Raw genomic sequence first — 114,756 nt, 5'->3', positions numbered from 1 at the left:
ACCCACCGATCCGCCGGTGACGAGGCGGCGGCCCGGCAGGCGTGGCGGGCCGGGCTGGACGTCCTCGACGAGATCGACCGCCCTGGCGACGACCCGGTGCGGACCAGGCTTCTCACCCGCCTCGGCCTTCCCGGTGACCGCTGACGGCGAAGAAGCGGCGAACCGGGCCGGGGAGTCAGAGGGCGGCGATCATGGCGTCTCACCTTGGGGCCGCGCTCGCCTGGGGCTGGAGCCGGAGGCTGATCTGCGCGCCGTACTCGCGGAAGCCGAGCGCGCGGGCGACGCGCCGCGACGGCTCGGGGCGCGCCCGCCACTGCGGCAGCAGCCCGGTCGCCAGCGCGTCGGCGACCGCCGCCGAGGCCGCCAGGCGGGCCAGCCCCCGGCCGCGGTATCGCGGCGCGGTCAGCACGGACACGTGCGCCGCCGTGTCCAGCCAGGGCCGGAAGCCGGCCGCTGCGATCGCGTCCCCGCCCTCGCGGACGGCGTAGGCGGCCGAGCCGATCTCCTCCAGACCGGACTCCGCCGCCTCCTCCTCCGGCACCGAGGACAGCAGGGCCCGGATCGCCGGGTGATCGACCGGCAGACGTTCGACCCCGGCGGTGACCGGGGCGGCGGCGAGGTGGCCCGGTGTCGTCGGGCCGGGGATGTCCGGGGCCGGGAGGTGGTGCCGGGTGAAGTCCGCGGTGTCGAGGTAGGCCAGTGTGGCCGGGCCGAGGACGTCCAGGGCCGGCAGGTGCGCAGGGAGCCGGGCGAGGTCGGCGGCGCCGAGGCCCAGCAGCGCGCTCCGTACCGGCTCGACCAGGCCGGCGGCGGGCACGGTGGCCAGGATCGCCCCGTCCAGCGCGACGACGCCCGTCCACCCCGGCGGGCACAACGACGACCCGGGCGAGACCACCACGGTCACGTCCCCGCTCGCGGGGAACGCGACGGGGACGCGGGCCAGGCCCGCCCACAGGTCACGTGCCCGGCCCAGCGCACTCTGCGGCATCCACCGATGATCGCGACCCGGGAGCGCCGGGGACAACCGGTTTACTTGCGGGTCGCGGGGCTTGCGGCGCCGCCGAAGAGGGACGCGTGGCCGGCGACGAAGGTCTTGACGCTCGTCGCCGGTCGTCCGGTGATCGTCTCGACGTCGTGGGTGAGGCGGGCGTAGCGGCCCCGCGCGTGCAGCCGGGCCATGGTGGTGATGTGGTCGGCCAGGTGGTCCGGCAGCTTCGCCTTGCGGAGGTCCTTTTCGAGCCACTGTTCCAGCGGCACGTCCGCGTACGTGATGTGCCGTCCCAGGGCCTCGGAATACTCCGCCGCCACGGCGTTCATGTCCTCCGAGCGCGGCCCGGTGAGCTCGTACACCTTCCCGACGTGCGGCGACGGGGCGGCCAGGATGGTCGCGACGACGGCCGCCACGTCGCCCGCCGCGACCGGCGAGGTCCGCGCGCCCCCGAAGGGCAGGCGGATCTCGTCCCGCTCGGCGATGGAGGCGGCGGCGAAGAGGGTGAAGAAGGGATGTTCGAGGAACACCGTGGGCCGGACGACGACCAGCGGCAGCCCCGACCACGTGAGCGCCTGCTCGGCGAGCCAGTGCAGCCGCTGCTGGCGCGACTCCTCCGTGCTCGTGGTGGTCATCCCGGAGACGGTCATCTGCGAGAGGTTGACGAACGCCCCGATGCCCGCGGTCTGGCGGGCCACGGTCGCCATGGTGACGGCGGCCTCCAGGTACGACGGCGAGACGCTCATGTTGAAGAACACCCGGCCCACCCCGTGCACGGCGGGCACGACGTCGGCGGCGCGCGACAGGTCGGCGACGACGACCTCGGCGCCCGTGGCCCGCAGCGCCTCGGCGCGCTCGTCCTCGCGACGGACCAGCGCGCGGACCGGGAGCCCCTGACGCCGCAGCGTCTCCACGACGGTCCTGCCGACCGCTCCGACGCTGCCGGCCGCGCCCGTGACGAGAATCGGTCTGTCCTGGGCCATCGGTCACCTCCCGGACCCCACCCCAGCAGACTCGTGACGGTTCCTCCACCGGGACGCCCGGCGGATGGCGATGTCGTTAATCCGGGACCATCAAGATTTCGCCGGCGGCCGCCGCTGATCTCGGGGCTCAGGCGGGATCGACGTCGGCGATCGCGACGGAGAAGACGACCCGTTCCTCCTCGCCTTCGGTGAGCCCCCACAGCTCGCCGGTGGCGTACCACTGCGACAGGTCCTCCGGCCGGTACGCCCAGCTCGTGTGGGCGCTGATCGTCCGGGGCGAGGCGCCGAGGTTCACGGTGGCGAAGCGTCTCCTGGGGTCGGGGCCGGGGTGCGCGCCGGCCGCCATGTTGAGGTAGAGGAGGTCGCCGTCGGCCTGGACGCCCTGCACGTCGCTGATGGCGTCGGCGGGGTCGGCCGGGACGGTGGACACCCAGGCCTGCGCGGGCGCGTTGACGAGCCGGTAGTCGCCGTCCGGGGGTGGCTGGAAGCGGTAGCGGACCAGTTTGGTGCCGGCCGGAGAACCCGACGAGCCGCTGGAGGCCTTGTAGGTGCCGGCGATCAGGGTGGCGCCCCCGGCGCTGTGGCGGTCCAGGGAGACGTAGTCCAGGCGGATCGGGGTGATGTAGTGGCGCACCTCGGGGATGACGTAGCGGTAGTCGCCGCCGCTGCCGTCCCGCTTGCGGTAGATCTTGCGCGTGTCGAACACCCGGATGGTGTTGTACGCGGAGTCGGGGCCGGCGTAGCCGTTCCAGTTGGTGCTGGAGGTCATGAACAGGTAGGGCCCGTACCAGGCCAGGCCGCCGCCGTGCCCGTAGATCCGGCGCAGCTTCCCCTGCCCGTCGACCCACACGGGCAGGACGTTGCGGTAGCGGCGGTCGTCGAGGTCGACCACCGACAGGTTCACGGAGTTGGTGCGGTAGTCGGGGTTGTCCGGGTCGGGGGAGTTCAGCCAGACCCAGCTGGTGATGAGGGCCCGGTGGTCACCGCCGATCGGGGTGCCGTCGAGCTGGGCCTCACCCGAGGTGGCCATCCCCTGCGGCACCCAGGGAGAGTGCGGGAGGTCCTGTTTGTCGCCCTGGGCGGTGGCGTTCCAGCAGAACCAGGAGCGGACCGGCACCCGCGGCAGGTAGGCCGCCCGGGCGGCGCAGCCGGGGTCCTCGTTGCCGGGCAGCGCGACGCGGTCGGTCCCGCTGAGCGCCCCGCCGATGCCCACCTGCTCGTACTCCGCCGTCAGCGGCACGGTGTACGGGTCCGATCCGGCGCGCAGGTCGAGGCCCGTCAGGCTCAAGGGTTGGAGCGGCGCCGGGGTCGTGGCCAGGGCCGAAGCCGCGGCGGGCGACAGCGCGGGCGCGGCCAGGACGCACGCGGCACCGATCCGTAAGAGCCAGGTCAAGGGGGTGGTCATCCAGGCATTGGCCACTGAGGTTCTCCTCGTTCGACGCCCGTGCTTCGAACGTAGTGTGATCACTTCCGGGGCCGCAGACAAGATCACATTTTCACGTGAACAGCTGGCCGCCGTTGACGTCGATGGTGGCGCCGGTGACGGCCTTGGCGTGATCGGAGGCGAGGTAGACGACGGCGCGGGCCACGTCCTCCTCCGTGGCGATGCGGCGCAGTGCCATCGCCGAGACGTCGCGGGCGAGGATCTCCTCGAACCTCACGCCTTCCGCCGCGGCCCGCGCGCGCATCCAGTCGTCGAGCACGTCACTGGCGATCCAGCCGGGGGCGACGCAGTTCACCCGCACCCCGTACGGGCCGAGTTCGCCGGCGAGGCAGTGGGACAGCAGGTGCGCGGCGGCCTTGCCCGCGGCGTAGTCGCTGCGTCCCGCGTAGCCCTCGCGGGAGGACATGGAGGTGATGTTGACGATGGAGCCGGAGCGCCGCGCCACCATGTGCGGCGCGATGAACCGGCAGGCCAGCAGGGTGCCGTAGCCGCCGGTCTCGACGGCCGCGCGCCAGGCTTCGAGGTCGCCGGCGGACATGTCGAGCACGTTCCTGCGGTGCGACCCGGGGAAGGCGGCGTTGACCAGCACGTCCACCCGGCCGAACCGGTCGATCACGGTGTCGGCGAGCCGCCGTACGTCCTCCACCCTGGTCACGTCGGCGGGCACGGCCAGGGCGCCCGGCACCTCGGCGGCGGTCCGCTCGACCGTGGCCGCGGTGCGGGCGGCAACGGCGACCCTGGCGCCCTCCTCGCTCAGGAGACGCGCCAGGGTGCGCCCCAGCCCGGGGCCCGCCCCGGTGATGACCGCGACCTTGCCTGCGAGCAGCACGCATCGACTGTACCAAGCGTTTGCTTTGGAATGTGACGCGTCGGGGAGCTGCGGTTCGTCCCCGGCCGGCTAGGAAGCGGGCACGAGCCGGATCGTCGCGGCGCGCGCCTCGGGGTTGACGACGCCGCCGACGATGTTCGCGCCGTAACGGCGGTACTTGGCGCGGTAGGCCGCGTCGATCTCCTCGTCGAGCGCGCGGCCGGCGTCGGCGAAGGTGACGTCCTTGTCGACGCCGCCCGCCGTGATGCGGCCTTCGCCGCAGGTCAGGGTGCCGCGGTACCAGGCGCCGGCCCGGCCGTGCATGGAGCGGACGTACAGGCCGTCGCCGTGGCGGACGACCCACATCGTCACCGGGGCGCGCAGCGTGCCGTCCTTCCGCCGGGACGCCAGGTCCAGCTCCTCCGCGTTCCCGATCGAGGTGAGCTCCTCGCTCGTCCACTCGGTCATGGGTGTATCTCCTTCAGGGTGGTGATCGCCGTCATGGAGTTGGGCCAGCCGGCGTAGAACGCCAGGTGGGTGATCGCCTCGACGAGCTCGTCCGTGGTCAGGCCGTTGTCCAGGCCCCGGCGCAGATGGGATTCGAGCTGGCCGGTGCGGTACAGCGCCACCAGCGCGGATATCGTGATCAGGCTGCGGTCGCGGGGCGACAGACCGGGACGTTCCCAGACGTCGCCGAACAACACCTCGTCGGTCAGCTCCACCAGCTTCGGCGCGAAGTCGCCGATCAGCCTCTGTGCGGGCGTGGGCTCAGCGGGCATCATGTCCTCCTCGGGGTCAGGGTTGGATGAGTGGCGTTCGGGGGTGTGACAGGGCCACCCGCGCGCCCGCCGTTCAGCCGGCGGAGAGCTTCGCGGCGTGCTCGGACCCGAGCAGGTCCAGCAGGACGACCGCGTCGTGCCCGGGGGTGCCGGGCTCGGCGTGGTAGGTCATCAGCCGGTGGCCGGGGGTGCCCTCCAGCAGCATGGACTGGTAGCCGAGGGTGACGTCGCCGACCTCGGGGTGGTGGAAGGTCGTGCTCCCCTGTACGTGGCCGCGCACGTCGTAGCGCTCCCACAGCCGGGCGAACTCCGGGCTCTTGAGCAGGAGCTCCCCGGCGAGGTCGGTGAGGTCGGGAGCGTCCGGGTCGGTGCCGGCCAGGGCGCGCAGGAAACGCCCCAGCTCGCTGCCGCCACCGCCGTCCTGCCGCTCACGTGCCATACCTTCCAGTCTGCCGGGCAGTGACCTGCGTGGGAGCTGTGGTGGGGGGGCCCTGTCACACCCCCGAACAGCCCGCCCTGCCAGTACGCGCCCTCCGCGCGCAGGATGGACGGTCTTGGAGAAGACCCGCGAGGAAAAGAGACAGCGAATGGAGTACACCCGTCTGGGGTCGTCGGGCCTGAAGGTCAGCCGGATCGCGCTGGGCTGCATGAGCTTCGGGGTGTCCGCGGAGTGGACGCCGTGGGCGCTCGACGACGAGGGGGCAGAGCCGATCTTCCGGCAGGCGGTCGAGCTCGGCGTCACCTTCTGGGACACGGCCAACGTCTACGGGGTGGGCACGTCGGAGGAGATCGTCGGCCGCGCGCTGAAGAAGTACACGCGCCGCGACGACATCGTCCTGGCGACCAAGGTGTTCTTCCCGATCCACCAGGGCCCCGGCGGCGCCGGGCTGTCCCGCAAGGCGATCATGGAGCAGATCGACGCCTCCCTGCGCCGCCTCGGCACCGACTACGTCGATCTCTACCAGATCCACCGGTTCGACCCTGAGACGCCGGTGGAGGAGACGATGGAGGCCCTGCACGACGTCGTCAAGGCCGGCAAGGCCCGTTACCTCGGCGCGTCGTCGATGTGGGCCTGGCAGTTCGCCAAGATGCAGCACGTGGCGCGGGCGAACGGGTGGAGCCGGTTCGTCTCCATGCAGGACCAGTACAGCCTGGTCCAGCGTGAGGAGGAGCGGGAGATGTTCGGCCTGCTCGCGGACCAGGGCGTGGGCAGCGTGCCGTGGAGCCCGCTCGCCGCGGGCCTGCTGGCCCGCCCGTGGGGGGAGAAGGGCACCAGCCGCGCCGAGACCAACCCGACGACCGACCGGCAGGGCCGCCCGCTGTTCCTGGACGGCGACAAGGCCGTCGTGGGCGCGGTCCAGCGGATCGCCGAGGCGCGTGGCGTCTCGATGGCGCAGGTGGCCATGGCCTGGGTGCTGAAGAACCCGGTCGTCAGCGCCCCCATCGTGGGCGCCACGAAGCCGCGCCACCTGGCCGACGCGGTCGCCGCGCTGGACGTCAAGCTCACCGAGGACGAGATCACGTCGCTGGAAGAGCACTACACCCCCCGCCAGCCCACGTACTTCTGAGCGTGGGCCCGGGGCGAGCCCGTGCGGGCTCGCCCCGCGTCAGCCCCGGGTGGCGGCGACGCTGAGCTCGCCGACCGCGGCGGCGACCCGGTCCACTTCCTCCTCGGTGTTGTAGTAGTGCGGTGACAGGCGAAGGGCCCACTCGACGCCCTTGTCGCCGAAGTCGTACTGGGCGAACTCGCGGAAGCTGAGGGCGGAGTTGATCCCCTTCGCGTCCATGGCCTCCTTGAAGGGCTGCGGCCGCCAGCCTTCGATCTCGAAGGTGACCAGGGCCGCCGGCCGCGTGCCGCGATCGAGGAGCCGGACGCCGGGGATGCCGGCCAGCAGGTCACGCAGCCGGGACGCGAGCGCGGGAGTGCGCTCGGCGATGCGGCGCACGCCGACCTGGAGGGCGTACCTGGTGGCCACCGCGCTGCCGATCACGGCCGCGTAGGGGAACTCCCAGTCCTCGAAGCGGGCGGCGGTCTCGACCGGGCGGTAGCGCCGCGGCCCGACCCAGCGGGCGCCGTACATGTCGATGAACAGCGGCTCGTAGCCGGCGCGCAGGACCCGGTCGGAGACGTACAGGAAGCCCGAGCCGCGCGGCCCGCGCAGGAATTTGCGGCACGTGGCGGTGAGCAGGTCGCAGCCGATCTCGTCGACGTCGATCTCGTACTGGCCGACCGTCTGGCAGGCGTCCACGAGATACAGCAGCTCCAGCTCGCGGCAGTGGCGGCCGATCTCGGCCACCGGCTGGACCAGGCCGGAGTTGGTGGGGACGTGCGTCACGGCGACGAGCCGGGGGCGCCGCGAGCGCATGAGCTCCGCCATCGCCTCGACGTCGACCCCGCTCCCGTCCGCATGGTCCGGAGCGTGCACGATCTCGACCCCGAACCTCTTGCGCAGGGACAGGAAGGCGATCTGGTTGGAGATGAAGTCGTTGCGCGTGGTGAGGATGACGTCCCCGCGCTCGAACGGGATGGCCGACAGCGCCCTGGTGTAGGCGTCGGTCGCGCTCCCGGCGAAGGCGATGTTCTCGGGGGAGCAGTTGACGAGCCCGGCCGTCGCGGCGTAGAAGTCGCGGATCTCCGCCTGCCGCGCCGCCGCCGCTTCGTATCCGCCGATGGCCGCTTCGAGGCGCAGGTGGTCGAGCATCGCGTCGAGCACCGGCCTGGCCAGCAGGCCGCAGCCGGCGTTGTTGAAGTGGATCACCGACGCGCAGCCGGGGGTGTCGCCGCGCAGGGTCTGAAGCGTTTCCTCGGTGAAGGCGAAAGCGTTACTCTTGACTCTCATGTCCGAGAGTAACATTACTCAGGCTCTCGTCACGAGCCTGCGGGCGGAGATCGCCGGGCTGGCCGTCGGCGACCGGCTGCCCAGCGCCCGCGACCTGGTGCGCCGCCACGGGGTGAGCCCCGTGACAGTGACGCGGGCCTTCGCCCTGCTGGCCGCCGAGGGAGCGGTGGTGACCCGCCCGGGCAGCGGCACCTTCGTCGCGGCTCGCCGGAGCTCGCGAGACGGGTCCGCCGACGGCGTGGCGGACACCTCCTGGCAGACGGTGGTGCTCGCGGACCGCACCATGCCCGCGCCGTCGGAGGGAGAGCTGCTCGGCCCGCCGGCCTCCGGCGCCATCACGATGGCCGGCGGCTACCTGCACCGTTCCCTGCAGCCCACGAAGGCGCTGGCCGCCGCTCTGGCACGCGCGGCGCGCCGCCCGGACGCGTGGGACCGCGCGCCGACGGCGGGGCTGGCGCCGTTGCGCGCGATCTTCGCCAGGCAGGCCGGCGGTGACGTCGGCGCCGGCGACGTGCTGATCACCAGCGGCGGGCAGAGCGCTCTTTCCATGGCGTTCCGGGCCATCGCCGCGCCCGGGAGCCCGATCCTGGTCGAATCGCCCACCTATCCGGGCGCGCTGGTCGCCGCCCGCGCGGCGGGGCTGCGCCCCGTGCCCGTCCCCCTGGACGCCGACGGCATCCGGCCCGACCTGCTGGCCGACGCCTTCGCCACGACCGGGGCCCGGCTGCTGTACTGCCAGCCGACCTTCCACAACCCGACCGGCGCCGTGCTGTCGCCCGAGCGTCGCCGGCAGGTCGTCGACGTGGCCCGCGCGGCCGGAGCCTTCCTGGTCGAGGACGACTTCGCGCGCCATCTCGGCCACGGCGCGCCGGTGCCGCGCGCGCTGGTCGCCGACGACCGCGACGGCACCGTGGTCCACGTGACCTCTCTGACCAAGCCCGCCTCGCCCAGCCTGCGCATCGGCGCGGTCGTCGCCCGGGGCCCGGTGATGGAACGGCTGCGCGCGATGCGGCGGGTCGACGACTTCTTCATCGCGCGCCCCCTCCAGGAGGCGGCCGTCGAGCTGCTCAGCGCCCCGGCCTGGGAGCGGCACCTGCGCGCGCTCGCCAACGCGTTGCGCGAGCGCTGCGCCGCGCTGGTCACCGCGCTGGCCCGCGAGGTCCCCGGCTGGCTGCCCGGACAGCTCCCCGCCGGAGGGCTGCACCTGTGGGTGCGGATGAGCGCGGGCCACGACCACGCCGCCGTCGAGGCGGCGCGGGCGCGGGGCGTGGTCATCAGCGCGGGCCGTGAATACTTCGCCGCGGAGGCTCCTGGCGACTACCTCCGGCTGGGTTTCGCGGCCACCGCCGACCTGGGCGAGCTGGCCGAGGGCGCGCGGCGGCTCGGTGCGTAGTCCCGCGTCCCGAGCCGCCGCGGCTGTTCAGAGCGTCAGGGTCCATCCGTTGATGTAGCCCTTGTCGCCGGATGCGACGTCCTCGACGCGGAGTTTCCAGCTGCCGCTGGCCGGTGAGGTGCTGGCGTTGACGTGATAGGTCTCGTTCAGGACGTCGGCGTCGTCCTTCGGTGCCGGGGCCCGTAACGGATAGACCTTGCCGTCCGGGGCGACCAGGTCGAGCTTCAGGTCACCGCGCCAGGTGTGGTTGATCTCGACGTAGACGGTCACGTTGGAGGGGGCCTTGCCGGAGATCCAGCCGACCACGATCTGGGAGTCCGTGCTGCCGGGGTCGGGGATGGGGATGTCGTCCCAGGCGCCGAAGCAGGGCAGCCTGATGGTCCAGCTGTCGATGTAGCCGGTGTCGAGCCATTCGACGTCCTGGGCGCGCAGCTTCCACGTGCCCTTCACCGGGGAGGCGCTGGCGTTGACGGTGTAGGTCTCGTGGATGATGTCGGCGCTGTCGTTGGGGTCCGGCGACCGCAGCGGGTAGACCTTGCCGTCGGGGGCGATCAGGTCGGCCTTCACCTCGCCGCGCCAGGTGTGGTGGATGTCGATGTAGACCTCGATGGAGGCGGGCGCGCTGCCGATGAGGTCGTTCACCACGATCTTCGATTCCACGTAGCCGTGGTCGGGGATGGCGTAGTCGGTCCCGTTGGTGTAGTTGGGCAGCGGCCAGGGGTCGGCGTCGGGGTCCGGGCCGGGATTGGTGCCGCCGAGGACGGCGGTGTCGAGCTGGATGCGGGGGGTGGCGGCGCCGGTGTAGGTGATGGTCTTGCCGGTGGTCTTCAGGGTGGTCACGAGCGTGGAGACGGCGGTGTCGGGCTGGGCCTGGCGCAGCACGGCCAGGGCGCCCGTGACGTGCGGGGCGGCCATCGAGGTGCCGTTCATGGAGGCGTACTTGCCGCCGGGCACGGAGGAGACGATGTCGGTGCCCGGGGCGAACACGTCCAGCAGCGGGCCGCGGTTGCTGAAGGTGGAGGGGGTGTCCTGGTCGGTGGTGCTGCCGACGGCGATGGCCGAGGAGACGCAGGCGGGCGCGCTGATGGCGTCGCCGTAGCCGTTGTTGCCGGCGGCGATGACGGTGGCCACGCCGGCCGCCAGGAGGGCGTCGATGGCGGGTTTGCGGGGGTCGTCGTCGCAGGCGGCGCTGTAGCGGCCGCTGCCGAGGCTGAGGTTGGCGGCCACGATGGGGGTGCCGGCCTCCTGCATCTCCAGGACCTTCTCCAGGCCGGCGATCTGGGCGCTGGTGAAGCTGAGCACGCAGGGGGCCGCGCCGGCGCCGCAGAAGTCCTCGGAGGTGAACTTGCTGAAGACCTGGATGGCGACGAGTTCCGCGGCCGGGGCGACACCGGCGGGCGGGGCTCCGGTGACGCCTTGGCCGTTGCCGGCGGCGATGCCGGCCACGTGGGTGCCGTGGTCGCAGTCGAGGGCGGCGTCGGCGCAGGGTCCGGTGTCGGTGTCGGCGGCGCCGGGTCCCTCCTGCTCGGCGTTGCCGTCGGGGCACAGGCTGGTGGCCGAGTAGTCGGCGTCGATGGGGGAGAAGCAGGCCTCGTCGACGACGCGGCTGCCCAGGAAGGGGTGGTTGACGGCGACGCCGGTGTCCAGGACGGCGACGACGCTGCCGGCCCCGGTCATGCCCGCCGCGCGGGTGCGGTCCCCGCCGATCAGCGGGATGCTCTGGGCCAGCACCGGGGGCACGGGTTTGTCCTCGGTGACGCTGACCACGTTGGGGAGCTTGGACAGCCGGTCCACCGCCGCCGCGTCCACGCGCAGGGTGACCATGGGGAAGCGGGAGGAGGTCTGCAGGACCTGGCCGTTGCTGGCGGCGTCGGGCAGGTCGGTCCGGGACTTGGTGATCACGTTCACCCTGAGCTTGCCGCCGGCGGCAAGCTTGGTGCGCAGCTCGGGCTCCACCGTCGGCGCGGCCGCGGTGGTCTGCTTGTCCGCGTTCGCGGTGGTCGCGGTGGTCTGCTTGTCCAAATTCGCCGTGGCCGCGTGGGCCGGCACGCTCACGAGCGTCGTAGCCGCCAATGCTGCGATGACGCAGGATAAAATCGGTATTTTCATGACATATCGCGCCCTTACGTGAAGAGTTCTATGGTGACGACGCCGACATGAGGGGGCGGCCGGACGGCCATCGATCCCGCCGTCCGGCCCATGGGTCACAGCGTTCGGTTACGTGGCGTTCGCGCCGTTCTTGGGGTTGCCCTTGACGCGGACGGCGGCGTAGTAGACGAGGGCGATCCGCTTGCAGGTCCCGCGTACCAGGATGAAGTAGCCGCCGCACACCTTGTCGCGCAGCGTGATGTAGAACCTGTTGTCCACGTCGGCCTTGCGGCTGCGGTCGAGGTAGTACTTGTACTTCTTGTACGTGTTGCCGATCAGCCCGTACCCGTAGTCGTGCGAGTCACAGGCCGGCCGGTAGTCGAAGCCGCTGGGGCGGTCCGGAGCCTGCGTGCAGTGGTCGTGGTTGATGCCCATGACCTTGAAGCCGCTGGCGGTTCGCTTCCAGCTCGGGCTGTGCCAGCCGTAGTGCGCCGCGTACGAGATGCAGCCGATCTTGGTCCACCACATCCAGTCCTTGGCCGTGGGGCAGTACTTCGGATAGGCCTGCGTGCCGTCGATGCCGCCAGGGAGGAAGTCACCCGGCGGCGGCTCCGGGGTCACGGGGCTGGGGATCCCGCCCGACCCCTCGATCGGCGTGTCGGCGGTCGGCCGGTCGGAGGCGGTGGAGGTCACCTGGGGGACCGCGCTGCCCGCCGGGAAGCTCAGCTGCCACGCGCCGTTGCTGCTCGAGTCGATCGACGTCAGGCGGCCGATCTCGTCGTAGGCGTAGGTCGCCTGGGTGGTGCCGTCGCTGGGGTCGGTCACCGTGCGCAGCAGGCCGGACAGGTCGTACGCGTAACGGGCCGCCGTCTGCGGCGCCTCGGTGCCGAGGGTGACCGTGATCTCCTTGAGGCGGCCCGTGAAGTCGCCGAGGGAGGAGGTGCCAGCCGTGGTCGAGGTGGCGTAGGTGAACGCGAGGGTGGTCTCGGGGACCTCGGCGCCCGCTGCTTCCTTGATGGTGCTGATGCGGCCCTGGGTGTCGTAGCCGACCGTCGACTTGCCGTACGCGGTGGTGCCGACGCTGGTCACCCGCCAGGTGTCGGTGCTCTGCAGGCCCGCCGGCTGCGCCCAGGTGTAGGTGAACTTGAGGTCGGCCGCGCTGACGGGATTGCCGCTCGCGTCGGTGAAGGTGTCGTCGCCCGTGTCCTGGGTGCCCGGCTCCACCGCGATCGCCTCGGACATCGTGGTACGCATCGCCCCGGCGGTGGCGTCCCACTTGGTGGTTTCGGTGATCTTGGCCCCGGTGGCGTCCTCGTAGGTGTTGATACCGCCGCCGCCGGGCAGCGAGACGCTGCTCTTCAAGTCGTAGCGGGTCGAACCCCCCTCCTCCAGGTCGGTGATGACGATGGCGCCGCTCTGGACTTCCAGCTTCCGGTTGATCGACCCGCCGAGGAACTCCCCTTGCCAGCCGGGCCCGAAGACGGCCAGCTCGGGACGGGTGGCGGGGGCCGACTGCGGCCGGGCCAGATCGCCGCCGGCGCCGGCCACGCCGTGCCGGCGGCCGATCGCGGCGAAGGACACGTCCGTTTCGGCGATCTTGAAGGTGGAGGAGTCGGAGGAGTACTGACCGGGGCCGACCTCCTGAACGTCGGCCAGGGGCGGTTCCTCGACGGCGGAGGCCGAGGCCTCGGGAGAGAGCAGGGGGATGAGCACCGCCGCAAGGGCGACGGCGGTCGTTAATCGGCGCAAGGGGGCCTCCCGAGTACGGGGGTGAGTGATTAGATCACATGGACATTAGATGATCGAAATTCGCTCGACAAGGGGCTGGACAGGCGTTCAGATCGGTGTTCAAATCGCGTTCGGAGTCACGCCTTCCGCGTCCTTCAGCAGGCGACCACGGGTTCGACGTCCCGCCTTTTCGTGAGCCGCGTTTGTTCACATCGTTCCAGGTCAGACGGGCTGATCTGGCGAATTTATGGCGCACTTATCTGCTATCTGACAGAAAGATCAGGAGTAGCCTCCGCATTTATATGGTCGAAATGTAGTGGCTTTATGGCGGTCGCGTCGATCATCGTTGTCGACGTTGTGGCCCGGGATTCGGGGCGCGTTTCAACGCGGGGCCGGTGGGTGTTCCGGCCGGCGAATGGACGGCGTCCGCGAGCGTCGCGGGGGCGGGCCCGCCACGCCTTCTCCGGGAGGGCGACTCGGCGATGGCGCCTTGCTTCTTCCCGGTCCACCCGCGCAGCGCGGACGCGTCGTGGCCGGGAGCCCTGGATGCGCTGGACGTCCTTCTGTGGAACCGGCCGCTGTGGTGGTCCTGTAGCGGATATGTAGCTCCTGATCCGAATGTCGTTCGGAGAGCAGTCGCTGTAAGGAGGCGAGAAAAGTGGCCAAGAGTGCCCTCTGCATCGCCGTGGTGATGTTGGCCGGCGCCGTCACCCTGCGGGAGAGCATCGAGCTGTACCTGTCCCGACGGCGTCGTTCGCCCCGGGCCGCACCGGTGCACATGTCGCCCTGCTGTGGTCCGTCCCGGCTCGGCCGGTTCGGCGGTGGGCCGATCGACCCCCACGGCAGGACGGCGCGTCTCCGGCGAGGCCGGCCCGCCCGGTGCGCGTGCGAACGTGCGCGCCGGAGCGGCTGACGCCGTCCAGAATCGTAACAGCACTTATATAAGTGCTGTTACGATTTGCTCATGCCTGATCCCCATGAGCTCGACCCCACCCAGCAGAGCCTCTGGCGCCCTCTGCGGCTCCTTCAGGCGTCGATGGACGCCGACATCGCCCGCGTCTACACCGACGCCCGGATCGACGGGCTCAAGCCGAGCTACGTGCTGGAGCTGCTCCGGCTGCACGCCCGCGGCCCGATGACCATCACCGAACTGGCCGAGTCGGTCAACCGGACGCATTCGGCGCTCAGCCAGAAGGTGGCCGCGATGCGCGAGGCCGGCTGGGTCGAGACCGTCGAGGGCAGAGACGCGCGCAGCAAGAAGGTGACGCTCACCGACAACGCCCGCGCCGTCATCGGCCGCCTGGCGGCGGAGTGGCGGGCCACCGAGGCCGCCGCCGCCGAACTCGAAGCCGAGATCCCCTATCCGCTCTCCCGGGTCGTCACCGACATCGAGCGGGCCCTCGAACGCAAGAGCTTCCACGACCGGATCGCGGAGAAACTGGCGCGGGACCCCGAATGGGGCTGAGGCACACGCTGCTCGATGTGACCCCGCTCCGGTCGTCGCCGCAGTTCCGGCGGTTATGGATCGGTCAGGCGCTGTCCGGTTTCGGCAGCCAGATGACGCTCGTCGCGGTGATGTTCCAGATCTGGCAGATGACCGGCAGCACCGCGTGGACCGGCGCCGTCGGCCTGGCGCAGGCGATCCCGCTGGTCGTGCTCGGGCTGCTCGCCGGCTCGGTCGTCGACCGCGTGGACCGCCGGAGGCTCTGCCTGATCACGGCCGCCGGGCAGGCCGGGTGCTCGCTCCTCCTCGCCGTTCAGGGCTTCGCCGGGCATCTCCCGCCCGCCGGGATCCTGGGGCTGGTGGTCGCGCACTCCTGCTTCGGCGCCGTCGGGGGCCCGGCCTCGCGTACCTTCATCGCGCACCTGCTGCCCAAGCACCAGGTGGCCGCCGGGCTGGCGCTGAACCGCATCTCCTTCGGGGGCGCCATGCTGATGGGACCCGCGCTGGGCGGGCTGATCGTGGGCGGGCTCGGCGTCGGCGGCTGCTACCTGATCGACGCGCTCACCTTCGCCGCCGCGCTCTACGCGGTGTTCGGACTGCCCCCGATGAGCCCCGAGGGCGAGCCCGCCCGCCCCGGCCTGCGCGGCGTGCTGGACGGCCTGGCCTTCCTGGCCCGCGCTCCCGCCGTCCGCGGAGCCCTGGTCACCGACCTGGCCGCCACCGTGCTGTCGATGCCGGTCAGCCTGTTCCCCCTGGTCAACGCGGAGCGGTTCGGCGGCGACCCGCGCACTCTCGGGCTGTTCCTGACGGCCATGGCCGTCGGTGGCGTCGTGGCCTCCGTCTTCTCCGGGACCTTCACCCGGCTTCCCCGGCCCGGCCTGGTCATGCTCGCCGGATCCGCCACCTGGGGCGCGGCGCTCGCGCTGTTCGGCCTGTCGGCCGACCCCTGGGCCGGGCTGGCCTTCCTCGCCCTGGCCGGCGCCGCCGACACCGTGGCCGTGGTGTCCCGGAGCACGATCGTCCAGCTGCACACCCCGAACGAACTGCTCGGCCGGGTCGGCGCCGCCGAACAGATCGTCGGGCAGGCCGGCCCCGACCTCGGCAACCTGCGCGGCGGCCTCGTCGCGGACGCCACCTCGGGCGCGGCGGCCCTGATCAGCGGCGGCCTGCTCTGCCTCGGCGCCGTCGCCGTGGTGGCCGCGACCACCCCGGACCTGCGCCGCTCCGCCACGGAGCCCGCCGGCACCTAGGACGGGCGCTGTCTCCCGCCCATAGCTGAGGTGTGAAACGCCCGGGTTTACGCGACTGGCTCACTAGATCTGACTTTTCCCGCTATGGTGCCGAAGATCCCCTAAAGTCGTCACGGGAGTCCCATGCCGCGCGCCGAGCCTCTACGGGAGGGCGATCCCACCGCCGTGGGGCCCTACCGGCTGTTCGGGCGGCTGGGCGCGGGCGGCCAGGGAGTCGTCTATCTCAGCCAGGGGCCGGACGGCCGGCCGGTCGCGGTCAAGGTGCTGCGCGAGGGGCTCGCCGACGAGCGGTTCGCCAAGGAGATCGACGCGGCGCGCCGGGTGGAGCCGTTCTGCATCGCTCAGGTGCTCGACGCCTCGCTGGGCGGGCGGCCGTACATCGTCACCGAGTACGTCGAGGGGCCCTCGCTCCAGCAGGCCGGGCGGCACTACGGCGCCGACCTGCAGCGGCTCGCGGTGGCGAGCGCGACCGCGCTGGCGGCCATCCATCAGGCGGGCGTCGTCCACCGCGACTTCAAGCCCGCCAACGTGCTGCTCGGGCAGGGCGGGCCCCGGGTGATCGACTTCGGCATCGCCCGGTCCGTCGAGGCGGGGGCCACGGCTACCGGCAGCATCGTGGGGACGCCCGCGTACATGGCACCGGAACAGCTCGCCGGCGAGCGGGTCGGGCCGGCGGCGGACGTGTTCGCGTGGGCGTCGGTGATCGTGTTCGCCGCCATCGGGGTGCCCCCGTTCGGCGAGGACTCGCTGCCCGCGGTGATCAACCGCATCCTGCACAACGAGCCGCAGGTCGGCGACCTGCCACAACCGTTGCGCACGATCGTCCTGGCGTGCCTGGCCAAGGACCCGGCCCGCCGGCCGACCATGCGGGACGTGCTGCTGCGGCTCCTGGGCGGACCGGCCCCCGTGCGTCCGGACGCGGTCGGCGGCGATGGACTGTCCGGCGGTCTGTCCGGCGGCCTGTCCACGGTTCCGGGACGGCGGCGGCGCGGGAGCAGGACGGCGGTCGTCGCGGTCTTCTCCAGCGTGGGGGCGCTGGCGGTCGCGGGCGCCGTCGCCTGGGCGGCCACGAACGTGCGGGCCCAGGGTACGCAGCCGAGCACGTTGCCGCTGGCGTTCACCTCCGCCGGGACGTCGGCCCCGGCCTCGACCCCGAGTTCGACCTCGACTCCGGCTGCGACGAAAACGCGTCAGCGTCCGAAAGGGAGCAAGAGTCCCTCTCCGGCGGTGTCGGTGGCCACGACCAGGCCGACCGTGAAGAAGACCGTGCAACCGACGCAGCCCGCGCCCAGACGGACCACCGCGTCGGCGAAGCCCTCGTCGGGCGGGGGCTCATTCCGGGTGGTGTGGATCCGGGCCATGGGCGCCAGGAAGGCCAACACCCAGGACTGCCAGATCGGCCAGACCAACACCTTCGGCCTGGTCGAGGGAACCAAGCTGAGCACCAGGTTCAACTACGAGTGGATCCTGGACGGACGGGTGGTGGAGCGCTCTGAGTCCGTCATCGCCGAGTCCCACACCATGCAGGTCGTCGGCCCGCTCGTGAAGTCGAACGGCGCGCACCGGATCACCCTGCGCGTCACCTCGCCCGCGACCGCGTCGAAAGCGCTCTCGTTCACCATCTGTCCGGTCGGGACCGAGTGATGAACCCGCTCCTGCCGGAGGATCCCCCGGCCGTGGGGCCGTACCGGCTGTTCGGGCGGCTGGGCGTGGGCGGTCAGGGCGTGGTCTACCTGGGCCAGGCTCCAGACGGGCGGCGGGTCGCGGTGAAGGTGCTGGTGGACGGCCTGGCCGATGACCATCGCTTCGCCAAGGAGATCGACGCGGCGCGCCGGGTGGAGCCGTTCTGCATCGCTCAGGTGCTCGACGCCTCGCTGGGCGGGCGGCCGTACATCGTCACCGAGTACGTCGAGGGGCCCTCGCTCCAGCAGGCCGGGCGGCACTACGGCGCCGACCTGCAGCGGCTCGCGGTGGCGACCGCGACCGCGCTGGCGGCCATCCACCGGGCCGGGGTGGTGCACCGCGACTTCAAACCCGCCAACGTGCTGCTGGGCAGGGACGGGCCGCGCGTCATCGACTTCGGCATCGCCCGCGCGGCCGGCCATTCGCTGACCGTGACGAGCAGCATCGTCGGGACGCCCGCGTACATGGCGCCCGAGCAGCTCGCGGGCGCGCCGCTGGGTCCCGCGGTGGACGTGTTCGCGTGGGCGTCGGTGATCGTGTTCGCCGCGACGGGACACCCGCCGTTCGGCAACGACTCGCTGCCCGCGGTGATCCGCCGCATCCTGCACGACGAGCCGTACCTGGGGGACCTGCCGGGTCCGCTGCGCTCGATCGTGTTGGCCTGCCTGGCCAAGGACCCCGCCGCCCGGCCCGCCATGCAGGACGTCCTGCTCCGGCTCATCGGCGCCCCGCCCACCGGCCTGCCCACCGGTCCGGCGGGCGACGTCGCGAGCCGGCGGGACCGTACCGTGGCGAGCCGCCCGCGCGGGAAGGCGCTGCTGGCGGGCGCGGGGGCGCTGGCGGTGGCCGGGGCCCTGGTGGCCGGGGCGATCGTCTGGATGCCCGCACCGGCGACGACGGCCGCGCCGAACCAGGCGGCGACACCCGAGCCCACCGCCTCGGGCGCGGGACAGGGCGCCACCGGCTCACCCAGCGCACCGGCCGGCAAACCGGCCAAGACGCCCAGTAGGTCGCCCAATAAGCCGCCCAGCAAGACGCCTTCGAGGACACCCACCAAGAGACCCAGCGCGCGCCCCACCGGGACCGTCGGCTCGACCCCCACCGTCTCCCGCGCGCGGCCGACGGCCAAGGCCACGAAGACGGCCGCGCCGGCGGGAGCCGTACGCCTGGTGTCGCTGACGCTGGAGGGGCTGAAGACGGAGAAGGGCTGCTGGTCGCCCAGCCTCTTCCCCGTCGCCTCGATCAGCGGCCCGTCCGGCAGGCAGGTGGAGTACGGCTACCGCTGGGTGGTGGACGGCCAGGACGAGGGCTGGAAGACGGACTGGGTGACCGGCACGACCAAGAACCGGCGCAACCCCTTCGGCGCCTTCGAACCGGGCCGGCACACGATCGTCTTCCACCTGCTGACACCCTCGAAGGCCACCAGAAGCACGTCCTTCACGGTGTGCGAGCGCTACTCATAGCCGCGTCGTCGAAGTCCTGGTCGAGGGCGTCGGTCCAGGAAGGCTTCGTCTCCTCGTACCCCTTGGCGTGCAGCCGGTAGAGCGTGGCGTACAGGCCGTCCAGGGCCATGAGCTCCGCGTGGCCGCCCAGCTCGCGGATCGTGCCGCCGTCCAGGACCACGATGAGGTCGGCGGTGCGCACGGTCGCGAACCTGTGCGAGACGAAGACCGTGATCGTGCCGTTCTCCGTCTGGCTCGCGGCGATCTGGAAGCGGCGGAAGATCTCGTACTCGCTCGCCGGGTCGAGGCTGGCGGCCGGCTCGTCGAGGACGCGGAGGATCGGCGCGTCCCGCATGATCGACCGGGTCAGCGCGACCTTCTGCCACTGCCCGCCCGACAGGTCGGTGCCGCCGGGGAACGTGGGGCCGAGCTGCGTCCGCAGGCCCTGGGGGAGCAGGCCGGGGAGGGCGGAGGCGCCCGCGCGGTCGAGGGCGTCTCTTACGGCGGGCTCGTCGTCGATGCGGGGCAGGTCGCCGATGCCGGCCGACTCCTGCAGCAGGAACTCCAGGCGGCAGAAGTCCTGGAAGCAGGCCGTCACCCGGTCGCGCCAGGCCTGGACGTCGTAGCCGGCGAGGTCGGTCCCGCCGTACGCGATCCGGCCCGCGGTGGGGTCGTACAGCCGGCACAGCAGCTTGACCAGCGTCGTCTTCCCGGCGCCGTTCTCGCCCACGATGGCCACGGTACGGCCGGCGGGCAGCCGCAGCGACACGTCCCGCAACACCGGCCGGGCGGCGTCCGGATAGCTGAAGGAGACGTTCTCCAGGACGAGGTCGGCTCCGGCGGCAGGCGAGGGGGCGCCCGCCGCACGCGGCCGGATGCGGGCCCTGGCGTGGTCGTCCAGCCACAGGTAGTACCCCATGGCGCGCAGCGTCTTCTGCATCCAGGTGAGCATCTGGATCAGCCCGGAGACGCTGCCGGTCAGCTGGCCGCCCAGCGCGATGGTGAGGACGACGTCACCGGGGCTCGCCTGACCCCGCAGCGCCGCGGTGACGACGAGGTAGAGCGCGCCGGCGAAGCCCGCGCCGAAGATCAGCCATCCGACGGAGGTCCACCCGGCCGTGCGGACCTCCGCCTGCCGCCGGGGCCCGTCGACCTGCGCCCACAGGGTGCGGTGGCGGCCGGCGATCTCCTCCTGCAGGCCGAAGACCCGCAGTTCCTTGGCCGCGCCCGGAGAGCAGGCGGTCGTGAACAGCCCCTGCCGCAGCCGCTCCGGCGCCACGGTCGCCTCTTCGGCCCGTGCGGCGGCCTGCTCGCCGCGCCGCACGGCGAGCACCGTGGGGAGGGCCAGGAGCAGCAGGAGGAGGAACTCCGGGCGGACGCTCATCAGCAGCGCGACGGTGGAACCGAAGGCGACCATCGCCCGCAGGTTCTCCACCAGGGCCCCGAAGGCCGAGCCGAGCGAGGAGCGATGACTGCGGAGCAGTTCCAGCTGGTCCTGGTAGGGCGGGTACTCGTGGTGGTCCAGGTGCGGCAGGCCGCTGGTCATCGCCATGATGCGCTGGTCGAGCAGGAGCCCTACCCGCTGCTGGAGCCGGATGCGCAGGTCCGCGGCGAACGTCCCGGCGAGGTTGCCGACGACGATCGCGCCGACCAGCAAGATGGCCGCGCTCACCATCCCGGACGGATCGGCCTCGGCCGCGGAGTTCACCATGCGCTGCAGGCCGACCGCCGTCACGGCGGCGATCGCGCCGGTCACGGGCGCGAGTCCGAGCACGAGCGCCGCCCGGGGAGCGTCCGCCTTGAAGGCGGCGCCGACCAGCAGGGCGACGGCCCGGACCGCGACGCGCGGGGAGGTACGGTCAGACATGGCGGGCCTCCCTGAACGGCGCACTCTGCAGGGTGAACAGGTGGGCGTACTTCCCGCCGAGCGCCATCAGCTCCTCGTGCGAGCCGTACTCGATGACGTGGCCGTCCTCGATCACGCAGATCCGGTCCGCCAGCCGCACGGTGGCGAACCGGTGGGACACCAGGATCGTGGTGAGCCCACGGGTGATCTCAAGGAAGTGCTGGTAGATCTCGGCCTCGGCACGCACGTCGAGGTTGGCGGTCGGCTCGTCGAGGACGAGCACGCGGGCGCCGTGCTCGACCGCGAACAGCGCGCGGGCCAGCGCGACCCGCTGCCACTGGCCGCCCGACAGGTCGGTGCCGCCCTCGAACCTGCGGCTGAGCGGGGTGTCCCAGCCGGCCGTGAGCCGGGGCAGGAAGTCGTTGAGGCCGGCCAGCTTGGCGGCCCGGTCGAACGCGCCGTTGGAGCGGTCGGCGTCGACCCGGCCGAAGCCGACGTTGTCCCGCAAGGGCAGCTCGTAGCGGACGAAGTCCTGGAAGACGATCGCGAGCCGGCGGCGCCAGGCGTGGGGGTCGAGGGTGCGCAGGTCCACGCCGTCGATCGTGATCCGGCCGGCGACGGGGTCGTAGAGCCGGGCCAGCAGCTTGATCAAGGTGCTCTTGCCCGCGCCGTTCATCCCGACGATCGCCAGCGACGAGCCGGCCGGGATGCTCAGGTCCAGGCCCTTCAGGACCGGACGGTCGGGGTAGCCGAACCGTACGTCCTCGAACCGGATCTCCTGAGCGGGCAACCGCTCGTCCGGGGCGGTGGCGTCCGACCGGCTGTGCTCGGCCTCCACCCCGAGCCGGCCGACCGCCAGGGCGTGCGGCACGGTGGCGCCGGCCTGGGCCAGCATCCACTGGATGTCCCCGATCCAGCCCAGCGCGCCCATGCCGGCGATGGCCTGCAGGGCGACGGTGACCGACTCCACGTCGAAACGCCCGCCCGCCGTGGCGAAGACCAGGTAGCCGAGCACGGCGGCATGGGAGAGCGCGAGCAGGACAGGACCCGCCGCCCTGGTGAGCAGGTGGCCCGGCCCGGCCAGCGCGTCCATGCCGACGAGCCAGGCCCGGGTGAACCGTTCGTGCAGCCAGTCCTGGAAGCCGAAGACCCTGACCTCCTTGGCCGCGGCGTCGCCGATCGCGAGATCGCGGGCGTAGGCGGCCCGGCGCAGCGCGGGCATCGCGCCTTCCTCGGCATCCACTGCCTTCCTGACCTCGCTCAGCCGCCATCGCGACAGCGCGATCCAGGCGGCGGCCAGCGGCAGGGGCAGCCACCATTCGACGGTGGCGAGCAGGATCGCCGCGGCGATTCCGCTCAACCGGCTGGTCGCGAGCCTGGTGAGCGAAGTCACGGCGTCGCCGGGTGGATAGCCCGTCGCCAGCCCCTGCGCGAGCTGGATGCGGTCGGCGACGCCGGGATCGCTGAGATGACCGATGCCGACCGGCCGGAGTGCTCCTTCGAGGGTCGTCTGGCCGAGCGTCGCGTTGAGCCGGCGCGCCAGCTCGCCGGAGATCATCCCCGAGAGGGGCGTGATGGCCAGCCGCGCCACGAAGACGGCGACGAAGACGGCCAGGTGCAGCAGCGCGAGGTCCGTGCCACCGGCGCCGCCGGCCGCATGGCGTGCCACGTCTCCCACGACGGTGGCGCTGGCCAGCATGAATCCGCTGGTCAGCAGGGCCTGCAACAGCACGACGGCGGTCAGGGCGGCGGTCAGCACGAGTGAGACGCGCGGCAGGAGGCGGATCACCTCCAGCACGCCGCTCGCGCCGCGACCGCGGGTCATCTCAGCCCCAATGCGGCGAGCCATCGCCGGTCACCTCCGTTCCTCGTCAGCAGCGCGGACAGCACCCCGGGTGCCCCCTCCTGCAGTGACCAGCCGGTCTCCGCGAGCGCATGGGGGTCGCCGAGCCGGCTCATCAGATGGTCCGTGAGGTGATCTGCGAGCTTCGACGCCTCCGGCAGCCCGGCGAACCGGGCGAAGGCGTCGAACAGCAGCATCAGTCCGGCGGCCCCGTGGCACAGGCCCAGACCGTCCAGGTAGAGGTCGTCGTCGTACGCGGCCAGGAACGATCGCGCCGACTCGACGGCGAAGGCGCCCAGGTCTTTGTCGCCGAGCACGCGTGCGGTTTCCCACAGTGTCCAGGCGTTGCCGGGGCATCCGTAGCACCAGGCCTGCCGCCGGCCGGTTCCCCGGGGCGCGCGATGGCCGTCCGGCCGGGTCGTTCCGAACGGCCAGGTGATCACTCCTCTGCCGTCGACGTAGGATTCGGCCACCAGCCGGGCCCCGAGCCGTCGCAGCAGGTCGGTCAATTCTTCACTCAGCCCGTCGGCCTCGGCGGCGGCGCGCAGAGCGGTCACGATGCCGGGCAGCCCGTGGGCCAGCCCCAGATTGACGCGGCCGAAGTTCCAGCCGCGCAGCTTCTCGCCCTGGTACTGGCCCACCCGCAGCCCGGACAGTTCCTCGTCCGCGCAGAGCAGCGCCAGCCGGGCTGTCAGCGGTGCCCGGTCCGCGGCGTCGACACCGGGATCGGCGGCGAACGCCACCAGCACGCCTGCCGGGCCCACGATGAGGTCGTAGTCCTCCCACCCGACCTCTGCGGTCCGCCAGCGCGGGGCCGCCACGTACTCGATGAGCCTGGCCCGCTGTTTCGCCAGGGGCTCGTTCAGCCGCGTCCACGTCGTGGCGGCGATCCGCAGGCCGAACATCCTGGCCGCCGCGCCGCCGCCGAAAAGGCCAGGATGGTAGTGAGGGCTGCGGAAGTCGCGCAGCCACGTGGCCATGGCGCGGGCGGCGGCCGACTCGCCCGGCGGACGGTCCTGGCCGGCGACCAGCGTGGCCAGGATGGCCGGTCCGGAGTCACCTCCGTTGTGTGCCGGCTCGGCTGTCCTGGCGTATTCCTGAAGCAGTGTCTCCGCGACCGCCCGCACGGCGGCTCGCTCGAGCACGTGGGTCGATGTCACAACGATGCCCTTTCAGCGGATGCCGGCTCGGTGCGGCTCACCAAGGGCGCCCGCTTACCGGGGCGCCCTTGGTGATCGCGGTTTCAGCAGGTCCCGGTGCAGTGCCCGCTGCACCCGACGGTGCCCTCCACGGGGGCGTCCAGACCGTGGACCTCCAGCTCGTCGACCAGGGCCTCGACCTCGTCCTGAGGCTCGGTGCCGTCCTGGGGCTCGGGTGCGGTGTTCTCGGACATTGACGCGCCACCTCTTCCTTTTGTTGATCGGTATTCCGACATCCGGCCGGTCATGTCGTTCCGGCCGAAACCTGAGCGGCGGCCGCCAGCGCTGTGGGCGGCACCGCGTGGGGCAATCGAATGAGGATCTCCGCGGCCACCCGCTCGGTGCCGTGGTCGGACACGGTCAGCTCGTCGGCCGCGGGCAGCATCTCCGTGACGGTGAGCTCGGGCGGCTCGTCGCCGGCGGCGGACGCGAGCGCCTTCAAGGCCTGCTCGAACACCCGCGGCGCGCGCAAGCTGTCCAGGTCACAGGCCAGCGGCCGGTATCCGGACGGGCCGGCGACGAACACCCATCGGGGCAACCCGAGCCGGTCCCGCAGTGTGGTGAGCGCCCGGAGCCCGGCCAGGTCGCCGCCTCCCGCGAGGGCGAAGCCCAGCCGATCGGCGGGGACCCGCCACTGCGCGGCGGAGATCACCAGCGACCCGGCCACGCTGATCCGGGGGAGAAAGGACCGTTCGGGAAACGCGGTGAGCGAGCAGCGCAACCGGCGGCAGCGGGCCGCATGCTGCTGGGAGTCGGCACACAGGATCCCGCTCAGCACGTTCCACGGCGTCGTGGGGGTGCGCGTCGCGTGGGTGCAGATCCGCACGGGCCTGCCCGCATGGGAGATCACGACTCGATCCGCTTCACGGTGCGCGGTGAGCTCGCCCAACGGCAGGTGACGCGCCGCCGCTGCCTGCCACGTCGTGCCGTAATGGCCGGGGTCGGGGTCGCCGGTCCAGACGGAGGTGTACCGCGGCCTGCGGATGGCGTTGGCGGCCTGCTCCACCAGCGGCGGGATCAACAGCTCCACCGAGGGGACGCCGCTGATCCGGTCGAGCTCGGAGAGGAACGCCCGGTAGGCGTCGGCGGAGGGCACCGGCCCGTGCAGCCAGCGCAGCGTCTCGACGAAGCGTGCGTCGAGCACGGCGGCCGGGCTGGCGTTGTCCAGCACCCATCCGCCGCCGGAGAGCGGGCGGACCGCGCAATCGGTGGGCCAGGTGATCGGGGCGTCCGGTGCCCCGACGGCGTCGAGCATCGCCGGGCTGATGTCGATGACGGGTGCCGGCCGTGAGGCGGCGTCCAGCGCCGCGGCCATCAGGCCCAGGAGCCGTGCGTAGCCGGAGCCGGTGCGGTGTGCCGGGGGCCAGGCGTTCTGCGGGAGGACCCGCTGGTTCAGCTCTCCCTCCGCGGTCCGGGCCGCCATCTCCTCGGCGAACACGTCCATGACGGGACGTGGTCGCGGGCCGATCCGTTCCCGCAGCCTGCTGTGCGGCCTGGGCGCGTCCTCGGCGATCAGCGTGCCGATCCTGCGGTACTGCTCGAAGGCGTGCTGCAGGGTCGTCAGGTCGGCGGTGACGGCACCGTCGGCACGCCGGTACACGTCGACGAACCCGGCATCGGCGTCGGAGGCGGCCCGCGCGGTGGTCTTCTCCCATCGGCCGCGCCGCTGCCTCAGCGGGGCCGCGACTTCGAGCACGCCGAGCTGGACGAGCTTGCGGACGAGACCCGGAGGCGAGCCGGCCTCCAGCTCCGGCACCGGCCGGACGCCGGATCGCAGAGCCTCGACGATGCGGTCGAGCGCGGGGCTCCGCCGCAGCCGGTAGGTGAGGAGCTTGGGCGTGGAGGCGGCCGGATCGACCGTCCAGACCGCGAGGCGGTCGCCCTCCACCCGGTGCAGGGGGGTCATCGACAGCCGGTGGTCCGGCCGAAGCCGATCCGCGGCCGAACGTGCGAGGTCGCGCCGCCTGGTGTGCACGTTCTCCGTCCAGTCGACGGCGACCTGGCCGTTCACGGAGAGCTCGGATGAGTGCTCTGTCACGGGGACGAGCGAGACCTGCCCCAGCCAGGTCCGCGGCGTGGTCTTGACCGCGCCCCTGGCGATCATCCGCCAGAGGTAGTCGCTGCGCCTGCGCATCTTCTTGGAGGTCCACGGCTCGTCGCGGGCCAGCCGCCGCTCGATGTCGGCGAGCACGTCGGAGCTCACGCACGACCGGCCGCCGGGCACCGAGTCGAGCAGGTGCCACGGGGCCGCCAGCAGGCGGTCGTGCTCCTTCTCGACCAGGGCCCCGGCCTGCTCCTCCAGCCGCAGGAGCGCGGCGGAGAGGGACGCAACGCGGTCCAGGTGCGCGGTCAGGCCCGGGGCGATCTCGCGCAGGCGGTGTGCCTGGTCGGCGGTGAGGGGCCGGCCCTGGTGCAGGCGGCGCCGTACGGCGAGGACCGCGCGCCGCGCCGCGGCCGGCAGCTCCGGCCTGGGCACCACCTCGTCCCCGAGCCGTTCGGCCAGGGCGGACGCGTCCCCGCGGTAGTCGTCGGCGCAGCGGTCGAGCGCGCGCACGCACGCGAACAGCTCGGGGGAGGAGGCCGCCAGCCAGAGCCGGATGGGCAGCCCCGCGACGCGGAGCATGGCCGACTCGCTCATGGTGGTCACCGGGCGTCACCCTCCTCGCGGGCCAGCAGCGCCCCGGTGATCAGGGCCTGCCGCGGGGCCGGCAGGTTCGCCCGGTTCCAGTGGAAGATGACCAGGTACGACGCCACCGCGCGGGGCCCCATCTCGGCCGATCCGCTCTCGAAGTAGTCGCGGAACCAGCGTTCGCCCTCCTTGAGCACGACCTGCCGGTAGTCCTCGGCGAGTTCGGCCGCTTCGGGGGACAGCTTCGCGGCCAGCGCGGCAGGCGACGGCCAGACCGCGCGCAGCGCCGCGGTCAGCCGCGTGAGACGCGGATCCGCCAGGGCGGCCGAGGGGAGCCGCCGGTAGCGCCGCACCCGCTCCCAGACGCCGAGGCCCTCCCAGCCGTCGATCCGCAGGGTGGCGAACAGCGACCGGAGCAGCAGCAGCGACATCGCCCACGCGGGGCCGGGGGCGTGCCCGGCCAGGCGGAGCCGGTGGTAGTCCAGCCAGGCCAGCGAGTCGGCGGTGAAGACGCGGTGGACGCTGCGCATCGACGCCGGCCCGCCGAACAGGTACGTCTCCGGCTCGTACACGCCGGGACGCCAGCCGCTGATCACGCCGTCGCCCAGCCAGGCGTCCAGCCGCTCGCGCAGCAGCAGGTCGAGATCGGGCGCGGCCGAAGCCGGCCGGAACCGGACGCGCATGCCGGGGGGCTTGTGCATGAAGAAGAAGTCGCGGACCAGCTCGTCGCGGACGCACCGGCGGGCCAGGGCGGCCAGCCCCGCGTAGAGGTCGCCGGACCGCTCCGGGATCGGCGTGAGACCGAACTGCAGCCAGCGTTCCGCCGGGACCTCCAGCGCCGCCCCGGGCAGGACCTCGGATTCCGCCGATCCGGCTGACCGCTTCATTCGCCCACCTCCTCGGTGCCGTCTCCACGATCGTCAGGGAGGGCCTTCAGAGTCGGTTCATAGTCGGCTCATACGAGCGCGTCGATCGTTCGCAGGGCTCTGACGTCGCGTTTCACCTCGGCGTCCGCCCGCGCGAGCCCGGCGACGCGCTCGGCGAGAGCGCGGTCCCGGCAGCGGGCCGCCAGCCGCAGCGACACGAGCAGGGGCGTGATCCTGGCGCCCGCGCCGTGCACCCCGTCGAGCCGGGCGCCGGCGCGGACCACGTGCTCGATCGCCGCGTCCGGACGCTCCTCGCGGAGCGCGGCGGCGGCCGCGGCCTGCTCGGTCAGGACCTCGATGTCCCAGCTGTCCGCGCCCCGCGCGCCGGGCGGGCCGTCCGCCGCTAACGTCGCGTGCCAGAGCCGGGCCGACCGCGCGCCCGCGCTGAACCCGATCGCGTCGAACCGCTGGATGGCGCGTTCCAGGGCCCGCCCGGCGCCGTCGTGGTCGCCGTGCCGTTCCGCGAGGGTGGCGCGGAACATGTCCAGCCCGGCCAGGCCGGGCTGGTGCCCGATTCCGGCCAGGATGGACCGGCCCTCGTCGAGCAGGTCCGTGGCGGTGGCCGAGTCGCACGTCATGTCCGCGAGCAGGGCCGCCGGGCAGCCGACGGCCGCGCGTACCGTGTGGGCGTCCTTGAGCTCGGCGTGCAGCTGCGCGCAGATCGCCGTGGCCGCCGGGGCGGGGGTGTTCCCGTACGCGAGGCAGAGCGCGAGGTTGCCGTAGATCTCGGTGGCGCCGAAGCACCAGCGTGCCCGCCGCGCGTGGCCGAACGCCTCGTGCAGCACGGCTTCGGCCGTCACGTAGTCGCCGTCCTCCATGTGCCCGATGCCCTCCAGGAGGAGGACCCTGGCGTGCGCCGCCGGATCGTCGGCGCGGCGGGCCAGCTCGCGGGCCTGGCCGATCAGGGACCGGTGCCATCGCCCGGTCATCGCGGAGCGGGCCACCGCCTCGTTGAGGGTGAGCTGCACCGCGGCCGCGAGGTTGCCGCCGGTGTCCCAGCGCTTCCTGGCCTCCGCGATCCGGGCCAGGGTCTCGTCGGCCCTTCCGGCGGCGGCCGTGGCGTACGTCTCGATGGCCGCGATCTCCAGTTCGAGACCGGGCAGGCCGGAGTCGAGCCCGCCGACCTGGCCTGCGGTCTGCAGGGCCATCGCGAGGTCGCCCCGCGAGAGCGCGAACTGGGCGGCGGCGCACAGAGCACGTGCCGCGCGGGCGGCGGCGTGCCGCTCTTCCTGCCCTCCCGGGCGCAGTTCGAGCCAGGCGGCGTGCGCGCGGCCGGCGTGCAGGGCGCACAGCTCGATCTCCGAGGGATGGCGGTCGACGCGGGCCTCGGCCAGGTCGGCGACCTGCGCGTGCGCGCGGGCGCGGTCGGCCAGCGGCAGCCTGCCGTACGCGACCTCGGCGACGACCGGCGACTCGACCTCCAGCTCGCCGGCCGATCTCGCCCGGGTGACCAGCAGCCCGTCGCCGAGCAGCTGGGCGAGCGTCTCGTCGAAGGTCCGGTCCAGCGGCGGGTCCAGGGCCGCGGCGACCTTCTCCAGGTCACCGGCGACGCAGCTGCCGCCGAGCGCGTTGGCGATGGCGAGCAGCCGCTGGGCGTCCACGCCCAGATGATCGAGGCGGGCGCCCACCGCCGCCTCCGCGCTCGGCGCGATGAGATCGGTACGGCCCTCGGCGTCCACCTGGAGGTGGGCGAGCTGTTCGAGGTAGAGGGGGTTGCCGGCGCTGCGCCGGGCGAGGTCGTCCAGCATGCCTTCGAGCACGGGCGGGCCGAGACGGGCGGCCACGGTCGCCGCCAGCTCCCGGGCGTCTGCCGGGCCGAGCGGCGGGATGCGCAGCGCGGTCACCGCCCCCCGCGCCAGGGGCGGCCCGTCCACCCGGCCACTGAGCAGCAGCACGGCCCGGACGTCCAGGTCCGGATCGTCGAGGCCCTCCGCGAACTCGCGCACCGCAGGGGACATCCACTGGCAGTCGTCGAGGACGAGGACGATCGGACGCCGCGCCGCCGCCTCCCGCAGCAGCTCGCGCAGGGTCCAGAAGATCTCCTCCTTGCCCTGGGGCCCCTGTCCCCTCGGCACGCGGACCGGCTGGTCTCCCCCCAGAGCCTCGGCCAGCTGGTAGAGGGGCCAGTAGCCGAGCCGCTGCCCGTCGCGCCGGCAGCGCAGGGTCAGGACCCGCGCGACCGGCGCCATCCGCCGCGACGCCTCGGCCACCAGCCGGGACTTCCCGACGCCCGGCTCGCCGGCCAGCGCCACGACCGGGACGCCCGGCCGGCTCAGTCCGGTCCGCAGCGCGGCCATGAGGTCGTCCAGCTGGGATCGGCGGTCCACCAGGGGCGTGCGCGCCTCGTCGGCGTCCCCTCCCTCAGCGACGGCGGCGGAGACCTGCCACGCCCGCAGCGGGCGGCTGAAGCCCTTGGCCGCGATCGGCTCGATGGGACGGGTGGATACGGCTCCCCGGACGAGCAGCCAGGTCCGCACGTCCATGACGACGCCGTCGGCCGGCGCGGCGGCCTGGAGCCGGGCGGCGCGGTTCATGACCTCGCCGATCGCGAACGAGGAGTCCCGCTCGGAGAGGGCGACCTGCCCCGAGGCGATCCCGAAGCGGACCGAGAAGTCCACCCCTCGCGTCCGGCGCAGGTCGGCGGCCTGGTGCGCGATCCGCTCCAGGGAGACCCGGGCGCATTCGACCGCGCGGAGCGCGTCGTCCTCGTGGGTGGCCTCCACGCCGAAGACCGCGACCACGGCGTCCCCGATGAACTTCTCCACCCGGCCGCCCTGCTCGGTCGCCGCCCGGCTGACGTCGGCGAAGTACGTGGCCAGCGTGCTCTGCCAGACCTCGGGGCTGAGGCCGCGCGCGAGTTCCGTCGAGCCGGCCACGTCGCCGAAGAGCACGGTCACGAACCGCAGGGTGGTGCGGGGTCTGGACACGGAGGTCAGGGCGCTGCCGCAGGACATGCAGAAGCGCGCGGCGGAGGGGTTCTCAGCGCCGCATCGATCGCAGGGTCGCATCACGGGTCACCAGCACCAGCCACCGCTCGCGTAGGCATGCCCTTCGACGTCCACGGCGTCCTCCATGCGTTCCTTGATGGAGATGAGCACCTGGAGCTCTTCGTCGCTGAGCGACTGCAGCACCGCGATCTGCTCCCCTGACGCGGTCGTCAGGTCGAAGCCGGCGGCTTCCAATTGGTCGATGGTCGCCATGGTCTCTCCTTTCCTGCGGCGTTCGCGCGCAGCTGGACGGCGTCGACGAGCTGTGCCAGGCCGTATGCCGTGTTGAGTGCGCTCAGCCCGATCAGCGTCTCCGCCTCGGGGGTGAGCGGGAGGCCGTCCATCGCGCGCCACAGCTCCTCGCGGTGCGTGCCGTCCACGACGGCGTGGGTCACCAGGGTGCGGAACGCGTCCAGCGGCAGGCCGGTGCGCCGGGAGAGCAGCGGCGCCAGATCGGGAGGGGGAGGATAACCCTCCAGGACGGCGACGTGCCCGAGCAGCGCCACCGGGTGGGCGTGCTTGATCCAGTAGTACTGGGAGCCGACCACCGCGGCGACGCAGGGCAGCGGCGGGTCCGTGAACAGGGTGCCGGCGTCGCCTCCCGCGCGGGCGTAGTCCCGCACCACGTCTTGGTCGTGGCCGTACTCCTCGTGCACGTGGTGGGCGAGATACCCGGCGAGGCCCCGCGCGATCTCGTCGTCGCGCGCCAGGCACGCCGTGGTGGCGTCGAGGATGAGCGGCACGGTGGCGCGCAGCATGCCGTGCAGGGCCCGCAGCCATTCCAGATAGACCTCGCGCGGCGCGGGGTGCCGCCACATCTGCTCCGTCCTGGCCAGCAGCGCCGGCATGACGAGGTCGATCTTGGCCATGAGCCGCAGGCTGGTGGTCGGTGCCGTGATCATGTCCCGCCTCCCTGGCCCATGAGGGCGGTGAGCAGCCGGGATCCGTCGCCCTCGGCGTTTTCGTGCAGGCGCCAGCACAGGCCGCAGATGTCCGGGTAGCGAGATCGGGCGAGCGCGGCGAACGGCGGCAGCCGCACCAGGTCGTCCGGCCGGACCGAACCGACGGCGCGCAGCAGCGGGTCGTCGCGGAACCCGGCCAGCGCGGCGCGCACCTCCGCCGCGCCGGTCGCCCGCCGGCGCAGTCCCCGGGGCCCGTCGCCCGTGATGACGCTCTCGTTGCAGCAGCCCGTGACCACGCCGTCGTAGCGCACGGTCGGCGACGCGGTCAGCGGGCACGTGCCCAGCTCGGCGACGCCGTGGCGGCGTCCGATCGCGAAGACGCCGCTCCCGCGGCCGGCCCGCAGCGGGGTGATCAGCGTGATCTCCGCGCGCCCGGACCAGTCGTCCCCCAGCGTGTCGCGGAGGACTCCCTCGGCGAACGGCACCGCGCCGGGCTCGTCCAGGAGCTGGACGATGATGTGGCAGCGCGCCCGCGCCGCGTGCGCCACGGCGCGGCCGAACCGCCGCCGGTCGACGGTGGCCCGGTGGAAGCCGTCCGTGCTGAGGATCACGGTCGAGGACCGTTCCAGCACCCGCGTGATCCACCGGGGGCAGCGCGGCCCCGACGCCCAGTGTCCGCTGGAGAAGAGCACGACGTCCTTGCCCGCGTCCGTGAACGCGTCCACGGCCAGGATCAGCCCGCGACGCTCGGCGAACGGCTCGCCGCCCGAGATCGCCACGGCCTCGATGCCGGGCTCGGCGGCGATGCCCGCCAGGATCTCCGTGAAGAGGCGGTAGTCGGTGATGCGCGGCCCGGCCGGGAGCGCGGCGACGGAACAGTGCGCGCACCCGACCGGACACCGGTCGGTGAGGTAGAGCAGCACGGTGCGGCCACGCGTCCGTCGCAGCCGCTCGATGTCCGCTAGCCTCAACCGGCGCATCACCGCTCCCGACCCTCCCAGCCGAGCGTCACCAGCTCGCTGTAGCGGGCGATGCCGTGGCGGCGGGCGAAACCGTACGGGCCGTGGCGCTCCAGGAGAGCGCGTACGGCGCCCTCCATCGCCGGACCGGCAGGGGAGCCCAGGTAACCGGCGGCTCGCTCGCCCAGGCCGCGGTCGCGGTGCAGGGTGACGCAGACGTCGCAGTAGCCGGAGGCGACGGCTCCCGCTCCGAACCGTGCCTTGGCGTAGCGCGGCCCGAACATCCGGACGGCCCGCGCCAGCGGGCGGTCCAGGTGGCGGCGGCGCAGCACCGGCCAGGGATCGTGATCGGCGTGCCCGAGGACCAGGTGCGGCGGGCGCGCGGCGGCGGCGAGAGTCTCGTTGCAGCAGGTGAGCACCGTCCCGTCGTAGGTGACCAGCGGCCAGGCCGCCAGCTCGCACGGCGCGGGCGCGGCGGGACCCTCCGGCGGGACGGCGACCGGGCCGGCGGCTGGGCCGTTCAGGGCTCTCGCGCGCCCGACGGACCGGAGCGGCACCACGAGCATGGGCACCCGGTCGGCGAACTCCTCCCGCACCTCGCGCACCAGGTCCGCGACGTACGGGTCCGCCTCGCCGTCCCCGGTGATCTGCACGCTCACCTGCGGCCCCCAGGACCGGATCTCGCGCAGCACGCGGAAGGCCGCCCGCCTGCCCACCTCCCGCTCGTGGAAGCGGTCGAGGCTGACCGCGAAGTGATCGACCGCCGAGATGGCCGCCCGCAGGGCGGGCGGCACCGCGTGCCCGTCCCGGGCGAAGAACAGCCCCGACAGCAGGTACGACCTCGTCCCCGACAGCCGGGCCGAGTCGGCGAGGTCGCGCACCAGCCGCGGCCGCAGCAGCGCCTCGCCGCCGGACATGGCGATGAACTCCGGATGTTCCTGCCGCGTGAAGGACGCGACCAGCCGCCGGAAAGGGCGGTCCGCGTGCTCCGCGGCGTCCATGGCGGACTCCGTCGAGCAGTGCGCGCACGACAGCGGGCAGCGGCGGGTGAGGGCGAGGAAGACGCCCGCGGCGGGCACGGCGCGCAGCACCGCCATCTCGGCCAGATGCATCAGGTCACTCCGTGGCCGGTGGTGGCGGTGACGAACTTGCTCAGCGCGTTGAGCAGCTCGTCCACCGCGGCGTCGGAGGCCTCCGTACGGCTGAGCGCGATCTCCAGGCGGGACCAGGGGGTGAGGCCCTCCCTGGCGCTGCGGGTCAGCGAGCGGGCGGCGGCCATGAGCGTGAGCGTGATCGCCGACTGGGCGGCCAGCTCGGTGAACAGGTCGATGGCCGCCATCTCCCCGAACCTCTGCAGGGCGGGGTCGAGCACCTCCATCACGCCGATGGTGCGATCCTCGAGCTCCAGCGGGGCCGCCATGAGGATCTTCGGCACGTATCCGGTGCTCTGCGCGAACTCGCGGTCGAAGCGCGGGTCCGCCTGGACGTCGCTGAGCAGCACGGTCTCGCCGGTCTGGAACACCCACCCGGCCACGCCGCGCCCGGTCGGGATGGCGACCCCGAGCAGGCGGTCCTCGCCCTCCCCCGACGACGCCTCGAACACCAGCCGGTCGCGCTCCTCGTCGTACAGGAACACCGACGCGGCCGACGCCGAGAACGTCAGCCGGGCGAGCCGTACGGCCGACCTCAGCAACTCGTCGTGCTCGGTGGGGCGCAGCAGCCGCCCCAGCGAGGAGGTCAAGGAATCAGGGATGCCCACGCCCATGGTGGCCTCCTCATGTCCTGTTGTTCGCGACGGCGGCCAGCACATGCTTGAGCTGGCCGGTGGGAAGGCCCGGGTGCCGCTGCAGTACGCGCGCGCACAGCCCGGTGATGTGCGGGGTGGCGAAGCTGTTGCCGGTGAGGCGCGAGGTGCCGCCGCCGGGCAGCGGCACCTCGACGCCGATCCCGCGCGCGAAGAACTCGGCCGGGGGCTCCGGGTTGCATTCGATGTGCTCGGCGAGCGCCAGCGTGTGCGAACCCACCGAGATCACGCTCGGGAAGTGCCAGGGATAGCTGCGCACCGGCCGGTTGTGGGCGGAGGCCACGATGGTGACCCCGGCGAAGAACGCCCTGTCGACGAGGTCGTGCAGGGCCTCCTTGTGCTCGGCGCGCCGGGTCGAAAGGCTCAGGTTGACCAGGGAGAAGCGCTGCTCGATGGCCCACTCCAGGGCGGCCAGCAGCACCTCGCCACGGCCCTGCAACCCGCTGCCGAGCACGCGTACGCTGGTCAGCTCGCAGTCCGGGGCCATGGACCGGATGACGCCGGCGCAGGCCGTCCCGTGGCCCGCCTGGTCGCCGACCTCGTCGGGCACGACGTCCAGGCCGTCGCCCGTCACGGTGAGCGGGGTGATCGGCCTGGTGAAGACGGGGTGCCGCTCGTCGACGCCGCTGTCGATCAGGCAGATCCGCACGCCGGATCCGGTGGCCGACCCCCAGGCCCAGTCACGCGTGATCGCGCAGGGGAGGGCCAGCCGGGCCGAGTCCAGGACCGCGCCACGTGAGGCGTGCGCCAGCCGAAAGGTCCGGAGAGGCGGTGCCTCCGCGACAGCCTGAAAATCAGCCATTGCCCACCCTCAGCGTCATTGTTCCCGGCTCCGAGGAAATAGTGGGAGAGGCCGTTCATAGTTACTTCAGAGTCCGATCAAAGCGTCGCCTGAGACCGATTTCGAGGGCTTGAGAAACCCCATCGACTGACAGACCATGAGAGCGAAATCCGAACCGGAGTGTGACTCATGTTGGAGTTTCGCTTGCTCGGCGCGGTCGAGGCCTACTCGAACGGGCAGCGCATCGGACTGGGCCCGCGCAAACAGCGGCTGACATTCGCGGTCCTGGCCCTGGAAGCCAACCATCCCGTCACGGTGGACCGGCTGGTCGAGCTGAACTGGCCGGGGTCCCGTCCGCGTACGGCCCAGCACGCGATCCGGGTCTCCGTCTCCCAGCTGCGCTCGATCCTGGGCCGCGCCGACCCCCACCGAGCCGAAGTCACGCTGACGGCGCAGGGCGCGGGGTACGTCCTGCGGATCGATCCGGAGCGGATCGACGCCCACCGCTTCCGCGGCCTGGTGCGGCGGGCCCGGGCGGAGCCCGACGACGAGCGCCGGGTCGCGCTGCTCGACCAGGGCCTCAGCCTGTGGCGCGGCCCCGTGCTGGCCGGTACGGCGCCTCCCGAGACGCAGGAGCGCCTGGGCAGCGGCCTGGAGGAGTCGCGGCTGGTGGCGCTGGAGGACAAGATCGACGCCGGGCTGCGGCTGGGCCGCCACCGCCAGTTACTGGACGAGCTGACCGAGCTGACCCGATGTCATCCGTTCCGCGAACGACTGACCTGCCAGTTGATGATCGCCCTGTACCGCAGCGGGCAGACGCACACGGCCCTGGAGGAGGCCAGGAGGGCGCGCCGCCACCTGGCCGACGAGCTCGGCATCGACCCCAGCCTCGAACTCCAGCGGCTCGAAGTGGCCATCCTGCGCAACGACCCGGTCCTGCTGCCGCAGCCCGACCGCGTCCTGGCGGCCGGCCCGGCCCCGCCGGCGGTGCCCGCGCAGCTGCCGCGCTCCGTCTCCGACTTCACCGGCCGGGCCGGGCAGCTCAGATGGCTGGACGAGCACGTCCAGGACCACACCAGCACCCCGGTCACGATCGCGATCACCGGCACCGCCGGGGTCGGCAAGACCGCGCTGGCCCTGTACTGGGCGCACCGGATCCGTGACCGCTTCCCCGACGGCCAGCTGTACGTCAACCTGCGCGGCTTCGCCACCGGGCCGCCGATGCGGCCGGACCAGGCGCTGGCCCGGCTGCTGCGCTCCCTCGGGGTCGCCCCCGAGCACGTGCCCGCGGACGCGGACGAGGCGGCCGCCCTGTACCGGACGCTCCTGGCCGGCAAGCGCGTCCTCGTCCTGCTCGACAACGCGGCGACGCCGGAACAGGTCCGCCCGCTGCTCCCCGGCGCCACCGACTGCCTGGCCCTGGTGACCAGCAGGGACCGGCTGAGCGGGCTCGTCGCCCTCGACGGCGCCCGGCAGCTCCCGCTGGCCGTGCTGGATCCCGTCGAGGCGCGGACGCTCCTGGCCAGGATCCTCGGCGCCGACCGCGTACGGCAGGAGTCGGACGCCGCCGCCAGGCTGGCGCTGCTGTGCGACTACCTGCCGCTCGCCCTGCGGATCGCGGCGATCAACCTGTCCCGGCAGCCGACGCGCACCATCATCGACGGCGTCACGGAGCTCGCCGGGAGCGACCGCCTGAACGCCCTGCAGGTCGACGGGGACGGCCGGGCCGCCGTGCGCGCCGCGTTCGACCTGTCGTACGCCGCCCTGGACGAGCCGGACCAGCGCCTGTTCCGGCTGCTGGGCGTGAGCCCGTGCCCCGACCTCACCCCGCAGGCCGCCGCGGCGCTGGCCGCCGCCCCCGCCGACCAGGTGCGGCGGGCCCTGGACCGCCTCGAACGCACCCACCTGATCCTGCAGACCGCGCCCGGCCGGTACGGCTTCCACGACCTGATCAGGCTCTACGCCCGCGACAGCGCGAACCTGGCGGAGCGGACGACCGCGCTCGCGCGGCTGTTCGACTTCTACCTCAGGGTCGCCGACGAGGCCAAACGCCTGCTCTACCCGCAGGCCCTGCAGCTCGCGGGACCGCCCCGGGAGCTGTCACCGCTGACGTTCGAGGAGTCCGCGGCGGCGCTGGCGTGGCTCGACGCGGAGCGCTCCGGCCTCATCGCGACCATCACGTACGCGGCCGCCCACGGCCCCCGGGACGTGGCCTGGCGGCTGGCCGACACGCTGCGCGGCTACCTGTCGCTGCGGCGCGACCCGAACGACTGGCAGACCGTCGCCGAGGCCGCGCGCTCGGCCGCCAGCCTCGACGGCGACCTCACCGCCCAGGCCGCGACCGAGCTCAGCATGGCGCAGGTCTACCAGAGCCGGGGCATGCACCCGCAGTCGCTGAGCCACTATGCGCAGGCCCTGAAGCTCGCCCAGCGCGCCGGATGGCGCGAATGCGAATGCGCGGTGCTCAACAACCTCGGCAACGTGCACTGGAAGCTGGGCTCGCTGCAGGAGGCCGCCGACCACTACAGCCAGGCCATCGCCATCGCGAGGCAGACGGGTCAGCGCACGATCCACGCCACCAGCCTGGCCAACCTCAGCATGGTGTACCGAAGTCAGGGGCAGCTGGCGCGGGCGGCCGAGCTCCAGCACGAGGCCCTGGCGCGTTACCAGCAGGCCGCCTACCGCAACGGCGAGGCGATCGCGCTGGAGAACATGGGCGAGATCTACCACGATCTCGGCGAACTCGACCGCGCGCTGGACTATCTCGACCGCGCCCTGCCCATCTTCCGCCAGTCGGGCAACCGCTACGGCGAGGTCCTCGTCCTGAACGCGCTGGCCGCCGTCCACCGCGACGCCGGCCGATATGAGGACGCTCTCGAACTGGCCGACCACGCGGTGGAGTTGTCCGTCGCGATCGGCGACCGCCGGGCCGAGGCCGACACCCTGAACACCCGCGCCACCGTACGCACCGAACTCGGGCGCGCGGAGCAGGCCGCCGAGGAGCACGGCCGGGCGCTGGCCATCGCCCGGGAGGTCGGCAACCCGCAGCCCCGGCTGGAGTCCCTCATCGGGCTCGCCGGCGCCCACGGTCATCTGGGGAATCTGGCACAGGCGTCCGCCCACGGCCACGAGGCGCTCAACGACGCGCGCCGCTGGGGGTTCCGCCAGATCGAGGAGCAGGCGCTCACCGCCTTGGCGGACATCCACCTCCGCGCCGCGGAACGGCAAATCCGCGCGGCATTGTCCGTCGATTCAGAATGAATAATTCGCCCATATTTCATTGGGCCTGCTTATTGCCTGACGGGTCGTCAGCATTTACTGTTGAAATATGAGGAAAACAGCGATTACCACGCTCGGCGTGCATGACGACACCAACAATTACAACGACTCCGCCGAAGTCCCTCGACGCTGAATTCCGACCACGGGTAAATTCGTCATTAAATTTTCGTCGGCATTTCGTCCGTGCGGACCCGCCGCCGTGGCGCGTGGCCCGGGCCGGTCCTGCGCCCGCCCGCCGTGCCGCTGATCAGCGCCGCGACGGCTCACGAGCCGGGGAGTGCGGGTGTGCGTCGCGCGTACGGGTCAAGCGGCGGCCGGAACGTAAACGCGGCCGCGTCGCCCATTCTGTATACCGTGTCCCGGCGGATGGGCCCCGGTTCACGCGGCGGCGGCAGCCCGGGAGATCGCCCATAGTTCGCCGTCGAAGTATGGGGAGAAGCCCGTGTACGGGTTGGGGCGGTGCGGGAGTGGAAAGCACACGATCGTAGGCACCGTGACGGAAAGCAGGCGGCCGATGCTCGCACCAGGACCGGCCCCGCGGGCAGGGCGGCCATGAGGCTCGCCGACGCCCACGTTCTCGTCACCGGAGCCTCCTCGGGCATCGGGGCGGCCACCGCGCGGGCGCTGGCGGGCACCGGCGCGCGGCTGACGCTGGCCGGGCGCGACCGCGAACGGCTGGCGGCCGTCGCCGCGGCCACCGGCGGGCGCGCGCTGGCGTGCGACGTCGCCACCCAGGCCGAGGAGCTGGTCTCGCGGGCCGGGCACGTCGACGTGCTGGTGAACAACGCGGGCGTGGGGTGGGCGGGGCCGTTCGTGCGGATGCCGGCCGGCAGCGTCGAGCAGCTGCTGGCGGTCAACTTGGCCGCGCCGATCGCGCTGACGCGGCTGCTGCTGCCGGGGATGGTGGCGGCGGGCCGCGGGCGCCTCGTGTTCGTGGCCTCGATCGCCGGGGCGGTGGGCGTGGGGCAGGAGGCCGTGTACTCGGCCACGAAGGCGGGGCTGATGACGTTCGCGGAGGGCCTGCGCCACGAGCTGCATCGGGTGCCCGGCGTCGGCGTGTCCGTCCTGCTGCCCGGGGTGGTGGACACCCCCTTCTTCGTACGGCGCGGCGCCCCGTACACGCGCGGCTGGCCGGCGCCGATCGCGCCCGAGCGGGTGGCGCGGGCGATCGTGGCGGCGATCGCCTCCCCCTCGGCCAGCATCGTCCCGGCCCGTGCGGCCTGCACGGCCACCACTTCGCGCAACCGCGCCGACGCGGTCGCCGCCGAGAGATCGCCGATCGGGCAGCCCGCCCGGCGCAGATCCTCCCCAGGCAGGTAGACGCGCCCGCGCCGGAGGTCCTCGCCCACGTCCTGGCAGTGCTCGATGACCTGCAAGGCCGAGCACACCTTGTCGGACAGGGCCAGCCGGGGCCGCTGACCTCGGGCGAATGATTTACCCGCGGATTAACGATTCGGCCGGGCCGAACAATTAACCGGGAATTTCGCCGCGTTCGGCCGGGACGCGCGGTCCTGAGAGGGCGCCCCCGTCAGAAGGCGACGCCGCAACGCAGGATGACGTTGGCGTACGGCCGCGCCTCCCCGGTGCGCACCACGAGCCTGCTGGCGGCGGAGAGCTGCTTGAGCCGCTCGTGCGACACGTACGCCAGCCCCGGCAGCCGCTCGGTGAGCAGCGCGTGGCAGTCGGGGTTGGCCGCCTGGACCTCCTTGGCCGCCGTGGCGCCCTCGACGACGAGCTCGGCGAGGATCCCGTCGAGCACGTCGGCGAACGACGGGACGCCCGCCACGAACGCCAGATCCACCACCTGCGCCCCCGCCGGCAGCGGCATGCCGCTGTCGCAGATGAGCAGCTCGTCGGTGTGCCCGAGCCGCGCCAGGGCGCCCGCCAGAGCCGCGTTGATGACGCCGCCGCGCTTCACAAGCCCTCCACCTCCGCCATCGTCGGGTACGAATCCTGCGCCCCCGGTCTGCGTACGGCCGCGGCGCCCACCCTGGCGGCGAACGCCGCGGCCCGCGTGAGCGGCTCGCCCGCGGCCAGCCGCCAGGCCAGCGCTCCGGTGAACGCGTCGCCGGCCCCGGTGGTGTCCACGGCCGCCACGCGGGGACTGGGCACGGGGTGGACCGCGCCGCCCTCGGCACCCGGGGTGCTGCCGCCCTCGGCCACCACGGCCCCGTCGGCGCCCAGGGTGATGACGACCGAGCGGGGGCCGAGCGCCAGCAGCTCCTTGGCCTGCCGGTCCGGCTCGCCGGGCGCGCCGAGCAGCAGGGCCGCCTCGTGCTCGTTGACGACCAGCGGATCGCACAGCGCCAGCAGCTCGTCCGGCACCGGGACGGCCGGCGACAGGTTGAGCACCGCGCGGCGGGCCAGCCGGGCCGCGGCGAGCACCGCCGGCAGCGGGATCTCCAGCTGCAGCGACACGACCGGAGCCGACCGCAGCAGCGGCGCCGCCTCCAGCACGTCGTCCTCGGTGAGCCGGGCGTTGGCGCCGGGGGCGACGATGATGCTGTTGTCGCCCCGCGGCCCGACGGCGATCATGGCGATGCCGCTGGCGGCCGGAGTGTCGCGCAGGTGACCGAGGTCCACGCCGTCGCGTTCGAGCGACTCGCGCAGCAGCCGCCCGTGCCCGTCGGCGCCGACCCGGCCGAGCAGCGCCACCCGCGCGCCGAGCCGGGCGGCGGCCACCGCCTGGTTGGCGCCCTTGCCTCCGGGATGGACGGCCAGCTCCGAGCCGAGCACGGTCTCGCCCGGCGCGGGATGCCGTTCGACCTGGACGACCAGGTCGGCGTTGGCCGACCCCACCACCACGACGTCGAGCGGGTGGCGGGGCGGGCCGTCGTCGTGTTCCGTCACGGAGCTCATGCCCCGGTGAACTCGGACAGGTTGTCCTTGGTGGCGACCTTCACCGGCACGTTGGCGGTGGCCTGCAGCTGCTCGCTCTTGATCGCCTTGACCGCGTTCTGCACGGACTGCTGGCCGAGCAGGGCCGGCTGCTGGGCGATGCTGGCCGCCAGCGTGCCGGCCTCGATCGCCTTCAGCCCGTCGGGAGTGCCGTCGAAGCCGACCACCTTGACCTGCTTGCCGGCCTTGGCGCCGAGCGCCTTGATCGCGCCGAGCGCCATCTCGTCGTTCTCGGCGAACACGCCGGTGACGCCGGGGTGCGACTGCAGCAGGTTCGTCATGACGTCCAGGCCCTTGGTGCGGTCGAAGTCGGCCGGCTGCTGGGCGACGACCTTGATGCCGGGGAACGCCTTGATGCCCTCGGTGAAGCCCTGGCCGCGGTCGCGCGAGGCCGAGGTGCCGGGCACGCCCTGCAGGACGACGACCTCGCCCTTCTCGCCGATCTCCTTGGCGAGCTGCTCCGCCGCCAGCTTGCCGCCGGCCACGTTGTCGGAGGCGACGGTCTGGGCGACCTTGCCCCCGTTGACGCCGCGGTCCACGGCGATCACGGGGATGTTGGAACGTTCCGCGATCTTGACCGCGGGCGCGGCGGCGTCGGAGTCGACCGGGTTGATGACGATCGCCTTCATGCTCTGGCTGGTGAAGTTCTGCACCTGGTTCACCTGCTGGGAGGCGTCGTTCTGGGCGTCGGTGACGGTCAGCGTGACGCCCAGCTTCTTGGCCTCGGCCTCGGCGCCGGCGCGCAGTTGCACGAAGTAGGGGTTGTTCAGGGTGGAGATCGACATGCCGATCTTGATGTCGCCGCCGGAGGCGGCTCCCCCCGAGCCGGAGGAGGACGTGCCGGAGGAGCCGGCAGAGCCGCAGGCGGTCAGGCCGAGCGTCAGTACGGCGCCCGCCGCGATGAGGGCGTGGATGCGCATGGGAGGTACCTCATTCCTTCTTACTGATATTTACGGTGATGTCAGCGGCCGCTTCGGCGGCGCAGTGTGTCGAGCAGGACGGCCAGGGCGATCACCACACCGATGACCACCTGCTGCCAGAAGGCCGAAACCGACAGCAGGTTCAGCCCGTTGCGCAGCACGGCCAGGATGAGCGCGCCGACCAGCGTGCCGAGTGCCCGGCCCTTGCCGCCCGACAGGCTCGCCCCGCCGATGACCACGGCGGCGATCGCGTCCAGCTCGTAGCCGGAGGCGGCCTGCGGCTGGGCCGAGGCGAGCCGGCTGGCCAGGACGATGCCGGCCACGGCGGCGAACGCGCCGGACAGCGCGTAGGTGACGAGCTTCTGCCGGCTGACGGCGATGCCGGACAGCCGGGCGGCCTCCTCGTTGCCGCCGAGGGCGTACATGGCCCGGCCGGCGTACGTGCGGTTGAGCACGACGGCGGTGATCACGCCCATGAGCGCCATCACCAGCACGGGCACCGGCAGGAAGCCGCCGACGGTGTCGCCCAGGTGGGAGACCGCCTCCGGCATCTCGATGGGGCTGCCCTGGGAGACCACCAGGGCCAGCCCGCGCGCCACGCCCAGCATGGCGAGCGTGGCGATGAACGGCGGCAGCTTGCCGTACGCGATGAGCGCGGCGTTGACCAGCCCGCATCCGATGCCGACGGCCAGCGCGACGAGCGTGGCCAGCGGCCAGGGCAGCCCGCTGTCGGCGGCCGTCCAGGCCAGCACGATCGCCGACAGGGCGGCCACGGCGCCGACGGACAGGTCGATCCCGCCCGTGATGATGACGAACGTCGAGCCGAACGCGAGGATCGCGGTGACCGCCGCCTGGACGCCCACGTTCAGCAGGTTCGTCACGGAGAGAAAGTCGCCGGACAGCAGCGACAGCGCCACGACGAGCACGACGAGCGCCGCGAGCGAGCCGTTCTCGGCCAGCAGGCTCCGGGCCGTCGGCCGTGCGGCCAGCACGTTAGTGGACACGAGCATCCTCCACCTCGGTGACGGCCAGCGCCATCACGGAGTCCTGGTTCGCCTCGGCGGCCTTCAGCTCGCCGACGAGCCTGCCTCTGGCCATGACGAGGATGCGGTCGCTCATCCCGAGGATCTCGGGCAGATCACTGGAGATCATGAGGACCGCGTGGCCGGAGGCGGTGAGCGAATTGATCAACTGGTAGATCTCGACCTTGGCGCCGACGTCGATGCCGCGCGTCGGCTCGTCGAGAATGAGCACGTTGGCGTCGGCGAGCAGCCACTTGCCGATCACGATCTTCTGCTGGTTCCCGCCCGACAGGGTGCGCACCTCCTGGCCGAGGTGGCTCATCCGCACGCCGAGCTGGTCGGCCACCCGCGCGGCGGCCTTGTGCTGCCCGGCCCGGTCGACGAATCCGCCGTGGCTGGCGCCGCGCAGGGTGACCAGGCCCAGGTTCTCGGCGATGTCGGCGCCCAGGACGAGTCCCTGGCCCTTGCGGTCCTCGGGGACCAGGCCGAGCCCGGCATCCATGGCGGCGCGCACGTCGCCGCGGGGCAGCCGCCGGCCGCGTACCAGCACCTCGCCCGAGTCGGGGGCGTCGGCGCCGAACACGGCCCGGGCCACCTCGGTGCGGCCCGCGCCGACCAGCCCGGCCAGGCCGACGACCTCGCCGGCCCGCACCTCGAACGACACGCCGGAGAACGCGCCGGCCCGGCTCAGGTCGCGCACCTGCAGCAGCGGCTCGCCGGCCGTGGCGGGCCGGCGCGGGTACTGCTGGTCGATGGGCCGGCCCACCATGAGCCGGATCAGCTCCTCCTCGGGCGTGCCGGCCGGCACCTGGGCCACGGAGCGGCCGTCGCGCAGCACGGTCACCCGGTCGCCGATCTGGGCGATCTCCTCCAGGTGGTGGGTGATGAACACGACCGCGACGCCCCGCTCGCGCAGCTGCCCGACCAGGTCGAACAGGCGCCGTACCTCGCTGGTGGTGAGCACGGCGGTGGGCTCGTCCATGATCAGGACACGGGCGTCGAGCGCGAGCGCCTTGGCGATCTCGACCATCTGCATCTGCGCGATGCCCAGGTCGGCGACGCGCGTGCGCGGGTCGACGCCGACGCCCACCTGGTCGAGCATGCCGCGGGCCTGCTCGTGCATGCGCCGCGTGTCGACGAACCCGAAGCGGCGCGGCGGCCGGCCCAGGGCGAGGTTCTCGCCCACGGTCAGCTGCGGGACCAGGTTGAACTCCTGGTAGATCGTGGCGATGCCGAGCCGCTGGGCGTCGGCGGCGGTCCTGATCGCGACCGCCTCGCCGTCGACGAGGATGCGGCCGCTGTCGGGCTGGTAGGCGCCGGACAGCATCTTGATGAGCGTGCTCTTGCCGGCGCCGTTCTCGCCGAGCAGGACGTGCACCTCGCCCGCGCGCAGGTCGAAGTCGACGCCGTCGAGCGCCACCACGCCGGGGAACCTCTTGCCGAGGCCCTCCACGCGCAGGATCTCCCGTGCCTGGCTCACGAGCGGCCCTCCTTCCTCGTGCCCGTCTCCCCGCACGATTCGCGCGCCACGAGCGTCGCGGGCAGCACCACCGACTCGGCGGCCCGGCCGTTCAGCACGTCGAGGATCACCCGGACCGCGCGCCGGCCCAGCTCGGCGGTGGGCTGGCTGATCGCGGTGATGCGGGGGTGTACGTGCCTGAACCACGGCACGTCGTCGAACGAGGCCAACGCGACGTCGCCGGGAATGTCCAGGCCGCGCTCGTGGACCTCGTCGAGCGCGCCGAGCGCCATGAGGTTGTCGCCCAGGAAGATCGCCTGAGGGGGTTCGGGCAGGTCGAGCAGCTCGGAGGTGATCCGCTGGCCGCTGCCGGCGCGGAAGTCGCCGACGCGCACGTACTCCGGGGGGATCTCAAGGCCGTGCTCGGCCGTCGCGCGCAGGAACGCCTCCGTCCGCTCGCGCCCGGTGGACAGGGTGCTCGGCCCGGACACGAACGCGATCCGCCGGTGCCCGAGGGCGCGCAGGTGGGCGACCAGCTCGGCGATGGCGGCGCTGCCGTCGGCCCGGACCGACGGCACCTCCACGCCGCTGAGCGTCCGGTCGAGGAAGACCAGCGGCCGCTCTCCCCGGCTGACCTCCTCCACCAGGGGCGTCACCTCGGCGGTGGGGCAGATCAGCAGCCCGTCGACCCGCCGCTCCAGCAGGGTGCGCACGTAGTGGTCCTGTTGGTCGGGCCGCTCGTCGGCGTTGCCGATGATCACGGTGTAGCCGGCCTCGCGTGCCTCGTCCTCCACCGCCCGCGCCAGCTCGGCGAAGAACGGGTTGAGGATGTCGCCGATGATCAGCCCGAGCGTCCTGGTGGCCTCGGTACGCAGGGACCTGGCCACGGCGTTGGGCCGGTAGTTCAGCGCGGCCATCGCGTCGTGAACCCGGTTGCGCGTCTCCTCGGTGACGGACGGGTTGTCGTTGAGCACCCGGGAGACCGTCGCGACGGAGACGCCCGCCTGCGCGGCGACATCTTTGATTCGAGCCACCTGACCTCCATGTAATCGGTTACATGAGGGTATGTAATCGGTTACATGATTGGGAAATGTTAGGCGGTGTGATTAAGGTCACATTTCCGAGGCATTGCCGGCGCTGATCAGCGGACCGCCCACCGGCAGCCTGCCTGTGATGCCCGGGCTCCCCGCCCGGACATCACAGGCCGATCAGCGGCTCAGAACTTGATCCACCATCCGTCCAGGTAACCCGTGTCGCCCGCGGTGACGTCCTCGACGCGTAACGTCCACGTCCCGTTCGCCGGTGAGGCGCTGCCGTCCACCGGATAGGTCTCCCAGATCACGTCGCCGTTGTCCTGGGGGGCCGGCAGGCGGAGTTTGTACACCATGCCGTTCGGGCTGATCAGGTCGATCTTCAGATCGCCCACCCAGGTGTGGTGGATCTCCGCGTAGACCGTCGCCTTCGCGGGCGCGTTGCCCGGGAGCCAGCCCGTCACCGTGATGGGCGACGTGACGACGCCCTTGTCCGGGATGTTGCGATCGTCCCAGTTCTCGAAGAAGGGGAAGTCCATCGACCAGCCGTCGATGAAGCCGGAATCGGGTGCATAGTCGTCCGTGGCGCGGAGCTTCCAGGTCCCGTTCGGCGTCGTCACGGACGTGGCGTCCACGTCGTAGGTCTCGTCGATGAAATCGCTGCCGTCCGGGGACGGCTCCCTCAGCGGGAACACCTTCCCGTCCGGGCTGATCAGCTGGAGCTTCAGATCACCCACCCAGGGGTGCCGGATGGAGACCCAGACGTGCAGCTGCGCCGGCCCCTTGTCGAGGATGTCGCTCACGTCGATCGGCGAGTCCACCCTGCCCCGGTCGGGGATGGCGTAATCGTCCATGTTGACGAAGTACGGCGGCCAGACGGCCCCCGGGTCCGCCGGCGGGGTGGGGGTCGGGGTCGGGGTCGGCTGGGGGAGCGCGGCGCCGTCCAGCCGGAGTCGTGGCGTGGTGGCGCCGGTGTAGGCGATCGGCTTGCCCGTGGTCTTCATGGCCGACTCCAGCTCCGCGATGCCCGCCTGGGGGAAGGCCTGGCGAAGCACGGCCAGCGCGCCGGTCACGTGAGGAGCCGCCATCGAGGTGCCGCTCAGCGGCGCCCACCCGTCACCGGGCACCGAGGAGACGATCGACGTCCCGGGAGCGAAGAGGTCCAGCAGGGGGCCGCGATTGCTGAAGGCGGACACCGTGTCGTCGTCGGTGGTGCTGCCCACCGTGATGGCCGAGGGCACGCAGGCCGGCGCGCTCACCGCGTCGCCGTACCCGTTGTTCCCGGCCGCCACCACCGTCGCCACCCCGGCCGCCAGCAGGCCGTCGATGGCCTGCTTGCGCGGATCGGTGTCGCACGACACGGTGTACCGGCCGCTGCCCAGGCTCAGGTTGGCGGCCACCAGCGGCGTACCGGCCTCCTTCAGCTGCAGGACCTTCTCCAGGCCCGCCACCTGGGCGCTGGTGAAGCTCAGCACGCACGGCGCGGCGCCCGCGCCGCAGAAGTCCTCCGACGTGAACTTGCTGAACACCTGGATGGCGACCAGGCTCGCGCCGGGCGCGACACCGGCAGGCGGGGCTCCGCTCACGCTCTGGCCGTTGCCGACGGCGATCCCGGCCACGTGCGTGCCGTGATCACAGTCGAGGGCCGGGTCCGCGCATGCCCCCTGCTCGGAGTCGGCCGATCCGGCCCCCTCCTGCTGGGCGGTGCCGTTGGGGCACAGGCTGGTGGCGGAGTAGTCGGCGTCGACGGGGGAGAAGCAGGCCTCGCCGATCACCCGCCCGCCCAGGAAGGGGTGGCCGGTCGCGACGCCGGTGTCCAGTACGGCCACCGCGCTGCCCGCGCCGGTCAGCCCCGCGGCCCGGGTGCGGTCCCCGCCGATCAACGGGACGCTCTCGGCCAGCACGGGCGGCACCGGCCGGTCCTCCGACACGCTCACGACGCCCGGCCGCGTGGCCAGCCGGTCCAGCGCCGCCGCGTCGACACGTAAGGTCACCATGGGGAACCGGGACAACGTCTGCAGCACCTGACCGGTGCTCGCCGCGTCGGGCAGATCGGCCCGGGTCTTGGTGACGACGTTCACCCTGATCTTGCCGGCGGCGGCCCGCGTGCGTAACCCCGGCTCCACCGACGGGGGCGCGGACGTGGCCTGCCCGTCCAGATCCGCCGGCGCGGCGTGGGCCGGCGCGCTCGCGATGGCCGTGGCCGCCAGGGCCACGATGACGCCCGAGACAAGCCACTTCTTCATGTCGCGTCTGCTCCGATGGCGGCCTGCGGCGGGAGCGGCAGGGGGAGGGGCACCGCGGACGTTAATCGGCGCAACCGGGCCTCCTGAAATGAGCCAGTGATTTGATCACCTGGACAGTAAATGATCGCAAAGCGCCCGACAAGGGTCTGGACAGGCGTTCATGACGGTGCTCAAATCGCATACGGAGCCGCACCTTGGCGCCCGGCACAAGCGCCCGCTCGGCGCGGTCGGCAGCCGTGGCGGACGGCAATTGGCGACGGGTCGCGCGCCGCGCCCCACCGAGCCGAAAATCTCACGTCTGCCCAGCTCGCGAGCGTTGCAGAAGGCAGGCAGTTAAAATTCTGAAGAGTCCCTCCGGTCGGCCGTGCGGAGGTTTTTATAAGAGCCTTATAGTGGCGATATTGTGCTTTTATGGCAGGCTCGCGGATAATTTCCGGGGCGTAATTATCGCCAATTCTGCGGGCTGGTGTTTCGGGTGCGTCCCCACCCGGCTTCCGGCGGGCGCCAGGGGTGGTGTGGCTCGCGGTACTTTTGTGGGGTTCCCACAACGCAGCACCTCCGCCATGAGCGATGCGGGCCATGGTGCACCGGATGGCGATCGAGCAGGGTGTAGAAAGGTGCAGGCGGCGTTCCGGGATCCCGGGCGTCGCCTTTGTGCGTGAGTATGGGGAGGCTCAACCGGTGTTCAGTCGTGTCGCCATCGTCAATCGTGGAGAGGCCGCGATGCGGCTCATCCACGCCGTCCGGGACCTCTGCGCGGAGACCGGGGAGCGGATCGAGACGGTGGCCCTCTACACCGACGCCGACCGCACCGCGACCTTCGTCCGCGAGGCGGACCTCGCCTACCCCCTGGGGCCCGCCGCCGCCCGCCCGTACCTCGACCACGCCGTCCTGGAGCGGGCGCTGGTGGAGACCGGGGCCGACGCCGCTTGGGTCGGGTGGGGGTTCGTCGCCGAGGACCCGGCGTTCGCCGAGCTGTGCGAGAAGATCGGCGTCACCTTCGTCGGGCCGAGCGCGGAGGCGATGCGCAAGCTCGGCGACAAGATCGGCGCCAAGCTCATCGCCGAGAAGGTCGGCGTCCCCGTCGCGCCGTGGAGCCGCGGCGAGGTCGCCACCCTGGAGGACGCGCTGCGCGCCGGCGAAGAGATCGGCTACCCGCTGATGCTCAAGGCGACCGCGGGCGGCGGCGGGCGCGGCATCCGCATGGTCGCCTCCAAGGAGGACCTGGCCGACGCGTACGAGCGCACCAGCCAGGAGGCGCTGCGCGCGTTCGGCTCCGGCGTGGTCTTCCTGGAGCGCCTGGTCACCGGCGCCCGCCACGTCGAGGTCCAGGTCATCGCCGACGGGCAGGGCACCGCGTGGGCGCTGGGCGTGCGCGACTGCTCGGTGCAGCGGCGCAACCAGAAGATCATCGAGGAGTCCGCCTCCCCCGTGCTGGGGATCGAGCAGACGGCCGAGCTCAAGGCGTCGGCCGAGCGGCTCGCCGTGGAGGTCGGCTACCGCGGCGCCTGCACCGTCGAGTTCCTCTACCACCCCGGCGAGAAGCTGTTCGCCTTCCTCGAGGTCAACACCCGCCTTCAGGTCGAGCACCCGATCACCGAGATCACCACCGGCACCGACCTGGTACGGCTGCAGCTGCACGTCGCGAACGGCGGGAGGCTGGCGGGCCCCCAGCCGGCCGAGGCCGGCCACGCCGTCGAGGCCCGGCTCAACGCCGAGGACCCGGACCGCGACTTCGCGCCCGCCCCCGGCCGCATCGCGCGCCTGGTGCTGCCCGCCGGGCCCGGCATCCGCGTGGACACCGGCGTCAGCGAGGGCGACAGCATCCCGGCCGACTTCGACTCGATGATCGCGAAGATCATCGCCTACGGCAGCGACCGCGAGCAGGCGCTGGGCCGGCTGCGCCGCGCGATGGCCGAGACCACGGTGATCATCGAGGGCGGCGCCACCAACAAGAGCTTCGTGCTCGACCTGCTCGACCAGCCCGAGGTGATCGACGCGAGCGCCGACACCGGCTGGATCGACCGCGTGCGCGCCAAGGGCCGCCTGGTCAGCCACCGGCACTCCGCGATCGCCCTGGCCGCCGCCGCGATCGAGGCCTACCAGGACGAGGAGGAGGTCGGCCGCCGGCGGCTGCTGTCCACCGCGCACGGCGGTCGCCCGCAGGTGCAGCACGACTCGGGCCGCCCGCTGGACCTCAAGCTCCGCGGCGTCGGCTACCGGGTGAGCGTGGCCCGGGTCGGGCACGGGCGCTTCCGCGTCGGGATCTCCGGCGGCGGCGAGGCGCACCCCGCGGACGTCGAGGTGGAGCGGTTCGACGCGCACAGCGGCCAGATCGTGGTCAACGGCCGCCGGTTCCGGGTGGTCTCGGCCACGCACGGGCCGATCCACCTGGTCGAGGTCGACGGCGTGACACACCGGATCAGCCGCGACGAGGGCGGCGTCGTCCGCTCGCCCGCGCCCGCGCTGGTGGTCGCGACGCCGCTGTCGGCCGGCGACGAGGTCGAGCCGGGCGCGCCGATCCTGGTGCTGGAGAGCATGAAGATGGAGACGGTGCTGCGCGCGCCGTTCCGCGCCCGCGTCCGCGAGTGTCCGGTGTCGGTGGGCAGCCAGGTCGAGACCGGCGCGCCGCTGATGCGCCTGGAGCCCCTCGCCGACGAGGGCCCCGAAGAGGAGTCCGCGGGCGTCGTCGAGATCGACCTGCCCCCCGAGCCCGGCATGTCCGCGGCCGACCGGGTCGAGCGCGGCCTGCAGGATCTGCGCGGCCTGCTGCTCGGCTTCGACGGCGCCCCGGACGAGCGCAACCGGGCGCTGTCGGCGTACCTGGCCGCGCGCGCCGAGCTGGGCGAGCAGCCCATCGAGGGCGAGCTCGACCTGCTCACCGTGTTCGCCGACCTGGCCGAGCTGAGCCGCAACAAGCCGGGCGGCGCGCTCGACGTCGAGCCGGGCAGCCCCGTGCACAGCCCGCGCGAGTTCTTCCACAGCTACCTGCAGAGCCTGGACGTCGAGCGCGCCGGCGTCACCCAGAGCTTCCAGGCCAAGCTCGCCAGGGTCTTCGCCCACTACGGCGTCGACGACCTCGACCGCACGCCGGAGCTGGAGGCCGCGGTCTTCCGGATCTTCCTGGCCCAGCAGCAGATGAGTAAGGCCGTCGCGATCGTCTCGGAGCTGCTGCGCCAGTGGCTGGCCGGCCCGCCGCCGGTCGAGCCGCTCGGCGAGCGCGCCGGGCTCGCCCTGGAGCACCTGGTCGAGGCCACGCAGGTGCGCTTCCCCACGGTGTCCGACCTGGCCCGTGGCGTGGTGTTCCGCTGGTACGCCCAGCCGCTGCTGCGCCGCAACCGCGCCAAGGTCTACGCCGCGGTACGCGACGACCTGCGCTACCTGGACGCCAACCCGGACGCGCCGGACCGCGCCGAGCGGATCCAGGCCATGGTGGCCGGCTCCGAGCCGCTGGTCCGGCTCATCGGCCAGCGCATCGGCCGCCACGGGCGGGATCACGCGCCGCTGCTGGAGGTGCTGACCCGCCGCTATTACGGCAACCGGGGGCTGTCCGAGGTCACCGCGAGCGAGGCCGCGGGCTGCCGGTTCGTCACCGCCGAGCACACCGGGGCGGCCGGGGTGACCCGCGTGGTCGCCACCGCGGTCGACATCGCCGCCCTGCCCGACGCCATCGGCGCCCTCGACACGTTCGCCGCCGAGGGGGTCGTCGAGGGCGCCACCGAGAGCGTCGTCGAGGGCTCCGCCGACGGGGCGGAGCGGGGTCTGGTCGGTGACCTCTACGTCACGTGGGAGGACCAGCCGGACGCCGACGCGATGGCGGCGCGGATCGGCGAGCTCCTCGCCGAGCACTCGCGGCCCGCGGGCGTCGGCCGGATCACCACCACCGTCGTCGGCACCAGCGGCGCCGTGATGCACCACCACTTCACCTTCCGCCCCGACGGCGCGGGCTTCGCCGAAGACCGGCTGATCCGCGGCCTGCACCCGCAGATCGCCGAGCGCCTGCAGCTGCAGCGGCTGCGCGAGTTCGACCTCACCCGGCTGCCGTCCGCCGACGAGGAGATCTACCTGTTCAAGGCCGTGGCGCGCAGCAACCCGGCTGACGAGCGGCTCATCGCGATGGGCCAGGTCCGCGACCTGACGCCGCTGCGCGAGGCCGACGGCAGGCTGGTCGCGCTGCCCGCCGTGGAGGACGCGCTCACCGCGGGCCTCGACGCGATCCGCAACATCCAGGCGCAGCGCCCCCAGAACAAGCGCTTCGACACCAACCGGATCATGATGTACGTCTGGCCGTCGACCGAGCTGTCCACCGACGAGCTCAACATGCTGCTCCAGCGCATCCTGCCGACCGCGGCGGGCGCGGGGCTGGAGGAGGTCCAGTTCGTGGCCCGCCAGCGCACCGCCTCCGGCGAGCTGGCCGAGGTCGCCGTGCGGATCACCCTCGACCCCGGCCACGCCGCGACCCTGGACGTCGGCAAGCCGTCGACGGAGCCGGTCCAGCCGCTGGACGACTACCGCCAGAAGGTGCTGCGCGCGGCCCGGCGCGGCAACGTCTACCCGTACGAGCTGACCGGCCTGCTCACCGGGCCGGAGGGCGGCTTCGTTGAGCACGACCTCGACGCCCACGGCGCGCTCGTGCCGGTGGAGCGGCCCAAGGGGAAGAACTCCGCGGCGATCGTGGCGGGCGTCGTCACGACCCCGACCGAGCGGCACCCCGAAGGTGTCACCCGCGTGGTCCTGATCGGCGACCCGACGAAGGCGCTGGGCGCCCTCTCGGAGCCCGAGTGCTCGCGGGTGATCGCCGCCCTCGACCTCGCCGAGCGGATGCGGGTCCCGCTGGAGTGGTACGCGCTGTCGGCCGGCGCCCGGATCTCGATGACCTCGGGCACCGAGAACATGGACTGGGTCGCCGCGGCGCTCAAGCGGATCGTCACCTTCACCCAGGGCGGCGGCGAGATCAACATCGTGGTCGCCGGGATCACCGTCGGCGCCCAGCCGTACTGGAACGCCGAGGCGACGATGCTCATGCACACCAAGGGCATCCTGGTGATGACGCCGGACTCGGCGATGGTGCTCACCGGCAAGCAGTCACTCGACTTCTCCGGCGGCGTGTCGGCCGAGGACAACTTCGGCATCGGCGGCTACGACCGCGTCATGGGGCCGAACGGCCAGGCGCAGTACTGGGCGCCCAACCTGCCGGCCGCTCGCGACGTGCTCATGGCGCACTACGACCACACCTACGTCGTGCCCGGCGAGGCGGGGCCGCGGCGGGCCCGCACCGGCGACCCGTTCGACCGTGACATCTCCGGGTTCCCGCACGAGCTCGCCGACAGCGACTTCGCCACCGTCGGCCAGATCTTCTCCGCGGAGCTCAACCCCGACCGCAAGAAGCCGTTCGACATCCGCACGGTGATGCGTGCCGTGTCCGACCAGGACCACCCGGTGCTGGAGCGCTGGGCGGGCATGGCCGACGCGGAGACGTCCGCGGTGCAGGACGCGCACATCGGCGGCCGGCCGGTCTGCCTGATCGGCATCGAGTCGCGGTCGGTGCCGCGGCGCGGCTTCCCGCCCACGGACGGGCCCGACACCTACACCGCGGGCACGCTGTTCCCGCGCTCGTCGAAGAAGACCGCGCGGGCGATCAACTCCGCGTCCGGCAACCGGCCGCTGGTGGTGCTGGCCAACCTGTCCGGGTTCGACGGCTCGCCGGAGTCGATGCGCAAGCTCCAGCTGGAGTACGGCGCGGAGATCGGCCGGGCGATCGTCAACTTCGAGGGCCCGATCGTGTTCTGCGTGATCTCCCGCTACCACGGCGGCGCGTTCGTGGTGTTCTCCAAGGCGCTCAACCCGAACATGACCGTGCTGGCGCTGGAGGGCTCGTTCGCCTCGGTGCTCGGCGGCGCCCCGGCGGCGGCCGTGGTGTTCTCCGGCGAGGTGAACAACCGCACCGCGACCGACCCGCGGGTGACCGAGCTGCAGACGCGGGTCTCGGCGGCCAGCGGTGCCGAGCGGGCGGCGCTCAACGCCCAGCTCGCGGAGGTGCAGTCAGCCGTACGGGCGGAGAAGCTCGGTGAGGTGGCCGCGGAGTTCGACCGGGTGCACAGCATCCAGCGCGCGGTCGAGGTCGGCTCGGTCGATGCGATCATCAGCGCCGCCGAGCTGCGCCCGCGGATCATCGAGGCGATCGAGCGCGCGATGGGCTGACCGTCCTTCAGCGGGGGTCACGGCGCAGCGGATGATCGGACGGCACCTCCACCAGCACGATGCGATGCCCGTCGGGGTCCTCGATCCACAGCTCGATGAGGCCCCACGGCTCCTGACGCGCCTCGCGCACCACCGTGACCCCCGCCTCCCGGAGCCGTTCCTCCTCCTGCGCCACATCGCGTACCTGCAGCCACAGCGACAGCCCTGAGACGGCCCCGTCGTCGGAGTGCCCGGAGATCTCCAGGAACCCCTGGCCGAGGAAGAAGACCACGCCCGGCCGGTCGGCGGGGCCGAACTCGCGATAGACGGCCAGGCCCAGCGTCTCGCGGTAGAAGTCGAGGCTGCGGACGAGATCCTTCGGCCGCAGCAGCACTCGATTGCTCAGCACCTCCATCCCCGACCTGTTCCCCGTCCGACCGGCTGAAACGCGCCCGAGGCGACCCTGCGCCGCCACTGTGAGCGACGTCACCCGCCAGCCGTGACACAACGCCCGGCCCGTGCGGTGTCGTCCCTGGACCGCGCCCTGGCCGAACGCGTCCGTCAGGCCGGCACGCTGCGCTTCCTCAGTTGGGAGACCCCACCGCGTAGGCCCTGATGACGGTCTGGGTGAGGCCGGTGCCGGCGGCGTCCGCCACCTTCACCCGCAGCGACACGTGCCCGGGCGTGCGCGGGTTGGGCACCATGGCGGTCCACCCCGGGCCCGTTCTGAGCACCGGGACCGGCCGCCAGGTCGTGCCGTCGTCCCCGGACATCTCCAGCCGGACCTGCTCGACCGGCGCCTGGGGGGCTCCCGGGGCGCGTTCCAGCCTCATGGGCAGCGGGGTCGTCGAGCCGGGCGCGGCGCGGTTGAGGTCGTCGAGCCCGGTGGGGGTGTACCGCATCGCCATCAGCGGCAGCGGCCGCTCGCCCGCCGTGTGCGACGACCGTACCGTCCAGACCGTGTCCACCGCCGTGGACAGCGTCGAGTGCGGCACCTCCCTGCGCATGGACGAGCTGATCGTGTACGTGGCCGCCCCGGCGGGCAGTTCGGCGCGCAGCACGCACGCCTCCGCATCCCCGAGCACGCAGTCGGCGAGGTCGGCCCTGGCCAGGACCTGCCCCTTGGCGGCGACGGTGACGGCGCCCGTGGCCGCGGAGTCCGTCCCGGCCCGCGCGGTGCCTCCGTCGGCGAACAGGCCGCCGGCGGCGACGGTCAACGTGTCCCCGGTACGGCGTGCGCCGAGCCCGGCGAGCGACGGGCCGGTCACCGCGACGTTCCACGTCTCCCGCGTGTCGCCCCGCTTCGGCTCGTGCCCCGTGTCGGCCAGCAGGGCAGAGCCGACCTCGAGCGCGCTGTTCCACACCAGGCCCGGTGTGCGGTAGTGGGTGAGCGTGCCCGGCAGGTCCACCTCGTCCCGGACCGGCAGCAGAACCCCGGCCCCGGCCTCGTCGAACCGCGCTCCGACGAGCGGGGTGCCCTTGGCCGCGACACCGGCGCCGCGGTAGACGGCGGTCACCTTCGCGAGTTCGTCCCGCTTGGCGTCCAGCACGGGGTCGGCGGGGATCCCGTCGCTGTGGCGCTGGACCAGGTCGTAGAGGTACGGGGTGCCGGCCGTGCCGTCCCAGAGGTTTCTGATCATGAGTTTCAGGCCCGGCTGGCGTACGGGGACCACGAAGAGCCTGTCGGGGTACCTCATGTACGACGTCCATGAGGTCGACCAGGCGCCGAGGGCCAGGTTGATGGTGTACCCGTTCTGCTGGACCGCCGCCGGGTCGTCGATCGAGAAGCGCACCCGCTTGCCGGCGCGCGCGTCCACCGTCACCTGCTGGTCGCCGTCGGCCACGGTCACGGTGCTGTGAGCGAGCGTGATGCCTTCCACCTGGAGGACCTCGGTGAGCAGGTTCCACTGGCCCTTGGGCAGTCGAACCCGGCTCCGTCCGCCTTCCACCTGCAGCTCACGTACGTCGCCGGTCTTCGGGTTGTAGAGCTCGGCGTAGAAGTCGGCGGGCCCGCCGGACTTGTCGAGGACGTCGATGGTCACGTCGTACGACTCCGGCTCGACGAAGGCGCCGGCCGGCGTCCTGATGACCTGCTCGCCGGACGTGGCGGTGACGGTCCCCTGGTACTCGCCCGTCTTCCTGCCCCGCCCGTCGATCGTCAGCGTGACGGACGCCTGGCCGCCGGCGGGCACCTCCAGATGCCGGGCGGAAAGCTTGAGCACCTCGCCCTCGGCCGTCAGGTCGAACGTGCGCGGGCTGTCGCCCGAGTTGGTGTAGGTGATGGTCTCGGTCCGCACCTGCTCGTCGGTGCTGCCGTAGCGGAAATAGGCCCACATGTTGCCCGGCTCGGCGATCACGGGCTGGGCCAGCGCGCGTACCAGGTCCACCTGGCCGCCGCCCTGCTCATACCGGGTCGCGCCGGCCACGGGCGCGGCGCTGCCGATGAGCGCGGCCTTGAGCTGCCGGCCGGTCCACTCGGGATGGCGCTGGGCGAGGATCGCGGCGGCTCCCGCGACGTGCGGCGCGGCCATCGAGGTGCCGCTCATCGCCACGTGTCCGCCGCCGGCCCGCGCGGCCGTGATGTCCACGCCGGGCGCCGTGACGTCCGGCTTGATCGCGTGGTCGATGTCACGCATCCTGCTGGAGAACGGCGCCATCTTGCCCTGCTTGTCCACGGCGCCGACCGTCAGGGCCGCGTCGGCGCTGCCCGGGCTGCTCACCGGAGAGGCGCCGTCGTTGCCCGCGGCCACCACGAACAGCGCGCCGGTCCGCTCGGAAAGCTCGTTCACCGCCTGCTCGACGGGGTCCAGTTCGGGGGTGTCGGGAGCGCCGAGGCTCAGGTTGACGACCTTGGCCTTGACCTCGACGGCGGCCCACTCCATGCCGGCCAGGATGGCCGACTCCGTCAACGACGTGGAACCCAGTTTTCCCAGGGCGATCTTCGCATCGGGCGCCACGCCCCTGTACCTCTCCCCGGCGCCGGCGATGGTCGAGGCCACGTGGGTGCCGTGGCCCAGCCTATCGCTGATGTCGGGTTCGCTGCTGAAGTTACGCGACTGCGTCACGACGTTCTTCAGGTCGGGGTGGCCGGGGTCGTACCCGGAGTCGAGCACGGCGATCGTGACGCCCTTGCCGGTGAACCCCTGTTTCCACGCCTCGGGGGCGCCGATCTGCTTGACGCTCTGGTCCAGGCTGTAGGAGCGGCGGCCGTCCAGCCAGAGCTTGGTCGTGCCGGAGGCCAGGCCGCGGGCGCCGGCCGTCAGGTCCCGCCAGGTCCGGGCCGCGTTCGCCTTGGGCAGGCGCATCGCGCTCATGCCCAGGGTGGCCAGCCGCCGGGTCGGCGCGGCGCCGCGCAGGTCCTGGCCCGGCGACCGCAGGATCAGGGGGATCTCGTTCGTGGCGGCGTCGCCGTACTGCCACCGCATGAGCTGGGTGACGTCGAACAGCCGCTTGTCCAGCACCCCCTTGGCGATCAGCGGCCGGGCATCGGACGGGATCACGTACAGATGGCCCCCGCTCATCTGCCCGGTGAACGTCACCTCCCGGCCCTGGCCGGGCGTCACGCTGTAGTTCCGTCCGGCGACCACGACCCGGTCGCCGGTGATCAGGGTCACGGTGTTGTCCGCGGGGCCGGCCGGGAGTGCGGTGGCCGATAACGGGGTGACGCCGGCCGCCGCGGTCAGCAGGCTGGTGACCAGCGCGCCGGCGGTGATCACGATGGGTTTGGATTTCACATGACAGGAAATGTCCGGCAATTTCGTGATGTGACAGCTCGTGTGGTGCCCCCCTCCGCGGGCGCGTGTACCCGGGACCGGACGGCGGGACCACCCTCACCGACCACGCCACCGGCGAGCCCACGCACTTCACCGTCATCCGCTCCGGCGGCGAGGCGCGGGTGACCTCCTCCCTCGCCACCGGCTGGACCTACGAACTCGCCTGACGGCGCGGTCGGCGGATGGGGAGGAGCACCGCCGACGGGTGCCGCGGGTCGTGGAAGACCTGCTGGTCGGCGGTGTGGAGGGTGGCGGCGGTGGCGCGGGGTTCGCCGGTGCCGGGGTTGCGGTTGTAGCGGGGGAAGGCGCCGCTGGAGACCTGGACGCGGATGCGGTGGCCGCGGGCGAAGCGGTAGGCGGTCGGCCACAGGGCCACCGTGGCGGGGGTGAGCTCGTCGGCGCCGGTGAGGCTGACCAGGCCGTCGCAGACGTTGGTGGAGCGGCCGTCGGCGTCGACGTCGCACAGCCGGACGAACACGTCGGCATGGGGGAGGCTGGAGCGGAAGAAGATCTCGGCGCTCACCTCGCCGATGACCTCGACGTCCTCGTCCAGTACGGACGTCGTGTACGTGAGGACGTCGGGCCGGGCCTCAAGGGCGGCGTTGTCGACCCGGCCGGCCTTCTCGCCGAAGGCCATGCGGACGCCGCCGAGCGCGGGGGTGGGATCGGCCGGGTCGTAGCGGTAGCCGTCGGGGGGTGAGTCGGCGGGCGTCTCGGTGGACAGGGCGCCGCCCGGCTGGAGATGGAAGCGCCGGGGCTCGTATCCCGGCGGCGGCCAGGACGGGAAGTCCCGCCACTTCTCCTCCCCCATGACGTACAGGCGTACCGGGGCGCGCTCTGCCGGTTCCTCGCCCCTGGCCAGGGCCAGGCCGAAGTCGAGGGCCTCGGCGGCGGCCGTCTGCCCGACGCCCATGGAGATGTGCGCCCAGGGGCCGACGGTGAGGCGGACGAGGGAGTGCCCGGCGTCCTGCAGGGCCCGGTGGTCGCGGAGCTGGCCGGGCAGGAAGATGTCGTACCAGCCGCCGACGGAGCTCACCGGCACCTGGATGCCGGCGACCCGGTGCCGGTGGTCGAGGCCCTGCCAGAACGGGCTGCCGGCGTCGTGGGCGAGGATGCTCTGGATGTAGTCGTCGCGGCGGCCCAGGGCGGCGGTGTCGGCCTGGTTCAGCGGCAGGGTGCGCAGGGCGCGCTGGACCTTCTTGGCCTTCAGCAGCTGGCGCGGCATCGCGAGCGGGCGTTCCTGGCCCGCCACCTGGACGCCCCAGACGAACGGGGTCTCCAGGGAGAAGCCGTCCCCGCGCAGGAAGTCCAGGGTGAGGGCCGACTCGGAGACCCCCGGGATCATGGCCTTGACCTGCGGCGGCACGGCGTCGGCCACCGCCCACTGGACGAAGCCGAGGTAGCTGGAGCCGTACAGGATCATCGACTCGCCGAACCAGGGCTGCCCGATCACCCACTCCAGGGTGTCGAGGCCGTCCTCGCGCTCGCGGCGCAGCGGGTCGAAGGGGCCGTCGGAGCCGAACGTGCCGCGGGTGCTCTGGATCAGCACCTGGAAGCCCCGTTCGGCCAGCGGGCGGGCCATCGGGCCCGCGGCCAGGCCGGCCCTGCCGTAGGGGATGCGGATGAGCGCGGTGGGCAGGCCGTCGCCGCCGGTCTTCGGCGCCCAGCGGTCGGCCAGCAGGACGGCCCCGTCGCGCATCGGGACGCGCAGGCCGCGCTCGATCGTCAGGTCCCTGGTGAGGGGCGGGGGCAGGCGCAGCATGCGCTGGACGAGATGGCTGTTGAGGTTCATCGCGGGCGACCTCCGGGGGTGCGGGCGAGGGTGGTCGAGAGGCGCAGCAGGCGGTCGGCCAGTGCGTCGGGGTCGAGGGGGTCGTCGGCGTCGATCAGCCAGTCGTTGACGATCGTGCCGGTCCCGCCGGCGATCAGCGCCGCCAGATCCCGCGCCGTGGCGTCGTCGAGGCCGCCGAACACCTCCCGCAGCCCCGTCATCGTGATGAGCGAGCCGAACAGCTTGTTCAGGGCCCGGGTCATGGGGAAGGCACAGGATCCGGTGAGCATCGCGCGGTAGAAGGGCCGGTGCCGGGCGAAGTGCCGGGCCATCGCCAGCATGCGGGCGCGAGGTGGCGCGCCCTCGTCTCCGGCCTCGGGAATGAGCTCCCGTTCGACCAGGTCGGTCGCGGCCGCCACGAGGAGCGCGTCACGGTCCCCGAACTGCAGGTAGACCAGCTGCCGGCTGACGTCCGCGGCGTCGGAGAGGTCGCCGACGGGGAGGGCCGTGGTGCCGCGCTCGGAGACCAGGCGTACGGCGGCGGCCATGAGGGCGGCGCGGGAGCGGCGCACCCGGCGGTCCTGTCGATCCTGCACACCCTCAACACTAGACAAGTGTCAAAAAATCGACAACAGTTAAATCAGCCGATTTAGGGATGAGGAGTCGCCATGTCCGCAGCCGAGGAGCCCGAGGTCCGTACCGCCGCCGGTGTGGTGCGCGGCCGCACGGAGGACGGTCTGGCCGTCTTCCGCGGCATCCCGTACGCCGAACCCCCGGTCGGCGAGGCCCGCTTCCAGGCGCCGCGGCGCGTGCGCGGCTGGGACGGCGTACGGGAGGCGTTCGCGTTCGGCCCGCCAGCCCCGCAGGACATGAGCATGGCCGGCCGCGACGGCGGGGACCTGTTCATGGGCACGGGCGACGACTGGCTGACGGTCAACGTCTGGACGCCCGACCCCGACCCGGCCGCCCGCCGCCCGGTCATGGTGTGGATCCACGGCGGCGCGTACAAACTCGGCTTCTCCGGCAGCCCCGGCTACGACGCCCGGCACATCGCCCGCGACGGCGACGTGGTCTTCGTGTCGCTGAACTACCGTCTCGGCGTCGAGGGCTTCGCCCACATCGACGGCGCGCCCGCCAACCGGGCACTGCTCGACCAGGTCGCCGCCCTGGAGTGGGTGCGGGAGAACATCACGGCGTTCGGCGGCGACCCAGGCCAGGTGACCGTGCTCGGCGATTCGGCCGGTGCCGGGTCCGTCGCCGCGCTGATGGCCATGCCGAGCGCGGCGGGGCTGTTCCGGCGCGCCGTCGGGCAGAGCCTGCCGGGGACGTACTTCTCCGACGCCCTGGCCCGGGACGTCGCGGCGGCCATCGCCGCCGAGGCGGGCCTGCGCCCGACGGCCGGGGAGCTGTCCGGCGTGGATCCGCGGCAACTGCCGGCGGTCGCCCAGGCCCTGGAGCCGAAGATGCGGCAGTACGAGGACCGCTGGGGGCCGTTCGCGCACACGCTCACCCTCTTCTCACCCGTCGTCGACGGCGAGGTGCTGCCGGTCGCGCCCTGGCAGGCGCTGGCGGACGGCGCGGGACGGGACGTGGAGCTGATCATCGGCCACACCCGCGACGAGTACCGTACGTTCCTGCTCTTCTCCGGGCAGCTCGGGAAGGTCACCGAGGAGCAGGCGACGGAGGCGCTGCGCCACTTCGGCCCTGGCCAGGACGGCGAGCGGGCCTACCGCGCGGCCTTCCCCGACGCGTCCGCCGAGGAGCTGTACGAGCTCGTGCAGACCGACTGGCTGTTCCGCATGCCGACGCTGCGCCTGGCCGAGGCGCAGGCGGCCGGGGGCGGACGGGCCTACCTGTACGAGCTGGCCTGGCAGTCCCCGGGCAACGGCGGAGTGATGCGCGCCTGCCACGGCCTGGACGGCCCGCTCCTGTTCGGCACCTACGACGCCCACCTGGGCCCGGCGGCCATCGGCCCCGAGCACACCGCCGCGGCCCGCGAGCTGACGTCCCAGATCCGGACGGCCTGGACGTCCTTCGCGACCTCCGGTGACCCGGGCTGGCCCGCGTACGACTCCCGGCAGCGCCTGACCCGGATCTTCGACACGCCGCCGTCGATCGCGGCGTACCCGGAGGAGACCTCGCGCCGCCTGTGGCAGGACCACGTCTTCGGGGCGCTTCCCCTGCTGGCCGGCTGAGCGGGGCCGTCTTCAGGGTGTCGGCGTTCTCAGGGGAGACGGCCGCCCGGCAGGGAACAAGATCGCACTGAGGAGGCACGGAGCGCGCTCTGGTGAGGGACACTCAACTGCGTCAGCGGCCCGGGCCTCACCGCCAGCAGCGGGTCCTGGTCAGCCGAAGCGCAGCGGCAGCGTATCCGGGCCCTGGATCCCGAGGGGGCCTTGCCAGGCGATCGGCCCGGCCTGATGACCTCGGCCCAGAAGGACACGGTGGTCTCCACGGCCACCCGGGCCACGCTCCCCGGCTAGTTGTCGGCAGCGTCATCCGGGCAGGTCATGCGACTTGCCCGGCCTCCCGGTCGTCCGGCACCGCTCATCGCGGCTACCGGGCGTGCGAGGGCCGGGCGCGGATCTCCAGCAGGGAGCCCATGTGGTCCAATTCCAAGTGGACGATCTCGTTGGTGCCCGTTTCGAGCAGGGGCGCCGGGACGTACAGGGTCTGCTGAGGTCCGTGCCTCCAGTAGCGGCCCAGCAGGACGCCGTTGATCCAGACGTATCCCTTGCCCCAGCCGGGCAGCTCCAGGAACGCGTCCGCGGGCTCGTTCACCTCGAGTGTGGTGCGGAAGAACGAAGGCGGCCCGCTCGTCGTTCCCGGCTGGAACGTCAGTCGCGAGATGTCCTCCAGCGGGATCGGCCGCGCCGTGTATCCGTGCACGTATTGGTGGTGGTGCAGGACACCGCCGAGGATGCCCTTGCGCTCGCCGAGCAGCGGACCGTAGTTGGTCCGTCCCATCGATTCCACGAGGATCTCCAGGGCGGCGTGCCCGGTCGCGACCAGTGCGGGGGGATCGGCGTCCCGCTCGACGACGCCTTCGAGGCGGCCGTCGACGAAGACGTGCGCGCGGTCGTGCACGCCGCGCAGGGTGAGCGGGTACGGCCCGCGCGGTCCGGGAACGGTCGTCCGGTACAGGACCAAGCCGTGGTCCAGCCCCAGGTCCTCGAACGTCGGCGGCACCGGCGCGGTGGTCTCCGGCCGCGCGATGGCGTCCAGCGCCTCGGACAGCCGCACTGACTGCGCAGGGCGTAGCGTGGCGGGAGGCAGTGTGGCGGGCACGGGGGGCACGTCGGTGAGCTCGCCGCCGTAGCGGGAGAGCACGTCCCGGAAGCGCCAGTACTTCTCGGTAGGCGCGCCGCGCTCGTCGATGGGCGCGTCGTAGTCGTAGGAGGTCACGGTGGGCCGCCACGGGCCGGCGCTGTCGTCCCCTGTGCGGTTGGCGCCCGCCCAGGTGCCGAAGGTGGTGCCGCCGTGCGCCATGTACAGGTTCACCGACGCTCCCGCGGCGAGGATCCGCTCCAGGGTGTCCGCGGCGTCCTGCGGGTCGCGGGTGGCGTGTTCCTGTCCCCAGTGGTCGAACCAGCCGCACCAGAACTCCATGCAGAACAGCGGGTCGTCCGGCCGGTGGGCGCGCAAGGCGGCGAAGGCCTGCTCCGGCTCGGAGCCGAAGTTCACCGTGGCCAGCACGCCGTCGATCGTGCCACCGGTCAGGCAGTGGTCGGCCGGCCCGTCGGAGGTGAACAGGGGCACCTCGACGCCGCGGCTGATCAGGCCGTCCGCCAGGTGGCGCAGGTAGGAGTGGTCGCTGCCGTAGGAGCCGTACTCGTTCTCCACCTGGACCATGATCACGTTGCCGCCGCGCGTGACCTGGCGCCCGGCCACCTGGGGGAGCAGCCGGTCGAACCAGCGGTCGACGTGAGCCAGGTAGCTCGGGTCGCCGGTGCGGATGGCGCCGGTCAGCCCAGTGATCAGCCCAGTGGTCAGCCAGGTGGGCAGCCCGCCGTTGTCCCATTCGGCGCAGATGTACGGCCCGGGCCGCACGATCGCCAGGAGTCCTTCGGCCGCCGCCGCGTCGAGGAACGCGCCCAGGTCGTCCAGGCGGCGGAATTCTCCCGGCCGCGGCTCGTGCAGGTTCCACGGCACGTAGGTCTCGACCGTGTTGAGGCCCATGGCGCGCACCATGGCGAGCCGGTGCTTCCACTGCTCGGGGTGCACGCGGAAGTAGTGCAGCGCGCCCGACAGCACCCTGAACTCGGCGCCGTCCAGCCGGAACGAGCCGTCGGCGACGGAGAAGGCACGCACGAGACCATCCTTTGCGGGTGTCATCTGCTGATTCCGGCGGTCATGCCGTCGACGATGCGGCGGCCCAGCCAGATGTAGAGCACGATCATGGGATAGACCAGGATCACGATGCCCGCGAACATGCCGCCCCAGTCGGAGCTGTACTGCATGCTGCTGTACAGACCGAGGAGGGCGGCGGGCAGGTTGCGTTCCTCGGGGAGGGGGGCGATCAGCAGGGCGAGCAGGGTCTCGTTCCACAGGCCCATGACGTTGAGCACGAACACGGTGGTCAGGCCCGGCCTGGCCACAGGCATGATGACCTGGACGAACGCGCGGAGCGGGCCGGCTCCGTCGATCTCGGCCGCCTCCTCGATCTCGTGCGGCAGCGACCGCATGTACCCGGTGAGCACGAACACGGCGAAGGGGACCGACAGCGTCACCTGGAAGACCAGCAAGGTGATGCGGTTGTCCCACCAGCCGGTGACCCAGTCCTCCATGAACGTGTAGACCGACAGCTTGACCACGACGATCGGCACCAGGATCGTCTGCAGCGGGATGCTCAATCCCATCGCGAAATAGTTGATCGTGGCGCCGGCGACGCGCCGGCTCGAGCGTGCCAGGACATAGGCGGCAGGCGCGGACACCGCCACGATCAGCACGGCGCCGAACGCGGTCAGCACCACGCTGTTCAAGGCCGCGGCGGAGAATTCGGCCGCCTGCCACGCCGAGCTGAAGTTGTCCCATCGCGGGGTCGCCGGCAGCGCGAACGGACGCAGCCACACGTCCCGCGAGTCCTTCAGCGACTGGATCCCCACCCACCCGATCAGGGCGAGGTTGAAGGCGACCCAGGCCCACAGGGCGAGGGCCGTGGCCCTGGGCAGCAGGATGTCCCCGATCAGACGTCTCATGACAGCTCCACTCGATCACGCCTGGTGATGCGCCGGGTCAGCACGATCAGTACGGCCGTCACGAGGAGCGTCATCACGCCCATGGCCGCCGCGCTTCCGAGCTCCGGCAGGCCGGCGCCTTTCACCACGATGTACTGCTGCACCGCGATCGTGCGGGCGGGGATCGGCGGTGCGGCGGTGGTGCCCGCGGTCGTGAAGGCCAGCACGATGTCGAAGATCTTCAAGCTGCCGACCACCCAGAGGACGGCGGAGACGGCGAAGACGTCCCAGGTCAACGGCAGCGTGATGTGCCGGAACTGCTCCCATTTGGTGGCCCCGATGAGCTGGGCGTCCTCGTACACGTGCGCCGGGATGGCGTCGGCGGCCGACATCATCAGCGCGACGTAGAAGCCGGTGCTCGACCAGACCAGCCCGCCCACGATGCAGCGGAACACCATCTCGGGGCCGAGCCAGGGCTGTGGGTCCAGGCCGACCCAGCCGAGCACGATGTTGACCGCGCCCTCGGGGTTGAGCAGGAAGCCCACCGCCGCGCCGATCGCGATGAGCGAGATGATCATTGGCAGGAAGACGACGGCCCGGATGAAGGCCCGCCCCTTGAGCTGCCTGAGCACGACCATGGCGAGGAAGGTGAAGCCGAAGATCAGGCCGCCGCCGACGATCGCCATCACGAAGGTGTTGGTGAAGGCCGTGGCGAAGACCTCGTTGTGCAGGAGCGCCACGTAGTTGTCCAGCCCGCGCCAGGTCATCTCCGAGCCGGGTCCCGACCATCTGGTGAGACTGATCCAGATCCCGAACAGCGAGGGTGCGACGAACAGCAGGGTGTAGACCAGGAGCGCGGGCAGCAGGAAGGGCCAGAAGGCCCGTTCGTAGGTTTTCACCCGGTCGCCAGGTGCTCGGCCGTCCGCTTCCTGCCCTCGCGGACGAACGTGGTCGCGTCGATCCCGCCGGAGAGGAGCTTGTCGTTCAGGGGCAGGAACATGTCGCCCCACCAGGTCTTGTCGGCACCCGCGTAGTCGTAGCTCAGGTGCGTCTCCTTGGCCTCCAGCACCGCCTTCTGCACGTCCGCCATGTGCGCGGGCGCGGGCACGTCACCGCGCGAGGAGATGTTCAGCGCCACGGTGGAGAACTGCTCCATGTACTTCTTCTGCAGCGCGAAAGCCAGGAACTTCTTGGCCGTCGCGACGTTCCTGCCCTTGGCGTTCACGCCCCAGCCGAGGGTGCCCACCTCGATGGACCTCTTGCCGCCGGTGGGCAGCTGGAACGAGGCGACCTTGAAGCCGGGAGCCAGCTGGGGCTGGACCTCGCTGGCCAGCCAGGTGCCGTTGAGGTTCAGGTCGTACGTGCCCTGCGCCCAGGCGTTCTGCGCGGCGGGGAATTTGGTCGCCATGAAGTCCCGCTGGAAGTAGCCGCCCTTGGCGAGTTGCTCGATCTTCTTCGCCGTGTCGAGCACCTGGGGTTTGTCCCAGTTGGCGGGGTCCTTGGCCAGCTCGGCCAGGCTTCCCGCGCCGTTGGCGCCCACCAGCAGGCTGTAGAACCAGTAGACGTTGTAGAAGGCGATGGTGCCGTCCTGGCCGATGGGGGTACGGCCGGCCTTCTTGCACTCATCGAGGAAGGCGATGAACTCCTCCCAGGTCCGCGGGTTCAGCCCGGGGTGCCTGGCCGCGTCGTACCAGACGGCGGTGGAGATGATCGTGTGCGGAACGAAGGCCAGGCCGTTCCTGCCGGAGGAGGCCCGCCGTACCGGCTCGGGGAGCACGTCCTTGACCGTCTTTCCCTCGCCGGGGACCTGCGCGTTCTCCACGTCGTCCAGCGGGCCGACGATCTGCTGGGCGCTCAGGGTGTCGATGTCGCCGGTGGTGGTGTCGAACAGGTCGGGGCCCTGGCCGGAGGCCATCTCAGCGTTGAGGTTCTCGTTGCCGGTGCGGCCGACGAAGTTCAGGTCGACCTTGGTGCCGGTCTCCTTGGCGAAATCGTCGAGGATCGTCTTGATGATCTTCGCCTGGGGCTCCGCCGCGCCCCAGGACGAGCGGTAGGACAGGGACTGCCGGGCGGGTTCGCCGCTGTTCTTCTTGCCGCAGGCGGCCAGGCCGAGGGCGCCTATCAGGAGGAGAGCCGTCAGTTTACGCATGGTGGGGGGCCTTTCCTATCGTGACGACGGTCCGGGTGTGCCTGGCCTGTTCCGCGGCCCAGACCACCCGGTGCGTGGCGAGGCTGGCTTGTGCGTCGCTCGGGACGAGGGCCGGGTTGTTGTCGCGGACGGCGGTGAGGAACGCCTCCATCAGCGCCCCGTCGCCCCCTCCGTGCCCGGAGGCGGCCGAGGCGTCCGCTCCGGCGAGGGCGTCGACCAACGACACCTCGTCGGTGAGGAAGTCGTGGACGCGGAGTGTCTCGCCGTCGCACTCGATCGAGCCGCGCGTGCCGAAGATCCGGGTCTTCCTGTGTTCGAGCGCGCCGAACGCGGTCATGGTGCAGGTGGCGCTCGTGCCGTCGGCGAACTCCATGATCACTACCTGGCTGTCGACCACGTCGTTGTCGCAGGCGTAGACGCATCTGCCGTACGGGCCCTCGCGCAGGGCCGTGAGCACGCCCTCCTCCGTGAAGTCGCGGGTGATGGCGCCGAGCGGCCAGCCGTGCCGGCCCGGATCGGCGAGGCAGTCCATGTACAACTGCCGGGCGGAGTAGGGGCAGGTGGGTTCCACCGAACAGTCCAGGCAACGGTCGGCGGCCCCCGCGGGCTTGCCCTCCTTGGTGAAGTGGACGAGCCTGCCGAAGGAGGAGACCCGCTCGGGCACCTCGCCCTTGATGTGCACGATCCAGTCGAGGTCATGACAGGCTTTGGCGAGCAGCATCGGGGCCGACTCCGCCTCGTTTCGCCAGTTCCCCCGCACGAAGGAGTGCGCCTGATGCCACCATCCGACCTGCTCCAGGTGCTGGATGTTCATGATCTGGCCGATCCTGCCCTCGTCCAGGAGCTTCTTGAGGGTGGTGGTGTAAGGCGCGTAGCGCAGCACGTGGCAGACCGCCAGGATCACGCCGTTGCGGTCGGCGGCCTCGGCGATGGCCGCGGCGTCCGCTTCCGTCGGCGCCATCGGCTTCTCCAGCAGGATGTGGTAACCCAGCTCGGCCGCGCGTACGGCGGGCTGCCGGTGCAGGCGGTCCTGCGTGGCGACGATCACCGCGTCGGCCAGCCGCTCGCCGGCCAGCAGGTCTCGCCAGTCGGCGAAGACGCGCTCGGCCGGGATGCCGTGCTCGGCCGCGAGGTCCGCCCGCCTGTCCTGGTCGGGCTCGGCGACGGCCACGACCTCGGCGAACCCGGCTTCCCGCGCTAGCCTGGCGTAGCCGGTGCCGCGCAGGCCCGCCCCAATCACGGCAAGAGTGACCATTCGCATCCCCTACGAGTTGTAACATACTAATGAAGACTGTTTTTATTTCTGCGACGGAAGATCTGTCAAGGGGGCAAGCGTGACAATCCGTGGCGGCGACACCTCGCGGCTTCGCCGGATCAATCTCGTGACGACGCTCCGTACGGTCCGGTCGCAGGGGCCGCTCGGACTGACCGACCTCGCCAGGGGGGCCGCGCTCTCCAGACCGACCGTGGAGGGCCTGGTCGAGGAGTTGCTGGCGGCGGGCTGGCTCAGGGAACTGCCGCCGGAGAGCGGTCAGATGGGGCGGCCGGCCAGGTTGTTCGCCTTCCACGCGACGGGCGGCCACGTGCTCGGGATCGACATCGGCTCCTACACGCTCAGGGCCAGCGTCGCCGATCTGGAGGGCACGGTCGTGGCCGCGCGCGACGAACAGATCGCCGCCACCGCGGGCCGCGCCGAACGGCTGGCGGGCCTCAGGACAGCGGTCGCGGCCGCGCTGGAGGCCGCCGGGCTGACCGCCGACCGCATCGCCGCCGTCTGCGTGGGCACCACCGGCGTGGTGACCGCCGAGGGCGTGGTGAAGCTGTCTGTCGCCCTTCCCGAGTGGACCGGCCTCGATCTGGCGGGCGAGCTGCGCGCGAGCTTCGACTGCCCCGTGCTGGTGGAGAACGACTGCAACCTGGCCGCGCTCGCCGAGCGCTGGCGCGGCCAGGCCCACAGCGTCGACGACCTGGTGTTCGTGCTGTCCGGCGTGCGTACGGGCGCGGGCATCGTGGTGGGCGGCAAGCTGCTCAAGGGCGCCAGGGGCGGCGCGGGGGAGATCGGCGCGCTGCCGCTGGTCGGCTGGCACCGCGCGCCCGTCCACCTGACCGGTTTCCAGGGCCTGCCGCCCGGCACGCCGCCACGGGACGCCGCCGCCCAGGTCTTCGCCGCGGCCAGGTCCGGCGACCCGGCCGCGCAGTGGGCGGTCGAGCAGTACGCGCGCGACCTGGCGGAAGGCATCGCCGCCCTGGTGCTGACCGTGGATCCCGAGCTGGTGGTGCTCGGCGGCGGCGTCTCGCGCTCGGGCGACGTGCTGCTCGCGCCGGTGCGCCGGCATCTGGACCCGTTCTGCCTCGAACCTCCGGTGGTGGCGATCTCCGATCTGGGGGAGCAGGCCGTGGTCCTGGGCGCGGTACGGCGCGCGCTCGATCACGTCGACGCCCGCCTCTATGACTTCGACGCTCCCCTCCCGAAGCCGTCGTCCTGACGATCGGACCACGCGACCGGCCCGATCGCCTTCGCCGCTCCCGCGGCACGCCGCGGACAGCGCCCGTCGCCTGGGCCCGTCGCCTGGGCCCGTCGCCTGGGCCCGTCGCCTGGGCCCGTCGCCTGGGCCCGTCACGTGGGCCCGTCGCCCGGCCAAGGCGACGGGCCCTGCTGGTCACCGCGGATCGTGCCCGGTCATCGGCCGCCCGCCGGCGTGCTCACCCTCGGTGGCGGCTACCCGGTCCGGCCGCTCGTCGCCGAACGCAGAGCCGGGAGGTTGTAGAGCTCCAGCTCGTAGACGGCATACATGCTCCAGCGGGTGTAGTTCGCATCGTTGATCTTCAGGCGCAGCTTCCTGACGCCTTGCAGGTCGGGAAGGTCGGCGACCGAATACTCCATGACTCCGTCGTCGTCATCGTGCGTCCATCGGAACGCGACGCCCCGCGCGGCGGTCGCCCAGTCGGTGCCGTTGGTCGAGACCTCGACGTCGACGTCGGTCAGGCCCTGCGGAATGCCGCCACGGGTGGCGACCACGAGCGTGTTGAACGCCTTCGGCTCGTCCCAGTCCAGCATGATCTCGTGCGGGAACGGGTTCGCGTCGGTATACCCCTGCTTGGCGGCGAACATCGTGCCGTACTCGCCGTCGACCATCTTCTGCGGGCCGTATTGCACGCCGCCGTCGCCGTCACGGGCCGCCGAAGCCGACACCGCCGAATAGCCGCGGGCGATGTTGGCGTCCGCGGTGTTCACCGCGCCCTTCACGAGCGTGAGCTCGTAGGTCTTCGCGGTCCGGCCATCGCCGGCCAGCGTGCGGATCTCGACCTTGTTCCTGCCGTTCCCCACGTTGACGTCGACGGTCGCGCCGTTGGCGACGGTGCTGCCGTCGACGGTGATCGTGCCGCCGGGGTCGCTCAGCGTCGGGGTCAGGCCGACGGTGCTCGCCCCCTGATCGACGAGCAGCGCATAGTCACCGCGATGCCCCTCGAACGTGAATGCCGAGACGCCGGTGAGCCTCAGGTCCTTCAACGTCGCGTCGAAGTGCTGCTGCCCAGGTGCGAGACGCACGCGGAATCCGTCGAACCGCACCTCCCTGTTCTCGAGGTTGGTGATCTCGATCCGGTGCCTGCCCGGTGTCAACCCGGTCTTTCGATAGGCGGTGAAGCGGTCGTACTGGACCGCCTCGTAGAGATCGATCACCGTCGCCGGCCCGCCGTCGACCGACACGGACACCTTTCCGGTCGTCGTGTTCTTCTCGAAGAACGCGTCGACACCGGTGCCCTCGAACTCGTAGGTCGCCTTGTCGCCGGCGGTCTTGCTGATGTGGACGCTGCCGAGATAGGCGGACTGCCGCTGGCGTGGCGCCCAGCCGGCGGAGTAGCCGATGCTGTCGTCGGTGCTGTCGAGCAGGAATGCGTTCGGGACGTCCTGCCCCTCGTACGGGCTTGTCGGCTGGGGAATCGCGCCGACGCTCTCGCCCGCGGCCGCCCGCACGATGTAGTTGTGCAGGGTGTCGAGATATGCCGGGTCGAGTGTGTAGCGCCGGGGGTCGTCCGGGCTGATCGCGCTGTCGACGATCCGCTGCGCCAATGCCGGGTCGCGTTTCCTCAGGATGTGAAGGAGCTCGTAGTCCTCCAGGCCGTCGCGTTGCGCCTCGAGACGCAGGCTGCTCTTCACCGTCATGTTGGCCTTGTCGGGATAGACGATGTAGGAGTCGCCCTTCCAGGGGCCCACGTACCACGCATTCCACGCCCAGTGCAGATGACCCTGCACGCCCTCGCGTTCGAGGTCCCAGAACAGCATGCGGCCGGTCATCGTCGGCTGCGTCCAGAACCGGTTGAGCCACGGGGGAGTGTTGACCTCGCAGGTGTAGACCCACAGGTCCTGGCCCGCGGCCTGCTGCGCCTTGTAGCCGGCCTTCTTGTGCTCGAACGCCGGCGTCAGCGGAACCCAGGTGTCGACATAGGGCTTGGTCCTGTCGTCGAGCAGGATGCCGTCGGGGTCGGCGTCCATGGTGCGGAAATCGGCGCCGATGGCGGCATTGATCTGCTGGATCTTGCGCGCGACATAGGTCCAGAGGTTGCGCTGATCGGCGGTGATGGGCTCGTCACGAATGTGCTGGTACCACGTCAGGCCCTTCGTCCAGCCCTTGCTCTTCAGGTGCTCGTGCAGCGCGGTCAGATAGTTCGTCAGGAAGGCGTCGGTGACCGGCAGGCTGTCCGGCAGCTTGGTGTTCCAGCTGTCGTCGGGCTTCTCGTTGTCCGGCATCTTGTTCAGCGCGTGAACGAGATGCTGGTTCGCGAAGTTCGTGATCCCGTGTCGCTTGAACGCCTCGACGTAGCGGTCGAAGTTCGTCCAGTCGATGTCGCTCGGGACTCCCCTGACGAACTCCGACAGCTCCGTGCCGGTGGACTGCAGGAACAGGTCGGTACGGAGCCAGACCATGTTGGTGCGATATGCGGCGAGCTTGCGGGCGAACTCGTCCATGAGGTCGAACCACGCGTCGCTGTAGGTGTCGACGCCGTAGTAGTACTTGCCGACGTCGTAGGCCTGGCCGGCCTCACCGTTCCAGCTGAAGCCGTCCCAGGTGAAGCCGTTCGTCATCGTCCAGTGGTAGTTGGTGAACGGTGACTTGTCGATCGTGGGGATCTCGACGTCGTACACGCTGAACCGGATCGGGACCGGGTAGTCGCCACGGGTCGTCTCGACCGTCGCCGTGCCGCTGTAGGTGCCGGGCGCCGTACCGCGGGGCACGAAGCCGGTCACGAAGACGGGCTGGGTCCGGCCGGCCTCGACCCAGGTCGCCCGGTCGTTGGACAGCGGGTCCGGCATGGCCGACTCGGGATAGAGCAGGTTGCCCGCACGGTCGGGGAAGAACGGGTTCGCCGCGACCTTGCTGTCGTCCTTGTAGGCGACGAAGTGGTAGCTCAGGTTGGCTCCCGCGATCCGCCGCCTGCCGTCTGCGGTCAGGTCGCCGAACCGGACGCGCTGGATGCGCAGCCGCTCTTTCGCGCGTACGGCGATCTGGGCGCTCTCGTATTCACCGCGGGCGCCTACGAGGTTGATGGAGGTGCTCGGCCGCTGCGGGACGGTCGTCGTGCGATAGACGGTCTTTTGCGGACTCTCGACCCATAGCTGCGCGGCGTTCGGACCGGCCATGGCAGCCGGCGTGAATGGTCCGAATGGCGAGAGCAGCAGGGTAACGCAGAGTAAGGGGAGTGCTCGACGTCGCATGGGCACTTATCATGGGTTCTTGTTTAAGTCCGGTCAAGGGGTAGGCCGGCGAGAGGGTGCGTGACCACGGGGAGGCATTTTTCGGTTGCGCCATGTGGTCATAAGAAAACACCCGAAACAACGGGGCTCCCCGGCACACTACGTGGTGCCGAAGTATCGCCTCTGCCGCTGGGCGGCACGGCGGGACTCGTAACCGACCCGATCGGAGCACGACATCAAGACATCACACCGCCAAGACGTCGAGAATCGCCGGCGCTTACCCCTCGTCCGCGCGTTCGCCCGGAGCTCCTTCGCCGCCGCCGTCGCCCTCGCCTTCCTCGCCGCCGCCCTTTCCACCAGCGTCGTCGCCGGCGGCGAATTCCGTACGCGCGGCGCGGAGCAGGCCGTGAGCGCCATCGACGCCCGGCCCAACGACGGCTCCGGCTACTGGCCGGACTTCTCGAACACCGGCTACGCCAACACGCCGGCCAACGCCGGAGGACTGGGGCTGGGCGCGTACCCGGGCAAGCTCACCGACTACGCGACGGGCATGAGCGCCGACAAACCGCTGAGGCTCGAGTTCCCGGACAACAGCGTCATCTCCTACAAGCGCTTCCTCGGCCTGAAGGTGCTGATCTACGGCGACAACCTCACGTTCGTCGGCTGCCTGTTCGAGGGGACCAACCCCAACGACAACCTCGTCCAGATCTACTCGGACAACAACATCAAGTTCCTCTACTCGACGTTCAAGCCGAGCTCCTACGCGATGCCGCCCGGCAACGACGGCACCGTCTCGTCGTCCCACACCAAGCCCGGCACGCCCTTCGACGAGTCCTGGCAGCTCGCCACGACGATGAAGGAAGCCGTGGCCGTCATGGACCACAACGACATCTGGGGCAACGCCGGCATGATCATGGTGACGGGTTTCCCGGACCGCCCGTCGACCTGGACGAACAACTACATCCACGACATGGCCGATACGTCGCATGACGAATACCACCATGACGGCATAGGCCCGCAGAGCGAAGGCGACGGCGGCCCCATGATCGTCGACCACAACACCCTGGCCTCCCTGGGCAACACCAATGCCCTGGCCCTGCAGGGCAGCGGCGTGTACGACCACATCTCGTTCACGAACAACTACGTCTCCGGCTGGGGGTACGCGATCAGCATCGGTGTCGTCAACAACGCCACGAACATCACCGTCACCGACAACATCTTCTCGGCCGAACTCGAGCAGCTTTACGGCTTCCTGTACGGCAACATCTGGGGCGGTTCGGCACGCGGCTCCACCTGGCGCCGCAACCTCATCCAGGCCCGTACGGGAGACGACAACCAGACCTACACGACGGCCGACCACGGCAGATACCTGTGGCCGAGCGGTGAGACCCATGCCACCGACTACACGGGCTGAGCCCTTTCCCGCGTGACGCCCGCCTCGCTGCTCCTCGCGAGCCACTCCGGACCGGGGAGCGGCGAGGCCGCGCGAGGACCGCTCGTGACCTTGACGGGGCGGCTGGTCAGACGGCTCCTGTCGAGGGCGCGCTCCAGTGCGAGCTGGAGCGCGGCCTTCGACAGAGCGTCCCGGGTCTCCCGCTTCTCGCGTTCGCGTGGCCCGGTCGTGTCTCCGGTCTACGAACTATTGCTGATCACGCAAGCTTTCGCACTCCGCAAGAATCATCGTCCACGAGGCGGCGGGCAACCGCGCCGTCAGCCGGTCACCGTCAGCCTCTACGGCCAGCGGCTGCGGTTGGGCCTCCACCCGGTGCGGGTCGTCCCCGGCGGCGATCACCGAGGCCGACACCGGCCTGACCGCCGCCGGGAGCCGGGCGGTGAGGTCGAGGTCCTGGTCGGGCGACCGGTTGACGGCGAACAGCGCCACCTGGGACCCGTCGACGGTGGCCACCGCCGACAGCGCGGGCGCCTCGCCGTACCGTTCGGTCTCCAGGAGCGGCCCGAACGGCTCCACCCGCAGCACGGTGCCGCGCGCGTGCCGGGCCGTCAGCGCGAACGGGTGGAAGATCGTCTGACGCCAGGCCGGGCCGCCGGGCTCGGTCCTGATCGGCGCGATGATGTTGGCGAGCTGCGCCTGGCAGGCGATGCTCACCCGGTCGGCGTGCCGCAGCAGCGTGATCAGGAAGTCCCCCACCACCACGGCGTCGGCGGCGGTGAAGGTGTCCTCGATCAGCTCCGGCGCCTCCTGGAACGGCGAGCGCTCGCGCCCGGTGAACCGGCTCTGATACCAGACGTTCCACTCGTCGAAGGACAGGTTGATCTTCTTCTTGCGCCGGAGCTTCGCCCCGATGTGGTCGGCCGTGGCCACGATGGCCGAGATGTAGCGGTCCATGTCCACGGCGCTGCAGAGGAAGCCGGGCAGGTCGCCGTTCTCCTCGTAGTAGTTGTGCAGCGACAGGTAGTCGACCGCGTCGTAGGCGTGTTCGAGCACGGTGGCCTCCCACGCGCCGAACGTCGGCATCCCGCTGTTGGAGCTGCCGCACAGCACCAACTCGACGTCGGGGTCGACGAGCCGCATGGCCTTGGCGGTCTCGTTCGCGAGCCGTCCGTACTCGTGCGCGGTCTTGTGGCCGACCTGCCAGGGTCCGTCCATCTCGTTGCCGAGACACCAGAGCTTGATCCCGTACGGGTCGGTCACTCCGTGCTTGACCCGCAGGTCCGACCACCTCGTACCCGAGGGGTGGTTGGCGTATTCGAGCAGGTCACAGGCCTCCTGGAGGCCCCGGGTTCCGAGGTTGACGGCCATCATCGGCTCCACCCCGGCGGTCCGGGTCCAGGCCATGAACTCGTTGAGCCCGAACGCGTTCGTCTCGATCTGCCGCCAGGCCAGGTCCAGCCGGGAGGGCCGGTCGGGGCCGACGCCGTCCTCCCAGCGGTATCCGGAGACGAAGTTGCCTCCGGGGTAGCGGACCACGCTCACGCCCATCTCGCGGGTCAGCTCCAGCACGTCGGTGCGGAAGCCGTTGTCGTCCGCCGCCGGGTGGCCCGGTTCGTAGATGCCGGTGTAGACACACCGGCCCATGTGCTCGACGAACGAGCCGAACAGGCGCCGGTCGACGGGGGCGATGCGGAAAGAGGGGTCAAGGGTCAGGTGTGCTTGCGGCACAGGTCAGGCTCCTCGGTAGACGCGTACGTAGTCGAAGTCGGCGTTGACGGCCGGCTGGGCCCCGCCGTGGGCGACCAGGCCGATGCGCACGGCCGTGTCCTTGGGGAAGGTCCACACGCCGCCCCAGGTCCAGGTCTTGCCGTCGCGGCTGGATCCGGCGCGGAACTCGTGCTCCCCGTTGGCCGGGTCCACGTGGTGCGCCAGCCGCAGCCAGGTGGTCCTGGCGGGCGGGCCGACGATGTTGCCGCCGTAGGACAGGCGGCCGGCGAAGCTCAACTCGCGGCCGTACTCGACCTGGCGGGTGTTCCAGATGGCGACCTGGGACAGGCGGGCGAAGTCGTCGTCGGAGGCGTAGGCGACCAGCCCGGCCTGCTGGTAGTTGCGTACGGCGTCCTCGCCCAGATCGAGCGTGACCTTGGTCTCCACGACGTAGTCGCCCTTGGGGGCCTCGCGCAGCAGAGCCGACGCCTTGTTGCCGGCCCCGACCAGGTCGGCGCCCTGCACGGGCCAGCGCAGCACGCCCTCCTCGATCCTGGCCGCGGGGTCCTGCCGCACCCAGGTCCAGCGGGAGTCGAGCGGCCCGCCGAACTCGTCGGCGTCCAGCAGCCTGCCCGTACGCGGCGTCGGCGCCGCCTTGGTGACGGCCCTGAACAGCGGGGCGGCGGAGACGTTGTCGAAGTCGGCGCCCCCGTCGGCGACCAGCCCGATCGGGCCGTTCGCGCTGCCCGTGACGGTGACGCTCGCCTGCGGGTCACGGAGCCTGGCCTCGGTCACCTCGGCGGTGATCGTCCGTCCCTTGACGGTGACGGCCAGGTTGTGCCAGGTCGCGGCCCCTCCGGGCAGCGCCACCGTACGGGACGTGCCGCCCGAGGCGAGCGTCAACCCGTCGCGCGAAACGACCGCGGTCGTGCCGCCGATGCGAATCCCGGCGGACTTGTCCGTCCTGAGGTCGGTCTCGACGCGGACGTCCCCGCCGAGCGACTTGCGGCTGATGAGCGTGCCCTGGCCGCGGACATGTCCATCCTGTACGGTCCAGCCGGCCGGGTTCCGCCAGCCCGACAGATCGCCCGCGAACCGATCGTCCACGACCCCGCGGGTCACGGGCGTCTCCCGCGACTGCTCCGAAGGCCCGGCCCCCGCACGCACGGCCGGCCAGCCGTCGATCCAGTCCAGCCGGTCCAGCAGCATGGGCCGCTCGTTGATCCCGTACGGCTCGTCCAGGAACGGGTCGCTTCGATCGATGGCGTGGTAGAGCATCCAGTCCTGACCGGAAAGGTCGGTGAGCTGGGCGTGGTGGCCGGTGCCGATGAAGCGGTTGCCGTTCTGGTCCAGGACGGGGGTGCCACCGGCGCGCGAGGCCAGCAGCGGCACGCCCTCGCGGTCGGCGAACGGCCCGCGCGGGCTGGTCGAGCGCCCGGCCAGCACCGAGTAGCCGGTGGTCGGCCCGGCGCAGCAGTTCGCCGAGGAGCCGAGCAGGTAGTAGTAGCCGTCGTGGCGCACCACGTACGCGCCCTCGAACTTGTTGTCGATCGCGACCTGCTGCGGCTGCCCGGTGGCGTGCAGCCCGTCGGCGGACAGCTCGGTCACCCACAGGCCGCCGAAGAACCCGCCGAAGTACAGGTACCTGCGCCCGTCCACGTCGGTGAACTGCGAGGGGTCGATCGTGTTCCAGTACGAGTCGCCCGAGGGGCGCGGGGCGACGACCGGGGCGTCGATGTGCGTCCACGGCCCGGTCGGCGTGGGCGCCGTGGCGGCGCCGATCGAGTAGTCCCAGTTGGCGGGCGTGGTGGCGGTATCGGTGACGGTGAAGTACATGACGTACCGGCCGTCGAGGTAACGGATGTCCGGTGCCCAGAACAGACTGCCCGGCGCCGCGTACGACGGCAGGTTGTCCGGCCCGAACGCGTCGCCCACGTAGGTCCAGTCGACCAGGTCGGCGGAGCGGGCGATGGGCAGCCTGTGCAGGACCTTCTCGCCCTCGCGCAGCGGGTCCGACGTGCCGTAGGAGTACCAGTAGCCGTCCTGCCCGCGGATCACCGACGGGTCGGCGAACGTGTCGGAGAAGGAGCCGGACACCGGATTGGTGAAGAGGGAGAGGATCAGCGTGGCGATGACGGCCAAATGCATGTGTCAGCCTTTCAGGCCGCTACGAGAGATGCCTTCGATGACGTACCGCTGAGTCAGACTGAAGAGGATCAGGACGGGGATGCTGGCCAGCACCGCGCCCGCCATGATCACCGGATAGTGGATCGTGTACGCGCCCTGCAGGATCGACAGGCCCGGCGGCAGCGTGAAGTACTCGGGACTGAAGATCACGTAGATCGGCCAGATGAAGTCGTTCCAGTTGCCCAGGAAGCTCAGCACGGCCAGCGTGGCCAGCGCGGGCCGCGACAGCGGCAGCGTGATCCGCCAGAAGATGTGCCAGTGGTTGGCGCCCTCCATCAGCGCGGCCTCGTCCAGCTCACGCGGCAGCCCGAGGAAGAACTGCCGCAGGAAGAACACCCCGAACGCGCCCGCCGCCCCCGGCACGATGAGCGCCGTCAGGCTGTCCAGCCAGCCGAGCCGGTCGACGATCAGAAACTGCGGGATGAGGAAGACGAACCCCGGCACCAGCAGCGTGCCGACGATCACCCCGAACATCAGCTTCTTGCCGCGGAACTCCAGCCTGGCCAGCGCGTACGCGGCCAGCGACGACACCGCGAGCACCAGCAGCATGTGCCCTGTGGCGGCGATGAGGCTGTTGGCGAACCAGCGCAGCACCGGCGTGTCCGTGGTGCCCTGGAAGACCGTCCCGTACGCGGACGTCGTCGGCTCGGCGGGCAGCAGCGTGGGCGGCACCCGGGTGGCCTCGGTCTGCGTCTTGAACGACACGCCCAAGGCCCACACCAGCGGCCCCACGAACAGCACGGCGAGGGCCAGCAGGCCCGTGTAGCGCTTCATGACCGGGTCCTGAACAGCCGGAAGTTGACCACGCTGACCAGGATCAGCAGCAGCGTGAGCAGGTAGCTCATCGCCGAGGCGCTGCCCATCTTGTACTCCCTGAGCCCCTGCTGGAGCATGTACATGATCGCGGTCCGCGTGCCCCCGCCCGGCGCCCCCTGGGTCAGCAGGTACGACTGCCCGAACATGTTCGCCGAGGCCAGGATCGTCGTCGTCACCACGAACAGCGCGACGGGCCGCAGCCCCGGCAGCGTGACGTGGACGAACTCGCCCCACCGCCCCGCGCCGTCCACCTTCGCCGCGTCGTACAGCTCGCGCGGGATGTCCTGCATCCCGGCCAGGTAGATCACCGCGTTGAACCCGAGCGTCCACCAGACCGTCACCCCGACCAGCGCGATCCAGGCCCACGGCGTCGCGGTGGTCCAGGGGATCGGCGTGCCGAGTATCCAGTCGACCAGGCCGAGGTTCGGGTCGAGCAGCAGCCGCCACATCAGGCACACCACCGCCACGCCCAGCACGAATGGCGCGAAGAACAGCCCCCGGAACAGCGTCCTGCCCCGGAAGGGCCGGTTGAGCAGCAACGCCACCCCGAGCGGCAGCACGACCAGGAACGGCACGCTGAACACGGTGAAGATCCCGGTCGCCCGCATCGACATCCAGAAGTCGCCGTAGACGGGCGACTGGTCGTCGAACAGCGCCGTGTAGTTGTCCAGGCCGACGAACGGCTTGCCGTCGAGCAGGTAGTCCCAGTCGTGCAGGCTCACCCAGATCCCGAACAGGGCCGGGGCCAGCACGAACACGGAGAACAGGAGCAGGTACGGCGCCAGGAACAGGTACGGTGTCGCCTTGCCCGATCGGGGAACGCGGGCCTCCCGCTCCAGAGTCTCTTCCGCCGAGATCGCGACCATCAGGCGCCGTACTTCTTCCGGTTGGCCTCAAGGATCTTGTCGGCCTTGGCGGCGGCCTCCGTGAGCGCGTCCTTGGGGCTCTTCCTGAGCAGGATCGCCGCGTTGATCGCCTGGTCGACGACCGCGGAGGCGTCCCCGATGCCCGCCACCGACGGCAGGAAGTACAGGTAGTCGATCTGGGTGCCGATCGTGGCCTGCTCCTTCAGCGCCGCGAACTCCGCGCCGTCGCGGATCGACTTGCGTGCCGGCACCTGGCCGCCCTTGGCCCATTCCAGCGAGTGGCCGCTGATCCAGTTGATGAACACCTTGGCCGCGGTCAGCTTGTTCTGGTCGGGCGTACGCTGCTTGAACACCACGAACTGGTGCGAGCCCGCCCACGCCGCCGGTTTCTCCCCGATCTGCGGGAGCGGCGCGACGCCCCACTCCAGGTTCTTGATCTCCTTGAGCGTGTTGATGGACCAGATGCCGTTCCAGTTGAACGCGGCCTTGCCGTTCTGCAGGGCGATGAAGTCGGCGTCCTGGCCGACGTTCTTGGGGCTGTAGCCCTTGTTGACGAGGTCGACGAGCCAGGTCAGGGCCTGCACGCCGGGGTCCTCGGCGAAGCGCGAGACGCCGGCGTCGTCGGCGAAGAGCCGGCCGCCGTTCTGGTAGAGCAGCGTCCCGAACTGCATGCTTCCGGTGAACGGGAACGGCGTGGCCCAGTGCCCCTGGATGCCGGCCTTCTTCAGCGCCTCCAGCGCCGCCATGTACTCCTCGCCGGTCCTGGGCGGCTGCTCCGGGTCGAGCCCGGCCTGCTTCATGACCGTCTTGTTGTAGAACATGCCGAGCGGGTGCACGTCGAGCGGGATCGAGTAGCGCGCGCCCTTGTAGACGCCGGCCTTCCAGACCGGCGGGGAGAAGTCCGCCTCGGTGAGGTTGAGCGCGTTGGCCACGTCGTCGAGGGGCAGGACCACCTGGCGGGCCGCGTTGGTGGCGACGCTGTCGACGTGCATGATGCCGAGGTCGGGGCCTTGACCTGCGGAGACGGCCGCGGGGACCTTCGCGTAATAGTCTTCCCACTTGTAGACGTTCATCGACACCTGGATGTTGGGGTGCTCGGCGTTGAACTGGTCCACCAGCTTCTTCATGACCGGGCCGTCGCCGCCGGTGAAGCCGTTCCAGAACTTCAGCGAGACCGAGGGGCCGGTGTATGCGGTGGGCGCCGCCGTGGTGGCCGGCGCGGTGCCCGGCGCCTGCGCCTGCTTGGGGCCGCCGCCTCCGCCGCAGCCCGCGGCGCCGATGACCAGCGCACCGAGGCCCAGGCCCAGTGCGCGCCGCCTGGAGAGGTTGTCGAGGGACATGCCAGATCACTCCTGCCCGTGAGGTTACGGACGTTCTACATCGTTGGTTCCAACGTTGTAAATTGCCTGGCGCCAGTTCGTTACATCGTTGTAAACCAGGTAGGGTTCCGATGGCGAAGGGGGCATGGTGCGGCCGAGGCTGAAGGACGTCGCCGAACTGGCCGGGGTGTCGATCAAGACCGTGTCCAATGTGGTCAACGACTATCCCCATGTCAGTGACGAGACACGCGCCCGGGTGGAGGCGGCGATAGCCGAGCTCTCCTACCGGCCGAACCTGTCGGCGCGCAGCCTGCGCGCGGGCCGCTCCGGCGTGGTCGCGCTGGCGGTGCCCGACCTGGACAACCCCTACTTCGCCGAACTGGCCACGAACGTCATCGAGGCGGCCGACCGGCGAGGCTGGACCGTGCTCATCGACCAGACCCAGGGCGACCGGGCCAAGGAACGCGTGGTGATCTCCGGGATCCGCGACCACCTCATCGACGGGCTGCTGTTCAGCCCGCTCGCGCTCACGGGCAAGGACCTGGCCGGGCGCGACGAGCGTACGCCGATGGTGCTGCTCGGGGAGCGCATCGGGATGGGCCGCTCGCCGTACGATCACGTCGGCATCGACAACGTGGCCGCCGCGCGGGCGGCCACCCTGCACCTGGCCGAGCGCGGCAGGCGCAGGATCGCCGCCATCGGCGTGCAGCGCACGGCCGTCGCCGCGACGGGCCGCCTGCGGCTGAAGGGCTACCGGCAGGCGCTCGCCGAGGCCGGCGTCCCCGCCGACCCGTCACTGGTCGCGCCGGTCGCACGCTGGGGGCGCGCCGACGGCGCCGAGGCCATGAGCCGCCTGCTCGACTCCGGCGCGCCGGACGCGGTCTTCTGCTTCAACGACACGCTCGCGCTGGGCGCCCTGCGGACGCTGCTCAAGCGGGGGTACGAGGTGCCGGGCGAGGTGATGGTGATGGGGTTCGACGACATCCAGGACGGCCGGTTCGCCACGCCCACACTGTCGACCGTGGCGCCCGACAAGGCGCTGATCGCGCAGTCGGCGGTGGACCTGCTGGCCGAGCGGCTGAGCGGCGGGACGGACAAGGCACAGGAGGTGTGCGTGCCGCATCGACTGGCGTTTCGGGAGAGCACGGGGCAAGGGCAGGAAGATCCTTCTCCTCGCCTCTCCTGACGTATGGCGCCCCGGGGGGCTTGCGGCAAGACCCGGGTCGTGGCGCGGAATCGTCCGCCGCCACCATGTGCTGAACGGGACCGGCAGCGGGCGGAGCGGAGCCCGGTCGCGCCATGACCGTCCCCTTGTCCGTCCCCGTGTCCGTCCTGGACGACCCGGTACGTGCCTCGCTCCTCGGCCCGCACGCCCATCTCGCCGAACGGCGCGGCCGCGTGCTGCGTTATCCCCCGACGTCGCGCCGTTCCTGCCGCGTACCGTCGAACTCGGCGTCTACCTCGGCATCCGGTTCGGTGGTGTGCTGGTGGCGATGGCCGGCGAGCGCCTGCACCCGCCGGGCTGGACCGAGATCAGCGCCGTCTGCACCGACCCAGCCCATCGGGGCCGCGGACTGGCGACCAGGCTGGTGCTCGCCGTCGCCGCGGGCATCCGCGACCGGGGCGAGACCCCGTTCCTGCACGCGTCCGCCGCCAACGTCGGCGCGATCCGCCTGTACCAGCGGCTCGGCTTCCGCCTGCGCCGCACCACGAACTTCCGCGCCGTACGCGTCCCGGCGAGGGACCCCGGGACGGCGATGCCGACCATGGGAGCCGCCTGACGCGGAGTCCGGATCTCACTTATGACGACGGTCAGGCAAAAGCCGAAGAGCGGATGGCGCAAGTCTGTGCGGGACCATAGGAAGCACGCGTGACCGGCTTGACGGCCGCGACGCCGCCCGAGCGGGGGTGGTCGGCGCGGCGGTGATGATGGTCGAGCACCTGCTCTGGCCCGAGGCGGTGGACCAGGCGTTGTCGGCCTGATCGGCGACCGTTAGGACGAACGGCGGCAGACTTCTGCTTGACCATCGATAAAAGGGCTCTTACGATCCGCGTAACCCATACCGATATGCCAACTCATATCGGTATACGGGCGGATGAACAGGAGCTCCCATGCGCAAGCTCGGTATCTGGTTCATCGGAGCACGCGGATCCGTGGCGACCACCGCGACCATCGGCGCCGCAGCCGTCAAGGCGGGCGTCTTACCCCCTCAGGGATGCGTCACCGAGTCCCCTGACTTCCCCGGAGGCCTGGTTCCGATCGCGGACCTGGTCTTCGGCGGTCACGACATCACCGAAATCCCGCTGCGAAAGCGGGCCGAGCAGCTGAGCAAGGCGGGAGTGGTGCCGACCGCCTTGCCAGAACTCCTCACCCAGGATCTCGACGCCGCGGACGCGGAGATCAGACCGGGCCACCTTCCCGGCGACGGCACCCAGGCGGCGGCTGTGGCCCGCCTGGCCGGTGACATCGCCGGTTTCCGCGACCGGCACCAGCTCGCCCGCGTGGTCGTGGTCAACGTCTCGTCGACCGAGCCTCCCGCCGTCCCGCGCCCGGAGTTCCAGCGCCTGGCGGATCTCGAGGAGCGGCTTGCCACGGGAGACGAGGTGCTGCCGACGAGCTCGCTGTACGCGTACACGGCGTTCCACGCCGGCTGCGGCTATGTGGAGTTCACCCCGTCGACCGGGCCCACGCTGCCGGCCCTGGCCGAGCTCGCGGAGCTGCGGGCCGTGCCGTACGCGGGGCGCGACGGGAAGACCGGCGAGACCCTGGTCAAAAGCGCCCTCGCGCCCATGTTCGCGCAGCGGTCGCTACGGGTCCGCTCGTGGTCCGGGCTCAACCTGCTCGGCGGGGGAGACGGGGCCACCCTGGCCGACCCGGCCGCCCGATCGAGCAAGGCGCTGTCCAAGGACCGGGCCGTCGCCGGGATCCTCGGCGCGCCCGTCGAAGGAGAGACGCACATCGACTATGTCGAGGATCTCGGAGAGTGGAAGACCGCCTGGGACCATGTGACCTTCGAGGGCTTCCTCGGGGCGCGCATGAGCCTCCAGTTCACCTGGCAGGGCTGCGACTCGGCGCTCGCCGCGCCTCTCGTCCTGGACCTGGCCCGGCTCGTCGCACGCGCGCACGAGTGCCGGCGGTACGGCGTGCTGGCCGAGCTGGGCTTCTTCTTCAAGGACCCGCTGGGCACCGATCAGCACGCCCTCGCCGCCCAGTACGCCCGGCTGCGTGCCTTCGCCGAGGAGCTGGCCGGGGACGCGTCGTGAAGGCACTGCTCGAACTGGTCCGCGCCCCCGCCGCGCTCTCGGTGCCGGGAGACGTGATGGCCGGGGCCGCGGCCGCCGGGCGACCCCCCTTACCCGGCCTGGCCCTCGCCTCGGTGCTCATCTACTGGGCGGGCATGGCACTCAACGACTGGGCCGACCGCGAGGTCGACGCCATCGAACGGCCGGAGCGCCCCATCCCCTCGGGCAGGGTACGCGCCGGCACCGCGTTCGGTCTCGCGGCCGGGCTGACCGGCGCGGGGCTGGTCGCTGCCGCGGGGGCCGGTGGTCGCCGTGCCGCCGGGGTGGCCGGATTGCTGGCCGGCGCGGTGTGGGCCTACGACCTGCGCCTCAAACGAACCCCGCTCGGGCCGGCCGCGATGGCGGCCTGCCGCACCCTGGATGTGCTGCTCGGCGCCGGCCCGCAGGTCAGGGCCGCCGCCCCGATGGCGCTGGCGATCGGCGCGCACACCTACGGGATCAGCATCCTCGGCAGGGCCGAGGTGTCCGGGGCGACGGGGGCGACCGTGCGCGGCGCGCTCGCCGCCAGTGCCGCCGCGGCCGGCCTGGCGGCCGTGTCCTGCCTGCGTAGCGCCCCCCTTTCGAAGGGCACCGCCGCACGGGCGGGCACCGCCCTTCTCCTCGCCGGCCATCTCGCCGCGACCATCCCGATCCAGGCGGGACTGCGGGCCCACCCCGATCCCGAGCAGGTACGCAAGGCCGTACGGCTGAGCATCCTCGGCCTGATCCCGCTGCAGGCGGCGGCCGTGGCAGGCCGCGGGCGACTCGCCACGGCGGGCGCCCTGCTCGGCGCGCTGCCCGCGGGCAGGTGGCTCTCGGCCCGGATGGCCACGTCATGAACTGGGCGTACTGCACCAACGGGTTCTCCGGCCACAGACTCCACGAAGCGCTCGAGATCCTGTCCGAGCTGGGCTACACCGGCGCGGCCATCACCCTGGATCACGGCCACCTGGACCCCTTCGCCCCCGGGCTGGCCGCCGAGGTGAGCCGGACCGCGGCCCTGCTCGACCGGCTCGGCATGAACGCGGTCATCGAGACGGGCGGCCGCTACACCCTGGACCCCCGACGCAAGCACCATCCCACCCTCATCAGCGACGGCTCCGAGCGCCGGGTCGCGTTCCTGAACCAGGCCATGCGGATCGCCGGCGACCTGGGCGCTCCCGTGGTGCACCTGTGGAGCGGGCTCCGGCCCGAGAACCTGCCGGAGCAGGCGGCGTGGAGCCTGCTCGCCCGCCGCTGCGAACACCTCCTGGCCGAAGCGGACCGCCGCGACGTCACGCTCGGGTTCGAGCCCGAACCCGGCATGTTCGTCGAGGACCTGGCCGGATTCGAGCGGCTGCGAGACCTGCTCGGCGGCCATCCCCGGTTCGGGCTCACCCTCGACATCGGGCACTGCCGTTGCCTGGAGCAGGACGACCCGCCCACCTGCGTCCGGCGCGCGCTGCCGTATCTGGCGCACGTGCAGATCGAGGACATGCGCCGGGGCGTCCACGAGCACCTGGAGTTCGGCGAGGGCGAGATCGACTTCCCGCCGGTGCTCGCCGCGCTGGCCGGCTACCAGGGGCAGGTGGCCGTGGAACTCGCCCGGCACTCCCACGCGGCGCCCCAGGTCGCCCGCCGGTCGATCGATTTCCTGAGGACGGTGAGTCAGGAAGGAGCGAGCCACCATGAACGAGACCGGGCCGCAGACGGGGGAGTGGCTGGCGCGGGCACTGTCACGGGTCGAGTCTGACCGCGGCGCCGTACACCTGCTCTTCCCGCAGGCCGAGCGGCGAGGCGGCCCCGGAGCGCGGCGCGCGCTGCTCGCGGTGCTGCACGGTGACCACGCGACGATCCGGGCGCTCTACGAGCGGGGCGACAGCGGCGAGCGGCTGGCGATCCTGACGGCCCTGCCCGAGCTCGGTCTCGGCGCGGCGGCGATCCCGCTGGTCGAGGACGCGTTGCGGACCAACGACGCGCGGCTGGTGGCCGCGGCCCTCGGGCCGTACGGCGCGCGGTGGCTCGACGACCACGCCTTCCGCCAGGGCGTGCTCAAGTGCGTCTTCATGGAGATCCCGCTGGCCTCCGTCGCCGGCCTCGACGGGCGGACCGACGCCGAGCTGACGCGCATGTTGTCGGACTACGCGGCCGAGCGACGGGCGGCCGGACGCCCGGTCCCCCACGACATCCTTGAGAGGATCTGATGCGCATCTTCGACCCGCACATCCACATGACCTCCAGGACCACCGACGACTACCAGCGGATGTACGACGCGGGGGTGCGCGCCGTGGTCGAGCCCGCCTTCTGGCTGGGCCAGCCGCGCACCAACGTCGGCAGCTTCCTGGACTACTTCGACGCGCTCCTCGGCTGGGAGCCGTACCGCGCGGCCCAGTACGGCATCCGCCACCACTGCGCCCTCGCGCTCAACCCCAAGGAGGCCAACGACCCGCGCTGCGCGGAGGTGCTCACCGAGCTGCCCCGGTACCTGCTGAAGGACTCCGTCGTCGCGGTCGGCGAGGTCGGTTACGACTCGATGACCGACGCCGAGGAGCGGATCTTCGAGGTCCAGCTCGCGATGGCGGCGGAGAACGACCTCCCGGTCCTGGTGCACACCCCGCACCGCGACAAGGTCGCCGGAACCCGCCGCAGCCTCGACGTCCTCAAGGCGGCGGGCACGCCGCCCGAACAGGCTCTCCTCGACCACCTCAACGAGCCCACCGTCGGCATGGTGGCCGACTCGGGCTGCTGGATGGGATTCTCGATCTATCCCGACACGAAGATGGATCCCGGCCGGATGGTGACGATCCTCAAGGAGTACGGCACCGCCAGGATGCTGGTGAATTCGGCCGCCGACTGGGGCCGCAGCGACCCGCTGAAGACCCGCGCGGTGGCCGACGCCATGCTCGCGGCCGGTTTCGGCGAGGACGACGTGGACCAGGTGCTCTGGCGCAATCCGGTCGCCTTCTACGGGCAGAGCGGAAGGCTCGACCTGGAGACCGGCTCGGCCGGCCCCGACTACGCCGGCAACACGATCAAGCGAGGCTGACCATGCGGCTACGTCACCCGGACGGCTCGACCGTGCACCTGGCCTACTGCACCAACGTGCACCCCGCCGAAGATCTCCCGGGCATCCACGCACAGCTCTCAGGTATCGCCGCGCAGGTCAGGACACTGCTCGGCGCCGAACGGCTCGGCCTCGGCCTGTGGCTGTCTCAGCACGCCGCCGCGGACCTGCTCGCCCGGCCCCACGAACTGGCCCGGCTGCGCGAGCGGCTGACCACGCTCGGCCTGGAGGTCGTGACCCTCAACGGATTCCCGTACCGCGGCTTCCACGACGAGGTCGTCAAGTACCGCGTCTACACCCCCGACTGGGCCGACGCGGAGCGGCTGCACTACACGCTCGGGCTCGCCGAGATCCTCGCCACGCTGCTGCCCGGCGACGTCACCGAGGGCACGATCTCCACGCTGCCCCTCGCCTGGCGGACCGGCTGGACGGCCGAGAAGGCGGCGGCGGTCGCGGCCAACCTCGACACCGCCGCCCGCGAACTGCGCGCGCTGGCCGACCGCACCGGCAAGGTGATCAGGCTGGGCTTCGAACCGGAGCCCGGCTGCATCGTCGAGACCACCCCGCAAGCCACCCGCCTGCTCGCCGATGTGGATCGGGATCATCTCGGCGTCTGCCTGGACGCCTGCCATCTGGCCGTGGGCTTCGAGGAGCCCGCCGCGGCGGCCGGCCTCGGGCTGCCGATCGTGAAGCTCCAGGCATCGTGCGCGCTGGAGGCGCCGCCCGGCACCCAGGACGCGCTGAAAGCGTTCGACGAGGCCCGGTTCCTCCACCAGACGCGCTCGGCCAGCGGATACGTCGACGACCTGGGAGAGGCCCTGGCCGGCGGGCTGCCCGCGGAAGAGAACTGGCGGGTGCACTTCCACGTGCCGCTCCACGCCACGCCGCCACCACCGCTCACCACCACCGCGTGCTACCTGCGGAACGTCCTGCACGCCCTGCTCGGCGGCGCCGCCCCGCTGACCAGGCACATCGAGGTGGAGACCTACACCTGGAACGTGCTGCCCGGCGCGCCGCCCGACCTCGCCGAAGGCATCGCCGCCGAACTCGACTGGACCCGGCGGCAACTGGCCGCGCTCGGGCTGAAGGAGTCGTGATGGCACCGCTGGTCGTGATCAACGTCGTCGGGCTCACCCCGCGCCTGCTCGCGCACATGCCGAACGTGGCCAGGACAGGCCCGGCCGGCACGATCCGCCCGGTGCTGCCGGCGGTCACCTGTTCGATGCAGGCCACCCTGCTGACCGGTGCGTTGCCCCGCGACCACGGCATCGTCGGCAACGGCTGGTACTTCCGCGACCTCGGCGAGGTGCTGCTGTGGCGCCAGCACAACGCGCTCATCCAAGGCGATCAGCTGTGGACCGCCGTACCCGGCCTGCGCACCGCCAACGTCTGCTGGTGGTACGCCATGGGCGCGCCCACCGACCTGCTCGTCACCCCACGCCCCATCTACCATGCCGACGGCCGCAAATCCCCCGACTGCTACACCCGGCCACCCTCGCTCCACGACGACCTCGAGAGCGCGCTCGGGCCGTTCCCCCTCTTCACCTACTGGGGCCCGAACGCCGGAATCGCCTCCTCCGAATGGATCATCGCCGCCGCCCGCCGCATCCTGGCCCGCGAACACCCGGACCTGCTGCTCGTCTACGTCCCACACCTCGACTACGACCTGCAGCGATACGGTCCCGCCGGCCCCGAGGCCATCGCCGCGGCCCGCGCCGTCGACGCCGCGCTCGCCCCGTTCCTCGACGAACTGCGTGCCGGGGACGCCGAGGTGGTCGTGCTGTCGGAGTACGGCATCACGCCCGCCTCCCGCCCGGTGGACATCAACCGGGCGCTCCGGGCCGCGGGCCTGCTGGAGGTCCACACCCAGGCAGGGATGGAATATCTCGACCCGTGGACGTCGCGCGCCTTCGCCGTCGCCGACCACCAGGTGGCCCACGTGTACGTGCGCGACCCCGCCGACCTCGCCCGTACCCGCGACGTCATCACCGCCCTGCCCGGCGTGGACGAGGTGCTCGACCAGGTCGGCAAGGCGAAGTACGGCCTCGACCACGAGCGCGCCGGCGAGCTCGTGGCCGTGGCCGAGCCCGACGCCTGGTTCACCTACTACTACTGGCTCTCCGACGACCGGGCCCCGGACTTCGCCAGGCTGGTGGACATCCACCGCAAACCTGGCTACGATCCCGCCGAACTGTTCATGAATCCTCGCGACCCGTACGTCAAGCTCCGCGCCGCGGCGGCACTGGCCAGGAAGAAGCTGGGGTTCCGCTACACGATGTCCGTCGTGCCGCTGGACCCCTCGCCGGTTCGCGGCAGCCACGGCCGCCTCCCCGACGACCCCGCCGACGGCCCCGTCATCCTGGGCCCCTTCGACGGCGACGCCTACGCGGCAACCGAGGTCAAGTCACTCCTCACCGCCCTGATCCACCCCCGCGGCTGACCCCGGTGCGCGGAAGGGGTGAACTCTAGCCGGGGCCGAGCGAGCCGACCGTCACGCGCCACTGGCGCAGCAGGCGATCCTTGGTGACCTGCAGCCGCGTGTACGGGTCCTGGTCGACGAGCGCCTGCGCCGCGGTCTCGTCCTCGGCCTGTAGGACGATCATGCCGGCCGTCAGGTCCGTGTAGGGGCCGGCCGCGACGAGGCTGCCCTGCTCAAAGAGCTTGTTCAGGTGTGCGAGATGGTCCTCGCGGCGCTCCGCTCTCAGCGGGGTGTCGTTGTAGCCGTAGGTCAGGACGAACAGTGCCATGCCGAGACACTCCTTTTCACTTCATACCGTTGGACGACCGTCGCCGATCGAAGCAGTTCCAGGTCAGCCCTCCAGCCCGTACACCCGTCGTGCGTTGCCGGCGAAGATGTCGTGCTGGTCGGCGGGTGGGAGGTGGGTCAGTGCGTCCTTCCACGCGTCGACCAGGTGCGGCAGGCTGGTCCAGATCTTCTCGACCGGGAAGTTGGTGCCGAACATGGCCCGGTCGGCTCCGAACCAGCCGATCACCTCGTCGGCGACGAAGGAGATGAGGTCGGGATCCACCCGGTGGACGAAGGTGCCCTGCCCGGTGAGCTTGACGACGATGTTCTGCCGCTCGGCCAGCGCGGCCATCCCGGCCCGCCACGACTCGAGGCACTCGAGCCCGATGAGCATGCCCGCGTGCACGAGGACGAAGGTGACGTCGGGGAAGGCCGCCGCCAGCTCGACCGCGTCCGGCATCTGTTCGGGAAAGACCTGCAGCTCGAACAGCCAGCCGTGGTCGGCGAGCGCGCCGATGTTCTTGCGGAAGACCGGATCCTTCGTACGGTCGGGCGCGGCGGCGAACCGGAACTCCGGGCGCTCGTGCCAGTGCAGCTGCTGACGGATCCCCCGGATCAGCGGCGTGAGCGCGGCCTGTCGCCGCATGACGTCCGGAGCGTCCTCGTCGAACATGTCGGCCGATCCGATGACCGCCATCGGCCAGCCCGTCTTCCGATGAACCTCGTGAAGCCATCGCACCTCGTCCACAACCCGGTCGAGCGGCCAGTTCGTCTGCACGTAGACCGACTCGCGGATGCCTGAGGCCGTGGCCTCGGCGATGTACTCGTCGATCAGGTAGTCCCGCCTGATCGGCTCGTACGGGCCGAAGATCCGCGGCACCATCGGTCCGGACAGCCAGGGTAGGTCCCCGGCCCGCCAGATGTGGTGGTGCGAGTCGACGATGTCGCCCGAGTAGCGGGCCGTCTCCGACATGACGATCACTCCCTGATCAAGGTCCGTACCTGCTCGTACGCCGTACGCAGGTCGCGTACGCCCGCGAGCGCGTCCACGCTGCCGAGCACGGCCGACATGCCGCGGGTGACCGGCCGGTACGCCGGATCGCAGGCGAGCGGCGACCACCACAGCAACCGGTGGCTCAGCAGCGACAACCGCCGTACGGCCGCCTGCATGGGCCGGCAGTCGCCGCGTTCCAGGCCATCGGAGAGCACGATCACCAGGGCGCCGCGCGCCACGGTGACATATCGGGCGTTGGCGAGGAACTCCTGGAGCGAGGCGCCGATCCGCGTCCCGCCCTCGGCGTCCAGGACGAGGTCGCTCAGCGAGGCGACGGCCGCGTCGACCTGCCGTGCGCGCAGCGGCTCGGTGACCCGGGTCAGCCGGGTGCCGAAGGTGAACACCTCGACGCGGTCGAGCCGGCCGACCACGGCGTGGGCGAAGCGGAGGTAGTCGGCGCTGTGCTGCTTCATCGACCCGGACACGTCGATGAGCAGCAGCACACGGCGCTGCCGGCGCGGACGGTCGCGCCGGCGCAACGTCACGATCTCCCCGTGGCTGCGCCTGGACTCACGGCAGATCCTGGCGACGTCGATCCACGGACCTCGCCGGGCAGGCCGCCGGCGTCGCGACCGGATCGTCGGCACCGCTCCGGGTAGTTCCCGCCGCAGCAGCGCGAGCACTGCCCGGTCGTCCTCGCTCGCCGGGCCGAACACCGGGCGTCTCTCGCGCTCCGAGGAGCCTGCCTTCAGGCCCGCCTCCCCGCCGGACGCCGCCGTGAGCGGAGCCTCCTCTCCCTTCCCGCGCGGCGCGGGGGCCTCGCCGTCGGGGAACTCCTCATCAGGGATGCGCCGTGCCGCGACCTCCCCGAACCAGCGCTCGAACGTGGGGGAGTACACCCCCAGGTCCTCGTGGGAGGTGGTGAGCGTGGCCGCCCCGATCCAGTACAGGTGGGTGGCGTCGCGCGGGCCGACGGCCTCGATCGCCTGGAGGAAGACCCGCTGTCTGGGCACCGGTACGGGCAGGCCCTGATCACGCAGGTCCCGCAGGAACCCGTGCACATGATCGCCGACGCGGACGAGGAGGGACCGCTCAGTCACCGAACACCTCCGCGGTGTGGCGGCCGAGGAGCGCGAGGTCCTCCTCGTGCTTGACGAGCAGTCCCGCGGACCGGCGCATCGCCTCCAGCCAGCTTGAACCCTCGCGGGCCAGCGTCTGCACGCCGCGGGCCCAGGAGACCGACTCGGCGATGCCCGGGCGTTTCAGCAGAGCCAGCCCGCGGATGCGATGCACGGCGGCCACGAGGCGGGCCGCGCTTCTCTCGTCCAGGCCCGGCGCCTGCGCCCGGATGATCGCTCGTTCCCGTTCGGCGTCGGGGAAGGGGATCCAGTGGTAGAGGCACCGGCGCTTGAGCGCGTCGTGCAGTTCACGGGTCCGGTTCGAGGTGAGGACGACGAACGGGACGCTCTCCGCCGTGATGGTGCCGATCTCCGGGATGGTGATCTGGAAGTCGCCGAGGAACTCCAGAAGGAAGGCCTCGAACTCGCTGTCCGCCCGGTCGATCTCGTCGATCAGCAGCACCGCGCCGGAGGCCGCCCGCAACGACCGCAGTAACGGGCGCTGCAGCAGGAACTCCTCCCGGTACAGGTCGCCGACGCCGCGCCCCTCCACCTCGGCGGCCCGCAGGGACAGCAACTGTTTGGGGTAGTCCCACTCGTACAGGGCCTGGGAGGCGTCCAGTCCTTCGTAGCACTGCAGCCGGATCAGCTCGCGGCCGAGGATCCGGGCCAGGACGTTCGCGACCTCGGTCTTGCCGACCCCCGGCTCGCCCTCCAGCAGCAGCGGGAGCCCGAGCGTGCCCGCCAGGTGGAGGGCGGTGAGCAGTCCCTCGTCGGCGAGGTAGCCCTCCGCGCCCAGCCGCCGGTCCAGCGTGTCCTGATCAACCAGCACGGCCGGCCCGCAGCTCGTCGAGTCCGCGCAGCACCTTCTCCGGGGTGAAGGGCATGCTCGTCAGCCGTACGCCGACCGCGTCGTACACGGCGTTGGCGATTGCGGGGATCGGGGCGTTCGCCGTCATCTCGCCGATCCCCTTGGCCCCGAACGGCCCGTTGTCGGCGGGCCGTTCGAGGAACAGGCTCGTCTGCGCCGGGATGTCGGCCGGCCCCGGCATCAGGTATTCCGTGAAATCGACCGGACCGTGCTCGCGCGAGTGCGGATAGTACGGTTCGGTCGATTCGAACAACGCGTGCGACAGGCCCATCCAGGCGCCGCCCTCGACCTGCTGCGTCGCGAGGGCCGGGTTGAGCGCCCGGCCGATCTCGTAGGTGTTGTAGAGCCGCAGCACCTCGATCACGCCGGTCTCGTCGTCGACCGCGACCTCGGCCACCGTGCACGCGTGCGCCTGGCAGGAGTCCGGGTCCATCTCGCCGGTCTCCGGCACCGGGGTGCTCGGCTCCTTGAGGTAGATGCCCCGGCCGGAGATGGTCCGGCCCTGCCGGAAGTGCGCGGCGAGCGCGACGTCGCTGATGTGGATCTTCTTTTCCGACGATCCCTTGAGGCGGACGAAGCCCGTGCCGTCGGTCTCCAGGTCCTCCGCGTCGACCTCCAGTTCGTCGGCGGCGACCTGGAGCATGACGTCCCTGGCCTCGCGCGCCGCCATGATCACGGCATTGCCGACGCGGTGGGTGCCGCGGCTGGCGAACGTTCCCATGCAGTGCGGGCCGGTGTCGGTGTCGGCGGTGTCGACGATGATGTTCTCGATCGGGATGCCGAGTGTCTCGGCGGCGCATTGGGCGATGACCGTCCGCAGCCCCTGGCCGAGATCCACCGAGGAGAGCGTGACGACGAATCCGCCCATCGTGGTGGCGTGGACGAGTGCCTGCGATGGGTCGCCGCCGAGGTTCATGCCGGTCGGGTAGTTGACCGCCGCGTATCCGCGCCCCTGCCGTAACGCCATCGCTCAGCTCTCCGATCGCTCGGTCGAGGACATCGCCCGGTACTCCGGCGGAAGGTCGTGCCCCACCAGGTCGGCGGCGCTCTGGATCACCTCGACCAGCGCCGTGCCGGACGCGATCTTGCGATGAGCTTTCATGTCACCGTCCCGGTAGGCGTTCTTGAGCCGGAGTCGCAGCGGGTCCATGTTCAGCTCCCGGGCGATGCGGTCCATGTGCGACTCCAGCGCGAAGTCGCCGATGGTGACGCCGAACCCGCGCATGGCGCTGGACGGCGTGCGGTTGGTGTAGACGCAGTAGGCGTCGACATGGACGTTCGGGATCGTGTACGGGCCGGGCATGTGCGCCGCCGCTTTGGTGGTGCCGTACGGGCTGTGCCGGGAGTACGCGCCCGCGTCCACGTAGAGCGTGATCTTGCGGGCGACGATCCGGCCGTCGTCCATGACGCCGTCCTTGATGGTGATGCGCTCGGCCGCGCGGGGGGACGACACCTGCATCTCCTCGGCGCGGCTGTAGACGTACTTGGCCGGCCGGCCGGTGAGCGTGGCGGCGATGCAGGCGAGCGGCTCGACGATGACATCGACCTTGCCGCCGAAGCCGCCCCCCACGGTGCCCCCGACGACGCGCAGGCTGGTGGGCGGGACGCCGAGAATGAGCGCGGTGTTGTCGAGGGTGAAGAAGGCGGCCTGGGTGTTGGTGTGTATGCGCAGCCGGCCGTCGCCCTGAGGGACGACGATGCAGCCGGTCGGCTCCGTCGGCGCGTGTTCGATGGGGGAGGAGCTGTAGCGGCCCTCGATGATGCGGTCCGCCTCGGCGAAGCCTCGCTCGACGTCGCCGAAGCGGATCCGGCGGCAGTGATGTCCCTCGTACACGAAGTGGTTGGTGCCCGCCTGTTTGATGATCGGGGCGCCGTCTGCCAGCGCCTCCTCGACGTCCAGGACGGCGGGCAGGTCGGTGTAGTCGACCGCGACCCGGGCCGCGCCCTCGCGGGCGGCGTCCTCGGTCTCGGCGACGACGGCGACGATCGGCTCGCCGCGGTAGAGGACCCGATCCTCGGCCAGCACCGGCTCGTCGTCAGGTCCCACGCCGATCAGGCGCAGCACGGTGTACCAGTTGTTCGGCACGTCCTGGTGGGTGATGACCCGGAGCACGCCCGGCACCCCGAGGGCGCCGGAGACATCGACCCGGTTGATGAGGGCGTGGTGCCGCGCGGACCGGTGGATCTTGACGTGCGTCATCTCCGGCGGCGTCATGTCCTCGAAGAAGACCGTGCGGCCGGTGACGTGAGCGCGGGCGTCCGAGCGCGGGACGGCCGAGCCGATGACGGCGAATCCGTCCGCGCGCTCGCCCTTGAAGTACGCGGTGTCGATCGGGGTGAGGCGCGCCATCAGACCTCGGCCTCCGCGCTCGTGAGCGGGGCGCCGCGGCGGTGTCGCGCGGCGGCGAGGACGGCGGCGATGATCGGCTCGTATCCCGTGCAGCGGCAGACGTTGCCGCAGATCGCCTCGGTGACGTCTTGGCGGGTCGGATCCGGCTTCCGCTTGAGCAGGGCCGTGGCGGACATGATCATCCCGGGGGTGCAGAACCCGCATTGCGTCGCGAAGAGGTCGACGAACGCCTGCTGTACGTCGCCCAGCCGGTCGCCCTCGGCCAGGCCCTCGATCGTCTCCACGGCAGAACCGTCGATCGTCACGACGGGGATCAGGCACGAGACCACGGGCCGGCCGTCCAGCAGCACCGTGCAGCTGCCGCAGCCTCCTTGCGCGCAGCCGCGCTTGGCCCCCATCAGTCCCAACGTGTCGCGCAGTGCGCTCAGCAGCGTCGTCGACGGCCGGGCGATCAGCTCCCGCTCGGTGCCGTTCACCTTGAGCGTGACGATTGTCGAGGACATGCGATCCCCTTTCAGGCCCCCAGCAGGGCGCGACGCAGGTGGACGGGGTAGACCCGAGCGCGGTACCAGGCGGAGGCGTAGGCGTCGTCGAACGGCTCGATGACGTCGGCTCCGGCCGCCTGGGCGACGACCTGGGCGTTCAGCGGCGCGCCCAGCAGAACGCGCTCGGCGCCGACCGCGCGTACCAAGCGCCGGGCCAGGCCGCCGAGCACGAGACGGATGTCACCGACCAGGCCGTCCTCGATCGTGATCCGGGCCGCCACCGTCACGATGGATCCCGAGTTGAGCCGCCGCCGGCTCGCCTTGTGGAACCGGAACGCGTCCTCGGCCGGAGCGGTGAACCGGACGCGGGTCACCAGGTCGCCCGCCCGCAGGCCGCCGGTGACGACCCGCTCGAGCGGCTCGCGGCGGGCGCCGTCGGCGCCGAGCACGTCCAGCTCCGCGTCCAGGGCCAGAAGCGCCGCCGCCAGGTCGCCGTACGGTTGCGGCACGAAAAGGTTGCCGGCCACGGTGGCGAGGCTGCGGACCGGCGGCGCGGCGATCGACCGTACACAGCCGGACAGGTAGCTCAACCGATCGTCGTCCTCGACGTCGGCGAGAGTGGTGGCCGCGCCCAGGGTCACCGTGTCGCCTTCCACGTCGATGCCGGACAATCCCGCCCTGCGCAGGCTGACCAGCCGCAGGTCGTCGCCGGCCTGTTCGTTCAGGCGGGCCAGCAGGTAGGTGCCGCCGCCGAGGGGCACGGCCCCGGCCTGAAGCGCCGCACGCGCCGCTTCGGGGCTCTCGGGTGTCTGAACGGAGGTCAGCATGTGCACTCCCGTTATCGATATCGATAATTAACTTACGTGGCATGATCGAAGAGTCAAGGGCCATCTGGGCCCTCAACGTCAGGAGGTTCGTTGTCGGAACCCACGGGGAGCCCGCGCTCCGCGCGACCGACGCTGAGCCGGCAGATCCGCGACGGCCTGCTGCAACGGATCGTCTCCGGCGAACTCGGCGAGGGCGACCGGCTCATCGAGACGAAGATCGCCATCGAGTTCGGAACGAGTCAGGCCCCGGTCCGGGAGGCGCTTCGGCAGCTTGAGGGCCTCGGCCTCATCGACGGCCGGCCTCGTCACGGCAGCCGGGTGCTTCCCTTCGCCGAGCAGACGATCCGCGAGGCGTACATCGTGCGGGCGGCCCTTGAGGAGACCGCGACGCGGCTCGCCATGCTGGCCGGAACCCTCCCCTTCGACCGGCTGGGGGAGGCGGTCGAGGAGATGCACCGCTGTGCCCGTGACAACGACGTGCACGGCATCGGCCTGGCCAGCGCGCGGTTTCACCGGCACGTCGTGCAGGCCGGCGGCAACGCGCTGCTGACCCGCGCCTGGGAGGCGCTGCAGATCGAGGCGCGCACGGCCATCGCCCTCATGGTCACCAGGCCGGAACTCGAGCGGGTCGCCGACGAGCACCGCGAGCTGCTGGACGTCATGCGCGCCGGGGACGTGGAGGTGGCCTGCCGGCACGCCCGCGATCATCAGTGGGCCTACGCCGACACGTCGCACGACCCTTACGGAACGCCGAAACCCCAGGGGTGAGCCCTTGACGGCGCCCAGAGGGCCGAGCCGACGCCACGCGGCTGCCTGGAGACGCCCCGCAAGGCCATGACCTGGGCGGCGTCCGCCAGTGTCGGGCGAGTGCCGATCAAGTCCAGCACGCGGACGAGAGTCGCCCCGGCCTGCGGCCCTTCCGGACCCGGAGCGGCAGCAGCCCAAGGACCTTGAATACGGGCTGTTCAACCGCCATGACCGCGCGTTCTCCTGCGCTGGGCCCCGTGCGGGGCGCCCGTTGAGTGAAGCGCTCAAGGTGGGAGAGCCTTTGTAGCTCTTTTGGATGTTCTTTGTACGTGGAGCTCCCAATCTTGATCACCGGCAAGAACGCTTCGCAAGATCAACGGTCAAGATTCGCGGCGCCGGCGGAGGCATGGGCCCCTCCGGTGCGCGCAGAAAGGTATCCGCATGAGAACCAGAGGGGTGCTTACGGCCGGGTTCGCCCTGCTCTTCAGCCTCGCAGCCGGCCCGATCGCGACGGCATGGGCCGCCCCGACCCCCACTCCTTCCCCGTCGTCGACGGCGAAGGAGGACGAGGGGGAGACGGCCAACCCGCCGAACCAGGTGGACGTCCCGCCGGTCTCCACCCTGGCGGCGCCGGGCTTCCAGCTCCCGTTCCCCTGTGGCCAGACCTGGACGGGTAACTCCAGCAACAGCAGCGCGCACAAGTCGTACGAGATCGACTTCAACCGGGGCAGCACCGCCGATGCCGACCGTGGTGACGCCGTGGTCGCCGCCGCGGGTGGCACCGTGGTCATCTCGGCCCACCAGGGTTCGGCCAACGGTTACGGCAACCTGGTCAAGATCGACCACGGTGGTGGCTGGACGACGTACTACGCCCACCTGACCGTGCGCTCGGTCTCCGCCGGCGCCCAGGTCACGCAGGGCCAGAAGATCGGTACGGTCGGCAACACCAGCAAGCCCGGCAACAACATCAGCCCGCACCTGCACTTCGAGGTGCGCCAGGGCACGAGCTACCCCGGCAACATCCGCAAGGCCGTCTTCAACGGCGCCACCTTCGGTTACCCGAACGCCAGCGTGACCTCGAAGAACAAGTGCGGCGGCGGTGGCGGTTCCACCAACCCGAACACCGCCGAGTCGGTGTGCGGCGCCGGCTACAAGGTGATCGACTCGCAGGCGCTGGGCACGGCGGGCACGGTCTACCTGACCTTCAACGCCGGCAACGGCAACAACTGCGTGGCCACGATCAAGAAGGCCTCGCTGGGCAAGGCCACCGCCACCACGGCTTATCTGGAGGTCGTGGGCAAGGCCCGGGCCACTGACACCGGCAACTTCGAGTACTACGCGGGCCCGGTGCGCGCCGCGGCCGCCAAGAAGTGTGTCAAGTGGGGCGGCAAGGCCGGATCCAGCACGTACAACAGCCCGTCCGAGCACTGCGGGAGCTGAACCCCTTTGAATCTGCGCATGATCTTGACCGGTGCCGCCGTCCTGCCTCTGTCGCTGCTCGTGGGGCAGCCGGCCGGGGCGGCGGCCGCCGATCCGATGACCGACGCGTTCGCCAAGGCGGCGTCGACGTACGAGGTGCCTCGTGACCTGCTGGTCTCGGTGGCCTACTCCGAGACCCACCTGGACGGTCACCAGGGACGGCCCAGCGCCGACGGCGGCTATGGCGTGATGCACCTGGTCACCTCCAAGACCCTCGACAAGGCCGCCACGCTGACCAAGCAGCCCGCCTCGTCGCTGAAGGCGGACGACGCGGCCAACATCGCGGGCGGCGCGGCCGTCCTGCGTGCCCTCGCCGACGAGCTCAAGCTGGACGCCACCGCCCGCAAGGACGCGGGCAAGTGGTACCAGGCGGTCGCCAAGTACAGCGGCGCCTCTTCCCCCGCGGTAGCCCGGCTGTATGCCGACACCGTGTACGAGGAGCTCGCCAAGGGCATCCAGGCGACGACCCCCGGCGGCGAGAGCATCACCACATCGGCGAGCACCGTGACTCCCGACCGCGGCCCGTACGCCAAGGTGGACGACCTGGACAAGCCCAGCGCGCTCGCGGCGGCCACCGACTACCCGTCGGCCAGATGGGTTCCGGCGCACAGCAGCAACTACGCCGTCTCCAACCGGCCGACCAGCGACGCCATCGACCGCATCGTCATCCACGTGACCCAGGGCAGCTACGCCGGAACGATCTCCTGGTTCCAGACCGGACCCCGGCCGAACCCCACCTCGGCCCACTACGTCGTCCGCTCCTCCGACGGCGCCGTCACCCAGACGGTCAGGGAGAAGAACCGGGCCTTCCACGCCGGCAGCTACAACCGGCGCTCGGTCGGCATCGAGCACGAGGGCTTCGTCGACAACGCGACCTGGTTCACCGACACCATGTACCGCGCGTCGGCGGCGCTGACCCGCAACATCGCCGACCGGTACCGCATCCCCAAGGACCGCACCCACATCGTGGGCCACAACGAGGTCCCCGGCGCCGACCACACCGACCCGGGCCGGTACTGGAACTGGTCCAAGTACATGCAGTACGTCACCGGCAGCAGTGGCGGCGGCGGGGGCACCAACCCGCACACCGCCGAGTCGGTGTGCGGCACCGGCTACAAGGTGATCGACTCGCAGGCGCTGGGCACGGCGGGCACGGTCTACCTGACCTTCAACGCCGGCAACGGCAACAACTGCGTGGCCACGATCAAGAAGACCTCGCTGGGCAAGGCCACCGCCACAGCCGCCTTCCTGGGGGTCAAGGGCAAGACCCGGGCCACCGACACCGGCAACTTCGACTACTACGCCGGACCCGTACGGGCCGCCGCCGCCGACAAGTGCGTCCAGTGGGGCGGCAAGGTCGGAACGAGCACGTACGAGAGCCCCTTCGAACACTGCGGCGGCTGATCTGCTGACCCGATGACCTGTGGCCGGATCGCGCGGGCTCGCGATCCGGCCACAGCTGTTCCCGTGCCACTTGCTCGGGCCGGTCATCGCTCGGCATCAGGAGGTCGAGATGCCTGGTCGCGTCCGGCAGAGCGGTCACCGGCGGCTCGCCACGACGCCCTGGACCGGGGCCGTTCCGACGACTACGTCCGGGCGACCATGGCCAGGAGGTCGAACGTGAGGCCGGCGGCGGCCAGCGCGGTGATCTGAGCGTGGTCGTAGGCGGGTGAGACCTCGACGACATCCGCACCGACGACGTCGAGGTCTGCGAGGCAGTACAGCAGCATCTGAAGCTCCCGGGTGCTCAGCCCGCCGGGCTCAGGGGCGCCGGTCGCGGGCGCATAGGCGGGATCGAGCACGTCGATGTCGATGCTGAGCAGACTCGTTCGTACCGAGTCACCGTCGGCGGACCTGGACGCGGTCGGTCGCTCCGCGCGGGTGGTCGCTGGCTTGGTCCATGAGCGCCTGGGGCGTCGACCAGAGATCCTGCGCGTCGACGGAGTCGACCATGTCCTGCTGCGCGGGGCCGACCCGAAGGTCATGCTCCTCGGGCACCACGACACCGTCTGGCCGCTCGGCACGTTGGACGAGCTCCCCTGCACCGAAGCTGCCGGCGTCGTCCGTGGCCCGGGCTGCTTCGACATGAAGCCTTGGCCTCGTCCAGGCGATCCATGCTCTCGCGTGGCTGCGGCAACGCCGCGGCACCGGTGCCCTCGACGACGTGACCCTTCTGATCACGGGCGATGAGGAGCTGGGGTCCACGACGTCACGAGCGTTGATCGAGCAGGAAGCAGGCCACTGCCGGGCAGTCCTCGTGCTGGAGGCGGCCGGCCCGGAGGGTGCCCTGAAGACGGGGCGCAAAGGCGTGTCCCTTTACCGGATCGACGTGCTCGGTCGTGCCGCGCACAGCGGTCTCGATCCGGAGAAGGGCGTGAACGCGACCATCGCCATCGCGGACGTCACGTCGTCGATCGACGGCAGCCTGCCCCCGGTCCGGGTCCGGGCCGACATGACACGTCCACCCGAACCGCTGGAGGGCGCCTGGGAATGCGCGGGCCACCGCGCGGAGGTGGCCCCCGACGCGGACGGTCTCACACTGACGCTGTGGGAGCGGAAGGAGCATCTGCGCGACGGCACGGCAGCAGAGCCGGAGTCCGTCGCGCTGCATGCCTCGAACATCCCGGGCGTCTACGCCTACACCACCGCTGAGCTCGCGGGGGAGCAGCAGTTCCGGCCCGTCGCCGGCGGCGCCTACAACGGACACCGCTTCCTGCGGCAGGAGCGCTCATGACGACCCAGGCGCCGAGCTCGACCTCCATGGAGCTGCGGCTGCTTCACCGCCCGGAGGAGATGTCCGCCGCCTCCGAGCTCGTGGCGCAGATCTGGAAGGTCCAGAACACCCAGTCGCATGTCAGCCCGGAGCTCCTCACGGCGTTCGCGCACGCGGGCAACTACGTCGCCGGTGGTTTCCGCGGCCATGAGCTCATGGCGGTCTGCGTCGGATTCTTCTACCCGCCCCGGGAGAATGCCCTGCACTCCCACATCGCCGGCGTGCGACCGGACGCGGCAGGCACAGGATGGGGCAGAGCCCTCAAGCACCACCAGCGCGACTGGTGCCTGGCCCGCGGTGTCACCCGCGTGACGTGGACCTATGACCCCCTGGTGGCCCGGAACGCGTACTTCAACCTGCACAAGCTCGGCTGTGAGGTCGAGGTCTACCTTCCCGACTTCTACGGACCGATGGGTGACGGGCTCAACCAGGGCCAGCACAGCGACCGGATCATGGTGGCCTGGCACATCGGGCAGGCCACGACGCCCTCACGAGCCGAGAAGGAGCACGGCCCCGCCGTACTGAGGTCTGTGGACCGGCGACCCCAGCTCGACCTCGGCCAGGCGGAGTCGCTGACCCGATGCATCGTGGAGATCCCCTCGGACATCGAGGTTTTACGGCGCCACGAACCCGAGCTCGCGATCTCGTGGCGGCTCGCGCTACGACGGGCGCTGGGTGGACTGCTGCGAGAAGGCTGGGTCGTCGTCGACTTCGACCGCGAGGGTCACTACTGCCTCACAAGGAGTACCTGAGAATGCACATCGAGCGTGTCGAGCTCATCACGGTCCGGATGCCGCTGATCCACCCGTTCACCACCTCGTTCTCCACCCAGACGGAGCGCCTTCCGCTCCTGATCCGGGTCACGGCCTCAGACCACGGCGGCACCGTGACAGGGTGGGGTGAGTGCGTCGCCCTGGCCGAGCCGTTCTACTCGCCGGAATACCTTGAGGGAGCCCGAGAGGTCCTGCGGCGATTCCTCGTGCCCGCGCTGTTCGAGTGGCAGGCCGCGGGTCACGCCGTGTCGGCGTCGACGGTCGGCGCGGCACTCGATCACGTGGTCGGCCACCGCCTGGCCAAGGGCGCTCTGGAGATGGCGATCCTGGATGCCCAGCTGCGGCTGCGGAACATGTCGTTCGCAGCGCACCTCGGTGTGACCCGCGCCTCGGTGCCGTCGGGGGTCAGCGTCGGCATCGAGAAGTCGATTCCCGACCTGCTCGGCCGGGTGGGCGACTTCGTGGATCAGGGCTACGCGCGCATCAAACTCAAGATCCAGCCCGGGTGGGACCTCGAGCCGGTCAAGGCGGTGCGCGAGCGGTTCGGCGACATCGCGCTGCAGGTCGACGCGAACACCGCCTACCGTCTCTCCGATGCCCCGCTGCTGCGCGGACTCGACCCCTTCGATCTGCTGCTGATCGAACAGCCGCTGGGCGAGGAGGACCTGCGACAACACGCGCTGCTCGCGGGCATGCTCACCACGCCGATCTGCCTGGACGAGTCGATCGTCGACGCGCGGTCCGCCGCCGACGCGATCACGCTGGGGGCGGCGAGTGTCATCAACATCAAGCCAGGAAGAGTGGGGGGATACCTCGAGGCGGCACGCATCCACGACCTCGCGCTGGCGCACGGCGTCGCGGTCTGGTGCGGCGGCATGCTCGAAACCGGCCTCGGCCGGGCTGCCAACGCGGCGCTGGCCGGGCTCCCGGGCTTCACGCTGCCCGGCGACATCTCGGGTTCGGATCGGTTCTACGCCCAGGACATCACCGAGCCGATCGTCATGAAGGACGGCGCGGTGTCGATCCCCGGCGGAGCCGGGTTCGGTGTCGAACCTCTTCCCGCGGCACTCGGCGAGATGACCGTTCACACGCTCGACCTCACCGCCTAGCGACGAGACCAGGGATCAGGCCAGATGGGATCAGAAGGCGGCTACGACACCATCGTCGTCGGAGCGGGCTCGTCCGGCTCGGCACTCGCGGCGCCGGCCCGGTGGTTGCCGACGGTGCTGCGCTTTCATCGGCTGGTCACCCCGGCGACACGGTCATCGCTGTGAGGCGGTCCGCCTGGGCTCCAGCCGGACGACGATCCCCTTCGATGTCGGCTGGTTGCTGCTCTCGGCGACGCTGTCCAGCGGCACCAGGACGTTGGTCTCCGGGTAGTAGGCAGCGGCGGAGCCCCGTGTGGTCGGATACGGGACCACCACGAAGTCTTCGGCACGGCGCTCGACGTCATCCGTCCACACGCTGACGAGGTCGACATGCCGGCCTTCGGACAAGCCGAGTTCTCTCAGGTCAGCCGGGTTGACGAGCACCACGCGGCGGCTGCCGTGGATGCCGCGGTACCGGTCGTTGGACGAATAAGGGATGGTGTTCCACTGGTCATGGGAGCGCAGGGTCTGCAGCAGCAGGTGCCCCTCGGGGGCGTGCGGCATCTGCCAGGCGTTGCAGGTGAACAATGCCTTGCCCTGCGGTGTGGGGAACACCCCCTCGTTGACCGGGTTCGGGAGGGTGATACCGCCGGGACGGGCCACCCTCCGGTTGAAGTCGTGCAGTCCTGGCACGATGCGGGAGATGTAGTCACGGATCCTGCCGTAGTCGGCCTCGAACTGCTTCCACGGTATGTCCGCCTTGCCACTGAGGGTCCGAGAGGCGAGGCGGCACAGGATGGCGACCTCGCTGAGCAGGAGCTTGGAGGCTGGCTTCAGACGCCCGCGGGAGGTGTGCACCTCGCTCATCGAGTTCTCCACGGTGACGAACTGCTCTCCGCCGGCCTGGATGTCGCGTTCGGTACGGCCCAGGGTCGGCAGGATGAGTGCGGTCTGACCGCAGACCGTATGGGACCTGTTGAGCTTGGTGGAGATGTGGGCGGTGAGGCGGCACCGCCGCATGGCCTCCTCGGTGACGGCGCTGTCGGGCGCGGCCCGGACGAAGTTGCCCGCGAGAGCGAGGAAGAACTTGATGCGGCCCTCGCGCATCGCCCTGATCGAGTTCACCGAGTCCAAGCCGTGGGCACGAGGCGGGTCGAAGCCGAACTCCTGCTGGAGCGCGTCCAGGAATGAGTCCGGCATCTGCTCCCAGATACCCATCGTACGGTCGCCCTGCACATTGCTGTGCCCGCGCACCGGACAGGCCCCGGCTCCTGCCCTGCCGAGGTTTCCGCGCAACATCAGGAAGTTCACGATCTCCCGGACGGTGGGAACGCCATGTTTGTGCTGCGTCACCCCCATCGCCCAGCAGACGATGACGCGCCGGCTACGCAGGACTTCGTCGTGGACCTTCTCGATCTCCTCGCGGGTCAGTCCGGTCGCGGTGACGACGTCCGTCCAGTCGATGGCGCGGGCGTGCCGGGAGAACTCCTCGAAACCGCTGGTGTTGGCCCGGATGAAGTCGTGGTCCAGGACACGGCCTGGGTTTGTGTCCTCCGCTTCCACCAGCAGCCGGTTGAGGCCCTGGAACAGTGCGAGGTCGCCGCCGGGCCTGATGTGCAGGAAACGGTCGGCGATCTGGACGCCGTGTCCGAGCACCCCGTTCACCTGTTGCGGATTCTTGAATCGCAACAGCCCGGCTTCCGGCAGCGGATTCACCGCGATGATGCGGGCGCCGTTCTGCTTGGCCTGCTCCAGCGCGGAAAGTTGCCGCGGATGGTTCGTTCCGGGATTCTGGCCCACCAGGAAGATCAGGTCGGCGTGGTGAAGGTCGTGCAGGCTGACCGTTCCCTTGCCGGTGCCCAGGGTCTGATGCAGGGCGAAACCGCTGGACTCGTGACACATGTTGCTGCAGTCGGGCAGGTTGTTGGTGCCGAGCGCCCTGGCGAAGAGTTGCAGGACGAAGGCGGCCTCGTTGCCGGCCCTGCCCGAGGTGTAGAAGACCGCCTCATCGGGAGAGTCGAGCGAGATCAGCTCCTGGGAGAGCAGCCCGAAGGCGTCATCCCAGCCGATCGGCTCGTAGTGATCGGAACCCGGCCGCTTGACCATCGGTTCGGTGAGCCGCCCCTGATGGTTCAACCACATGTCGGATCGCCGGCCCAGCTCGGAGACCGTGTGCCGGCGGAAGAAGTCGGCGGTGACGCGCCGCGTCGTCGCCTCGTCGTTGATGTGCTTGGCACCGTTCTCGCAGTACTCGTTGCGATGCCTGTGACCTGGAGAGGGGTCCGCCCAGGCGCATCCGGGACAGTCGATGCCGGCCACCTGATTCATGGTCAGCAGCGTCACTCCGGCTCGCCACGGGGACGTCTGCCCGAGGGAGTACTCCAGCGCGTGCACCACCGCGGGCACCCCCGCCGCCCATTTCTTCGGCGGGGTCACGGTGAGCGGATCTTTGGGCTCGTCGCCCGGTGGATTCGGCATCAGGTCGCTTCTCGCTCGCAGTCTCAGGAACGCAGGTCAGCCAACGGGCCACGTGGGTACCCGGCATCTCGGCGGTTCCGCTTCGGTCGGTTGGACGCGTCCGTTGCGGATGATCCCTCGCCAGGCCCCGCACTCTTCCCCCAACGCTTCGATGAACTCCTTGAAGTGCCCGAGTTCATGTCGGACCACACGGCACGTGAGCCCAGCGGCGTTCGGGAGGAGGGCCGCGCCGCCACCCGGGCTGACCTGTAGCCGCACCGTGACCACGGTGCCTCCCGATTCGGTGGGGCGGAACGACACCTCTCCCGAATGCCAGAGACTCCGTTCCAGGCTCTGCCAGGCCACATGCGAGTCCGGCTGCTGCTCCACGATTTCCGCCTCGAACTCGCGGCGCATCGGCCCGTAACCGATGACCCAACGGGTGACCGTGGGCTTGACCTGCTCGACCCTCTTCACCACGGTCATGAATCGCGGAAAGCTCTTGAACTGGGTCCACTGGTTGTACACGGTGCGCACCGGGACCGCAATTTCCACCGTCGCTTGAATAGAGTTCACGGGTCACCCATCTTCAGGCAGGGCTGCCCTGTCCGGACTTTTGGATTATGTGCATTTTATGACGGGGGGCTTTTCGGCTCCATCTGCCAAGGGGCCGGCGAGCGCAAACTGGCGGTCAAACTTCACTACGCCCCGCCCGGCCGAACAAAGTAAAAAGATTATGGCTCGCCGGGAAAACACAGAAAAACCCGGGTTGAAAAGCAGTGGGCTCGCCGCCGCGAACAGTGCGGCTCGTTCACCGGCGATGGCAGTGCAGCCGATCAAGCAGGAGGTAGGCGCGTTGTTCGGCGGCGGCGAGTTCGGTGGGGTCGATCCCGGCCCGTCGCCGCGACCACCACGGCGGCGCCGGCTCCTCCCGCTCCCGGCCGAGCTCACACCGCGAGGGCGGAACCGCTGCCCACGCAGGCCGTCATGGCCGCGGCGGCCAGGGCGAGCACGGGGGCGCGGCGAGCGTAGGGCAGATTGCGGCAGAACGTGGTGGTGAAGGAGCCCAGCATGGCGTAGACCGCGAGGTCGGGTCGCCCCGCCGGCACGATCGGCACCGCCACCAGCCCCATGGCCAAGGCCGCCCGCACGGCGAAGAGCAGCGCTCCGTCCACCTCGTGCAGCGTCAGTGCACCACGAGGGGAGAGCACACGACCCACGCCGATGACCGAACGCCGCCGGCTGCGCCTGGTTGCCACTCGATGCCGTGCCGCGGCTCGCGGGCGCGGTGGCCCTGGGAGTCGCAGTCGGCGTGGCCGTCGGACTGCGTGGTCGTCGCGGCGGCTCTGTGCGGGCTGGTCGCCATCGTGCTGCTGCTCCTGCGTGGCCAGTCCGACGCCGGTCACGCCGCGGCCGCGACCGCGCGCTCTGATCGCGTAGGGATGCCTTCACGTGATTCGTGGCCGACGAGGTAACCAAAGCGGACAATGGGAATAAATAGCTACGAAAGGATCGATAGTCGCTGAGACGGTGGGGGCACGCCAATGGTTGACATCGATGTTCCGATCTGGGCTGCCCGGCTCCGGGTGTTGCGCCGCGGGCGGCTGTGGGGCCGGCGCGAGCTGGCAGACCGGCTGGTGGAGGCGGCGGACGAGACCGAGCGTGATCGGGTTGCCGCACCGGAGACGCTCGTACGGATGATTCGGTTCTGGGAGGCCGGAGAGCGGTGGCCCGACGAACGGCACGCAGAGTTGCTCTGCCGGGCTTTCGACGTGGACGAGGCGGAGCTGTTCATCGGGGAGGCCGCCGGGACCACCCTGTGGCATTTCCTGACCGGCATACCCCTGTTGTCGGGTATGTTCACAGCCGAAGAAGAGGAGCGCACAGGTCGGGCGATTGAGGCGCCTCAGCGGGCCGACGACCGAACGGTCGGTTACTTCCGGGCGATCACTGATGCCTACACGCGGGCCGACCTCCGGCCCGCCGAGCAGATCAATGTCCTGTGCCCCATCTTCGCCGGGATCGAGGAATTCCACCGCGACGCCCGTTCGCCTGTCAGGCGGGACTTCCTGCTGCTCGCGGCGGAGAACGCGGAACTGATCAGCCGCATGCATCACGAGAACGGCAACCCTGACGGGGCGCTCGCATGGTCGGATGAGGCCATTCGCGATGCTCGTGAAGCGGCGGACACGCTCCTGGAGGCCTACGCGCTCGCCCAGCGGAGCGGTCTGTCCGACTCGGAGGACGACCCGGGTCACCTCGTCGACCTGGCCGTCGCCGCCCGTGAACACGGCCACCTCCCGCCGCGGATGGACGCGCTGTCGCGGCATCACGAAGCGCAGGGACACGCCCTCGCCGGAGACTTCGACATGTGCCTTCGCCGGTTGGAAGAGTCCGCCCAGTCACTCGCGGAACCGGAGGACGTCACGCCCTACCGCTTCGACTGCTCGGCCGAGGCGCACAACGCCCTGTGCGTCTGGTGTCTCGTTGAGCTCGGCCGCGCCAGGGGCGCGATCGAGATCCTGGAACAGGAGCCCGCCAAGGTCACGCCAACGTACGCCGCCGCCTACGCGCTGGCCCGCAAGGCCCATGCCTACGCCGACGCCCACGAGCGCGAGCAGTCGGTCGAGACGGCCCGCCAGGCCTTCGCCATGGCCAGGCAGACGGGAGGCCTGCGCGCCATGCGAGAACTGGTCGGGATCCAGATCCCGCCTCAGCGGGCGAAGCACCAGCGCATCCTCCTGTAAGCCGCTCAGTCCAGCCTCCACCGCTGCCGGCGCGCCGTCATCGGGCGGAATGAGGCCGTCGTCCACCAGCGTTCCCGGGCGATGCGGAACCCGTTCCAGCTCCTGCTCGGCCCGCGCAAAGGACTGGCGCCGTCAAGTAGCCGCCCGCACGCGCAGGTCGCCCTTCAGACCGTTCACCGAGGGCTCCGTACCGGGATGCGGGCCGCAGGAGGCGCGCGGGACCACGCCGTGTGTGCCACCACCCCATAACCAGCGGACGGGCCGGCGCATACCGACCCACCCACCAAGATCCTCAGGACACCGCTCGCCGCCTGAAGTCTCCCATCGATCCCCGTTGACCCGACCACCACCCGTCCTCCGGTACACCACCGGCCCTCGGCGGCCGGCTTGTTACTGGGGAAATTCTTTGGGCTGACCCCTTGACCTGGGCCCCGAGAGGGGGGAGTTTGGGCGGCATCGGATTTACGAGTCATTTCCGAACCTAGTTCGCAAAGGGGCGTCGTGGCGATTGTGATCGGAGTGGTGACCCACTCGACGCACGGGGAGTTGTTCCGGGAAGCCGCGAACACGCTCGGTGGGGTCGACCTGGAGTGGGTCAGCTACGACCACGAGGACGAGATCCGTGCCAAGGTCGCCGAGTTCCTGAGCACGACCCGGCTCGACGGCTTCCTGGCCGGCCCGGTCCCGTACACGGCCAGCCGCGAACTCCTCCCACCCGGCCTCCCGGTCGGCGTGATCCGCTCGTCGGCGCTCGACCTGTCCCTCGCGCTCTGTCGCGCCCAGGAGCGTGGCTGGGGCCGCACCCCGGTCAGCATCGACACCTTTCCCGCCGAGGCGGTCGAGGCGGTCGCCACCGCGCTCGAACTCGACGCCGACGCCATCGACTGCCTGCCGTATGCCCCCACGCAATCCGTGGAGGACATCGTCGAGTTCCACCGTTCCGCGTACCGCCGGTTCGGCGACCGCGGCTACGTGATCAGCGTCCGCGCCGCCGTTCGCGAGCAGCTGTCCGGCGAGATCCCGATCATGAGCGGCATGCCGGTGCCGACGACGATCCGGACCGAGCTGCACGAGCTCGCGCTCCGGATCGAGTCCGAGCGAGCCAGCGCACAACGCTTCGCCGCCGGAGTCTTCCTGATCTCGCATTCGCAGGACGAGGAACGGGCCCGGATCGGCCTGATGAATCTGCTGCTCAACACCCCCGAGTTCGCCGGCGCGTGGATCGAGGACCGCGGCCGGCGCGGAGTCATCGTCTTCGCCCACAAGGCCTTGTTCGAGCGCATCACCCGCAACTGGGTCGCCGTACCCGCGCTCGCCGAGGCGGCCGCGGCGCTCGGTGCGCGGGTCTCGGCCGGGTTCGGCGTCGGCGCGTCCGCCCGCAACTGTGTGGCCCTGGCCGAACAAGCGGCCGCCCGGGCCGAGCGGGAGAGCGAGCCATGCGGCTACCTGATCGAGGACAGCGGCGTGATCATCGGCCCGATGGGTCCGGTCCTGGCGGCGCTCAGCTACTCGTACCGCGAGCACGGCGACGACGTCGAACGGCTCGCGAAGTCCGTCGGCCTCAGTGCCGCGACCGTCTCCCGGCTGGCGGCACTGGACCACGAACTGGAAGGTCGCGCGATCTCGCCCGGTGAGCTCGCCGACCATCTCGGCATCACGGATCAGAGCGGGCGCCGGCTGATCCGGACACTCGACGCCGGGGGCCTGGTGAGCGTCGAAGGCACTGCTCAGCACCATCCCAAAGGACGCCCGACGCGTCTGTACCGGCTACGCATCGCCCAAGCACTACTGCGCCCATCGCGTTGAAGGGACAGCCATGGAGTTCAACCGCCGCCAGATCCTGAAGTACGCAGGCCTCGGCCTGGCCCTGCCCGCCGCATCGCCCCTGCTGTCCGCCTGCTCCAATGACAAGTCCGCAGGCTCCGGCGACGGCAGCGTGAAGTTCGAGGGCTGGGACTACGAGGCCGCACTCGTCCAGCAGAACCTCGACAACTTCACCAAGACCAGCAACATCAAGGTCAACTACACCCCGATCACGAGTGCGCAGTACGTGCAGAAGGTCGTCGCCGAGTTCACCGGCGGCGGCGGTCCGGACGCCCTTTATGTGTACGACGATTCCCTCGCGGCCTGGGTCGAGGGGGACTATCTGCAGCCGCTCGACGGCCTGGCCGGCGTCGACGAGGTGTACGACGCGATCTACCCGGGCAACGCGGCCGCGATGACGTACCAGGGCAAGCGCTACGGCCTGCCGTACTACACGGACTCCAACTGCCTGACCTACAACACCGACATCCTTGCCAAGGCCGGGATCAAGAAACCCCCTGCCAGCCTGGAGGAACTCGAAGCGCAGGCGATCAAGATCAAGAACGCCGGCCTCCTGCAGTACCCCATCGGCGTACCGGCGCAACTGTCCGACACCTGGTGGTCCTGGGTGTGGGCGCTGGTCTTCGGCAGCGGGGGCAACATGTTCGACGACCAGCAGGCGCCGATCATGAACACCACCGACACCGTCGTGAAGGACGTCTTCGCCTGGCTGCAGCAGGCGGCGAACAAGTCGAAGGTGATCGACCCGGCTTGCCTGCAACTGCTGGCGGTCCCGATCGACAACGCGATGAAGGCGAACCGGTACGCGTACACGATCGGCGCGCGGTACGCGAGCCGCGACTACAACGACGCGACCAAGTCCAAGGCCGCGGGCAAGATCCGGATGGCGCTGGTACCGAGCCTCGATGGTCAGGTGCACGGGACGGTCAGCAACACCCGGCTCTATGCGCTGGCCAAGGACACCGAGGTGAAGGACAACGCGTTCAAGCTGCTCACCTACCTGGGCGGACTCGACGCGAACAAGAAGCCCTATACCGCGAAATTCTGGTTCCTGCAGCGTGGTCTCGGGTTCGCCTACAAGTCGATGGCGACCGACCCGGAGATCGTCGCATCGCTGAAGAAGTTCGCCGACCCGGCGATCTACGCCCACCTGGGCGAGATCGCCAAGCCGCGCAACGTGCTCGGCGTGCCGTGGTACACCGAGTTCGAAATCGAGATGCACAAGGTCGTGCAGGGCGTGCTGAGCAACCAGACGCAGCCGTCCGCGGCGGTGGCGAGCTTGGCGCAGTCCGTTGACACGCTGAAGAAGAAGTACAACTGAGGATGGCTGTCCTCTCCGAACGCCGGCCGCTGGGCGACAACGCCAAGGCCTGGGCGCTGAACGCGCCGGCCATGATCGTGATCGCCCTGCTGGTCGCCTACCCGATCGCGTACTCGTTCTGGGTCAGCCTGCAACGGAACAACCTGAAGCGCCCGCGGGCGAACAAGTTCATCGGCTTCGACAACTACGAGGCCCTGCTCAGCGATCAGGCCTTCCTGTCCGCGCTGAAGGTGTCGGCCCTGTTCGTCCTCGTGGTGCTCGGGCTGACCGTCGTACTCGCGCTGATCCTGGCGCTGGTGCTGAACGAGCGGTTCCGCGGCCGCGGTCTGCTGCTCAGCCTGGCTTTGCTGCCTTGGGCAATGCCGGGGGTGGTCAACGGCCTGATGTGGCGGACCATCTTCGACGCGAAGACCGGAGCCCTGAACGGGCTGCTGACGCAGCTCGGACTGATCGACGACTATCACGCCTGGCTGACGTCCGGGACCGGCGCGTTCCTGTTCACCGCACTGGCCCAGGTGTGGAACACGCTCCCGTTCTCGGTCATCATTCTGCTCGCCGGATTGTCGACAATCCCCTCAGAGCTGTACGACGCCGCCACCGTCGACCGGGCGGGTGCGGTGCAGCGGTTCATCCAGGTGACGTTGCCGTGGTTGCTGCACCCCCTGCTGATCGTGCTGATTCTCGAGACGATGAACGCGTTCCGCGCCTTCGACACCATCTACGTGCTGACCGGTGGCGGACCGGGTGACGCGACCACCACCATCGCCCTGCTCGACGTGCAGACCGTCCTGACCTTCACCGACTTCGGCCTGGGCAGCGCCTACGCCTGGGTGATCACCGCGATCACCCTCCTGATCTCGGTCGGCTACATCGGCCTGCTCTACCGAAAGGGGAACTTCGAGGTATGAGCACCGCGGTGAAGGTTCCCCTGCGCTACCGAATCCCCTGGAAGAAGATCGTCCTGTACGTGCTGGCGGTCGCGTTCGCGCTGTATCTGGTGTTGCCGTTCTACTGGATCGTCGCGATGAGCTTCATGCACGAGGTGGATGCGATCTCCGTTCCGCCGCACTGGATTCCGGCCCCCCCGACGTTGGAGAACTATCTCGGTTTCATTCACCCGAGTGAGGCCCAGCAACTCGTCGGCGGTCGGGCGATCGACGAGACGCCGTACTCCTTGCGGAACAGCCTGATCGTCGCCACCTCGACGGCGATCCTGAATCTCGTGCTGGCCACGTTCGCGGCGTACTCGTTCTCGCGGCTGAAGTTCCGCGGCAGTCAGGTGCTGCTGGTGCTCTACCTGCTCACCCGGATGGTGCCGGGGATCGCGATCATCATCCCGTTCTACCTGCTGATGCGGACGTTCGGGCTGCTGGACACCTACCTGGCGCTGATCCTTTCGTACACGACGTTCGCGCTGCCGATCACGATCTGGATCCTGAAGGACTTCTTCCGCTCGGTGCCGCGCGAGCTTGAGGAGGCGGCCCGGGTGGATCGGTGCGGCTGGTTCCGGACCATGTGGTCGGTGTTCCTGCCGGTCGCGGCGCCGGGGCTGGTCGCGGCCGCGGTGTTCGCGTTCATGACCGCGTGGAACGAGTTCATGTTCGCGTTGTTCCTGACCAGCACCAGGGCGGCGAAGACGATCCCGGTGGTGGCGGCGAACTTCGCCACCGACTTCAACACCCAGTTCACCGTGATGGCCGCGGCCGGCGTGCTCGCGGTCGTCCCACCCCTGGTGCTGGCCCTGCTCTTCCAGCGCAAGCTGGTCCAGGGCATGGCCGCCGGATCCGTGAAGGGCTGACAGATGGCAGAGGTTCGACTCGAAGGCATCACCAAGTCGTTCGGCGGCAAGATCGCGGTGAACGACCTGAATCTGACCATCGAGGATCAGGAGTTCCTCACCCTGGTCGGCCCGTCCGGTTGCGGAAAGTCGACAACCCTGCGAATGATCTGCGGCCTGGAACGGGCCTCCAAGGGCAACATCTTCTTCGACGGCAAGCCGGTCAGCTGGCTGCCGGCCAACAAGCGCGACGTCGCGATGGTGTTCCAGAGCTACGCGCTCTACCCGCACAAGACGGTCCGGCAGAACATCGGGTTCGCGCTGAAGATGATGCGGGTGCCCAAGGCGACGATCGCCGAGCAGGTGCTGCAGGCGGCCCGGACGCTGGACATCGAGGACCTGCTGGATCGCAAGCCGCGCGAGCTGTCCGGTGGCCAACGGCAACGGGTCGCGCTCGGTCGCGCGATCGTGCGGGACGCCGGCGCGTATCTGCTCGACGAGCCCCTGTCCAACCTGGACGCGCAGCTCCGGGTGCTGATGCGTGCGGAGATCAAGCGGCTGCACGTGGACGTCGCCCGGACGTTCATCTACGTCACCCACGACCAGGTCGAGGCGATGACGATGTCGGACCGGATCGCGGTGATGCGCGATGGCGTGGTCCAGCAGTGCGCGACGCCGGCGGAGATCTACGAACGCCCGGCGAACCGTTTCGTCGCGTCGTTCATGGGCTCGCCGCCGATGAACTTCGTCACCGGCGAGCTGGCCGACGTCGACGGCGTCCGGACCTTCCGCAGCGGCGCGTTGAGCCAGGAACTGGGCCGGTACGACGTTTCGCCGGACGACCCGGCCGTCGTCCTGGGCGTCCGGCCGGAGGACGTGACGCTGTCGGCGACCCCGGTCGAGGGCTACCAGCCCGGGAAGGTGTTCGTGTCCGAGCCGCTCGGTCCGGACGTGCTCGTCACGGTCCGGATCGACGGCGAGCTGCTGAAGGCCCGCGTCCCGGTGCCGTTCCGGCTGGGTCATGACAGCACGGTGTACGTCGGCTTCAACCAGAACCGCCTGCATCTGTTCAAGGCCTCCGACGGCACCGCGCTGCACGCACCGCGGCGGGAATAGGCGCCGCCCCCGAGTACCGCCCCGCAAGCTCCCCATCGAGAGGAACGCTCTTGAGAAACCCCGAGAACGCGATCGTCGAGGTCGAGCTGCCGGACGACTTCGACGACTTCTGGGCGGCCGGCCTGGCGGACTGCGCGTCGTACCCGCTGGACCCGGTCCTCACCGAAATGCCGTCGCTGTCCACGGACAAGGTGATCGTCTACGATCTGCGCTACACCAGCTATGGCGGTCTGCGGATCGCAGGCTGGTACACCGTCCCGCGCGATCGGCCGGCTCAGTTCCCGGCGTTGGTGACGATCCCCGG

The 114,756-nt window shown here is 71.1% G+C and carries 94 protein-coding genes and 3 pseudogenes (2 of these 97 cut by a window edge); 37 read left to right on the top strand and 60 right to left on the bottom strand.

Annotation, left to right across the window (positions count from 1 at the left end; all coding sequences use genetic code 11):
- Positions 1–144: the 3' portion of a BTAD domain-containing putative transcriptional regulator gene (locus ACIBQ1_RS39115; protein WP_397284920.1), read on the top strand. 2,658 nt of this gene lie to the left of the window's left edge; only the last 144 of its 2,802 coding nucleotides appear in the window; its start codon lies off the left edge, out of view; it ends in the stop codon at positions 142–144.
- Between the two features lie 55 nt (positions 145–199).
- Here ACIBQ1_RS39115 and ACIBQ1_RS39110 read toward each other — a convergent pair whose 3' ends face one another.
- The 7 genes from ACIBQ1_RS39110 to ACIBQ1_RS39080 form a co-directional block, all read right to left on the bottom strand.
- Entirely contained in the window at positions 200–988 is a 789-nt protein-coding gene (locus ACIBQ1_RS39110) for a GNAT family N-acetyltransferase (protein WP_397284919.1), read from the bottom strand.
- 41 nt (positions 989–1,029) lie between these two features.
- Complete coding sequence (locus ACIBQ1_RS39105; RefSeq protein WP_397284917.1) at positions 1,030–1,971, bottom strand: NAD(P)H-binding protein; 942 nt, start codon at positions 1,969–1,971, stop codon at positions 1,030–1,032.
- A gap of 127 nt (positions 1,972–2,098) precedes the next feature.
- Complete coding sequence (locus ACIBQ1_RS39100; protein ID WP_397284915.1) at positions 2,099–3,376, bottom strand: hypothetical protein; 1,278 nt, start codon at positions 3,374–3,376, stop codon at positions 2,099–2,101.
- A 91-nt stretch (positions 3,377–3,467) separates the two neighbouring features.
- Positions 3,468–4,244 (bottom strand): SDR family oxidoreductase, encoded by a 777-nt coding sequence (locus tag ACIBQ1_RS39095; RefSeq protein ID WP_397284914.1) that lies wholly within the window; start codon positions 4,242–4,244, stop codon positions 3,468–3,470.
- A 69-nt stretch (positions 4,245–4,313) separates the two neighbouring features.
- Positions 4,314–4,691: a DUF2255 family protein gene (locus ACIBQ1_RS39090; RefSeq protein ID WP_397284911.1), complete on the bottom strand. Its 378-nt coding sequence runs from the start codon at positions 4,689–4,691 to the stop codon at positions 4,314–4,316.
- Positions 4,688–5,005: a carboxymuconolactone decarboxylase family protein gene (locus ACIBQ1_RS39085; protein WP_397284909.1), complete on the bottom strand. Its 318-nt coding sequence runs from the start codon at positions 5,003–5,005 to the stop codon at positions 4,688–4,690. The genes ACIBQ1_RS39090 and ACIBQ1_RS39085 overlap by 4 nt, the downstream gene beginning before the upstream one ends.
- Before the next feature lie 70 nt (positions 5,006–5,075).
- Complete coding sequence (locus ACIBQ1_RS39080) at positions 5,076–5,441, bottom strand: hypothetical protein (protein ID WP_397284908.1); 366 nt, start codon at positions 5,439–5,441, stop codon at positions 5,076–5,078.
- A 148-nt stretch (positions 5,442–5,589) separates the two neighbouring features.
- On the opposite strand from ACIBQ1_RS39080, the gene ACIBQ1_RS39075 reads away from it, so the two are divergent.
- A complete protein-coding gene (locus ACIBQ1_RS39075) occupies positions 5,590–6,570 on the top strand; it encodes an aldo/keto reductase (protein ID WP_397284905.1) in 981 nt (326 codons plus the stop codon).
- 39 nt (positions 6,571–6,609) lie between these two features.
- Here the strand turns inward: ACIBQ1_RS39075 and ACIBQ1_RS39070 are convergent, their stop codons facing one another.
- Complete coding sequence (locus ACIBQ1_RS39070; RefSeq protein ID WP_397284903.1) at positions 6,610–7,842, bottom strand: aminotransferase class V-fold PLP-dependent enzyme; 1,233 nt, start codon at positions 7,840–7,842, stop codon at positions 6,610–6,612.
- Between ACIBQ1_RS39070 and ACIBQ1_RS39065 the strand changes: the two genes are divergently transcribed.
- Complete coding sequence (locus ACIBQ1_RS39065) at positions 7,841–9,235, top strand: PLP-dependent aminotransferase family protein (RefSeq protein WP_397284901.1); 1,395 nt, start codon at positions 7,841–7,843, stop codon at positions 9,233–9,235. The genes ACIBQ1_RS39070 and ACIBQ1_RS39065 overlap by 2 nt on opposite strands.
- Positions 9,236–9,262: 27 nt before the next feature.
- Here ACIBQ1_RS39065 and ACIBQ1_RS39060 read toward each other — a convergent pair whose 3' ends face one another.
- Together ACIBQ1_RS39060 and ACIBQ1_RS39055 are read right to left on the bottom strand one after the other, a co-directional pair.
- Complete coding sequence (locus tag ACIBQ1_RS39060) at positions 9,263–11,284, bottom strand: S8 family serine peptidase (protein WP_397284899.1); 2,022 nt, start codon at positions 11,282–11,284, stop codon at positions 9,263–9,265.
- A 168-nt stretch (positions 11,285–11,452) separates the two neighbouring features.
- Positions 11,453–13,072 (bottom strand): phospholipase A2, encoded by a 1,620-nt coding sequence (locus tag ACIBQ1_RS39055; RefSeq protein WP_397284898.1) that lies wholly within the window; start codon positions 13,070–13,072, stop codon positions 11,453–11,455.
- 943 nt (positions 13,073–14,015) lie between these two features.
- Here ACIBQ1_RS39055 and ACIBQ1_RS39050 point away from each other — a divergent pair.
- The 4 genes from ACIBQ1_RS39050 (at position 14,016) to ACIBQ1_RS39035 (ending at position 18,891) form a co-directional block, all read left to right on the top strand.
- Positions 14,016–14,516, top strand: a complete 501-nt coding sequence (locus tag ACIBQ1_RS39050; RefSeq protein ID WP_397284896.1) for a MarR family winged helix-turn-helix transcriptional regulator — start codon at positions 14,016–14,018, stop codon at positions 14,514–14,516.
- Positions 14,507–15,745: an MFS transporter gene (locus ACIBQ1_RS39045; RefSeq protein ID WP_397284894.1), complete on the top strand. Its 1,239-nt coding sequence runs from the start codon at positions 14,507–14,509 to the stop codon at positions 15,743–15,745. Before ACIBQ1_RS39050 ends, ACIBQ1_RS39045 begins: the two co-directional genes overlap by 10 nt.
- 123 nt (positions 15,746–15,868) lie before the next feature.
- Complete coding sequence (locus tag ACIBQ1_RS39040; protein WP_397284892.1) at positions 15,869–17,389, top strand: protein kinase; 1,521 nt, start codon at positions 15,869–15,871, stop codon at positions 17,387–17,389.
- Positions 17,389–18,891: a protein kinase gene (locus ACIBQ1_RS39035; RefSeq protein ID WP_397284890.1), complete on the top strand. Its 1,503-nt coding sequence runs from the start codon at positions 17,389–17,391 to the stop codon at positions 18,889–18,891. The genes ACIBQ1_RS39040 and ACIBQ1_RS39035 overlap by 1 nt, the downstream gene beginning before the upstream one ends.
- Here the strand turns inward: ACIBQ1_RS39035 and ACIBQ1_RS39030 are convergent.
- The 14 genes and pseudogenes from ACIBQ1_RS39030 to ACIBQ1_RS38965 form a co-directional block, all read right to left on the bottom strand.
- The gene (locus tag ACIBQ1_RS39030) at positions 18,866–20,737 is read right to left on the bottom strand and encodes an ABC transporter ATP-binding protein (protein ID WP_397284888.1); all 1,872 of its coding nucleotides are present in this window, start codon (positions 20,735–20,737) and stop codon (positions 18,866–18,868) included. The genes ACIBQ1_RS39035 and ACIBQ1_RS39030 overlap by 26 nt on opposite strands.
- Positions 20,730–22,541, bottom strand: coding sequence for an ABC transporter ATP-binding protein (locus tag ACIBQ1_RS39025; RefSeq protein WP_397284886.1), 1,812 nt, complete (start codon positions 22,539–22,541; stop codon positions 20,730–20,732). Before ACIBQ1_RS39025 ends, ACIBQ1_RS39030 begins: the two co-directional genes overlap by 8 nt.
- Positions 22,538–23,704 carry a lanthionine synthetase LanC family protein gene (locus ACIBQ1_RS39020; RefSeq protein WP_397284884.1) on the bottom strand — a complete coding sequence of 389 codons (1,167 nt, stop codon included), beginning with the start codon at positions 23,702–23,704 and terminating at the stop codon, positions 22,538–22,540. Before ACIBQ1_RS39020 ends, ACIBQ1_RS39025 begins: the two co-directional genes overlap by 4 nt.
- Positions 23,705–23,802: 98 nt before the next feature.
- Positions 23,803–23,952, bottom strand: coding sequence for a hypothetical protein (locus tag ACIBQ1_RS39015; protein ID WP_397284882.1), 150 nt, complete (start codon positions 23,950–23,952; stop codon positions 23,803–23,805).
- 50 nt (positions 23,953–24,002) lie between these two features.
- Positions 24,003–26,405, bottom strand: a complete 2,403-nt coding sequence (locus tag ACIBQ1_RS39010) for a hypothetical protein (RefSeq protein WP_397284880.1) — start codon at positions 26,403–26,405, stop codon at positions 24,003–24,005.
- Positions 26,402–27,274, bottom strand: coding sequence for a thiopeptide-type bacteriocin biosynthesis protein (locus tag ACIBQ1_RS39005; protein ID WP_397284878.1), 873 nt, complete (start codon positions 27,272–27,274; stop codon positions 26,402–26,404). Before ACIBQ1_RS39005 ends, ACIBQ1_RS39010 begins: the two co-directional genes overlap by 4 nt.
- A gap of 68 nt (positions 27,275–27,342) precedes the next feature.
- The gene (locus ACIBQ1_RS39000; RefSeq protein ID WP_397284967.1) at positions 27,343–30,240 is read right to left on the bottom strand and encodes an AAA family ATPase; all 2,898 of its coding nucleotides are present in this window, start codon (positions 30,238–30,240) and stop codon (positions 27,343–27,345) included.
- Positions 30,241–30,252: 12 nt separating this feature from the next.
- A pseudogene (locus tag ACIBQ1_RS38995) lies at positions 30,253–30,321 on the bottom strand (zinc-ribbon domain-containing protein); the annotation flags it as partial.
- Between the two features lie 6 nt (positions 30,322–30,327).
- A complete protein-coding gene (locus ACIBQ1_RS38990; RefSeq protein ID WP_397284876.1) occupies positions 30,328–30,513 on the bottom strand; it encodes an aroma-sacti cluster domain-containing protein in 186 nt (61 codons plus the stop codon).
- Positions 30,471–31,202 carry an iron-containing redox enzyme family protein gene (locus tag ACIBQ1_RS38985; protein WP_397284874.1) on the bottom strand — a complete coding sequence of 244 codons (732 nt, stop codon included), beginning with the start codon at positions 31,200–31,202 and terminating at the stop codon, positions 30,471–30,473. The genes ACIBQ1_RS38990 and ACIBQ1_RS38985 overlap by 43 nt, the downstream gene beginning before the upstream one ends.
- Positions 31,199–32,182, bottom strand: a complete 984-nt coding sequence (locus tag ACIBQ1_RS38980) for a radical SAM protein (protein WP_397284872.1) — start codon at positions 32,180–32,182, stop codon at positions 31,199–31,201. Before ACIBQ1_RS38980 ends, ACIBQ1_RS38985 begins: the two co-directional genes overlap by 4 nt.
- On the bottom strand, positions 32,182–33,273 hold the full coding sequence (locus ACIBQ1_RS38975; RefSeq protein ID WP_397284870.1) for a radical SAM protein: 1,092 nt from the start codon (positions 33,271–33,273) through the stop codon (positions 32,182–32,184). The genes ACIBQ1_RS38980 and ACIBQ1_RS38975 overlap by 1 nt, the downstream gene beginning before the upstream one ends.
- On the bottom strand, positions 33,273–33,926 hold the full coding sequence (locus tag ACIBQ1_RS38970) for a GAF domain-containing protein (RefSeq protein ID WP_397284868.1): 654 nt from the start codon (positions 33,924–33,926) through the stop codon (positions 33,273–33,275). Before ACIBQ1_RS38970 ends, ACIBQ1_RS38975 begins: the two co-directional genes overlap by 1 nt.
- Before the next feature lie 10 nt (positions 33,927–33,936).
- Positions 33,937–34,767: a S8 family serine peptidase gene (locus ACIBQ1_RS38965; RefSeq protein ID WP_397284866.1), complete on the bottom strand. Its 831-nt coding sequence runs from the start codon at positions 34,765–34,767 to the stop codon at positions 33,937–33,939.
- Positions 34,768–34,935: 168 nt separating this feature from the next.
- Here ACIBQ1_RS38965 and ACIBQ1_RS38960 point away from each other — a divergent pair, with 168 nt between their 5' ends.
- Positions 34,936–38,007: a BTAD domain-containing putative transcriptional regulator gene (locus ACIBQ1_RS38960; protein WP_397284864.1), complete on the top strand. Its 3,072-nt coding sequence runs from the start codon at positions 34,936–34,938 to the stop codon at positions 38,005–38,007.
- Positions 38,008–38,577: 570 nt separating this feature from the next.
- A pseudogene (locus tag ACIBQ1_RS38955) lies at positions 38,578–39,111 on the top strand (SDR family NAD(P)-dependent oxidoreductase); the annotation flags it as partial.
- Positions 39,112–39,230: 119 nt separating this feature from the next.
- Here ACIBQ1_RS38955 and ACIBQ1_RS38950 read toward each other — a convergent pair.
- The 8 genes and pseudogenes from ACIBQ1_RS38950 to ACIBQ1_RS38915 all read right to left on the bottom strand — a co-directional run.
- A pseudogene (locus ACIBQ1_RS38950) lies at positions 39,231–39,374 on the bottom strand (squalene/phytoene synthase family protein); the annotation flags it as partial.
- Positions 39,375–39,553: 179 nt separating this feature from the next.
- Positions 39,554–39,943, bottom strand: a complete 390-nt coding sequence (rbsD, locus tag ACIBQ1_RS38945; protein ID WP_397284862.1) for a D-ribose pyranase — start codon at positions 39,941–39,943, stop codon at positions 39,554–39,556.
- Positions 39,940–40,884, bottom strand: coding sequence for a ribokinase (locus ACIBQ1_RS38940; protein ID WP_397284860.1), 945 nt, complete (start codon positions 40,882–40,884; stop codon positions 39,940–39,942). The genes rbsD and ACIBQ1_RS38940 overlap by 4 nt, the downstream gene beginning before the upstream one ends.
- Positions 40,881–41,843 (bottom strand): D-ribose ABC transporter substrate-binding protein, encoded by a 963-nt coding sequence (locus ACIBQ1_RS38935; protein WP_397284858.1) that lies wholly within the window; start codon positions 41,841–41,843, stop codon positions 40,881–40,883. Before ACIBQ1_RS38935 ends, ACIBQ1_RS38940 begins: the two co-directional genes overlap by 4 nt.
- A gap of 41 nt (positions 41,844–41,884) precedes the next feature.
- Positions 41,885–42,853 carry an ABC transporter permease gene (locus ACIBQ1_RS38930; protein WP_397284856.1) on the bottom strand — a complete coding sequence of 323 codons (969 nt, stop codon included), beginning with the start codon at positions 42,851–42,853 and terminating at the stop codon, positions 41,885–41,887.
- Positions 42,837–44,345, bottom strand: coding sequence for a sugar ABC transporter ATP-binding protein (locus tag ACIBQ1_RS38925; RefSeq protein ID WP_397284854.1), 1,509 nt, complete (start codon positions 44,343–44,345; stop codon positions 42,837–42,839). The genes ACIBQ1_RS38930 and ACIBQ1_RS38925 overlap by 17 nt, the downstream gene beginning before the upstream one ends.
- Complete coding sequence (locus ACIBQ1_RS38920; RefSeq protein ID WP_397284852.1) at positions 44,342–45,358, bottom strand: LacI family DNA-binding transcriptional regulator; 1,017 nt, start codon at positions 45,356–45,358, stop codon at positions 44,342–44,344. The genes ACIBQ1_RS38925 and ACIBQ1_RS38920 overlap by 4 nt, the downstream gene beginning before the upstream one ends.
- Positions 45,359–45,540: 182 nt before the next feature.
- Positions 45,541–47,601 (bottom strand): S8 family serine peptidase, encoded by a 2,061-nt coding sequence (locus ACIBQ1_RS38915; protein ID WP_397284850.1) that lies wholly within the window; start codon positions 47,599–47,601, stop codon positions 45,541–45,543.
- Positions 47,602–48,282: 681 nt separating this feature from the next.
- On the opposite strand from ACIBQ1_RS38915, the gene ACIBQ1_RS38910 reads away from it, so the two are divergent.
- Complete coding sequence (locus tag ACIBQ1_RS38910) at positions 48,283–53,802, top strand: biotin carboxylase N-terminal domain-containing protein (RefSeq protein WP_397284848.1); 5,520 nt, start codon at positions 48,283–48,285, stop codon at positions 53,800–53,802.
- Positions 53,803–53,809: 7 nt separating this feature from the next.
- Here the strand turns inward: ACIBQ1_RS38910 and ACIBQ1_RS38905 are convergent, their stop codons facing one another.
- Together ACIBQ1_RS38905 and ACIBQ1_RS38900 are read right to left on the bottom strand one after the other, a co-directional pair.
- Positions 53,810–54,196 (bottom strand): VOC family protein, encoded by a 387-nt coding sequence (locus tag ACIBQ1_RS38905; protein WP_397284846.1) that lies wholly within the window; start codon positions 54,194–54,196, stop codon positions 53,810–53,812.
- 169 nt (positions 54,197–54,365) lie between these two features.
- Entirely contained in the window at positions 54,366–57,515 is a 3,150-nt protein-coding gene (locus ACIBQ1_RS38900) for a S8 family serine peptidase (protein WP_397284844.1), read from the bottom strand.
- A 65-nt stretch (positions 57,516–57,580) separates the two neighbouring features.
- Here ACIBQ1_RS38900 and ACIBQ1_RS38895 point away from each other — a divergent pair, with 65 nt between their 5' ends.
- The gene (locus tag ACIBQ1_RS38895; protein WP_397284842.1) at positions 57,581–57,721 is read left to right on the top strand and encodes a hypothetical protein; all 141 of its coding nucleotides are present in this window, start codon (positions 57,581–57,583) and stop codon (positions 57,719–57,721) included.
- On the opposite strand, the gene ACIBQ1_RS38890 is transcribed toward ACIBQ1_RS38895, so the two are convergent.
- Both ACIBQ1_RS38890 and ACIBQ1_RS38885 read right to left on the bottom strand, forming a co-directional pair.
- Positions 57,706–59,346: a CocE/NonD family hydrolase gene (locus ACIBQ1_RS38890; RefSeq protein WP_397284840.1), complete on the bottom strand. Its 1,641-nt coding sequence runs from the start codon at positions 59,344–59,346 to the stop codon at positions 57,706–57,708. The two genes, ACIBQ1_RS38895 and ACIBQ1_RS38890, sit on opposite strands and share 16 nt — an antisense overlap.
- Entirely contained in the window at positions 59,343–59,921 is a 579-nt protein-coding gene (locus tag ACIBQ1_RS38885) for a TetR/AcrR family transcriptional regulator (RefSeq protein WP_397284838.1), read from the bottom strand. The genes ACIBQ1_RS38890 and ACIBQ1_RS38885 overlap by 4 nt, the downstream gene beginning before the upstream one ends.
- A 72-nt stretch (positions 59,922–59,993) precedes the next feature.
- Here ACIBQ1_RS38885 and ACIBQ1_RS38880 point away from each other — a divergent pair, with 72 nt between their 5' ends.
- Entirely contained in the window at positions 59,994–61,520 is a 1,527-nt protein-coding gene (locus ACIBQ1_RS38880; protein WP_397284836.1) for a carboxylesterase/lipase family protein, read from the top strand.
- 361 nt (positions 61,521–61,881) lie between these two features.
- Here the strand turns inward: ACIBQ1_RS38880 and ACIBQ1_RS38875 are convergent, their stop codons facing one another.
- Genes ACIBQ1_RS38875 through ACIBQ1_RS38855 form a run of 5 tightly spaced genes read right to left on the bottom strand, consistent with a single transcriptional unit; the run spans position 61,882 to position 67,906 of the window.
- Positions 61,882–63,636 (bottom strand): beta-galactosidase, encoded by a 1,755-nt coding sequence (locus ACIBQ1_RS38875; protein ID WP_397284834.1) that lies wholly within the window; start codon positions 63,634–63,636, stop codon positions 61,882–61,884.
- A 20-nt stretch (positions 63,637–63,656) separates the two neighbouring features.
- Positions 63,657–64,523 carry a carbohydrate ABC transporter permease gene (locus tag ACIBQ1_RS38870; RefSeq protein WP_397284832.1) on the bottom strand — a complete coding sequence of 289 codons (867 nt, stop codon included), beginning with the start codon at positions 64,521–64,523 and terminating at the stop codon, positions 63,657–63,659.
- Positions 64,520–65,401, bottom strand: a complete 882-nt coding sequence (locus ACIBQ1_RS38865; protein WP_397284830.1) for a carbohydrate ABC transporter permease — start codon at positions 65,399–65,401, stop codon at positions 64,520–64,522. Before ACIBQ1_RS38865 ends, ACIBQ1_RS38870 begins: the two co-directional genes overlap by 4 nt.
- Positions 65,398–66,651: an ABC transporter substrate-binding protein gene (locus ACIBQ1_RS38860; protein WP_397284828.1), complete on the bottom strand. Its 1,254-nt coding sequence runs from the start codon at positions 66,649–66,651 to the stop codon at positions 65,398–65,400. The genes ACIBQ1_RS38865 and ACIBQ1_RS38860 overlap by 4 nt, the downstream gene beginning before the upstream one ends.
- The gene (locus ACIBQ1_RS38855; protein ID WP_397284826.1) at positions 66,644–67,906 is read right to left on the bottom strand and encodes a Gfo/Idh/MocA family protein; all 1,263 of its coding nucleotides are present in this window, start codon (positions 67,904–67,906) and stop codon (positions 66,644–66,646) included. Before ACIBQ1_RS38855 ends, ACIBQ1_RS38860 begins: the two co-directional genes overlap by 8 nt.
- Before the next feature lie 79 nt (positions 67,907–67,985).
- Here ACIBQ1_RS38855 and ACIBQ1_RS38850 point away from each other — a divergent pair, with 79 nt between their 5' ends.
- Positions 67,986–69,137, top strand: coding sequence for an ROK family protein (locus ACIBQ1_RS38850; protein ID WP_397284824.1), 1,152 nt, complete (start codon positions 67,986–67,988; stop codon positions 69,135–69,137).
- Between the two features lie 233 nt (positions 69,138–69,370).
- On the opposite strand, the gene ACIBQ1_RS38845 is transcribed toward ACIBQ1_RS38850, so the two are convergent.
- Positions 69,371–72,292: a glycoside hydrolase domain-containing protein gene (locus ACIBQ1_RS38845; protein ID WP_397284822.1), complete on the bottom strand. Its 2,922-nt coding sequence runs from the start codon at positions 72,290–72,292 to the stop codon at positions 69,371–69,373.
- Positions 72,293–72,752: 460 nt separating this feature from the next.
- Here ACIBQ1_RS38845 and ACIBQ1_RS38840 point away from each other — a divergent pair, with 460 nt between their 5' ends.
- A complete protein-coding gene (locus ACIBQ1_RS38840; RefSeq protein WP_397284819.1) occupies positions 72,753–73,760 on the top strand; it encodes a hypothetical protein in 1,008 nt (335 codons plus the stop codon).
- 225 nt (positions 73,761–73,985) lie between these two features.
- Here the strand turns inward: ACIBQ1_RS38840 and ACIBQ1_RS38835 are convergent, their stop codons facing one another.
- The 5 genes from ACIBQ1_RS38835 to ACIBQ1_RS38815 are packed head-to-tail and all read right to left on the bottom strand — an operon-like array spanning position 73,986 to position 80,655.
- The gene (locus ACIBQ1_RS38835; RefSeq protein ID WP_397284817.1) at positions 73,986–75,467 is read right to left on the bottom strand and encodes an alpha-N-arabinofuranosidase; all 1,482 of its coding nucleotides are present in this window, start codon (positions 75,465–75,467) and stop codon (positions 73,986–73,988) included.
- A 3-nt stretch (positions 75,468–75,470) separates the two neighbouring features.
- A complete protein-coding gene (locus ACIBQ1_RS38830) occupies positions 75,471–77,594 on the bottom strand; it encodes a family 43 glycosylhydrolase (protein WP_397284815.1) in 2,124 nt (707 codons plus the stop codon).
- A gap of 3 nt (positions 77,595–77,597) precedes the next feature.
- The gene (locus ACIBQ1_RS38825) at positions 77,598–78,407 is read right to left on the bottom strand and encodes a carbohydrate ABC transporter permease (protein ID WP_397284813.1); all 810 of its coding nucleotides are present in this window, start codon (positions 78,405–78,407) and stop codon (positions 77,598–77,600) included.
- Positions 78,404–79,315: a carbohydrate ABC transporter permease gene (locus tag ACIBQ1_RS38820; protein WP_397284811.1), complete on the bottom strand. Its 912-nt coding sequence runs from the start codon at positions 79,313–79,315 to the stop codon at positions 78,404–78,406. Before ACIBQ1_RS38820 ends, ACIBQ1_RS38825 begins: the two co-directional genes overlap by 4 nt.
- A complete protein-coding gene (locus tag ACIBQ1_RS38815) occupies positions 79,315–80,655 on the bottom strand; it encodes an ABC transporter substrate-binding protein (RefSeq protein ID WP_397284809.1) in 1,341 nt (446 codons plus the stop codon). The genes ACIBQ1_RS38820 and ACIBQ1_RS38815 overlap by 1 nt, the downstream gene beginning before the upstream one ends.
- 124 nt (positions 80,656–80,779) lie before the next feature.
- Here ACIBQ1_RS38815 and ACIBQ1_RS38810 point away from each other — a divergent pair, with 124 nt between their 5' ends.
- The 9 genes from ACIBQ1_RS38810 to ACIBQ1_RS38770 all read left to right on the top strand — a co-directional run bounded on the left by ACIBQ1_RS38810 (position 80,780) and on the right by ACIBQ1_RS38770 (position 89,399).
- Positions 80,780–81,820, top strand: a complete 1,041-nt coding sequence (locus ACIBQ1_RS38810) for a LacI family DNA-binding transcriptional regulator (RefSeq protein WP_397284807.1) — start codon at positions 80,780–80,782, stop codon at positions 81,818–81,820.
- A 307-nt stretch (positions 81,821–82,127) separates the two neighbouring features.
- Positions 82,128–82,415 carry a GNAT family N-acetyltransferase gene (locus ACIBQ1_RS38805; protein WP_397284805.1) on the top strand — a complete coding sequence of 96 codons (288 nt, stop codon included), beginning with the start codon at positions 82,128–82,130 and terminating at the stop codon, positions 82,413–82,415.
- Positions 82,416–82,746: 331 nt separating this feature from the next.
- Positions 82,747–83,898, top strand: coding sequence for an inositol-3-phosphate synthase (locus tag ACIBQ1_RS38800; RefSeq protein ID WP_397284803.1), 1,152 nt, complete (start codon positions 82,747–82,749; stop codon positions 83,896–83,898).
- Positions 83,895–84,755 (top strand): SCO3242 family prenyltransferase, encoded by an 861-nt coding sequence (locus tag ACIBQ1_RS38795; protein ID WP_397284801.1) that lies wholly within the window; start codon positions 83,895–83,897, stop codon positions 84,753–84,755. The genes ACIBQ1_RS38800 and ACIBQ1_RS38795 overlap by 4 nt, the downstream gene beginning before the upstream one ends.
- The gene (locus tag ACIBQ1_RS38790; RefSeq protein ID WP_397284799.1) at positions 84,752–85,648 is read left to right on the top strand and encodes a sugar phosphate isomerase/epimerase family protein; all 897 of its coding nucleotides are present in this window, start codon (positions 84,752–84,754) and stop codon (positions 85,646–85,648) included. Before ACIBQ1_RS38795 ends, ACIBQ1_RS38790 begins: the two co-directional genes overlap by 4 nt.
- Positions 85,584–86,099, top strand: a complete 516-nt coding sequence (locus ACIBQ1_RS38785) for an EboA domain-containing protein (protein WP_397284797.1) — start codon at positions 85,584–85,586, stop codon at positions 86,097–86,099. The genes ACIBQ1_RS38790 and ACIBQ1_RS38785 overlap by 65 nt, the downstream gene beginning before the upstream one ends.
- Complete coding sequence (locus ACIBQ1_RS38780; RefSeq protein ID WP_397284795.1) at positions 86,099–86,941, top strand: TatD family hydrolase; 843 nt, start codon at positions 86,099–86,101, stop codon at positions 86,939–86,941. Before ACIBQ1_RS38785 ends, ACIBQ1_RS38780 begins: the two co-directional genes overlap by 1 nt.
- A gap of 2 nt (positions 86,942–86,943) precedes the next feature.
- Entirely contained in the window at positions 86,944–88,056 is a 1,113-nt protein-coding gene (eboE, locus tag ACIBQ1_RS38775) for a metabolite traffic protein EboE (RefSeq protein WP_397284793.1), read from the top strand.
- Positions 88,056–89,399 (top strand): alkaline phosphatase family protein, encoded by a 1,344-nt coding sequence (locus tag ACIBQ1_RS38770; protein ID WP_397284791.1) that lies wholly within the window; start codon positions 88,056–88,058, stop codon positions 89,397–89,399. The genes eboE and ACIBQ1_RS38770 overlap by 1 nt, the downstream gene beginning before the upstream one ends.
- A 25-nt stretch (positions 89,400–89,424) precedes the next feature.
- Here the strand turns inward: ACIBQ1_RS38770 and ACIBQ1_RS38765 are convergent, their stop codons facing one another.
- The 8 genes from ACIBQ1_RS38765 to ACIBQ1_RS38730 form a co-directional block, all read right to left on the bottom strand.
- Entirely contained in the window at positions 89,425–89,706 is a 282-nt protein-coding gene (locus tag ACIBQ1_RS38765; protein WP_397284789.1) for a YciI family protein, read from the bottom strand.
- Positions 89,707–89,769: 63 nt separating this feature from the next.
- Positions 89,770–90,678: an amidohydrolase family protein gene (locus ACIBQ1_RS38760; protein ID WP_397284787.1), complete on the bottom strand. Its 909-nt coding sequence runs from the start codon at positions 90,676–90,678 to the stop codon at positions 89,770–89,772.
- A gap of 5 nt (positions 90,679–90,683) precedes the next feature.
- Positions 90,684–91,799 (bottom strand): VWA domain-containing protein, encoded by a 1,116-nt coding sequence (locus tag ACIBQ1_RS38755; RefSeq protein ID WP_397284785.1) that lies wholly within the window; start codon positions 91,797–91,799, stop codon positions 90,684–90,686.
- Entirely contained in the window at positions 91,792–92,649 is an 858-nt protein-coding gene (locus tag ACIBQ1_RS38750; protein WP_397284783.1) for an AAA family ATPase, read from the bottom strand. The genes ACIBQ1_RS38755 and ACIBQ1_RS38750 overlap by 8 nt, the downstream gene beginning before the upstream one ends.
- Entirely contained in the window at positions 92,639–93,655 is a 1,017-nt protein-coding gene (locus ACIBQ1_RS38745) for a xanthine dehydrogenase family protein molybdopterin-binding subunit (RefSeq protein ID WP_397284781.1), read from the bottom strand. The genes ACIBQ1_RS38750 and ACIBQ1_RS38745 overlap by 11 nt, the downstream gene beginning before the upstream one ends.
- 3 nt (positions 93,656–93,658) lie before the next feature.
- Positions 93,659–95,038, bottom strand: coding sequence for a xanthine dehydrogenase family protein molybdopterin-binding subunit (locus ACIBQ1_RS38740; RefSeq protein ID WP_397284779.1), 1,380 nt, complete (start codon positions 95,036–95,038; stop codon positions 93,659–93,661).
- The gene (locus tag ACIBQ1_RS38735; protein WP_397284777.1) at positions 95,038–95,541 is read right to left on the bottom strand and encodes a (2Fe-2S)-binding protein; all 504 of its coding nucleotides are present in this window, start codon (positions 95,539–95,541) and stop codon (positions 95,038–95,040) included. The genes ACIBQ1_RS38740 and ACIBQ1_RS38735 overlap by 1 nt, the downstream gene beginning before the upstream one ends.
- Before the next feature lie 11 nt (positions 95,542–95,552).
- Positions 95,553–96,350 (bottom strand): FAD binding domain-containing protein, encoded by a 798-nt coding sequence (locus ACIBQ1_RS38730; RefSeq protein WP_397284775.1) that lies wholly within the window; start codon positions 96,348–96,350, stop codon positions 95,553–95,555.
- A 90-nt stretch (positions 96,351–96,440) separates the two neighbouring features.
- On the opposite strand from ACIBQ1_RS38730, the gene ACIBQ1_RS38725 reads away from it, so the two are divergent.
- The 3 genes from ACIBQ1_RS38725 to ACIBQ1_RS38715 all read left to right on the top strand — a co-directional run bounded on the left by ACIBQ1_RS38725 (position 96,441) and on the right by ACIBQ1_RS38715 (position 99,980).
- Positions 96,441–97,118, top strand: a complete 678-nt coding sequence (locus tag ACIBQ1_RS38725; RefSeq protein ID WP_397284774.1) for a GntR family transcriptional regulator — start codon at positions 96,441–96,443, stop codon at positions 97,116–97,118.
- Between the two features lie 420 nt (positions 97,119–97,538).
- Positions 97,539–98,537, top strand: coding sequence for a M23 family metallopeptidase (locus tag ACIBQ1_RS38720; protein WP_397279684.1), 999 nt, complete (start codon positions 97,539–97,541; stop codon positions 98,535–98,537).
- Positions 98,538–98,555: 18 nt separating this feature from the next.
- Entirely contained in the window at positions 98,556–99,980 is a 1,425-nt protein-coding gene (locus ACIBQ1_RS38715; protein WP_397284772.1) for an N-acetylmuramoyl-L-alanine amidase, read from the top strand.
- Positions 99,981–100,162: 182 nt separating this feature from the next.
- Here ACIBQ1_RS38715 and ACIBQ1_RS38710 read toward each other — a convergent pair whose 3' ends face one another.
- Both ACIBQ1_RS38710 and ACIBQ1_RS38705 read right to left on the bottom strand, forming a co-directional pair.
- Positions 100,163–100,399, bottom strand: coding sequence for an arginase family protein (locus tag ACIBQ1_RS38710; protein WP_397284965.1), 237 nt, complete (start codon positions 100,397–100,399; stop codon positions 100,163–100,165).
- A gap of 16 nt (positions 100,400–100,415) precedes the next feature.
- Positions 100,416–100,574 carry a hypothetical protein gene (locus tag ACIBQ1_RS38705; protein ID WP_397284969.1) on the bottom strand — a complete coding sequence of 53 codons (159 nt, stop codon included), beginning with the start codon at positions 100,572–100,574 and terminating at the stop codon, positions 100,416–100,418.
- A 166-nt stretch (positions 100,575–100,740) separates the two neighbouring features.
- Here ACIBQ1_RS38705 and ACIBQ1_RS38700 point away from each other — a divergent pair, with 166 nt between their 5' ends.
- Genes ACIBQ1_RS38700 through ACIBQ1_RS38685 form a run of 4 tightly spaced genes read left to right on the top strand, consistent with a single transcriptional unit; the run spans position 100,741 to position 103,396 of the window.
- A complete protein-coding gene (locus tag ACIBQ1_RS38700; protein WP_397284770.1) occupies positions 100,741–101,310 on the top strand; it encodes a peptidase dimerization domain-containing protein in 570 nt (189 codons plus the stop codon).
- Positions 101,307–102,101 carry a GNAT family N-acetyltransferase gene (locus tag ACIBQ1_RS38695; RefSeq protein WP_397284768.1) on the top strand — a complete coding sequence of 265 codons (795 nt, stop codon included), beginning with the start codon at positions 101,307–101,309 and terminating at the stop codon, positions 102,099–102,101. Before ACIBQ1_RS38700 ends, ACIBQ1_RS38695 begins: the two co-directional genes overlap by 4 nt.
- A 2-nt stretch (positions 102,102–102,103) precedes the next feature.
- A complete protein-coding gene (menC, locus tag ACIBQ1_RS38690) occupies positions 102,104–103,231 on the top strand; it encodes an o-succinylbenzoate synthase (protein ID WP_397284766.1) in 1,128 nt (375 codons plus the stop codon).
- A gap of 24 nt (positions 103,232–103,255) precedes the next feature.
- Positions 103,256–103,396, top strand: a complete 141-nt coding sequence (locus tag ACIBQ1_RS38685) for a hypothetical protein (protein WP_397284764.1) — start codon at positions 103,256–103,258, stop codon at positions 103,394–103,396.
- On the opposite strand, the gene ACIBQ1_RS38680 is transcribed toward ACIBQ1_RS38685, so the two are convergent.
- The 3 genes from ACIBQ1_RS38680 to ACIBQ1_RS38670 all read right to left on the bottom strand — a co-directional run bounded on the left by ACIBQ1_RS38680 (position 103,385) and on the right by ACIBQ1_RS38670 (position 106,887).
- Positions 103,385–105,688, bottom strand: coding sequence for an FdhF/YdeP family oxidoreductase (locus ACIBQ1_RS38680; RefSeq protein WP_397284762.1), 2,304 nt, complete (start codon positions 105,686–105,688; stop codon positions 103,385–103,387). The genes ACIBQ1_RS38685 and ACIBQ1_RS38680 overlap by 12 nt on opposite strands.
- 36 nt (positions 105,689–105,724) lie before the next feature.
- Complete coding sequence (locus tag ACIBQ1_RS38675) at positions 105,725–106,243, bottom strand: SRPBCC family protein (protein WP_397284760.1); 519 nt, start codon at positions 106,241–106,243, stop codon at positions 105,725–105,727.
- Between the two features lie 371 nt (positions 106,244–106,614).
- A complete protein-coding gene (locus ACIBQ1_RS38670; RefSeq protein WP_397284758.1) occupies positions 106,615–106,887 on the bottom strand; it encodes a hypothetical protein in 273 nt (90 codons plus the stop codon).
- A 324-nt stretch (positions 106,888–107,211) separates the two neighbouring features.
- On the opposite strand from ACIBQ1_RS38670, the gene ACIBQ1_RS38665 reads away from it, so the two are divergent.
- From ACIBQ1_RS38665 to ACIBQ1_RS38635, 7 genes are all read left to right on the top strand, one after another.
- On the top strand, positions 107,212–108,414 hold the full coding sequence (locus ACIBQ1_RS38665; RefSeq protein ID WP_397284756.1) for a hypothetical protein: 1,203 nt from the start codon (positions 107,212–107,214) through the stop codon (positions 108,412–108,414).
- Between the two features lie 501 nt (positions 108,415–108,915).
- Positions 108,916–110,220, top strand: coding sequence for a hypothetical protein (locus ACIBQ1_RS38660; RefSeq protein ID WP_397284754.1), 1,305 nt, complete (start codon positions 108,916–108,918; stop codon positions 110,218–110,220).
- Positions 110,221–110,230: 10 nt separating this feature from the next.
- On the top strand, positions 110,231–111,559 hold the full coding sequence (locus ACIBQ1_RS38655; RefSeq protein ID WP_397284752.1) for an extracellular solute-binding protein: 1,329 nt from the start codon (positions 110,231–110,233) through the stop codon (positions 111,557–111,559).
- 2 nt (positions 111,560–111,561) lie between these two features.
- Entirely contained in the window at positions 111,562–112,467 is a 906-nt protein-coding gene (locus ACIBQ1_RS38650; protein ID WP_397284750.1) for a carbohydrate ABC transporter permease, read from the top strand.
- Positions 112,464–113,357 carry a carbohydrate ABC transporter permease gene (locus ACIBQ1_RS38645; RefSeq protein ID WP_397284748.1) on the top strand — a complete coding sequence of 298 codons (894 nt, stop codon included), beginning with the start codon at positions 112,464–112,466 and terminating at the stop codon, positions 113,355–113,357. Before ACIBQ1_RS38650 ends, ACIBQ1_RS38645 begins: the two co-directional genes overlap by 4 nt.
- 3 nt (positions 113,358–113,360) lie before the next feature.
- Positions 113,361–114,452, top strand: a complete 1,092-nt coding sequence (locus tag ACIBQ1_RS38640; RefSeq protein WP_397284746.1) for an ABC transporter ATP-binding protein — start codon at positions 113,361–113,363, stop codon at positions 114,450–114,452.
- A 50-nt stretch (positions 114,453–114,502) separates the two neighbouring features.
- Positions 114,503–114,756, top strand: partial view of an acetylxylan esterase gene (locus ACIBQ1_RS38635; protein ID WP_397284743.1) — the beginning only. Its footprint extends 673 nt past the window's final position; only the first 254 of its 927 coding nucleotides appear in the window; the start codon lies at positions 114,503–114,505; its stop codon lies off the right edge, out of view.

It is taken from the genome of Nonomuraea sp. NPDC050153 (assembly GCF_044460125.1).
GTDB lineage: Bacteria > Actinomycetota > Actinomycetes > Streptosporangiales > Streptosporangiaceae > Nonomuraea.
This window is presented reverse-complemented; position numbering and strand designations above follow the sequence as displayed.

Excerpts from the sequence above, each read along its gene's own strand:
- ACIBQ1_RS38940 (WP_397284860.1), bottom strand. The coding sequence starts at position 40,884 with ATGAGCTCCGTGACGGAACACGACGACGGCCCGCCCCGCCACCCGCTC.
- ACIBQ1_RS38785 (WP_397284797.1), top strand. The coding sequence starts at position 85,584 with ATGAACGAGACCGGGCCGCAGACGGGGGAGTGGCTGGCGCGGGCACTG.
- ACIBQ1_RS38990 (WP_397284876.1), bottom strand. The coding sequence starts at position 30,513 with ATGGCGACCATCGACCAATTGGAAGCCGCCGGCTTCGACCTGACGACC.
- ACIBQ1_RS38680 (WP_397284762.1), bottom strand. The coding sequence starts at position 105,688 with ATGCCGAATCCACCGGGCGACGAGCCCAAAGATCCGCTCACCGTGACC.
- ACIBQ1_RS38880 (WP_397284836.1), top strand. The coding sequence starts at position 59,994 with ATGTCCGCAGCCGAGGAGCCCGAGGTCCGTACCGCCGCCGGTGTGGTG.
- ACIBQ1_RS38655 (WP_397284752.1), top strand. The coding sequence starts at position 110,231 with ATGGAGTTCAACCGCCGCCAGATCCTGAAGTACGCAGGCCTCGGCCTG.
- ACIBQ1_RS39035 (WP_397284890.1), top strand. The coding sequence starts at position 17,389 with ATGAACCCGCTCCTGCCGGAGGATCCCCCGGCCGTGGGGCCGTACCGG.
- ACIBQ1_RS38760 (WP_397284787.1), bottom strand. The coding sequence starts at position 90,678 with ATGTCGGAGACGGCCCGCTACTCGGGCGACATCGTCGACTCGCACCAC.
- ACIBQ1_RS38790 (WP_397284799.1), top strand. The coding sequence starts at position 84,752 with ATGAACTGGGCGTACTGCACCAACGGGTTCTCCGGCCACAGACTCCAC.
- ACIBQ1_RS38825 (WP_397284813.1), bottom strand. The coding sequence starts at position 78,407 with ATGAAGCGCTACACGGGCCTGCTGGCCCTCGCCGTGCTGTTCGTGGGG.
- ACIBQ1_RS38830 (WP_397284815.1), bottom strand. The coding sequence starts at position 77,594 with ATGCATTTGGCCGTCATCGCCACGCTGATCCTCTCCCTCTTCACCAAT.
- eboE (WP_397284793.1), top strand. The coding sequence starts at position 86,944 with ATGCGGCTACGTCACCCGGACGGCTCGACCGTGCACCTGGCCTACTGC.
- ACIBQ1_RS38800 (WP_397284803.1), top strand. The coding sequence starts at position 82,747 with ATGCGCAAGCTCGGTATCTGGTTCATCGGAGCACGCGGATCCGTGGCG.
- ACIBQ1_RS38985 (WP_397284874.1), bottom strand. The coding sequence starts at position 31,202 with ATGATCACGGCACCGACCACCAGCCTGCGGCTCATGGCCAAGATCGAC.
- ACIBQ1_RS38930 (WP_397284856.1), bottom strand. The coding sequence starts at position 42,853 with ATGCTCGTGTCCACTAACGTGCTGGCCGCACGGCCGACGGCCCGGAGC.
- ACIBQ1_RS38870 (WP_397284832.1), bottom strand. The coding sequence starts at position 64,523 with ATGAGACGTCTGATCGGGGACATCCTGCTGCCCAGGGCCACGGCCCTC.
- ACIBQ1_RS39045 (WP_397284894.1), top strand. The coding sequence starts at position 14,507 with ATGGGGCTGAGGCACACGCTGCTCGATGTGACCCCGCTCCGGTCGTCG.
- ACIBQ1_RS39005 (WP_397284878.1), bottom strand. The coding sequence starts at position 27,274 with ATGAAGCGGTCAGCCGGATCGGCGGAATCCGAGGTCCTGCCCGGGGCG.
- ACIBQ1_RS38935 (WP_397284858.1), bottom strand. The coding sequence starts at position 41,843 with ATGCGCATCCACGCCCTCATCGCGGCGGGCGCCGTACTGACGCTCGGC.
- ACIBQ1_RS39030 (WP_397284888.1), bottom strand. The coding sequence starts at position 20,737 with ATGTCTGACCGTACCTCCCCGCGCGTCGCGGTCCGGGCCGTCGCCCTG.
- ACIBQ1_RS38970 (WP_397284868.1), bottom strand. The coding sequence starts at position 33,926 with ATGGGCGTGGGCATCCCTGATTCCTTGACCTCCTCGCTGGGGCGGCTG.
- ACIBQ1_RS39070 (WP_397284903.1), bottom strand. The coding sequence starts at position 7,842 with ATGAGAGTCAAGAGTAACGCTTTCGCCTTCACCGAGGAAACGCTTCAG.
- ACIBQ1_RS38765 (WP_397284789.1), bottom strand. The coding sequence starts at position 89,706 with ATGGCACTGTTCGTCCTGACCTACGGCTACAACGACACCCCGCTGAGA.
- menC (WP_397284766.1), top strand. The coding sequence starts at position 102,104 with ATGCACATCGAGCGTGTCGAGCTCATCACGGTCCGGATGCCGCTGATC.
- ACIBQ1_RS38855 (WP_397284826.1), bottom strand. The coding sequence starts at position 67,906 with ATGGTCACTCTTGCCGTGATTGGGGCGGGCCTGCGCGGCACCGGCTAC.
- ACIBQ1_RS38730 (WP_397284775.1), bottom strand. The coding sequence starts at position 96,350 with ATGCTGACCTCCGTTCAGACACCCGAGAGCCCCGAAGCGGCGCGTGCG.
- ACIBQ1_RS38685 (WP_397284764.1), top strand. The coding sequence starts at position 103,256 with ATGGGATCAGAAGGCGGCTACGACACCATCGTCGTCGGAGCGGGCTCG.
- ACIBQ1_RS38645 (WP_397284748.1), top strand. The coding sequence starts at position 112,464 with ATGAGCACCGCGGTGAAGGTTCCCCTGCGCTACCGAATCCCCTGGAAG.
- ACIBQ1_RS38780 (WP_397284795.1), top strand. The coding sequence starts at position 86,099 with ATGCGCATCTTCGACCCGCACATCCACATGACCTCCAGGACCACCGAC.
- ACIBQ1_RS39100 (WP_397284915.1), bottom strand. The coding sequence starts at position 3,376 with ATGACCACCCCCTTGACCTGGCTCTTACGGATCGGTGCCGCGTGCGTC.
- ACIBQ1_RS38860 (WP_397284828.1), bottom strand. The coding sequence starts at position 66,651 with ATGCGTAAACTGACGGCTCTCCTCCTGATAGGCGCCCTCGGCCTGGCC.
- ACIBQ1_RS38805 (WP_397284805.1), top strand. The coding sequence starts at position 82,128 with ATGGCCGGCGAGCGCCTGCACCCGCCGGGCTGGACCGAGATCAGCGCC.
- ACIBQ1_RS39050 (WP_397284896.1), top strand. The coding sequence starts at position 14,016 with ATGCCTGATCCCCATGAGCTCGACCCCACCCAGCAGAGCCTCTGGCGC.
- ACIBQ1_RS38815 (WP_397284809.1), bottom strand. The coding sequence starts at position 80,655 with ATGTCCCTCGACAACCTCTCCAGGCGGCGCGCACTGGGCCTGGGCCTC.
- ACIBQ1_RS38740 (WP_397284779.1), bottom strand. The coding sequence starts at position 95,038 with ATGGCGCGCCTCACCCCGATCGACACCGCGTACTTCAAGGGCGAGCGC.
- ACIBQ1_RS38975 (WP_397284870.1), bottom strand. The coding sequence starts at position 33,273 with ATGCATCTGGCCGAGATGGCGGTGCTGCGCGCCGTGCCCGCCGCGGGC.
- ACIBQ1_RS39110 (WP_397284919.1), bottom strand. The coding sequence starts at position 988 with ATGCCGCAGAGTGCGCTGGGCCGGGCACGTGACCTGTGGGCGGGCCTG.
- ACIBQ1_RS38640 (WP_397284746.1), top strand. The coding sequence starts at position 113,361 with ATGGCAGAGGTTCGACTCGAAGGCATCACCAAGTCGTTCGGCGGCAAG.
- ACIBQ1_RS39090 (WP_397284911.1), bottom strand. The coding sequence starts at position 4,691 with ATGACCGAGTGGACGAGCGAGGAGCTCACCTCGATCGGGAACGCGGAG.
- ACIBQ1_RS38965 (WP_397284866.1), bottom strand. The coding sequence starts at position 34,767 with ATGGCTGATTTTCAGGCTGTCGCGGAGGCACCGCCTCTCCGGACCTTT.
- ACIBQ1_RS39065 (WP_397284901.1), top strand. The coding sequence starts at position 7,841 with ATGTCCGAGAGTAACATTACTCAGGCTCTCGTCACGAGCCTGCGGGCG.
- ACIBQ1_RS38665 (WP_397284756.1), top strand. The coding sequence starts at position 107,212 with ATGGTTGACATCGATGTTCCGATCTGGGCTGCCCGGCTCCGGGTGTTG.
- ACIBQ1_RS38770 (WP_397284791.1), top strand. The coding sequence starts at position 88,056 with ATGGCACCGCTGGTCGTGATCAACGTCGTCGGGCTCACCCCGCGCCTG.
- ACIBQ1_RS38980 (WP_397284872.1), bottom strand. The coding sequence starts at position 32,182 with ATGCGCCGGTTGAGGCTAGCGGACATCGAGCGGCTGCGACGGACGCGT.
- ACIBQ1_RS38650 (WP_397284750.1), top strand. The coding sequence starts at position 111,562 with ATGGCTGTCCTCTCCGAACGCCGGCCGCTGGGCGACAACGCCAAGGCC.
- ACIBQ1_RS38715 (WP_397284772.1), top strand. The coding sequence starts at position 98,556 with ATGATCTTGACCGGTGCCGCCGTCCTGCCTCTGTCGCTGCTCGTGGGG.
- ACIBQ1_RS38820 (WP_397284811.1), bottom strand. The coding sequence starts at position 79,315 with ATGGTCGCGATCTCGGCGGAAGAGACTCTGGAGCGGGAGGCCCGCGTT.
- ACIBQ1_RS39025 (WP_397284886.1), bottom strand. The coding sequence starts at position 22,541 with ATGACCCGCGGTCGCGGCGCGAGCGGCGTGCTGGAGGTGATCCGCCTC.
- ACIBQ1_RS38695 (WP_397284768.1), top strand. The coding sequence starts at position 101,307 with ATGACGACCCAGGCGCCGAGCTCGACCTCCATGGAGCTGCGGCTGCTT.
- ACIBQ1_RS38735 (WP_397284777.1), bottom strand. The coding sequence starts at position 95,541 with ATGTCCTCGACAATCGTCACGCTCAAGGTGAACGGCACCGAGCGGGAG.
- ACIBQ1_RS39080 (WP_397284908.1), bottom strand. The coding sequence starts at position 5,441 with ATGGCACGTGAGCGGCAGGACGGCGGTGGCGGCAGCGAGCTGGGGCGT.
- ACIBQ1_RS39075 (WP_397284905.1), top strand. The coding sequence starts at position 5,590 with ATGGAGTACACCCGTCTGGGGTCGTCGGGCCTGAAGGTCAGCCGGATC.
- ACIBQ1_RS38745 (WP_397284781.1), bottom strand. The coding sequence starts at position 93,655 with ATGGCGTTACGGCAGGGGCGCGGATACGCGGCGGTCAACTACCCGACC.
- ACIBQ1_RS38960 (WP_397284864.1), top strand. The coding sequence starts at position 34,936 with ATGTTGGAGTTTCGCTTGCTCGGCGCGGTCGAGGCCTACTCGAACGGG.
- ACIBQ1_RS38905 (WP_397284846.1), bottom strand. The coding sequence starts at position 54,196 with ATGGAGGTGCTGAGCAATCGAGTGCTGCTGCGGCCGAAGGATCTCGTC.
- ACIBQ1_RS39085 (WP_397284909.1), bottom strand. The coding sequence starts at position 5,005 with ATGATGCCCGCTGAGCCCACGCCCGCACAGAGGCTGATCGGCGACTTC.
- ACIBQ1_RS38845 (WP_397284822.1), bottom strand. The coding sequence starts at position 72,292 with ATGGCCGGTCCGAACGCCGCGCAGCTATGGGTCGAGAGTCCGCAAAAG.
- ACIBQ1_RS38890 (WP_397284840.1), bottom strand. The coding sequence starts at position 59,346 with ATGAACCTCAACAGCCATCTCGTCCAGCGCATGCTGCGCCTGCCCCCG.
- ACIBQ1_RS39040 (WP_397284892.1), top strand. The coding sequence starts at position 15,869 with ATGCCGCGCGCCGAGCCTCTACGGGAGGGCGATCCCACCGCCGTGGGG.
- ACIBQ1_RS38720 (WP_397279684.1), top strand. The coding sequence starts at position 97,539 with ATGAGAACCAGAGGGGTGCTTACGGCCGGGTTCGCCCTGCTCTTCAGC.
- ACIBQ1_RS39105 (WP_397284917.1), bottom strand. The coding sequence starts at position 1,971 with ATGGCCCAGGACAGACCGATTCTCGTCACGGGCGCGGCCGGCAGCGTC.
- ACIBQ1_RS39015 (WP_397284882.1), bottom strand. The coding sequence starts at position 23,952 with ATGTCCGAGAACACCGCACCCGAGCCCCAGGACGGCACCGAGCCTCAG.
- ACIBQ1_RS38810 (WP_397284807.1), top strand. The coding sequence starts at position 80,780 with ATGGTGCGGCCGAGGCTGAAGGACGTCGCCGAACTGGCCGGGGTGTCG.
- ACIBQ1_RS38915 (WP_397284850.1), bottom strand. The coding sequence starts at position 47,601 with ATGAAGAAGTGGCTTGTCTCGGGCGTCATCGTGGCCCTGGCGGCCACG.